Raw genomic sequence first — 115343 nt, 5'->3', positions numbered from 1 at the left:
AGGTGCTGCTTCGCAACAAGATGCAACTTGAATATCAAAAACGCCGCGCTCAAGGCGTCACCTCCAAGGAAAGTGAACTGTGGTAAAACGATCCCTTTTAACTAGCGCCCTCTTAGCCTTTACCCTTTTGTCGCTAGGCTTATCCAGTCCGGCTTTTGCTCTGGCAAAACTTGAAACCTCAGTCGATAGAAACCCTGCGGTTGAGGGCGAATACCTGGTGCTCACTATCACTGCCGACGATGATGTCAGTAACGGCAGTTTAGATACCAGAGCACTACTTAAAGACTTTACCGTGGGGCGAACCAGCGTCAGCCGCAGCACCCAGATCTTAAATTTTGATGCCAGCAAAGAGACCCGCTGGCAGGTGCTGATCGCGCCAAAACATTCGGGCATTGTTACTATTCCAGCCTTTACCATAGAGAAAGTCAGCTCCAACCCCATTGCATTGCAAGTGGTCAAAGCGGGCAGCCAGCCTGAGCAGCGCAAAAACCTCTTTATCCGAACGACTTTATCCACTGAAGAGGCGTATGTTGGCCAGCTAATCACCTATAAGGTCAAACTCTACCTCGCGGTCGAATTGCAGCGCGGCGTATTAAGCGCGCCGAATGTTGAAGGCGCCCAGCTTAAGCAGTTGGGGGATGATCTCGATACCACAGAGATTCTTGATGGTCGCCGCTATCGGGTGATTGAACGTACCTACAGTGTGATCGCCGATAAACCAGGCAAACTCAGCCTCTCTGGCGCCAGTTTTTCTGGGGATGTGTTAATGGACAACTCGATGCGTGACGGCAGGTTCAGCTTCAATCAAAGTCGTCCCATGCAGGCGAAATCCGCGCCGAGTGAGATAACCGTTTTACCTGTCCCCGAAAGCTATCATGGCAACTGGTTGGTGAGCGATCTTGTGGTGCTCAAAGAGGAGTGGAGCGATAGCAACAACAGTGTCGAAGTGGGAACCCCTATTACGCGCAACATCAGCCTGTTGGCATCTAACGCAGATGAAACCAGCTTGCCTGAGATCAAACTGCCGCTTCCTGAGAGTTTTAAAAGTTACCCGGAAAAACCGCAAAAACAGACCTTTGTCAGAGAGAAACGGGTCGTGGCCCAGTTAACTCAGACCACGGCCATAGTACCGACTATGCCGGGGACTTACACTCTTCCCGAGATCCGCCTTCCCTGGTGGAATAGTCAGACCCAGAAGCAGGAGTTCGCCACGCTGCCCAAACGCACCATCACAGTAACAGGCGCCGCCAATACCCCCACGCCGATATTAACGGCCAAGAGTGATAACGCCCATGATGCCATCAACGCTGGATTCTGGCCCTATTTGACGGCGCTGTTTGTCCTGTTATGGCTGCTGACACTTGCGCTTTGGTATAGAGAGCGCAAGCGCACGCCAAATGAAAAAAGCTCAAATGAACTGCCATCTGAAAAAGCGGTAAGGTCAAATACCTTGAGTCAGTTAAAGTCCGCCTGCACCGAGGGCGATAGTGGCGCTATTCTCTTCGCCCTGCAGCAGCATTTCACTGAGCAGCTGCGCCGCCCCATGACATTAGAGGATATTGCCAAGCTGAGCCCGGCGCTGCGCGATGCCATTAACACCCTGCAGAGCAGTCGCTATGGCCGACAGTCTGGCGATCTTAATGGCGTCCCCCCCTTGGACACAGATGCCCTGTTACGCTCTGTTGAGCAGAGTGAGAATCGCCAGGCAAGCACAAGCTCTAGTGCGCTCTCACCTTTAAATCCCCTTTAGATCCGCTTAAATCGCCATTAAGCCCCTTGAAGATAAGCCGCCAAAACCATCCAATGCCTTTGGCGGCTAACTTACCAAAAGAGGTTCGATAGTGGCTTTCGATGAGAAAGTAAACTTAGCCATGTTTGCTATCTTTATTGTGACCACCACAAAAATGAACAATCTGCATGATAAGGCGTAATAAAACCGGCGAAAGCGCGGTCAATAAAGACATGCTAAGTAAACAACGACGATACGATAGCCTTGTCAGGGCACTTCAAGCCGATCTGTACCGTTACGCCTTTTGGTTGTGTAACGATAAGCAGGTTGCCGAAGATATCACCCAAGAAACCTTTCTAAGAGCCTGGCGCTCCATGGAATCATTAAAAGATGACAAAGCCGCAAAAGCCTGGCTTATCACCATCTTACGCCGCGAGAATGCAAGACGTTTTGAGCGCAAACAGTTCGATTATTCGGATGTGGATCAGTCGCAGCTTGAGGATACCTATTCGCTCTCGAGTGAAGACAATATGGAAAAACAGTGGCTGCGCCGCCAGATAAGCTTACTTGAAAGCGAATACAGAGAACCCCTGCTGCTACAGATAATCGGCGGTTTCAGTGGCGAGGAGATCGCCGATATTCTGCAACTCAATCGTAATACTGTGATGACTAGGCTGTTCAGGGCCAGAAACCAATTGAAAGAGTCACTGGAAGGCGCACACGCTAAGGGGAAAAGCAATGGATGATCTTACCTTTCGCCGTGAGGCCTATGAAAACCCCAATAGCCGCTCACCTGAGTTTTTAGCGGCAATTCAAGAATCTCCATCCCGGCGCGAGCTAGTGGCAGAGTTGAAACACTTAGATCAAAAACTTGCCAGTGCACTCAAGGTGGAACTACCCGAAGGGCTGGAAGCTAAATTGCTGCTTAATCAACAACTGCACAGCCATCAGCGCAGACGCAAAAAAACCAGCATCGCCTTAGCCCTAGTGGCATCGATAACCTTAGTGGTCAGCTTGGGATACGCCTGGCTACGCTTAGCACCTGTGGATTTAGGTCAGCATGCCCTCGCCCATGTGTATCACGAAGTCAAGGCGCTCAAGAGTGAGCAGGATATCGATTTCAATACCATCAATAGCCAGTTAGCCTCTCTCGATGGTGTCGGCAATGGCCACTTTAGCGGTCAACCTGGACGGATCCTCTACAGTACCTATTGTGATTTTCACGGGGTGAGGAGCCTTCATTTAGTAATGCAAGGGGCACAAGGCAAAGTCACTGTTTTTATTATCCCGCCAGAGAGTCGTATGACACTTAAACATGCCTTTGCCGATAACCGCTATCAAGGCGTGGGCTTTGAACTCAACAGCACCTATATGCTATTGGTGAGCCAGCACAATGACGATCTTGAAAAGATTAAAGATGAATTAAAACAATTTTTTATTTAATCAATACGCTTAATACGGACGGTCACAGCTTTAACCGTCCACCCTATCAAGCCGCCCCGCGCCAGAATGAACAAACTCACACCCGCTTTATTACTGTGAGCCAGGTCAAAGTTTTGCTACCATAGCCGCTGCAACATCAGATAACTATAACGAAAGCGATCAAGCTATGACTATTCAATTACCTATTTTAATTACCTTTTTTGGTTATCTTATCCTGATGATGGGGATAGGTTTCTGGGCATACAAAGCCACTGATAGTGTCGATGATTATATTCTGGGTGGCCGCGCCATGGGACCGGCTGTTACGGCGCTCAGTGTCGGGGCATCCGACATGTCCGGCTGGTTGTTACTGGGTTTACCCGGCGCCGTCTATTTAGGAGGCTTAGGTGAAGCCTGGATTGGCATAGGCCTGGTTTTCGGCGCCTGGCTTAACTGGCTGTTTGTCGCCAAACGTCTACGTGTTTACACCCAGCTTGCGGATAATGCCTTGACCTTACCTGACTTTTTTGAAAAACGCTTCAACGATAAACAGGGCATACTTAAGCTAGTTTCCGCTGCTACCATCTTATTATTTTTCACCTTTTATACCTCATCTGGCATGGTGGGCGGCGCCATTTTATTCGAAAAAGTGTTCGGTTTGGACTACGAAATCGCTCTGCTGGCTGGTTCGGTTATCATAGTTGCTTATACCTTTATCGGCGGTTTCTTTGCCGTCAGCTGGACCGACTTTTTCCAAGGCTGTCTGATGTTAATCGCCCTGCTGTTTGTGCCCGTGGTGATTTTCAGCCAAACAGAAACCCAAACGGGATTGTCTGAGCTGGATCCCGCTATGTTAAGCTTGCTCAGTGACAACACCACTGCGATTGGCCTGGTATCCCTGCTCGCTTGGGGATTAGGCTATTTCGGTCAACCGCACATCCTGTCGCGCTTTATGGCCATTGGCAAAGTGAGCGATCTGACTATCTCAAGACGCATTGCCATGACCTGGATGATATTGGCACTGCTCGGTGCGCTGGCAACAGGCATTGCAGGCAGTCTCTATTTTGCAACAGAGCCACTGGAGAACCCGGAGACCGTATTTATTCATCTGGCCCACGCCGCCTTTAATCCCTGGATTGGCGGTCTGCTCGTTGCCGCAATTCTTTCTGCCATCATGAGCACCATAGACTCACAGTTGTTGGTCTGCTCTAGTGTCATCACAGAAGATTTCTACAAGAAGTGGCTAAGACCCTCGGCCAGCAGCAAGGAGTTGATGCTGGTTGGACGCCTTGGCGTGTTAGCCATTGCCATTATTTCGGGCATTATCGCCCTCAATCCCGAGAGCAGCGTACTCGCTTTAGTCAGCTATGCCTGGGCCGGTTTCGGTGCTGCATTTGGCCCCGTGGTTCTATTCTCACTGTTTTGGCAGCAGTACAGCCGCAATGGAGCGATTGCAACTATCCTCGTGGGTGCTGTTACTGTCGTGTTATGGAAACAAGCCAGTGGCGGTCTGTTCGATCTCTATGAGATCTTACCTGGATTTATCCTGGCGACCTTGGCTGGCATCTTGGTCAGCCTACTCTTCAAGCCGAGTGCTCAGATCACAGAGCAATACCAAAACTTCACAGTAAAACTCTAATTTACTTAAATTGCAATTTGATGGAAATCACAAAAAGCGTACATGTGTACGCTTTTTTTATACGTTAAAAATTTTACTCATTTCTTTTTATTTTCACAAAACCACAACCTTTTAAAAAACGGCCTAACCACTTGAAATAGGCGGTGGTAAAGGCCATTCGACAAGATTAAAACAAGCTTAAAAAAGACAAGTATTCAACACCCATTTTTTTTACATTCAAGCAACATAAAATTAAACTGGTCGGAGTTGTTGCGCTATCCCTATATCCCTACTATGCAGCAGAATTAAAAATAGCTCTCGCTGACATATGCCAAAGCGTAAATAGCAACGAGACAGATAATAATGAGACGTAAATATGAAAATTTTTAACAAGACGTTATTAGCCGTTGCTGTAACACTTGCAAGTTCACAAGTGGTGGCATCTGGCTTCCAGCTTAACAGTCAATCAGCTACTGGCGTTGGTCGTGCATTCGCCGGTGATGCGGTCATTGCTGACAACGCTTCGGTACTTTCGCGCAACCCAGCCGCTATGGCTTTATTCGACAAAGCTGCCTTGTCTGCGGGTTTAACCTATGCGGATATCACAGTCGAAGTGAAAGACGTTAACTTCGTCCTAGGTGGTGCCATTCCTGCTGATTTAGGCAGTATCGACGATGCGGGCACTGCTAAAGTTATCCCGAACCTGTATTATATTCACCCAATCAACGAAAAATTTGCCGTTGGTTTTGCCGCCTTCTCTAACTTCGGCACAGGTACAGATGCTAGCACCCTGTCAACAAGAAAAGCGATCGCTCCCTATGATTTATTAGGCGAAACCGAAGTAACTACCGTTAACTTCAACACCAGCCTGTCATACCGTATCAACGATATGCTGAGTATCGGTGCCGGTATTGACGCCATCTATGGTGAAGGCAACCTTAGCCGCATTGCAGTGTCCGCTGGCAATGCACCAATTGTTGATGTAGAAGCCGATGGTTGGGCATTCGGCGGCATAATCGGTGCTACCCTAGAACTAAACCAAGATAACCGTTTCGGTTTGAGCTACCGCTTCAGTCCAACTGTGAATGTTAAAGGTGACATCAACACCATTACTACCCAAGATTTATCTGCTGTGGGACTGGGTGCACAAACACAAGTTGCAACCAGTTTTGATAGCCTTGATGTGCCATTAGCGGATATTTTCCAGTTCGCCGGTTTCCATCAGCTGACACCTAAGTTTGCTGTACATTACACTGCACAATACAGCACTTGGAGTGATTTCGATCAAATCACTGCCAAAGACGGTACTTCAATCATCGCCTCTGGCGCGGCCGCTGGTACAGTACTACCTTCAACTGACAGCGCTGCTCTAAAAGAATACCAATGGAAAGATTCATGGTTATTTAGCCTAGGTGGCACTTACGCTGTAAACGACCAGTTCAGTCTACGTGCTGGTTACCTGCATGATCAGGGCGTTGTTGACGAGATCAGTTCAATCTCTTTCCCAGACTCTGACCGTAACTGGTTCACTGCGGGTATGAGCTACCGTATCAACCCAAAAAACACGCTTGACTTAGGTATCGCCTTCATTAAAGGTGAAGAAGTTGAGCTAGTTGAAAACAGCCAGATCCCAATGGTAGGCCCAGTAAACGCCACCACTGAATCTAGCGGTATGTACTATTCAGTGCAATACAGCTACGAGTTCTAAGCTGAGCTAAACCTTAAAAAAGCCGCATTCGATGCGGCTTTTTTCTGCCTGTTACTGGCTCATCTTCTAGCTCACTGTTATCCTGTCGCTTTCCTTATCTTTATTTAAGTCTACGTGCAGCTTAGAGATTACCAAAGACAGGCGGTTGATGCTGCGATCAGCCATTTTAAACAGACTCAGGACTCGGCCGTTTTGGTCTTACCCACAGGTGCGGGTAAAAGCATAGTGATAGCCGAACTGGCGCGGATCGCCAAAGGCCGCATCTTAATCCTCACCCATGTTAAAGAACTGGTGGCGCAAAATGCCGAAAAAGTGGGCCTGTTAACCGAGAAGGCCAGTATCTATTCTGCCGGCTTAAAACAGAAATCGACCGCCAATAAAACCGTTGTTGCCAGCATCCAATCTGCGATAAAAAATCCCGCTCAGTTTAGCGAGCCCTACTCGCTGGTGATCATTGATGAATGCCACAGAGTCAGCAGCGAGAAAGAGAGTCAGTACCAACAACTGCTCGGCTATTTAAAGACGCAAAACCCAGAGGTCAAACTCCTAGGACTGACCGCGACCCCCTATCGCTTAGACACAGGCTGGATCTACCGCTATCACTACCATGGCAAAGTCGGCAATCAGCAGGCGCCCGCCTTCGAGCAATGTATTTTTGAACTGCCCCTGCGCCCGCTAATAAAACGTGGCTATCTGACGCCACCGAAATTGTTTGACGGCTTATCGGCGCAGTATGATTTCAGTGAGTTGACCCCTTCGGCCAGTGGCAGTTACTCAGAGAGCCAGGTCGATGCCCTGCTCAATCTGGCTGGTCGCGCCACCACAGCCATCATCAAGCAGCTCATAGAGCTCGCTCAATCCAGACAGGGCTGCATTATTTTTGCCGCGACCGTCAGACATGCAAGCGAGATCATGGCGCTGCTTGGCCAGCACCCTGCAGGTTTGATCACGGCCACGACACCCGCTTTAGAGCGCGACCAGATAATCGAGTCTTTTAAACAACAAGAGCTTAAGTTTCTGGTCAATGTTGCCGTGCTCACCACAGGCTTTGACGCGCCCCATGTGGACTTAATTGCCATTTTAAGGCCTACAGCCTCTGTCAGTCTGTTTCAGCAGATGGTGGGGCGTGGGCTGCGTATTTGTGAGGGGAAGACAGATTGCCTGGTGATCGACTATGCCGCTAATGGTTTCGATCTCTTCTTTCCCGAAGTAGGCCAAACCAAACCCGACAGCACTAGCGTGCCGGTCCAGGTTCATTGCCCTGTATGCCAGTTCGCCAATATTTTCTGGGGAAAGGTCGATGATGATGGCGATTTAATCGAGCATTTCGGCCGCCGCTGCCAAGCCATCGTAGAGACAAGGCAAGGTAAACAGCAATGCGACTTTCGCTTTCGCAGCAAGCCCTGCCCTCACTGCGGCAAAGAGAATGACATCGCCGCCAAAGTCTGTAGCCATTGCCATCAGGTGATCATAGACCCGGATAAACGCTTAAAAGAGGTGTTGTCGCAGAAACATCATCATCTGTTCCGCTGTCAGGATATGCTGTTTGAACATGACAAAGACAGGCTGCGCGTGCGTTACCTCGATATCCAAGGTAATGATTTTAGCTGTTATTTCCGCTTTAATACCGCCGCGCAGATAAAGGCTTTTTATGGGGTGTTTGTCCACTCCCACACCAAGACCCCAGGCTGCAAACAGCCCAACTTATCCAGCGTTGACCAGGTCATTGCCGCCAGAGAAAAGTTCAGAGTGCCGGATCTACTGCTGCTAAAAAAAACCAAGAAAGGCTGGGAGCTGATGGAGCGCTATTTCGACTATAAAGGGCGATTCCAAAGTGAGAATAAGTTTACCTGAATCATAAATATACAAATCAATACTCCCATGATATAAAGACCAGGTTAAATGATTCAGGAGCATATATGTTTGTTGTAATTTTTGGCCGTCCAGGCTGCCCTTACTGTGTTAGAGCTGTCCAGTTATCAGAGCAACTTGTTGAGGCTCGTGATGATTTTAAATTCAAATATGTCGATATTCATGCCGAAGGGATCAGCAAGGCCGATCTTGAGAAAACGGTCGGTAAGCCGGTAGAAACCGTACCGCAAATTTTTGTCGACCAGGTTCATGTCGGTGGCTGTACCGATTTTGAACAGTATGTGCGCGAAAACCAGCTGCTCTAACTAAACGGCTGTAAACATAAAGCTGTAAATAAAAAAGGAGGCAAAGCCTCCTTTTTTGATCTTACGCTTGGCGATTAAAGCACATATTTAACCGAGAACATGAGTCGACTCAGTTCGCCATTATCGCCATTTTGCTTGGTGTTTTCGGCGTACATAAATTCAACACCCACAGTCAGTGGCTTCACAGGTGAATACAGCAGGTTGATGTAGCCTGAATAAGACTCCTCGTTTACCCTGCCACCTGTAAGTGCCTCATCATTATCTGCCATAAAGGCTGAAGCCGTCACGCTGCTGCGCCACTTATCATTCCACCAGTGACGATATGACACATAACCACCGTAAGACATGATAGTTTCAATGTCACCATTAGCATCGATCACACCTGCGTTGGCATAGTTAAGGGCCATATAACGCCCCATACCATCACCTGCAGTAGCTGCAAACTTGATATCGTCATCACCGACAGGCACCACACCGGTTACGCTCACACCATAGCCCATGGTTTGTGCATCCAGGTTAGCATTCTCAACATTCAGCTGACGGGCAAGCCCCGCAACAGTGAATTTCATGCCACCTTCGGTATTAAAGTTATAGCGGGCAACCATATCGGGTATCATGCCGCTACCACTGACGATGCGATCGTTACCATTAGGTCCACCTCCATTAGGCGTGACTGTGGTTTCTGGATTTTCCAAAGCAAACTGGAAGCCGCCATTGGTGTAACGTACCTGTGCTTGTCGCACAAAAGGCGTCCCTTCGGCAGCCCCGACAAAATCTAAGTTTTCAGGTAATGCCCCCGGATTTTGAAACGTCGTCCAAGTCTGACCCACTGTCCAGTTATCATAGGTGACAAATGCATGGCGAATACGCGGTGAATAACTGTTTGACACTCGCTCATTGCCATCGGCATGGGTCATAAAATCCAGCTCAATAAACCCACTTAACTTGTGACCGTCTAAGTCTGTACTTGTCTTAAAATTAAAGCGCGATTCACGCGCTTGAAAATCAACAACTTGCTCACCATTACCGGACGTACCATAAATGGTGCCTGGCACATAAAACTGACGCGATAAATTGCCCGAATCTGGTGCGCCGTTACTGTAATCGCTGAACATCACGTCCGCTTTTACATAACCCCCAAATTTAAACTCAGTTTCTGCTGCCGCATTCGTCGCCCCCAAAGCGATTAATGTTGCAGCGGCGATAATTGATATTTTCGACTTGTTCATCTGTCTTCTCCCTTATCATTTTTATCAATATGAATATGTAGGAGATAAAGCAATAAAAATATTAGCAAAACGTCTATAAGACAAAGGTCTATAAGCAAATTGTGAATATAAGTACTAGGCAAACCCATGACTGTAAAGTCGAAAGTATAAGAATGAGGAGCATAAGATCAATTTAGAAAGGCGGCCGGCGTAACGGATTCGAACATCGGCCAATGTGATGTTAAGAGTAAAGCCAACTTCTCAGTTATCACACGCAAATACAGTGATAGAGAGAGTTTTTAAGAAAAAGAGAGAAAAACAAAAAAGTGGTGGGTCGTGAAGGATTCGAACCTTCGACCAATGTGACGTTAAGAGTAAAGCCAACTGCTCAATTATCGCAAAGCGAATAACGAGAAATTTTAAGAAAAAGAGAGAAAAACAAAAGAGTGGTGGGTCGTGAAGGATTCAAATCTTCGACCAATGTGACGTTAAGAGTAAAGCCAACTGCTCAATTATCGCAAAGCGAATAACGAGAAATTTTAAGAAAAAGAGAGAAAGCGAGTATCGAGACAAGGAGAGTTTTTTGAGAAAAAGAGAGAGGAAACTAAAAGAGTGGTGGGTCGTGAAGGATTCGAACCTTCGACCAATTGGTTAAAAGCCAACTGCTCTACCGACTGAGCTAACGACCCATCTGCCTTACCTTGTTTATCCACTTGTAAGAAAAGTGGTGGGTCGTGAAGGATTCGAACCTTCGACCAATTGGTTAAAAGCCAACTGCTCTACCGACTGAGCTAACGACCCATACTAATATTTCGATGTAAATAAACCTTATCACTGGTTAAAAGCCAACTGCCTCGTCCTAAATAGCGACTGAGCTAACGACCCATCTGGTGTTTCTGAATTTAACCACCTCAGAAAAGTGGTGGGTCGTGAAGGATTCGAACCTTCGACCAATGTGGCGTTAAAAGTAAAGCCAACTGCCTCTTTTCTTCACAAGCAGCGACTAAGCTAACTTTAACTCCATTCTATTTTAATTACTTAAAATAGTGGTGGGTCGTGAAGGATTCGAACCTTCGACCAATTGGTTAAAAGCCAACTGCTCTACCGACTGAGCTAACGACCCACATTTTGATTCGATGCAAATTAACCTTATCAATGGTTAAAAGCCAACTGCCCTTTCTCTATAAAAATAGTGACTGAGCTAACGACCCATCTGCCTTACCTTGTTTATCCACTTGCAAGAAAAGTGGTGGGTCGTGAAGGATTCGAACCTTCGACCAATTGGTTAAAAGCCAACTGCTCTACCGACTGAGCTAACGACCCATCTGATATTTCGATGTGAATTAACCTTATCACTGGTTAAAAGCCAACTGCCTAGTCTTAAATAGCAACTGAGCTAACGGCCCATCTACACTAAATCCTTTCGATTTAGCCCTCAAAACAACTACATCGCTTTGAGGGCGCCTATAATACCTTTTTCATCTTCTCATGCAAGTGTAAATTTCCCATTTTCTGTTGTTTGCATGAAAAACAGACTAAGCGCATATTTTTTAGTTAAATAGAGGTTAAAGTGCGGCCAATTGTTGCTTGGCAATCCGAGCGGCGGCACTACCTGAATATTCGTTTAGTACTTGCTGATAAAGGCGTTTGGCTGCTGCAGCATCTGAGCGTCGCTCAGCAATCATGCCAAGTTTGACTAGACTATCGGCACGTTTGTTGGAGTCTTTGAACTGATCGACAACCGCATTAAAGGCCTTAGAGGCTTCAGCAAACTCACCTTTGTTATACAGCAATTGACCTAACCAGTAGTTGGCATTCGCTGCATAAGTGGATTGGGGATACTGTTTGATGAAGGCCCTGAACGCTGGGATAGCCTCATCATACTTTCGTTCTTTGAGTACCAAGTTCACTGCGCGCTCATAACTTGCCGTTTCACCGAGAGAAACCGACGAGCTCGAATCACTTGCTGTGGAAACTGGCGTAGTGTTTGATGCTTTAGCGCTGCTCAATTTCGCAATATCATCATAAAGTTGTCGCTGACGCTGCAACATCTGATTAATTTGATAATTTTGTTGTTCAGTCAAGCCACGCAGATCCAAGACTTCTTGCTGCAAGGTATCCAAACGCTGCTGCATCTCAAAATCTGCAGCCTGCTTGGCCTTAAGCATGCGCTCTAGGCGGATAATGCGATCATCAGAGGAACCACCTGCAATATCTTCAACTGGCGCAGGAGCTGCAAAGGCAGCTCCTGCACTCAGTAACATTGCCGTGGCGATAACGGCAGTTTTCATATAAAACCCTATCTGCTTTTTAGTAAACTAAAACGGCACGACGATTTTTAGCGAAACCTTCATCAGTGCGAGAAAAATCCTGAGGTTTCTCTTCACCATAGCTGACAATGCTTATCTGGCCAGCTGCTACGCCCATGCTCTGCAGATACTTAGCGACGGCTTTAGCACGACGCTCACCCAATGCGATATTGTACTCTGGAGTACCACGCTCATCGGTATGGCCTTCTACCATCACACGTACATTCGGGTTATCCAGTAAATATTGACCATGAGCATTGAGCACTTCAGAAAAGTCAGCTGAGATAGAGCTGCGATCATAGTCGAAATAGATGGTGTTCTCTTGACGCAATTCCTGGTACTTCTGGCGTTGCTGCTCTTCTGGAGTCAACACAGGTGCCACACCACCGGTTTCCACACCACTACCCGACTCTACTTGACCACTTTCAGTGCCGCCAACCGTGCCTGTTGCATCCGTTTCTGACTCTGATGTGGTACTACAGGCTGTCATCGCCATAATGGGAAGTGCAACTAGCATAGCTTTAAATAGCTTATTCAAATCCATGTTTAAATCCTTAATCTTCTTTGATGTGAAAACGCATTATTATTTATAACAGTGATACGGTTATAAAAACGGTGACCAAGCAGGAGACTTAACTTCTCCTTGGCCAACAGGCAATCTTGCCTTAAATCGACCATCCATAGAAACAGCCGCGAGGACCTGTTTTCCTTGATAAGTAGTACCATAGATCACCATGGTACCGTTAGGCGCAATACTGGGGGACTCATCTAATCGTGTGCTACTAAGCACTTGCATAAAACGTGTCTCTAAATCCATTCTGGCAATGTTAAACTTGCCATTGGTGCGATTAATAAACACCATACTGCGTCCATCAGGTGATATAGAACCACCTAAATTCCATTCGCCTTCAAAGGTTAACCTTGTCACTTTGCCAGAGGCAAGGGTCACTTGATAAATTTGCGGACGTCCACCCCGCTCAGAAGTGAATACCAGAGATTGCCCATCGGGCGCCCAGCTCGCCTCTGTATCGATGGCATAATGATTAGTGATCCGTTTGAGCGCCTTAGTGGCAATATCGACCACATAGATATCGGGTTGACCATCCTTAGATAAAGTGACCGCTAGTTTTTTACCGTCGGGTGAGAATGTTGGCGCACCATTAATGCCAGGGAAACCAGTGATCTTACTCCTTGATTGAGTGTAGATATCCTGAACAAAAATCTCTGCTCTTTTATTCTCAAAGCTGACATAAGCCAATTTACGACCATCGGGCGACCAAGATGGCGACATCAAGGGCTCAGGCGAGCGCAGTAACATCTGCTCGTTGTAACCATCGTAATCAGCGATCATCAACTTATAGGGCGATTTATCTTGGCGATCGACCACCACATAGGCGATACGGGTCAAGAAGGCGCCGCGGATCCCAGTGAGCTTTTCATAGACGATGTCACTTATTCTGTGACCATACTGTCTGAACTGGGCTGCACTGATCACAGCTTCACGGCTGTCGATGACATAATCAGATGCCGATGAAGGGCCACCCGATTGCATCTGCGCCTTCACCAGATCCACCAGCTCAAAGTTCACCAGATACTGATCTGGGCCATAGGGTTTGACTGACCCCATCAAGACAGCTTCGGCGGCCACACCAGACCAATCCCGCAGATTAAAATTCGCCACAGCGCTGATATTACGCTGTGGCAGAGAGAGCTCATCGATAGGCTTAAAAGTGCCGCTGCGGGCTAAATCAGACATCACCACATCGGAGATCTGCTGCGGCATAGGTGTCGCCCCTTGCCACACGAAAGGCACAACGGCGATCGGACGAGCGGCATCAACCCCCTCAGTGATCACAATATCCAACACCGCCTTTGCTGGTAGAGTACAAAACATCAGCCCTAAAACGAGCCATTTTCCCAGTGCTTTCATGGAACTCCTTTAATTAAAATTGCGGTTGAACCGTTAAGTTAATCTCTTTTAGCTTCTCGTAAACATCGGCTTCCTGTGACACAGGCAGGCGCCCCGCTTTATTGATTGCGGCCTTCGTTGCACGGCACACCACTGAATCGCCAGAGAGAGTCTCACTGCCTGTCACGAAACCATCTCGGGCCAGACGGATAAACACACGGCAGCTCTTGCCACGCATCGACTCATCAACCACTAAGTTGCGTTGGATGGTCGCCCGGATCATAGAGGTATAACGCTGCACTTCGCTGACAACCTGCTTATTGCGCACCTGAGACAAGGCAGCCTGCTCGGCAGCTAGCGCCTCTTGCATCATGCGCTCCTGTTCGGCACGGGCGGCCTCTTCTGCCTTACGTTTACGCTCGGCTTCCTCTTTGCGCTTACGTTCTTCGGCAGCCTTCTTAGCCGCGGCCTCTTCCTGTTTACGTTTAGCTTCAGCCTTAGCAGCCGCTTCTTCTGCTGCCTTACGCTCGGCTTCTTTCTTCTTACGCTGCGCCTCAGCCTGTGCGGCTTTCTCTTTCTCTTGCTGCTCTTTTAGCTTGGCGGCTTTCGCCGCATTGGCCGCATTTTGCGTCTCTATCTCTTTTTGCTTACGCTCTTGTTCAAGTTTCTTAATGCGCGCCTGCTCCCGTTCACGGGCTAGCTTGGCTTCCTGTGCCTGTCTGTCCAGCTCATCCTGACGGGCTTTCTCTTTACGCTCCGCCTCACGCTTTTCGGCTTTAAGCTTCTCGACATGCTCGGCAACTTTCTGCTGATTGACTACCACAGCCTGAACCGCTGGGGCGCTCGCCTGAGGCACAACTTTGGGCTTTTCATCGAAATCTACACCCATGGCAACAATCACTATCACGCCAATGTGAATGGCAGCTGAGATAACAAGCGGTACCCTAAAATCTGATTTTTCAGCCACCCGTTACTCCTCCGGTGAATCTGTCATCAAACCAACCGATGGCACACCAGCCCCTTGCAAACTCACCATAAGCTGGATCACTTTCTCATAGGGAATGTGTCTGTCGGCCTTGACCACGACCGGGCGCTCAGGTTCGAGCTGAATAATGGCGCCCACGCGAACTGCCACCTCTTCCAGATCTAAGGTCTCTTTAGAGCCGCTGCCGCCCACATCTAGGTAATAATCACCATCGGCATCGATGGACGCCACCACGGGCGGCTTGCTGTCAGCCGGTAACGCCTCGGCCTCACCCTGTGGCAGATCCACCTTCACCCCTTGGGTCACAATTGGCGCTGTCACCATGAAGATGATCAAGAGCACCAACATCACGTCTATGTAAGGCACAACGTTGATCTCAGCAACGGGCCGCCGACGCTTACGTTGATAACCTTGCTGCATTACACCGCTTCCTTATCGCTATAGGCCTGACGATGCAAGATACTGGAGAACTCCTCCATAAAGTTGGCGTAGGTCATCTCGATTTTATCGACTTGGGTAGAGAAGCGGTTATAAGCGATAACGGCAGGAATCGCCGCAAACAGACCCATGGCGGTAGCGATAAGTGCCTCGGCAATACCGGGCGCTACCATGGCAAGGGTCGCATTTTCTACCGCACCTAGGGCGATAAAGGAGTTCATGATCCCCCAAACTGTACCAAACAGGCCGATATAAGGACTGGTTGAGCCAATAGTAGCCAGCAGCGGCAGATTGGTTTCGAGCTTCTCCATTTCACGGGATAGTGAAACGCGCATAGCGCGATAGGTACCATCCATCACGGCGCTAGGCACCTTGCCACTTAAATTACTTAATCGGGCATACTCTTTAAATCCGCTGTAAAACAGGTTTTCAAGCCCGGTGTTCCCCTCTTGTCTGGCCGATAACTCTTTATAGAGTTTGTTCAGATCGACCCCTGACCAGAATTTATCTTCAAACTTGAGCGAGCGTTCTCTCGCCGTTGCTAACAGCTTTTTACGCTGAAGGATCACGGCCCATGAAACCACTGATAATGCCAACAGCGTCAGCATGACGAATTTAACCAGTAAACTCGCCTGTAAGAACAATCCAATAAAAGAAATATCAGCTTCCAACGTTAAACTCCTGAACAATATTTTGGGGAATCGCCCTCGGTCTCATGCGTGACAAGGCAACACATGCAACGAGGATCTGAGCCTGGCAATAGACCAAACCCACATCATCAACTAATCGCTGGCTAAATACCAGTGAGGCTTTCTTGATCTCTGTGACCTCAGATTCAACATAAAGGTCCTGCTCAAAACGTGCGGCGACCTTAAAATCCACCTCCGCATTTTTGACCACAAAGGCGATATCATCAGCTAACAACTGAGTCTGTTTCACTCCCATATTCTTGAGCCACTCGGTACGTGCCCGTTCAAAGAAATTGAGATAGTTAGAGTGATACACCACACCGCCGGCATCGGTATCTTCGTAATAGACAGTTATGGGCCAACGAAACATAGATACAAAATACCTAGATAAGCTAAAACAAAGGCCTACTATACCTAGAGCGTAAGCAATTGTGAATGGCTGTAGCGGCCACAAGCCTTGGGATTTTGATAAATGTTTCTTAATGAAAAAGGCCAGAGCAAAACGCATCTGGCCTTTGAGTGACTATTTGATCGGCACTTTTTGATAAAGTCGACCTGTTTTAGGGCGGGTCTAGTTTATCTTAGCCGGTACAGTCAGTCCGAAACTGTGCCACAGGAAGCTATAGATATCGGCAAACTCATCTATCTTCATCGCTGTTGGCTTGCCCGCACCGTGACCTGCCTTAGACTCGATACGCATGATGATTGGCTCATCACCAGTTTGCCTGTCCTGTAACAGGGCGGCAAATTTGAAGCTGTGCAGAGGCACAACGCGATCATCATGATCCGCCGTCATCACCATAGTGGCCGGGTATTCGCGCTCCTGAATATTGTGGTAAGGCGAGTAGGCCAATAGCGCAGGGAACTGCTCGGCATTATCGGCACTGCCATATTCACTGGTCCAGGCCCAACCAATGGTGAATTTGTGGAAGCGCAACATGTCCAGCACGCCAACTGCCGGTAACACTGCGGCAAACAGATCCGGGCGCTGGGTTAACGCGGCCCCCATCAACAAGCCACCATTACTTCGGCCATAGGCCCCCAGTTTGCTGCTATTGGTGTAGTTGTTATCGATCAGGTACTGCGCGGCGGCATAATAATCATCAAACACATTTTGTTTCTTATCGAAAGTACCTGCCTGATGCCAGCTTTCACCATACTCGGCGCCACCACGAAGGTTTGGCACGGCATAGATACCGCCCATGTCCATCCAGGCGATATTGGCCGGACTAAAACGTGGCGTCAGTGAGATGGAGAAACCGCCGTAGGCGTATAGCAAAGTTGGATTGTTACCGTCTAGCTTCACCCCTTTTTTATAGGAGATCATCATAGGCACGCGAGTCCCATCCTTGCTCTGGTAAAACACCTGCTCAGAGACATAGTCGTCCGGGTTAAATGACACCTTAGGTTTAGCGTACAGTGTCGATTTATTGCTCTTGAAATCAAACTTGTAGGTGGTTTCTGCCTGTACATAACTGTTGAAGGTGTAATAGAAGTAATCTTTTGAACGCTTACCGTAAGGACCGGCTACCTTGCCTTTACCCGGCAAGGTGACATCCTGACGTTTAACCCCGTTCATGCTGAAGATAGACAACTGACCTAACACATCGTGTAAATAACTCACCACTAAGTGATCATTGATGATAGAGATACCCGCAATAGGATCGCTCGATTCAGGAATAATGGTTTTCCAGTTCGCTTTATCCGGCTGATTGACGTTAATGGCGATCACCTTGCCATTAGGTGCATCGAGATCTGTCTTGAAGTAGAACACTGACTTGTCGTTGCCTAGGAAGCTATATTCGGCTTCCAGATCGGCAATCAGCTCAACGACCTGTGCATTCTTATCGGTCAGCGACTTATAGAAAAAGCGATTACGGCTGTCGGTTCCCAGCGAGACGGAGATCAGTAGATAATCCCCTTTATCGCTCACCGTTGAATAGAAACCCCAATCTTTATTCTGTGGGCGCTCATAAATCAGTTGGTCTTCAGATTGAGACGTGCCTAGCTTATGGAAATAGACTTTCTGATTGAAGTTCACATCGGCTAGCAGGTTACCCCCCTCGGGAGCATCGTAGCGGGAATAGAAAACACCTTGGTTGTCTTTGGTCCACTGCGCACTAGAAAATTTAATCCATTTCAGTTCATCAAGCAGTTTGTTACCACTGGCGACATCGACAAACTGCCACTGCTGCCAATCAGAACCCGACTTAGACACACCATAGGCGATAGTCTTACCATCGTTGCTGATAGAAACACCGCTTAATGCCACTGTGCCATCGGTTGAGAGCTGGTTGGGATCCAGTACCACTTTCTCTTTGCCATCTTTGGTTTTGACATAGAGTACAGATTGCGCCTGCAGGCCATCGTTTCGATAATAAAAAGTATTACTACCGTACTCCATGGGCGCTGAAATTTTTTCATAATTCCATAGCTGAGTAATGCGCTCGACAATCGCCTGTTTATTTTCGATTTGGGCGAGATAATCCTGCCCAGCCTGTTGCTGTTGTTTAACCCAGGCCTGAGTGACTTCATTATCCTGCTCTAAATAACGATAAGGATCAGAAACTTCAACGCCGTGAATGGTTTCTGTTACGCCCTGTGGCGTCGAAGTCTGTGTGGTATCGGGTGATGTCAGATTGTGCTGACACCCCACCAGTGCCAGTGAAAAACTGGCTAACAAGAATGGCTTATTGATTAACGTTTTTAGAAGCATCTAACCTATCCTAGTATCAAGTTATTATTCCTAACCTTTCTGTGAGCTACCGCTCATAACGCTCTACTATACAAGTAAAAAAAAACCGCGCAATGGGCTAGAAATATTCAATAACATTTAAATAAAACCCGTTTGTTAATAAAAAAACAACATAGATAAATTAATAAAACGTCAGTTTATGCACAAAAAGTGCTTAACTCATCGTAAACTTATAAAATAACTGAATTTGACGATAAACCGTGCCCATTAAATCATTAGTTTTACTAATCCAAAATAGTATTTTTTCTAGTTTGTGTTAAAAAGAGAGCCCACTATAATGAGCCTCGTTTTCAGGAAGTGTCTAGTCGATGTAACTTTGCCGACTATGTAATTTTACCGACTATGATTTGAAAACAGGAACACGCGAAATCATGTGCCTGGCACGTGAATTCATCCCTGGTTCTTATGCTTAATTTCTTCCTTCAATTTGTTGATTGCAATTACTTATTTTGCGGCCCACTTAATCACTTAAGTGGGCTCTTTTTTTTACCTTAAATAAATGTCACCAACAAAAAGCCCAGCATCTGCCGGGCTCTTAACGTATCTTAATTAGTTACTAGAGTGGAATGTAACCTAGAGAGGATTGTGCCTTAAAGAGGCTTACTCAAGCGGATCACCACACGACGGTTGCGACTACGCTCATCTATAGTCGCATTGGATGCCACATGACGACGCTCGCCATGACCTGCAGTCAAGATCCTTTCCTGTGGTATACCAGCATCCACGAACAGATTTTTAATCGATTGAGCCCGCTTCTCTGACATCTTGTCATTGACGCTTCTGCCACCATAACTGTCGGTATAGGCATCCACCAACACCAGCTCCACCTCGGGATCGTAAGCGAGGTATTGCTTAACCTTGGCAATTTGCGCCTTGGATGAGCGGGTGAGCTGCGCGCCGCCAAACTCATAGGTCAATACAGTAAAGGCGATATCCTCAAAGCTGTAGGGCAACAGATTAGCCAAACAGGAGCGAAAATCATTGTACTTGCGTCTGAAGTTGGCCGCTGACAGACCCACTGTCACTTTGTCGGCACGATTATACCAATCCTCATAATAAAAGGTCGGCTGCATCCCCCGCTCTAACTCATTGAGCATCGACCAGGCGGCGTTTTTCGGCACCTCACCATTAAAATATTTCTGATAAGTCAGGTTCGTAATGGATCTGGCCTTAACACCAGGGCGCCAAGGCGGTGCCATGCTCATCAGTTTGGCATCTGTCACCGCATCGGGTTTGACCCACATATCTAAGGTAAAATTCAGATCATGCTCTTTACCCGCACGGCTGCTAAAAATGGCTTTCCCATAGGAGGGAATTTCATGCTCCAATTGACACAGGATCGGCGTATTATCACTAAGATGCCACTGGGACTGCTCTAAAGATGCCACATAATGACGTAGCTCAGCCTGAACTGTCATCGACATACCTATACCTAAACACAATGCGATAGCTAATAGCACCCTCATGCCCATAAAGCATTACTCTCCGAAATAACGTTACTTACCCCTATCGGCCTATTTTGCTATTCCTTTAGCCTATATATTCATCAATCGAACATGACAGCGTATAGCCGATACTTCATAATACCCACCTGCTCACTATTTTGGATATGTTGATGACTGAGATTTGCAACGCGAACAAATTGAAACACAGATTTAGAGGCTATTTTCCTGTAGTCATTGATGTCGAAACTGCAGGTTTTAATGCCCAAACCGATGCGTTGCTTGAAATTGCCGTCACCCTGTTGAAGATGGATGAGCAAGGGTTCTTAGTGCTGGACAAAACACTGCATTATCATATTGAACCGTTCGAAGGAGCCAATCTCGAACCCGAGGCCCTGGCTTTTAATGGCATAGACCCAAGCAATCCGCTGCGCGGCGCAGTTACCGAGAAAGAGGCTTTTTTAGAGATTTTTAAAGAGGTCAAGAAAGCCCAGAAAGCTGCCGACTGCCATCGCAGTATTATCGTGGCCCATAATGCGGCATTCGATCATGGATTTGTCACTCAGGCAATTGAACGCAACGGCCTGAAACGCACGCCTTTCCATCCTTTTGCCACCTTCGATACCGCTGCCCTGTCGGGACTCTCCGTGGGTCATACTGTACTGGCACAAGCCTGTCGAATTGCGGGGATCGAGTTCGACAATAAAGAAGCGCATTCGGCGCTATACGATACTGAGCGCACCGCAGAGCTGTTTTGCTACATAGTCAATCGCTGGAAAACCTTAGGTGGCTGGCCCATGTTGAGTGAAGCAACCAGTGATAACTCTGGCACTGGCACTGGCACTGGCAGTAAAAGCGAATAGCGAAACAAACAAATGTGTAGAGTCATTCCTTCGTCGCTAACATATAAACGCTACACGCTGACATAAAAACGCTAAGCGCTGGCATTCAAATGAGTAACAGGCATAAAAAAGCTGCGCTTACATTAAGTAAGCACAGCTCTTAAGCTAAAAGCTAAATCTCTCGATTACAGCTCAGCAGCATTTTCAGTCAGGTAAGACGCAACGCCGTCTGGACTTGCATTCATACCTTTGTCACCTTTTTCCCAACCCGCTGGACATACATCACCATGCTCTTCATGGAATTGCAGTGCATCGATCATACGTAGCATCTCATCTACGTTACGACCTAGTGGCAGATCGTTAACGACCTGATGACGTACCATGCCTTCTTTGTCGATCAAGAAAGAACCACGGAAAGCCACACCGGCTTCTGGATGCTCAACATCGTATGCTTTACAGATGTCATGCTTAACGTCAGCAACTAGTGTGTATTGAACATGGCCAATACCACCTTTTTCTACTGGGGTGTTACGCCATGCATTGTGAGTAAATTGAGAGTCGATAGAAACACCGATCACTTCAACACCGCGCTTTTTGAATTCTTCCATACGGTGATCAAAGGCGATCAATTCAGATGGGCAAACGAAAGTAAAATCAAGTGGGTAGAAAAAGACGACTGTTGGCTTACCTTTAATTGCTTCGCTTAGGTTAAAGCTATCGACAATTTCACCATTACCAAGAACAGCTGCAGCAGTAAAATCAGGAGCCGGACGGCCTACTAATACGCTCATTTTATATCTCCATCTATGGATTGAAAAAGCTTCGAATTTTGAAACAAAATCATTATAAGGAGTCACTGAGCAGATACAAGCGATTTGCGACCTTTGTCACCTTTTTTGGCTAATACAGGGGTATTTGCCCAATAAGCGTGCAGTAAAGCCGATTATGAAGCAGTTACAGATCGCAATTTTACTGAAAAGTAAAATACTGTTCGCTAATACACCAGTTATTTCGATGCAAAACTTATATTAGCTGGACAAGGGATACAAATACTGTCAAAAATAGTCTTTTAACATTTAATATTTAGTCAGAAAGAATCGATATGAATGCAGTCGTTATTGCTGTTTGCCTGATGCTGGGATTAAGCTTGGCTCGGGTAAATGTAGTTATCGCACTCACAGTCAGTGCGCTCGTGGCCGGCTTAATTGGTGGCCTGGATCTTCAACATACTATCGACGCCTTTAATACCGGCCTTGGCGGTGGTGCTCAAATTGCGCTGAGCTATGCACTGCTCGGCGCCTTTGCCGTTGCCCTCTCGCACTCGGGTCTAACGACTTTGATTTCGCGCAAGGTGATCTCACAGCTAGGCCAAGAGGAAAACCAGACCAATATCACTCGAGTGCGCTGGATATTGCTGTTTGCCATTCTTCTGATGTCAATTGCATCACAAAACGTATTACCTATCCATATCGCCTTTATCCCAATTTTGATCCCGCCTCTGCTGCATGTGATGTCAAAACTGCGTATGGACCGTCGCCTGGTCGCCTGTGTGCTCACCTTCGGCTTAGTCACCACTTATATGATTTTGCCTATCGGTTTTGGTGGCATCTTCCTCAACGACATCTTGCTGGCGAACCTTAACAGCAACGACCTTAACGCCGTTAGAGAGCAAATTCCTGGCGCCATGCTCATTCCCGCAATTGGCATGATCTTAGGTTTATTGGTCGCGGTATTTATCAGCTACCGTAAGCCAAGGGATTATGAAGAAGAGGTGATTTTAGCAGCAGAGCCGGAAGAGAAGCTCAACCCACGCAACATCACCATCGCCCTCATCGCTATTGTGGCCACCCTAGTGGTACAGCTTTATACCGATTCGATGATTTTCGGCGCCTTGATTGGCTTTATTATCTTCAGCTTCTCTGGCGCGCTTAAGCATGTTGCCGATCAGGATATCTTTAACCAAGGGGTGCGCATGATGGCCAATATCGGCTTTATCATGATAGCTGCCGCCGGCTTTGCCGCTGTGGTCAAAGAAACCGGTGATGTCGCCACTCTGGTTGAGTCCTTGTCTCATCTGATTGGCAACAATCAGGCCTTAGCTGCGTTCTTAATGCTGCTGGTCGGTCTGTTGATCACCATGGGTATTGGCTCATCGTTTTCAACCATTCCCATTATCGCCACTATCTATGTTCCACTGGCGATAAGCTTTGGTTTCTCAATTCCAGCCACGATTGCCCTGGTCGGCACGGCCGCAGCCTTAGGTGACGCAGGTTCGCCAGCTTCCGATTCGACCTTAGGCCCCACCGCTGGTCTGAATGCCGATGGCCAGCACGATCATATTCGCGACAGCGTGATCCCAACCTTTATTCACTACAACATTCCACTGTTAGTGTTTGGCTGGATAGCCGCCATGGTGCTGTAACTCTGAGATGAAAAAGTGCGTTAAGCGCACTTCATTCAGAAAAACAAAAAGGAGCCAATGGCTCCTTTTTGTTTTTAACGCTTATCGACTATATCTTATCAACTGTGCTTATCAACTCAGTAGTTAAGACTATTTAGTACCGAAAATCTTATCACCGGCATCACCCAGACCAGGTAAGATGTAACCGTTTTCATTGAGACACTTATCGATAGAAGCTGTGTAGAGTTCAATATCTGGATGTGCTTTCTCTAACGCGGCGATACCTTCTGGCGCTGCAACCAGTACCAGAGCCTTAATCGAGGTGCAGCCACGATCTTTAAGTAGATCAATGGTTGAGATCATCGAGCCACCTGTCGCCAACATAGGGTCAACCACTAAGGCGATACGCTCTTCCATATTACTCGCGAGTTTCTCAAAGTAAGGCACAGGCTCTAGGGTTTCTTCATCGCGGTAAATCCCCACTACCGAGATACGGGCGCTGGGCACGTGCTCAAGCACGCCGTCCATCATCCCAAGACCTGCGCGCAAAATAGGAACTACTGTGACTTTCTTCCCTTTAATCTGCTCAATATCAACCGGACCATTCCAGCCTTCAATAGTCACTTTTTCCGTTTCAAGATCCGCAGTCGCTTCGTAGGTCAATAAACTGCCCACTTCCGCTGCAAGTTCACGAAAACGCTTGGTACTGATATCGCCTTCGCGCATTAATCCAATTTTATGACGTACTAGAGGGTGCTTGACTTCGACCACTTTCATCGTCTTCTCCTGATATGATGTCGGTATTTTTTTAGCAAATTTCAAAGATCTTAGTAGATTTAGCCCATATCGAAAACATAAAGTTTTACTGACACAGCAAATCGTGACCTATGTCCATTTGATTATTCCAAATCATTACTTTCTCGCCTGCTGACAAGCTGATAGAATAGCGCCGCATAAAAATCCAATAACGATGTACCCGAGAGGATCCTCCGTGAGCACTCCTACCCAGCTAAGCTATAAAGATGCAGGTGTTGATATCGACGCAGGCAACGCCCTTGTAGAAAATATCAAAACAGCCGTAAAACGTACCCACCGCCCTGAAGTCATGGGCAACCTAGGTGGCTTTGGTGCCCTTTGTGAGCTACCAACTAAGTACAAACACCCAGTTCTAGTTTCCGGCACCGATGGTGTTGGTACCAAGCTTAGACTGGCTATCGACTACAAAAAGCACGACAGTGTGGGTGTCGATCTTGTGGCCATGTGCGTTAACGATCTTATCGTTGCCGGTGCAGAGCCTCTGTTCTTCCTAGATTACTACGCCACTGGCAAACTCGATGTTGAAACGGCAACCTCTGTCGTCAACGGTATCGCCGATGGCTGCGCCCAGGCAGGCTGTGCATTAATTGGTGGTGAAACTGCTGAAATGCCAGGCATGTACGAAGGTGAAGACTACGACTTAGCCGGCTTCTGCGTCGGTGTGGTCGAGAAGGAAGACGTATTAGATGGCAGCAAAGTGGTTGCCGGTGATGCACTGATTGCACTCGCCTCTAGCGGTCCTCACTCAAACGGTTATTCCCTGATCCGTAAAGTGCTCGAAGTGAGCAAAGCCGATCCTCAGCAACTGCTGGAAGGCAAGGCGCTTATCGATCACCTGGTCGAACCGACTAAGATTTACGTTAAGCCGCTGCTTAAGCTGCTTGAACAAAATGACGTGCACGCTATGGCGCACATTACAGGCGGCGGATTCTGGGAAAATATTCCCCGCGTGTTACCAGAAACCACTAAAGCCGTGGTACAAGGTGACTCTTGGCAGTGGCCAACCGTTTTCAACTGGTTGATGGAAAACGGCAATATCTCTGAGTTTGAGATGTACCGTACCTTTAACTGCGGTGTGGGTATGATCATCGCCCTGCCACAGGATCAGGTCGACAGTGCCCTATCACTGCTTAACGGCGAAGGCGAAAATGCCTGGCTTATCGGTAACATTGCCACGCGCAATGGCGATGAAGAGCAGGTGGAGATCATCTAATGCCTGAGCGCTGTCGCATAGTCGTATTAATCTCAGGTAATGGCTCTAACCTTCAGGCCATTATCGACAGTTGTGATGATAACCTGCAAGCCAACTTGGTCGGCGTTATCAGTAATAAACCTGATGCCTACGGCTTAGTGCGCGCGCATCACAATGAGATTGATACCAGCTGCGTGATCGCCCATCAAGGAGAAAGCCGCGCTGAGTATGACGCTCGCTTACAATCGGCACTCGATAAATACCAGCCAGATCTTATCGTTCTGGCGGGTTTTATGCGGATCTTAAGTGATGAGTTTGTCGAGCGTTACCAAGGCCGCATGCTTAATATTCATCCCTCTTTGTTACCTAAATATGCCGGGCTGAACACACATCAGCGTGCCATTGATGCCAGTGACGACGAACACGGTGCCTCAGTGCATTTTGTGATCCCAGCATTGGATGCTGGTCCGGTAATTTTGCAAGCCAAAGTGCCCGTCTATCCTGAAGATGATGCCGAACTTCTGGCGCAACGAGTGCATGAACAAGAGCATGCCATCTACCCTCTCGTGGTGCGATGGTTTACTCAAAACCGGCTGAAAATGACAGAAGGTGTGGCCTATTTAGACGACCAAGCTCTGCCTCCTATGGGATATGCAGCTGACTAATTAGCTCAACTGACCTCATCCAACTTTTAAAGAGATCTGCAGATCTCTTTTTTATTGCCTGTTTATTCTCCCCTTCGAGATAAAATTAATCGGTAAATCTGATTGTTTTTAAGCCCTATTTGGTTTTAGATAAACTCAGATGATGGTTAATAACTCTATGGGAAGTAGCATGAAAAATGTAATTTGCGATATCGATGGCGTACTGCTGCACGACAATAGATTGATCCCAGGCAGTGATCAGTTTATTCATCGTATTTTGGATCAGGGAAACCCATTAGTCATACTGACTAACTATCCAGTGCAAACGGGAAAAGATCTGCAAAATCGGTTAGGTGCTGCAGGCATAAAAGTGCCAGAAGCCTGTTTCTACACCTCGGCTATGGCCACCGCCGACTTCCTCAAACATCAGACGGGCGACAAAGCCTATGTGATTGGTGAAGGTGCCCTAACCCATGAACTCTACAAGGCCGGCTTTACCATCACAGATATCAATCCCGATTTTGTTATCGTGGGCGAAACCCGCTCTTACAACTGGGAGATGATCCATAAAGCCGCGCAGTTTATTGCCGCAGGCGCCCGCTTTATCGCAACCAACCCAGATACCCACGGCCCGGCGCACAGCCCAGCTTGCGGCGCACTGTGTGCACCGATTGAGCGTATCTGCGGTCGCCGACCTTTCTATGTGGGCAAACCCAGCTCCTGGATCATCCGCAGCGCCCTTAACCATATTGGTGGTCACTCAGACAATACTGTCATAGTCGGTGACAATATGCGTACCGATATTCTCGCCGGCTTTCAGGCTGGTTTGGAAACTATTTTAGTGACCAGCGGCGTGAGTCAGCTTGGCGATATCGACAAAGAGCCCTTTAGACCAAACCACATCTTCGATTGTGCTGGTGACATAGACGTTATTTAACCCGAGCGGCTGTATCCGCACTATCTGAACTACCTACACAAGTTGCACTATCTGAATTACCTGCGCTATCCACATTCAAGGGGCTGATATTCAGCCCCGTTCAATGTATCTTTGGGAACACTTTTCACATTTCTCAATCGTTACAATGAGTAACATTTTAATCCCCTGAAACACTTGATAAAACCAGACAGCTTATTATGATACCTGTGTTAATTTTTCGTGCTATTTTTGCAAGATTTCAGCGAAGACCAATAACAATAAATAACGATAAACATAGGATCATTCATGCGATTACTCCTAAGCGCGTGCGCTATCGCTTTACTCAGTGCTTGCAGTCAACATTCAGCTCAAGATCACGCCAGTGATTCGGCTGTAGAATTGAACGAAGCCCGCTTTCGTCAAGATATCCAAACCCTGTCATCGGATAGATTCGAAGGCCGCGCGCCCACCACTCATGGTGAAACCTTAACCTTAGATTATCTCACCAAGGCGTTCGCCGCTGCGGGGCTCGAAGGTGCCAATAACGGCAGTTACCTGCAGGCCGTGCCTATGGTGAGTTATACCGCCAGTGAAGATCAGAAGATAACCCTCGGCGGGCTCCCCATGAGCTATCGCAAGGATGTTGTCTTCTCAAGCCGCCATGATAATCACAAAGTCGATATCAAGGATGCCCCGCTGGTATTTGTGGGTTATGGCATCAATGCGCCCGAGTATGATTGGAACGACTATCAGGGCTTAGATATGCAAGGCAAAATCGCCGTTATCTTAGTTAACGATCCTGGTTTTGCCCTGCCCGATTCAGGTAAGTTCAACGGTAAAGCCATGACCTACTATGGCCGCTGGACCTATAAGTATGAAGAGGCCAGCCGTCAGGGGGCGCTCGGGGCCATCATAATCCATGACACACAACCTGCGGCCTATCCCTGGTCTGTGGTTGAAAACAGCTGGACCGGGCCACAGCAAGATCTGGTACTGGATAAAGCGACTCAGGATAGCCGAGTCCAAGTCGAAGGCTGGATAACCAAAGAGAAAGCCAGCGAACTGTTTAACAGAGCAGGCTTATCCTTAGAAGACTTGAGCCAGCGCGCTGCGACACAGGCACTCAATGCTTCACTTAACCAAAGTGCCGACATAACTTTTGCCAATCAGGCCAAATACGCCAACAGCTATAACGTGGTTGCCACCCTACCCGGCACGACGGCCAGTGATGAACACCTGCTGTTCACCGCCCATTGGGATCATATTGGCAAAGATCCCAACAAAGAAGGCGATCAGATCTACAATGGCGCATTAGACAATGCCTCTGGCACGGCCGGGATTTTAGAAATTGCTCGTCAATTTGCCCAGCAAGCGAAAGATGGTCATCCCCTCAAGCGTTCAATCACCTTTGTTGCGACCACAGGTGAAGAACAGGGGCTATTAGGCTCACAATATTATGCTGCTAATCCTCTGTATCCTCTAGATAAAACCGTGGGCGTGTTTAACTTAGACAGCACCAATATCTATGGTCGCACATCGGATTACACAGTTGTTGGTAAAGGTAAATCCCAGCTTGAGACTTATCTTGCCAAGGCCCTCAGCACCCAGAACCGCACTATGGTAAGTGAGTCACGTCCAGAATCCGGCGGCTTTTTCCGCTCCGATCATTTCAGCTTCGCTAAATATGGGGTTCCAGCTGTGTTTGCCGGTGGCGGCAGCAAGCCTGTCGACGAGGCCACTGCTCAATATAAGGCTCAGATGCAAGAGAAGTTCAAAGGCTGTTATCACAACGTCTGTGATGAATACAGAGCAGATTGGGATCTGTCCGGCGCCCTGGAAGATCTTGGCATCTACTTCCTGGCGGCTAGGACCCTGGCCAACAGTGACGACTGGCCCGGCTACTATCAGGGAACCGAGTTTCACCGATTACGCCCGGCGCAAGAATAATCGCGAATAAGTATTATCCCGGAGATAAAACCACACAAAAAGGCTTCTAATATGAAGCCTTTTTGCTCATTTAATAACCAAAAAATCACCTGATGAACTTATACTTAAGAATCTTAAGATGAGCTGATTAATTGCTAAAACACACAGCAAAAACAGCCTGGCAAATAAATAAAATTCATGAAATCAGGAAAATTTTTAATGATTATCTATTTTTAACTGGATTTTAACGCAATTTCATTCATTAAAAATGCCGATTTCTAGCTGTTTTATTAAAATTTAAATTTGGCTTCCGTGTAAATTACTGTCAAAGTGTTCAGCAATTAGGTTTGATTTAGATTTTCGGAGCTTTTAGTTATGTGTTCAATTTTCGCCATTTTAGATATTCAATCTGACGCCACTGCGCTCCGCCAGGTAGCACTGGAAATGTCAAAGCTGTTACGCCACAGAGGTCCTGACTGGTCAGGGATCTACAGCGGTGACAAGGCCATTCTTGCCCATGAACGCCTGGCCATTGTCGATATTGAACATGGGGCCCAGCCACTACTGACTGAAGATGAAAGCCTGATCCTCGCCGTCAACGGCGAGATCTATAACCATAAAGAACTTAAAGCCGAACTGGGTGACAAATACAGCTACCAGACCAACTCAGACTGCGAAGTGATTTTGGCTCTGTATCAAGAGTATGGCTGCAATTTCCTCGATAAGCTCAACGGTATTTTCGCCTTCGTGCTCTACGACAAAGCAAAAGATACCTACCTGATTGGTCGCGACCATATGGGCATCATTCCGCTCTACACCGGCCATGATGCCGAAGGTAACTTCTATGTCGCCTCCGAGATGAAAGCTCTGATCCCTGTGTGTAAAACCGTGGCAGAATTTAAGCCTGGCCATTACCAAACCCGAGCGGGTTATCAACAATATTATCAAAGGGACTGGCAGGATTTCAGCGCGGTTAAAGATAACGATGCCAGCATTGATGAACTGCGTAGTGCTTTAGAGGCGGCGGTAAAACGTCAACTCATGTCAGATGTCCCATATGGTGTCTTACTCTCCGGTGGCCTGGATTCTTCGGTGATTTCAGCCATCACCCAAACCTTTGCCAAACGCCGTATCGAAGATGACGGCGCCAGCGATGCCTGGTGGCCACAGCTACACTCATTTGCAGTGGGACTCATCGGCTCTCCGGATCTGGCTGCGGCAAAAAAAGTGGCAGATGCTATCGGGACTATCCACCATGAGATCACTTTTACCTTCCAAGATGGTTTAGATGCCATCAAAGATGTGATTTACCATCTGGAAACCTATGATGTCACCACCATCCGCGCCGCGACACCTATGTATCTGATGGCTCGTAAGATCAAAGCCATGGGGATCAAGATGGTGCTCTCTGGCGAAGGCGCCGATGAACTCTTTGGTGGTTACCTCTATTTCCATAAGGCGCCCAATGCTCAGGCCTTCCACGAGGAGTTAGTGCGTAAGCTCGATAAGTTACACCTGTTCGACTGCCTGCGTGCCAACAAAGCCATGGCGGCCTGGGGATTAGAGGCCCGTGTGCCTTTCCTGGATAAAGAATTTATCGACACGGCAATGCGGATCAACCCAGAAGCTAAGATGTCAAAAGATGGTCGCATAGAGAAACATATCCTACGCCAGGCGTTCGAGCATAAGTTGCCAAAAGAGGTGGCGTGGCGCCAGAAAGAGCAGTTCAGTGATGGCGTGGGCTACTCTTGGATCGATGGCCTGAAAGATCATGCCGCAAAAATGGTCGACGATCTGCAGCTGGCCAACGCCAAGTTCCGTTTCCCCTATAACACGCCAGAGACCAAAGAGGCTTATTTCTACCGCTGCTTCTTCGATGAGCTCTTCCCGCTGGCATCGGCGGCAGAAACGGTTCCCGGCGGCAAGTCGGTGGCCTGCTCGACCCCTGAAGCACTCGCCTGGGATGAGAGCCTGCAAGGGATCATCGACCCCTCTGGCCGTGCAGTCCGCTCTGTCCACGACAGTGCCTATGAAATGTAAACCTAGCTGAGCCATCGCTTAGGCTTCCATAAAAAAACGCCCTTTCTAATTAATAGAATGGGCGTTTTTTATTTCTTTGACTTAACTCAAAAAGTTACTCAGACCAAACTGCATACTCGTTGCCATTGGGATCGGAGAAATGAAACCGTCGTCCACCTGGAAAAGTAAAGATAGCTTTAGTGATCACGCCACCTGCACGCTCAATATCGGCCAGGGTAAATTCCAGCTCCGATGAATAGATGACTATGAGTGGCGAGCCTTTGGTCAGATTAAAGCTCTGCTCGCTGGCGTAAAATCCCCCAGTTATCCCCGCATGAATAAAGCAAGTGTAGTTCTCACCGTAATCGACAAATTCCCAGGAAAACACTCGGTTAAAGAATGCCTTGGTTTTTGCCAAATCCCGTACAGGGATCTCAAGGTAATTAATGGTTAAATGCTTATTCATCGAACTCTCCTTCTTTCAAGGGTATATTAGCCAGGGATGAGTCAAACTATTATGGGATCCATGCCGCCAAGAAACCAATGATGCCCCCAAAGACACCGCCCCAGACCACTAACCAGCCCAGGTGTTTCTTTATCATTTGCTGTACTATCTCTTTCACTAGGTTTGGAGTCAGTTCTTCGAGGCGTTGATGCACTATGGTATCAATCTGAGCGCGAAGATCAGCCATCACATCGGGCTGCTCTATCTCCTGCTTGATCAGCTCGAAGAAATCATCACTCTGGGTGATCTCAATCATTGAGTTTTTCATCTTCTCGATAAAGGGCGCCTTGAGCGGAGCTATCGCCTCTGAGCCACCAAACATAGCCAACATTCCACCTAAAGAGGATTGCTCAACCGTAGTCACCAGCGCATCGAATGCGGGCGTCATATCCACTTTTTCGATAACGGGTACCAGGTTAATGTGACTGGCACCGCCCCCCTGACCCGACAGAAACTTATCGATATTCTGCTCGGTAAAAAACTGCTCCATCATCAGATGGGCAATACCGGCCTTAAACTCCTCAAAACGCGCCGGCACCACACCACTGCCGTACAATCCCGGCACTTTTTCAAACAACATATGGATAGCCAGCCAGTTTGTTACCGCCCCAGACAGGGCAAATAATCCTATGCTCAGTACCACGGCAGAAGAAAACAGCAGGCCGCAAAGGACAAGGAGCAAAGCCAGCAGATTGGTTACAACACTTTTATTCACCTTTTTATCTCCAAGGGATCAGATATCTAAAAACGCCGTATCTTATCACAATGAAGATTACCGCTAATACTTTCCCCTCAGCCTCATTCACTGTCACGTCTTTCATCCCTCACATCCAGCAAGGTAAGTCCTACCCACTCTAAGGCTTTGATACTCTCCTTGGGAAGATTATCATGGCGAACAGCGAGAACTTTGGCTTCATTCGCCAACTCTTTTGCCTTTTGTACCAACTGGGTTGCTATCCCCAGCTTGCGATATTTTTCAACCACATAGATATCGTCGAAAAACCAAATTGGCATCAATAAACGCGATGAGTAGGAGGGGTATAACTGAATAAAACCGATCAACTGATTCACCTGCTTGGCAATTAAAATGACTGAATCATTTTCCGCCAGGCGAGCCTGAATAAATTCATAGCATTTAACGAACTCGCGGGGTTGCCCTAGGCTCTGACGATACTCATCGAACAGCTCTGCCAATGGGGCTAAATCTTCCTCAATTGCTATTTTTATCTGCATTTTCCATCCTTGAAATCGTGAGAACCAAAACAAGCTTCTGCTCAAAGTGATCAAACCAAGGTCACCCCTGCTATGTCATCATGATTAAGCTGACCTAAGCTAAGCTGGCCTAAGCTAAGCTGAGTTAAATTCAGTTAATCGACCTAAGTTAAGTGACCGTGACTCATTGACGAATCCGTTTTCGTAAATCTTTATATTCAAAAGAGAGAGTATGAATATGCTCAACGGGGTAACCATTAAGAAACGCCAACTCTCTGGCATGATTGACCGGCTTAGCATCCCCGCAAAGAAACAGATGAGCCTGCCTATCAAGCTTATGTACCTGAGTTGCCTGGTGAAATGGATCCCCCAAACTCACACATCTGCCCATCTCTCTTGGCGGTGTTTGCCCTGTAATACAGGCTTGATAGGTAAAATTTCGATACTCAAGCATCATTTTTAGCAGCTTGGTATGCTGATACAGCTCATTTTCATCCCGCACACCAACATAGAGATACACCTCCCCCTGATGGCCGCGCGCCAGTGCCTGAGATGCAACCCCATAGGCCACACCCAGGCCACTACCGAAGGCGATGATGATTAGCTTCTCTTTGCTATATTCTTCCTGATAGTAACTCTGCCCTAAAGGCCCCTGCACTAAGATAGGCTCACCGACACCCGCCCTATGATAGAGCCAATCACTAAACTGACCATTGTATTTACGCTTAACATGTATCTCTAAAAGCGGATCGCCGCTGTTGTTAACCGGGCAGTAGCTGCGCGTCAGTCCGTCAAAACGCCTGAAGTTAAAATATTGCCCCGGCTCATAGGCTATCGGCTGCTTGAGCCGAATAAGAATGCTCACCATGCTCTCATTGAGCAGGGTTTTACTCTCAATGTTCCCTAGGGCAAACAAGTCTTGCTCTAAGATAGATTTGAACTGCAGATCGGCACTGGCCCGGCATTGGCAGGCACAAATATAATGCTTCTGCTTTAGCGATGAGGAGAGTCCCCTCTGAGCACCCACTTCAACTCTTCCACCTACCTGTTGCAACAGGCAGGTTTTACATACCCCTTTCTTGCATGAGTAATTAATCCCTTGACCATGACGGATAAGCGCATCCAACACAGTTTCGGTTGGCTTAAATTCAATACGCTGACCATCGAGGTAAAATACTGTCATATAGCCTGATTTTCCTATTCCATTGAGAAAATTTATGTTTTAGTCATTCTATATCGTTAACAATAGGTCTAAAATCATAGTGACCAATTGAACAATTTTTCTCTTAGTCTGGGGCACGCAGCCCCTGTTTAGTCGAGCCCTAATCGATAAAATAAAAGGTGATTATGTCTTCCCTCTCTTCACAGTTTTCTAGTCTAGGACAAAAATTCAAACAGCTCCCAAGATATCAAAAGTATATCGCTCTTTTTATCTCATTATACTTAGCTTGGGCTCTGATTTTAGGACTATTAATACCTTATATTGCTGTTAAACAAGTGCCCGCGCAATTATCACCACTGTTAGGCAGACCCGTTGCATTACAAGATATCAGTATCAACCCCTTCACCCTAGCCGTCAGCGTAAAAGGATTTGGCATCGCCGAAAACGACAATACCCCTTTTGTGGGGTTTGAGCAGTTCGATTTACAGTACCAGTTCTGGGATTCCATCTTCAATTGGGGCTTTAGTGTTACTCACATCAAACTGACCCACGGTTATGCTAAAGTCAGACGGCTCAATAACAGAGAGGCGCTGCGCTTTAACTTCAGCGACATCCTAGACACGTTAGCGGCGAATGCGGCGGCTAATGCCACAGATGATAGCCAGGAACAAACCGATACGGATGATCCCTTAGCTAAGATCCCTCATTTCATTATCAGCGATCTGGCGGTTGTCGAATTTAACTTAAATCTGACCGATGAGATCACCGGCAGCGAAGTCACCTATCCCAGAATTAACCTGAATGTCGATGCGTTCGACTCCCATAATCCTATTCTGCTTGCAGCCAGCAAAACCCAGCTGTCAGATAAAAAGACTAACTATTATGATGTTGAATTTCATGGTAAACATGGTGGTACAGTTGCTCTTAAAGGTCAGGTGCAACTGATTCCACTGGATATCCGCGGCACGATCAAACTCGATAAGATAGATTTGCCACAGTTCTGGGGATTTGTTGCCGATGATTTTAATGTGTCCCTCGACGACGGAAAAGTCAGTTTTGCCACAGATTATCGATTAGCACTCGAAGGCAAACAGTTAATTGCCACCACAAACCACGGGGAACTGGCCGTGAACCAGCTAGCGGTACATCATCAGGATAAACCTGTAATGATGCTCGATGAGATAGCACTGCACAACATACAGTTCAATCTAGGAGAAAAACAGGTCACAGTCGATGAGCTCAGCTCAGACAAGCTCGCATTGAACCTCAGAGTCGATAAACAGGGCGTCGATTTAGTCACCTTGTTTACCCCAAAATCGCTGCAGACTCATACACAAGAGCCAGCACAACAAGCAGAACCAGCTCAACAAACTGAACCGACTCAAGCACCTGAGTCCGTACCAGCACTAACGGATGAGACACAAACTCTGGTTTCAAGCAGTGAAGAATCAATTGAAACAGATGAAAACCTAACCCTAGAGAAAGCACCTGAGATTGCACCTGAGATTGCGTCTGAAAAAGCGCCTGAAAAAGCAGTCTCGCAGCTACAAACGGCTCAAGCGCAAGGAGGTCAATCACAAGAAAGTCAGGAGCAAGCCCCTCAAGGTTCACTCTGGTCGGCAATCTTAAAGTCAATCAAAATCAACGGCTACCAATTTACTGTAACCGAGCAGCTAGTCGAAAGCGAAAACATCTGGAATATCAATAATCTTAGCCTGAACACCGGCAGCATAGATGCAGCCTTAAGTGCACCTGTCGATTATGAGTTGTCTTTCGATATCAATGACAAAGGCAATATTCACACCCAGGGTCAGCTCGATCTTAAGGCCAAACAACTTGAGGCAAAACTTGCCTTAACTGAGCTTGGACTAAGTCAATTCCAGAGTTATCTCGATCCTTTTATCAATATCAAACTGGAACAGGGACGCGTAAGCACTCAGGGGGATCTATTTGCCGATGCCGAAGGTCAAGCCAGCTATCAGGGCGCGGTGCAGGTCGATGATCTGTCAGTCAAAGATATGCTGCACAATGAGACTCTGCTGCAGTGGCAAAAAATGGATATTAACCAACTCGACTTTGACAAAGCGGCTAATAAGCTAGCTATCGATACCGTCACCTTAACCAAGGCTTTCAGCCGTATTTTGATCGCCGAAGACAGAACCACTAACTTTCAAGGCCTGACGAAAGCGGCATCGGACAATCCAGAGGCTTCGGAACTAAAATCAGAGTCACAATCAGGGCCACAGCCAGCATCAAAATCAGAGCCTCAATCACAGCCAAGCCAGAACGGTACACAGACAGAGCACAGTGCCCCACCAATGGCGCTTTCCATTAATCGGGTGATCATAGATGATGGCGCCGCTTTCTTTGCCGATAACTCCCTAACGCCCAACTTCGCGGCCGGTATCGAGCAGTTATCCGGCAGCATTAGCGATCTGTCATCAAGCAGTGATAAACCCGCTAAAGTGGATATCAAAGGCAAGATAGATCGCTACGCGCCGGTCGTACTTAAGGGGGAAATCAATCCACTGTTAGCCCAGCCCTATCTGGATCTCGACTTAAGTTTTAAACATGTCGAGCTCACCTCTGTTAATCCCTATTCCGGCACCTACGCGGGCTACTACATAGATAAGGGACTGCTCTCATTGGATCTCACCTACCGCCTGGAGAACAACAAACTGGTCGGCAATAACCATCTGGTTGTGGATCAATTACAACTGGGCAAACCTAGCGACAGCAGTCTGGCCACGACACTGCCTGTCACTCTGGCTATTGCACTGTTACAAGACAGACATGGCGTTATCGACCTTGGACTAGAGGTCTCTGGCGATCTCGATGAACCCAGCTTTAGCTTTGGCAGCATTATCCTCACAGCATTTACCAATGTGATCACTAAAGCCGTGACTGCCCCCTTCAGCCTGCTTGCAGGTCTGCTGGGCTCAGACGATGAACTGGATAAGGTCACATTCGCCCAAGGCTCGGCAACACTCAGCAGTGACGCTCAGGCCTTGCTGGATAAACTGGCCACGGGACTCAAAGACAGACCCAAACTCAGTCTGAGTGCCCGCGGAGCCGTAGACCCTATCGAAGACAGTCAGGCCCTGATGACCCAGATGCTAAAACAGAAGCTGGCCAAGATTGCCCAGATGGATGTTTCTGCCCTGCCAGAGGATCTTTCCCCCAGCCGCTACCCAACTTCAGGGCCTTTATCCGATGCCCTAAAACAGCTGTACCAAAGTGAGCTGGGCAGCTCGCCCGATGAGGTCAAAGAGCAAATAAAGATAAGACAGGAGCTGCAGGCACAACAGGAATCCCAAAACCAAGAGGAGCCTAAGGCCCAGACGTTAAGCGAGGCCGAACTTCAGACTCGCTGGCATATTGCTATGTATAACTCGCTACTCTCGAATCAGCTGATAGATGATTTAGCATTGGGCGCCCTGGCTCAAGAAAGGGCAGTGGCCGTAAAACGTTACCTCATCGAACACGCGCAGATCGCCCCCGAGAGAGTATTTGTACTCGACAGTCAGGCGCATATAGGCACCAGCGCCAGTCAAGCCTTATTGACCCTAACGGCCGACTAACTGGCTTTAAATTGTATCGGCCAGCCAATAAGGGCGGTGAACACCGCCCTTATTTGATCCTGCGCAGACTATCACTGAGCCTTTGATCCAAGTCACGCTTAGGTTAGAATCCCCCTCATTCTAAAACATGAGGATCTGATTTATGTTCATTATTCGCTGGCTGCTTGGCCGTATAATCCTGTTGCTCAACTTCATTTTTACCCCTAAAAAGCGCCAACGCCCTATCGCTGAGCAAGCCAAGGTAGATGAGCAGACTCGCGCACTGCAGCTATACCAGTACGCTGCCTGCCCTTTTTGTGTCAAAGTACGCCGCGCCATCAGACGTCAGGGACTCAATATCACCACCATAGATGCCAAACAGATACCACATCAACAAACATTGGTTGAACAAGGCGGCCGCGCCATGGTGCCCTGCCTGAGAATTGAACAACAGGGTGAAGTACAGTGGATGTATGAGTCATCGGATATCATCGCTTACCTCAACCAGCGCTTTAACTAAGCTAATTAAGCGCTTTAACTAAGCTGATTAAGCGCTTTGACAAAGCTGAATTGAGATTTTAAATCAGTTGCCATTCAAAGCATGATTTGATTTTCTAGTTGCGCTATCCTCATAGCTGGCGCACCAGTTCGCTCTCATCTCAGATTAACGATCAAAAGACGCCCAAAAAACGATAAATAAAGACAATAAAATCATGCAAATTAAAACAGTTCTTTTCATCCTGCTGCTCACCTGCCTCACAGCCTGCAGTGCCCGCAAACTCACAGTTGAAGATTTTGATACCCAGGTCGAAGATAAATTTATTACGGCCATCAAAGGCGATGGCATCAAGTTATTCACCTATACAGTCAAGTATGCCCAGCTACCAACCAAACCCGGTGAAGCCCCTGTGTTACAGATGGAGCGCAAAACGGGCTCAGCGAATCGAAAAGTGGTACGGCGCGGCGATCTTTCCCAGTGGACTCAACAGGTTGAATTAGGTCTGAACAAAACCATTTCTATGACAGGATATTGCCGTGAAGGCTATATCGAGCTCAGTCGCATCATAGAAGTAGGACGCGCCGAGATCCGAGGTGAATGTAACGATGGCGCGACTCAGGCCGACCTAGCTAAATTTGATCATTAAAAATTGTTCCCACTAACATAAAAAATGCGCGGCTAAAAAGCCGCGCATCTCTTTTGCTCAAACAAAAGTCAGTCGATAGCTAGAGATCGAAACGATCCAGCTCCATCACCTTATGCCAAGCAGCAACGAAATCGTTAATAAACTTCTCCTTGGCATCGAAACTGCCATACACCTCGGCAACGGCACGTAAAATAGAGTTAGAACCAAAGACAAGATCGGCCCTGGTTGCCTTCCATTTCGCTTTGCCCGTCGCCCGCTCGATTCCGTCAAACAGATCATGATTATCGGAAATCGACTTCCACTCGATATCCATACTCAATAGGTTGATAAAGAAATTATTATTAAGCACTTCGGGTGTTTCTGTCAGTACACCATATTGAGACTGATCCACATTGGCACCCAAGGCCCGCATGCCACCGAGCAGCACTGTCATTTCCGGTGCTGTTAGGGTCAGCAACTGCGCCCTGTCGAGCAGTAGCACCTCTGCCGGGACACTAAACTTGCGTTGACAGTAATTTCTAAATCCATCGGCATAGGGTTCAAGTACAGCGAAGGAATCGACATCGGTTTGCTCATCACTAGCATCCACCCGACCGGGAGAGAATGGCACGCTAACAGAAACGCCCGCATTCTTAGCAGCCAGTTCGACGCCCACACCGCCACCGAGCACGATAAGGTCAGCCATGGAAACCTGTTTGCCACCCTGATTAAAGCTCTGCTGAATCTTTTCATAGGCGCCAAGCACAATCGCGAGCTGTTCAGGCTGGTTCACCGGCCAATCTTTCTGCGGCGCTAAACGAATTCTCGCACCATTGGCGCCACCGCGTTTATCAGAGCCCCTAAAGGTGGATGCCGAGGCCCAAGCAGTTGAAACCAGTTGTGAAATAGACATCCCTGCACTGGCTATCTCTGTTTTGAGCTTAGCCACATCGTTAGCATCTATGGTCTGATAAGTGGCTTTAGGCAGCGGGTCTTGCCAAATCAGTTCCTCTTTTGGTACTTCTGGACCAAGATAACGGGCAAGCGGACCCATGTCCCTGTGGGTCAGCTTAAACCAGGCTCTGGCAAAGGCATCGGCAAAAGCATCTGGGTTATCCAGGAAACGGCGGGAGATCTTCTCATAAGCCGGATCGAAGCGCAGTGACAAATCGGTCGTTAACATGGTGGGCACACGACGCTTACTGGTATCGAATGGATCGGGGATCTCTCCAGCACCCGCCCCACCTTTAGGTTGCCACTGGTGAGCACCAGCAGGGCTCTTGGTCAGCTCCCATTCATAGCCAAACAGGTTTTCAAAGAAATAGTTGCTCCATTGGGTCGGGGTCTGGGTCCAGATCACTTCTAAACCACTAGTGATGGCATCGCCCGCTTTACCGCTACCATAGCTGCTCGCCCAGCCTAATCCCTGAGCCTCAATCTCTGCCGCCTCGGGATCCGCACCCACAAGGTCAGCATCCCCGGCGCCGTGGGTCTTACCAAAAGTATGGCCACCCGCAATAAGCGCAACGGTTTCTTCATCATTCATCGCCATGCGGGCAAAGGTCTCACGGATATCATGGGCGGCGGCCAGAGGATCAGGATTGGCGTTTGGCCCCTCAGGATTGACATAAATCAGTCCCATCTGCACTGCCGCCAACGGATTTTCAAGATCACGCTCGCCAGAGTAACGCTTATCTGCTTCTAGCCAAGTGGTCTCACTGCCCCAATAGACATCGTTTTCAGGCTCCCACACATCTTCTCGCCCACCGGCAAAGCCAAAGGTCTTAAAGCCCATAGACTCTAGTGCCACATTACCAGCCAGAATCATCAGATCTGCCCAGGAGATTTTACGGCCATGTTTCTGTTTTATCGGCCAAAGCAAACGTCTGGCCTTATCCAGGTTAACGTTATCGGGCCAACTGTTAAGCGGTGCAAAACGCTGCTGCCCTGCTCCGGCTCCACCACGACCATCGCCAATACGATAGGTGCCGGCGCTGTGCCAGGCCATACGAATAAACAGCGGGCCATAATGACCAAAGTCGGCTGGCCACCAATCTTTGGAATCTGTCATTAGCTGATGCAGCTCTTGTTTAACTTCTTCAAGATTAAGGCTATTGAATTCTGCGGCATAGTCGAACCCTGGATCCATGGGATTCGACTTGGATGAGTGTTGGTGTAACAGATCGACTCTCAGTTGATTCGGCCACCAATCCATATTGCTGGTGCCTGAGCCCGCTGCTAGGTGCATGGGACATTTACTTGCTGCCATAGTTAACTCCTTCACTGTATACAGGTGGGATGCATTAAATCACTTAATTATAGTTGCTTTGATGGGTTTACAATTAGACCTTGCCCAAGCTGATTAAATTAGCATCAACACCATTAAAAATAGATTAAAAACATAATGTTAATAAACTTTTACTCAAGTAAATTTGTTTGACCTAAAGATGGTTTAATGTCAGGTGACTCTGTTTAAAGGTCAGAAAAAATCAATAAGGCGCCCAAAACTGCCACACTCGAATTACAACGGTCAGTTTGATTGCGCTAGCCGATTGAACAAGATTAAGTTAGAATCCGCGCTCAATTTTGCTAATGTAATGAAGTTAGTTAACCACCTTAGGTGAGCGTATGAATAGAAAACAGAAGATTTTAAAGAAGACAGCCAAACGCGCCAAAGCCCGTCTGAATAAGCATACTCCGCCTAATGTGAAAAAATATGTTTCTAAGGGCGATCGCGCCAAAGCACTGGCCCAGGAGCAAGCTGAAGCGGCCGCCAAGGCGAACGAATTAGCCAAAAAACAGCCTACTGATGAGGCAAATGAAGAGATAAGTGAAGAGCAGTCAGAGACTGCCGCACAGGAAACTGCACAAAACGCACCTCAAACTAAAGCGCAGTAAACCACTTTCAGAGCCTCAACAGGCTAAACCACACATCTCAAATGATGAGGTTTCTCGTCGCTCTAAGGTCTATCGCGCTCTTACCGTTCAGTCACGCGATGACTCGCCTCGCAATCTTGCTCTTCACTGAGCTGCGCCATCTGAGCACAAGAGGATGATAAAGGGTTCGTGCTCGATGGACTGAGCTCTTCATCGGGTTCCTGCACCAAGGTTTGAGCCAAATCCGTCACCTGGGTTTGTACCCTATCCACTAGGCGATAGGCAGTCCACACACCGAGAAAGGCGAAGATAATCGCTCCCAACACCTGCCCTACCAACACACCCTCCACGCCGCCCCACTGAGCGCCAAAATAGACAAAGGGGATGGTACCTAAGGTCGCCTTTCCGACATTAAACAGGGTGGAGTATTTGGCCTTACCTAAATTATTAAAAGAGGCATTGGCCACAAACAGGGCACCAGAGAAGATAAAGAACACGGCAATATAGCTACAGAAGAAACGAATAAGCTCGGCGCCATCCCCCTGCATGGCAAACATCACCACTATCTGCTCCTGCAATACAAACAGCAACAAAGACACGGATAACACATACAGAACACAAAACTGTAAGGCTTTCGTCAGACTTTCTCTTACCCGCTCAAACTCCCGGGCGCCAAAATTTTGCCCCACTATGGGCCCTATAGCGCCAGACAGGGCGAATATCATCCCGAACGCCACAGGCGTCAGTCTGCCTAGTACCGCCCAGGCCGCCACATAACTGTCGCCAAAATCGGCAATGGCGCGAGTCACCACCGCATTGCCTATGGGAGTCGCTATATTGGTCAGCATGGCTGGACCTGCGATAGCAAAAATCGGCTTAAGATCGGCCTTAAAGTCCGACACATCAAAATGCCTACCCAGCTTATGCTTGATAAAGACACCTCGGGCCGAGACCACCAAAACGGTGATCCTCGCCAGCACTGACGCAAGCGCCGCCCCCTCAATCCCCATCGCCATTAGAAAAATAAAAATAGGGTCAAACACTAGGTTCACACCGCCGCCCATCAGGGTGGATAGCATAGACAATTTGGCATCCCCTACGGCGCGTAGCGCCGCCCCAAGCGCCATCGCCAGACAGATCACTGGCATAGAGGGTACGAGTATATAGAGGTAACTTGCCGCCAGTTCGGCGGTATGACCGCTGGCGCCAATCAAGGCCAGCAGCTCAGGAATAAAACAGGAGACCAGTATGGCAACAATAACCGACACAAGCAGAGTGACTATGGCACTGTTGAGCAATAGCCGTTTCGCCTGCTCAAACTCTTTGGCACCTATGGCTTTGGACACTAGCGCGCCTAGCGCAATAGAGAGCCCTATGCCGATGGCGGTAATGAAAAAAGAGATGGAGCCTGCGTAACCCACAGCGGCCGCCAACTCCTCTTCACCAAGCAAGCTTAAGAAGAAGATATCGAGCAGATCAACCACAAACAGCGCCGAAATACCTATGGCGGCCGTCGAGCTCATCACCCAGATATGGCGCATGATATCGCCTTCAACAAACTTTGCCTTGGTCATGACTATCCTTTTAAATTAGCCCTTAAAGAGCTGATAGACCCTATAGATCGGTTTCAAGCTCACTGCCACACTTATCACAATAATGCGCACTGGGTTCATGGCCCATTTTCAAACAGTTACTGCAACGACGCAGATCTTTTTTGCGCACCATCTCCTGTGAGATCTCTGCCGTTAGGATACCCGTTGGGATAGCAATAATCGAGTAACCAATCAACATGGTCAAGGCTGCGATCCCCTGCCCTAAGGTCGTTTGTGGGGTAATATCCCCATAACCCACAGTGGTGATGGTAACTATGGTCCAGTAGATAGATTTAGGTATAGAGGTAAAACCATTCTCAGGCCCCTCGACCACATACATAATGGCGCTTAACACCATCACAATTAAACTCACAGAGAAGAAAAACAGAAACACCTTACGGCTCGACTGCATCATGGCCCGCAGCAACAAATTACCTTCACTCAGGTAGCGAAGCAGTTTAAGCACCCTGAAGATGCGGAACAGTCGCAAAATGCGTATCACTAAGGTAAAGTTGGCACCAGGAAAGAAGAGTGCCAAATAACTGGGTAAAATAGACAGTAGATCCACTATGCCATAAAAACTGCGGGCATATTGTAATGGCTGGGCCGAACAGTAGAGACGAAGCAGGTACTCAAGGGTAAAGATAATGGTAAAAAACCATTCTGCAACGCGGAACCAGCTGCCATATTGCTGATGAACCTGATCTATCGTGTCGAGAAATACCAAACCGACACTCAAGATAATGCAAAGGATCAAACCGATATCGAAGTAACGCCCAGCCTTGGTATCGGTACCAAAGATGATTTCACGCAGTTTTTGACGATTAATTTCGTTAATTTCTAACATAAGAAGTCCCATTCCCTTAAAAAACATGATCCATCCAACGAAATGAAAACAAATTACTACAGCTAAAACCGATTTTCTGTACAATAAACAACCAACAGACACCTTTAATCCATTTGATTTTAGTCAGAGGCAAGATGCGAATACTTTTTACTTCATTGTTAGCTGTTACATTATTATTCCTTAGTGCTCAATCACATGCGAATTCTGCTGCCCAAGTTGCGGTTCGCAGTGCCAGCAATATCGGCAAAATTGACTTAGTCATTGTCAAAAAGTCGGAAGCCAATATGATGTTAATGCGCAATGGCCAGATAATTCGCAGCTATAGAGTCGCCATGGGTGACCGCCCTGATGGCCACAAGGTGCAAGAAGGCGATCAACGCACACCTGAAGGACGTTACATTCTAGACTATAAAAAGTCGAACAGTGCTTATCACCGCGCCATTCATATCTCTTATCCTAATGAAGAGGATAAGCTAAGAGCAGAAACCTTAGGCGTCAAGCCTGGCGGGCAGATCATGATACATGGTCAAAACCCTCATTCGAATCTTACACCGGATCAGGCGCAACGCCTCAACTGGACAGATGGTTGTATTGCACTGAAAAATGAAGAGATTGATGAACTCTGGCAAGCAATTGAAACGGGTACGCCCATAGAAATTTGGCCCTAAACGCTAACATTAAAATAAAAACAATGAGAACAGACACTGTTACCCCTGAGAGCTTACAACTCAGTTGGCCTCACTTCTGTCAGCAGATACTGGATTTTCTGCAAGCTTTGGGTTTGGATAAACTTGAACTTAAATGCGATCATGTGGCGTTGAGAGTTAACTCCAGCGCCGCGGCAGACAATCTCAGTCAACACTTTGCCACTCAAGGCAAGCTTATCTCTAATAACCTGATCAATGGTCGTCCGATACAGATTTTCGAGCTGAATCATCCGCTCATCTTAGGCAGGATGCGGATCGAATGTATCGAGCTGCCCTATCCCGGCAATAAAACCTATCCCATTGAAGGCTGGGAGCATATCGAACTGATACTGCCAGGCAAGGCTGAGACGACAGCGCAGTTACAGCAACAGCTACTTGACGCCCTCCCCAGCCTGGCGCCAATCTTAGACAAGCAAACCGATATCAAGGTTAAGCACAGCTCGCCCAAAGGGGAACATGAACGTCTGGCTAATCCGACAATTGCCCTTAAACGAGATAATATCTGCATCAAGATCCATGCCCATGGGATCAAAGCCATTATTGCTTCTGAAATCCAGCCTGAAACATAAGGGGCAATCGAGGTCCAAAACTTCCCTCAATACCCCCTTAATTAAGATGATTTAAGGTAAGGTCGGAGCATCAAAACCATATTGTGCCAAGATCGACTGACCTGCTGGTGACAAGATAAACAGTGCCAACTGCGCCGCGTGTTCATCAGCATCCTTAATCAGACTTAAGCCATAATTAGCACCAACACTGAGTTCTTTTGGCAGTTGTAGTATTTTTAGTTGTGGCACCTCTTGTTGCGCTAATACCGCGTTAGTGCAATAAGTTAGAAATATATCAGCCTGGTGATTTTCCATAACCCATCCATAAGGATTACGTCCATCCGGAGCCTTGGCGCTATTGGGGCCACCGGTCAACTGCAAGGCTTTATCGCTCAGTTTTTTTTGTGCCTTAACTTGTAATTTTTCGGCTCGCTCGAATACTTTAAAAGCATAATCACCAGCAGGATCCGCTTTGGGGGTCGACGTCCCGACTCTCACCTTATCATCCAGCATAGTGGCCAATAAGGTTTCACTACTCACGCTAACCTCTGGCTGGGTAATAGCGCACAGCTTATTACGAGCAAACATCACCACATCACCGCTCAGTTTAGCCTGGCTTAATGCGATAGGATGTTTCATATTAGCTGAGGCATAAAGATCAACTTTTTCACCTTTTTCAATGCGCTGCCTAAGCAAACCTGAGGGAGCGTATTGAGCCACCACATTCAATTGAGTGCGCTGTTGATATGCCGAGATGATATCTGTCATGGCTGATTTTAGACTACCCGCCGCACGAAGCTCAATTGGGCTTGTATGCGCAAAGCTGTGAGTCGTGACCATGGCTAAACACACTGCACTCAATATCCATTTTTTCTTCATATTAACTTTCCTTTATCTGACCGAAATTTAATAAAAGCCTAGTTAAGACGTGGTGGCAATACGCCATTTTGTCGGGATAAATAAATTGTTGTCCAGATCGCTCATCTCCTGCATTAGCAAGACAAAATGTACCAATTATCTCTGTGGTAAAAATTCAATTTTCCAAGTTTAGGTAAATACAAAAACAAGGACGCCAATACCTTAAAGAGTGTTGGCGTCCTTTATAAGCTGATTAGAACCGAATCGCTTTCAACCAGCTTAAGCCGGTTTGATGTTTTGATTCATCCTAAACAGGTTATTGGGATCGTACTTAGTTTTAAGCTGCTGCAAGCGCCTGTAGGTCGCACCATAGGCGAACTCGGTACGCTCGCTTTCATCCTCAGTGAGGAAGTTGATATACACCCCATCGCTGGCGAAAGGTTTGGTTTTCGCAAAGAACTCCCGCGCCCAGGCGATACAGCGCGCATCATCCCCGGCATCCTCCCAGCGAACGTGTACGTTGAGCACATAATTCGCGTCGCGGCATGAATAAGCCATGGCATCGGCGGCGGGACGGCAAGTTGCGCAGCCTATGGAAGCAATGAAAATCTCACACTGAGGCGATGGCAAGGTGCCCGCATATTCGATTGCAGTATCGATAGCTCCCTCACTTAAGGAGGTGAAGTTATGGGACTTCCAATAGTTACGCGCCCCAGGAGTGAGCAAGGGATCGAAGGCTTGCTGCCAGGCGACGAAAGGCTGTACGCCAACATGTTCGCCGACTATATTGCCAAAATTTCGCAGCGGCGCGATCAGCTGCTCACCCAAGGCGGGATCGCCTGCATAGCAAAGCGCCAGTACCACCACCTCTTTGCCATGCACCGACTCTGGCAGGAAAGGCAAAGGCGGCGCTTTTCTCGACACCATCCAGACACTTAGTTCCTCTGGTGCCGTTTCGGTAAAGCGAGCAAATTGGGTGATAACCGATTTAGCCTGTTCGAACGGGAACACAATTAAGCCGCTGAGCACGTCAGGGCCGAGTGAGTGAAGTTGATATTCAAACTGAGTCACGATACCAAAGTTACCGCCACCGCCCCTAAGCCCCCAGAAGAGATCCTCATTTTCGGTCAGACTGGCGCGTACCTGACGACCATCGGCGGTGACCACATTGGCCGAGAGCAGATTATCTACTGTCATGCCAAATTTGCGGCTCAGCCAACCAAAACCACCGCCTAAGGTCAGGCCGGCAATACCTGTGGTTGAGTTAATCCCGACCGGCACTGCCAGACCATGTTTCTGAGTTGCCCCATCCAGATCGGCTAAGGTGCAGCCGGGCTCGGCTATGGCGGTTTTACTGTCGGGATCGACCATCACCTTTTTCATCAAGGACAGATCTATCATCAGGCCATCATCACAAATGGCATTACCCGCAATATTATGGCCGGCACCCCGTACAGATAGCAGCAGTTGATTGTCGCGGGCAAAATTGACGGCACTCACCACATCCTCCGCCGAGGTGCAGCGTGCAATTAAGGCGGGTTTACGGTCGATCATGGCATTCCAGATCTGGCGTACTTCATCATAACTTGAGTCGCTGGGTAACAGCAGGTCTCCACCAAATTGCTGTTTAAAATTGTCTAACTTTGTCTTGTCCAAATGGGTCTTGTCTAAGCTTGTCATATTAAGTTGCCTCTCCTGATATACGAAAGTGCGCATCCGTGGATGTGCAGTTCAGTCTATGCTCGGCCCCATTAATTAAGCTGTTGTTCTAGTTTATTTTTCTTCTTTAAAAAACTGATCCTTTACCGCAGTTCAAAAAGAGCATAAGTCAACATGATAGTAGAGACTTCTCCCCTGTGCATAATGCAGGGAAGATTGATGATACCAGTCAAAATGAAGAATCAAGGGATGTAACAGGAGAAGAAACAAGATAAGGAAATAGAAGCCCGGGAAGTATAAATGACTATGATTTGATTTAGCTAATCACTGATTTTTTCGATATATAGGATAATCTCCCCCACCTTGACGCCCCATTTGCTCATCTCGGTTTTGTTAAACAAACGTCTGTCATCGAGTAGAAACATCCAATCATCTAAGCTTATCTCATAGGTTTCGCCGTCTACGGGTATTGTCATCACATATTCCCAGTAGAGCGCAGATCCCTGAGTACGCCCAGTAGCGATACCTATCACATCACCGGCCTGACCCTGATATTGATTATCGGCCACTTTCTCAAGTTGCCAGATGCGAGTCGATTTTTCGCCATCGTCGAATACAAACCACTCCTTTATCTCCCCTTTATCGCCCTGCCAGTCAGCCTGCAAATCGACCTCGAAGCGGCGCTGCAGATCCCCTGAGCGACTGAGCACCATGCCATAGGCCTTAAGCTTACCCTGAAAAAACTCCTCCAGCTTGAGCTCAGGCACTGTGCCCTTGTGCTCATCGAGGGAGGCCGAGCCGCAGGCACTCAGAGTAAAGATGAATAAAGCCATCAATAGCGGTTTCATCACTCACCTCCCAGTAACTGCTTTCTCAGCCTAGGTTCGCTGGTGTTTTTCGACAGCCAGATAGATAAAAATGCCTCGCCAAAACGGGGATCTGGGATCACGCCAATGGGCTGTTCGCCAAAGTAGAAATGGCTCTGACCATCCTGGGTGACAAACAGCATCAACTCATCCCCCGCCTCCACATCAGGCCAGATTTGGGATAAGGGCAGTAGCCAATCTTTTATGTTGGTGTCGCTATAGCCTAAATGCTGCCACTGATCTGCAGTTGCCTGGATGAGATCCCCTTTATCTATGGCGCGGTAATAGCGAATACGCAGGGCCTTATCCTGAGCAAGTTCACTCTGATAAGGCACGCTCTGGGCAAACAACTCGGCTTGATACAGAGTCCAGAACAGATAGGTCATCTCCCCTTCACCGATTTTTTGCAGCTGATTTAACGGCGAAGCCGATAAGGCAAAGGAAAATAGCAGTAATGGTACTAGCAGTGATCTGGACGCTAATCTGAAAAAAGATCTCAACATGGCTCACCTCACTCTACTCATTTCAAGATGCTTTCAAGATTCATCTCAAGGTTCATCTCAAAACATGCTGATGCAGCAACTTGCGGTAACTCAGGACTAAAATGGGCAGTAATGCCGCCCAGATCGGCATCAGCAAGAGAAGCAATTCAGCCTCGTTCCACTGAGTCGTTAGCCTGCCTAACTTAATACCAGCCCAATAACTGGATGCTCCACCTATGGCGCCTACCAAGGCAACCCCCATAAAAGAGGTGCGAGTCAGCCACTTGAGGCTGTGGTTAAAACTGATGGCAAAAATTGCCCAAAGTAACAATAGCCAGAGCGGAAACAGAGAATCGATACTGCCTAGGCTCTGCGGTGATGTCGAACTAAACACCCCAGAATGGATCAGTAATCCATCTACCAATACCCCTATAGGCACCAACAACAGCAGTTTGGCGTCCTCTCTGGGAGTAGGAGATAAACCAAAATGCACGGCAATTAGTAGCAAGATAACCAACGCCCCGTATTCGAGGAGTAACGCCGCGCTAAACCAGCAGAGCTGAAACAGCAGCAGATTAATAATCCAAAACCATTTCATCCTGGGCTCCCACAAAACGGGGCTTGCGACTCACAATATGGTGGGTGCTGATCACCCGCTCCTTAAATGCCCCCTCGCAATAGCCGAAATAGAAGAGCCACAGACGCTTGAAGGTCTCGCTGTAACCTAGGGCCTCCAGCTCGGTCCAATTTTGCTCAAAACCAACACGCCAATCCTTCAGGGTTCTGGCGTAGTGCAGGCCGATATCCTCAATGGAGCTGATCACCATATCTGTCTGTTCGGTCAGCTGGGATGAGATCACATTCACCGAGGGCAGACAGCCGCCGGGAAAGATATACTTTTGAATAAAATCAACACTCTTGCGGTATTTCTCATAGCGGCTGTCGGCGATAGTGATGGCTTGGAGTAACATCTTGCCATCGGCTTTGAGCAAGCGGTCGCAGACACTAAAGAAAGTGGGCAGAAACTCATGCCCTACGGCTTCTATCATCTCGATTGAAACCAGCTTATCGTATTGGCCTTCAAGTTGGCGGTAATCCTGTTTGAGTAGTCTAATGCGATCCCCAAGACCCGCCTTTTCGATACGCTCCCTTGCAAACTCATACTGAGCATCAGAAATGGTCGTGGTCGTGACATGACAGTCATACTCACTGGCCATAAACAAGGCTAAGCCGCCCCAGCCAGTACCTATCTCAATCACTCTATCCCCAGGGCTCAGCTCAAGCTTTTCACAGATAAGGCGCATCTTGTTTTCCTGTGCAAGGCTTAGGCTCGCGGCCGTATCGCTGTATACAGCACAGGAATAGAGCATGCTGCTGTCTAAAAATCGCTGATAGAGATCATTGCCTATGTCGTAATGGGCGAGAATATTCCGCTTGGAGCCTTGCTGGCTGTTACTGTTCTTTCTTCTTAAAAACAGGTTTTTAACCTTAGATAACCAAGCCATTTTGCTCTCAAGTTTATCCAACCGGGCCTGATTTCTCGCCATCACCTGAATGACCTGGGTCAGATCAGGACTGCTCCACTTACCATCGATATAAGCTTCGGCGGCGCCAATACTGCCGCCCATAATCACATCTTTGTAGAAACTGGCATCGTGGACGATTATCTGCCCCGACAAGCTGGCCTGACGCTGCCCAAGATGCCAATGCTCGCAACCCTCGATGAGTTCCATATTGGCATCATCGAGTTCACCCAGCAGCTTGATGATGAGATCTCGGTACCTGGAATGAGCGGCAACCCTCAAGGTGACGCCACGAGGTGAAAATGTCCTGTTTTGTTTTAGTAACTGTTCCATTGAAACCTCGCTTAACTTGCTTATATCTTTGTAGGATGCGCCACAAAAGGCACTCGCTTAATAAAGAGTTTTAATGCCTGCCAATAAATCCCCAGCATCATCTTCACTGTCATTGCCGGCGTTTTGAGCCAGAGCGCCGTCAGCGACTTTGCACTGATAGCCTGTTTAGACAGCACAAGAGTGGCATCAAACAGCTTTTCATCCCTATGATTTTCTATGTGCACCATGGCCTTATTCGAGGGTGGTGAAAGGCGCCAATGGTATGTCATCTCCATCTCCATAAAAGGAGAAACATGGAAGGCCTTTTTGACTTTCATCTCCCCTTCCATCGCCAGCAAGTAATAGTGCCTCTCGTTCCAAGGGGTGTTACTGACCTCGGCCAACATGTAGCGACACACCTGCTTGTCGTCATAGCAATAGTAGAAATTTATCGGGCTAAAATAGATCCCCATACAGCGACACTGAGCCAGCAGTAATACCCGTCCTGAGTCATGCCACTCGCCCCCCAGCTCCCTGACTTTCTGTGCAATACGCTGCTTCAGACCATAAGGTTCACCCCTCAGATAATCTTTTTCATTAAAACGGATAGGATTGAACCAGGAGGTACCAAATACCCAACTGCGTTTAATCAGTTTGGGGAGCTCGTCGGGGTCGATGGCCATCATATAGAGACGGTAACTGAATGCGTGGGGCACAGCGCCAAAGCGGCGATGGCGCACTTGGCCTGCATAGATGCCGCTGTGCTCCAATTGCGCTGAGTCACGACTCAAGGCCTCCCGTGAAAATGGCAAGTATGCACTCATAAGGTCAGCCCGAAGCGAGAGGTCACATCCAGCGCGCTGCGTACCCCATCTTCATGAAAGCCGTTATACCAGTAGGCGCCAACAAAGTGAGTGTGATGATGACCGCAGATCTTGGCGCGCTGTTTTTGCGCCGCCACGCTCGCGCTGTTGAGCACTGGGTGATGATAAACAAAGCGGCGCAGCACCTTATCCGGCGCTATCTTGTCGCTCTGATTCAGGGTCACACAAAAGGTGGTATCACTCTTAAGCCCTTGCAGAATATTCATGTTATAGGTGACACAAGAGGGCCTCTTTGCGTCACCATCTAAGCTGTAGTTCCAACTCGCCCAGGCCAGCGGCCGCTTTGGCAGCAAGTTGATATCCCTGTGCAGCACCACCTCGTTAGCGCTGTAGGGAATACCACTTAAAATGGCCTGCTCTGCCTGGGTGGTATCACTGAGGAGCGCGAGCGCCTGATCCGAATGACAGGCAAAAATCACCTCATCAAAGGCTTGACTCTCTCCACTGGCAAAATGCAGCACTGCGCCATCTTCGGTGCGGCTGACGCTGTCGATATTCACTTGGGTGCGTACTGGCTTGTTAAGCTGAGCACAGATAGCCTCGACATACACCCGCGAGCCGCCGGGCACCACAAACCACTGGGGACGGTCACTGATATTGAGCAGGCCATGATTATAGAAAAACTGGACGAAAAAAGTCAGCTCGAACTGGCGCATCTCCACCAAACTAGTGGACCAGATAGCCGCCCCCATGGGCAGTATGTAGTGCTGACAGAAGAAATCAGTAAAATCATGCTGGTCCAGGAAGTCACCTAAAGTTTGTGCTTGATCTGTCTGTGCATGCTCTACCTGTGTTTGGCCGTAGAGCTCCTTACACAAGGTGTTAAAACGTAAAATCTCCCGCAGCAGTGACCAGAATTTCGGTCTGAAAAGATTACGCCGCTGGGCAAACAGGCTGTTCAAACTGTGGCCATTATATTCAAAGCCCGTCTGCTCATGATGCACACTAAAGCTCATCTGGGTCGGCTTACCACGGATCCCAAGCTGGCTGAGTAGTTGGTTAAAATGGGGATAGGTTCTGTCGTTAAACACAATAAAGCCCGTGTCTATGGCGTAAGCCTTATCCTGATAGGTGATATCCACTGTCGCGGTATGGCCGCCCACATAATCGTTTTTCTCAAACACGGTCACATCAAACTGTTTATTCAGCAGATAGGCGCAGGTTAGTCCTGAGATCCCTGAGCCAATAATGGCAATTTTCTTCATGCATTCACCATCTTAAGCGCAAGTTTCTGCCACCAAGTAAAGGGCAGCCATGAGAGCATCCGCATGATCCAAATAAATCCCCGGGGAAAATGGATCTCCCGTTTGCCACGAGCGATGCCGCGAATTATTTCAGCAGCCGCCTGCTCTGCACTCACCAGCATAGGCATGGCGAAGGTGTTGCGATCGGTGAGCGGCGTGGCGACAAAACCAGGGTGTACGCAAGTGACCTGAATATCCTCTTTGGCAAGGTCGATGGCTAGGCTGTTTGCTAGGTAGGTTAATGCCGCTTTCGATGCACCGTAAGCTTCAGCCCTTGGCAGTGGCAAGAGTTGCGCGCTGGAGCTGATAAACACCACTCGTCCTCCGGATCTTATCCTGCTCAGCCAGGCCGACAGCCCATAGCCGATGGCGATAAGATTAATTTTAATTACTCGCTCGAACCGTTTAGCATCGAAATGCAGCGCATCATCGATATATTCACAGTCACCGGCGTTGAGGATCAGCAAGTCCAGTTTCGCAACCCCTCGGGGTAAGACAGGATAAGATTCAGGCTGGGTTAAATCGAAGCACAGCGGAACAAGTTCACCGCTTTCGCCCTGGGCCTCACGGTCAGATTCATTCTCAAGCTGAGGCTCATTCTGGAGAGCATTAGCTAACTCGCTGAGCTTTTGCTCACTGCGGCCACAGGCCAGCACAGTATGCCCCGCCCTTAAATAGGCCAGCGCCATCGCCTTACCTATTCCGGACGTTGCGCCTGTGATCATGACTGTCATCTTAGCCGTCATATTAGCGGTCATCTTAGTTGCCATCTTATTCGCCATCTGAGTTTGCATCTAGTTCACCGCCCTGTGTTTAATTAATCGGATCATGGCGCCAATCAGGCCGATATTTTCATAGAGCATGGCGCCAACATCGAAATAATCGCGATGGTATATCACCTTGTTATCCTGTGATTTCAGGTGGGAATGCCCACTCACAGAGATAGGTGAGCCGCCATTTAATCGCTTATGGCAAAAGGTCATGGTCCAGTAAACGGCCGCCTGAGTCCCACTCTCCATCATCTCTTCAATCACAAAATCGCAGCTGATGAGGTTTTGATAAAGCTTAGTAAAATAATCGGTTAACTCATCAATGCCGTTCACCTGATGCAAAGGATCACTGAATATCACCTCGGGATGATAGACCTTAGCCAGGCCAGTTAGGTTGTCCTTGTTTAGCCCGCTATAGAGGGTAAGAAAGTTCTGTAACCATAAAGATTGCGTCATAATCCCTGTTCCTAATAGGCCTTATACCAGTCCAGCGCCCTTAACCTTGCCCGTTTATGGTCGACAATCGGTGGGCAATAAAGATGAGTTAAGCCATTTTTCTCAAGGTATGCATGAGGGAAATGGATCTCTTTATCGGGCACCGCTGCCAGCTCTGGTAGATATTTACGAATGAAGTCGCCGCTTGGATCAAATTTCTGGCTCTGAGTAATAGGATTAAAAATCCGAAAATAGGGCTGAGCATCACAGCCTGTGCTCGCCGCCCACTGCCAGCCACCATTATTGGCACTAAAATCCCCATCGATAAGCTGCCCCATGAAGAAACGCTCACCCTTATGCCAATCCACCAGCAGATGCTTGGTTAAGAAGCTCGCCACTATCATGCGCAGGCGGTTGTGCATCCAGCCTGTACGCAGCAGCTGTTTCATCGCCGCATCGACAATTGGATAGCCGGTGCGCCCTTCGCACCATGCGGAAAAATCCTCATCGCTGCCGAGCCACTGCATCGACTGATACTTGGCCTGAAAACTGTCGCCTTTAATCAAATCAGGATAATGAAACAGCAGATGACGATAGAAATCACGCCAGATCAGCTCATTTAACCAGGCAAAGGCTTTGTGCTCTGTATCCTCTATCACCTCGGGATGGCGCTGGATCAGTTGCAGCGCCAGCCAGCGGGGACTAATGGCACCAATGGCTAGATAAGGCGACAGGCCTGAGGTGCCCTTGATGCCAGGAAAATCCCGCTTATTTTTATAATCCAGTAGCTTGTTTTGCCAGAACTGGGGCAAGACGTGGGTCATCACCTGTTCACTTAACGGCCAGGCGCTTGAATCTGTCTTGGGAAAATCGAGCTGTAAACTGTCCGGCTCAACTTGAACAGGGGATGCTGCCCGCTTTGGCGATGCAACACAGTCAATTCCTTGCCCCCTAACTGACTTAAGCCAGGCCTGTTTAAAAGGCGTAAAAACCTTAAACATCTGCCCCTGCTGATTGAGTACGCTGCCTGGCTGTAATATGGTGTCACACTGATAAAGCTTAAGATCTAGGCCCGACTCTATCAGCTGCATGTCTCGGTTTATCTCATCGAGCTCTGGTTCACTATTGGCCAGCACGGTTTTTATCTGATGGGACTGACAAAAGGCCTTGAGCAGGGTTTGCTGCTCATTAAAATCCCTTGCCTGCAGATGAATAAGCTCAAGCCCTACACCTGCCAGCTCAGTGGCAAATTGCTTTAGGTGACGCTCAATAAAATCGGCCTTAATCGGCGCAAGGTGCTGTTGTTGCCACTGTGTCGGGGTCGAGATAAATAGCGCCTGGGTGGCCCCCTGTGTCAGCGCCTCAGTCAGGGCCGGATTGTCATGGAGCCGACAATCCCTTCTGCTCCAATAAATGACACTCAATAACCGTACCTCAGTTTTAGCTCTTTCGGATGGGGATTTAAGTAAACCTGCTGCTGTAAATAATCATTGGGAAACAGCTTCAGGTAATGATTTATCAGGGTCAGGGGCACCAAGAGCGGCGAGATCCCTTGATGATAGGCGGCTATCTCGTCATTAAGCTCCTTGCGCTGTATACCATCCAACTGGCGCTTAAAATAGCCCTGAATGTGTTGCAAGGTATTGGTATGGCTTCGCCTCGATGCCTTATTCTTCAGCGCCTGCATCAGGCCGGAAATATAGGCGTCGGCTAAAGGCTCAAGCTCAATATCGGCGCGGGCCAGCAGACGACCAAGGTCGCGGTAACTCTCCACATGATGACTCATCACTAGGTACTTGTGGGCGCTATGAAAGACGATCAGCTTATGCTTGGTTAAGCCCTGGGATTTCATATCCAGCCATTTTTGATAGGTAAAGATGCGGGTCATGAAATTTTCCCTGATCACAGGGTCGTGCAAACGGCCATTCTCCTCACAGGGCAGCAGAGGATTAAGCGCCATCACCTGCTCGGCAAACACACCCACACCGGTCGCCTCAGAGCCTTTACCATGGTGATGATGCACTTTAACCCTTTCCATGCCGCAACTTGGGCTCTTGGCGCAAAAGATAAACCCGGCCAGATCGCCATAATGCGAGGCGCTCTGCTGACCAAACATTTTAAGTTTTTCGGTCACATCGCCACTGCCGTCGGGCCGGGACACCTTGATCACCCCGTCTTTAATTATCTGACGAATACTGGGTCTGGGGATGGGCAAACCAATCGCCACCTCAGGGCAGACGGGCTTAAAATCGACAAACTCACTCAACTGATCAACGCAAAAGCTTGAGCGTTTATGGCCACTGTCAAAACGTACGCCCTGCCCGAGCACACAGGCGCTGATGCCGATTTTTAGTTTTTCACTCATCATCCACCTCGACACGAATATCAAGCTAAATTCATTTAAAATCAGATTAATAGATAAAGCGACCAATGGGATTCAGCAGTTGGCTCACCCCTTGAGTGAAGTAGATGGCGTCACTCGATACGGTTAGACACACGCAGCCTTCCTCTGTAACGGGCTGGTGAGTATGCTCGCCATCGAGCCAGACAAAGTCGCCGCGTTTATATTCGCCCATCTCATCTTTGAAGCTGCCCTGCAAGAGCAAAGTGATCTCAAAGCCTTTATGGGTATGAGTCGGCACGCTGCCGCCTTTATCGATATGCAGCAGGCTGGTACGCAGCTCACCATCCTCGAGCAGCAAACGGGAACGAGACAATTTGCCGAGGCCCTGCCACTCTTTGAGCGCAATGGATTTCAGGGCTCGCGGCAGAGTCAGGCGGGTGCCGCAAATCGCTATCTCATTGATGTTTTGCGCTAGCTCTGAGGGATACTCGCCGCCCTGTGCGGTAATGCTGTCGATTAACTCAAGCTCGCTCTGGCTTAACTCTGAGGCACTGTGGTTTAAACCTGCTGCACTCTGATTTGAATGCTTTTCGCTGGGATTAAAATCCGCTTCGCTTTCAGCAAGCTCAGGGTTAAGCAGAGCATCAGATTCGAAAAAAGCCCGCGCCTGCTGCTCGGTCAACAAGGCAAGCTGCTGAGCGCATTTTTCGCAAATCTCCACATGACTTGCCACCACCACACTGATAGAGACAGGCAGTTCGCCCGCGGCAAACTGGTTTAACACCTGCTCATTTGGATGATAATTAATCATGATTATCCTCCCCCATCTGCAACTTTAACTTTGCCAGTGCCAACCTTAATCTGGACTTTATCGTCCCAACCGGCACACCCAACTGCTCTGCCAGTTGCTCCTGAGACAACTCCTGATAATAAACACCTTTAATCACTGCGCGCTGCGCCTCTGGTAGGGATTCAACGTAATTGAGCATCTGCTTTTCCATTAGATGATCGGCAAACTGCGAATTGTCATCGGCCGTCTCTGCCTGTTGTTCATCGAGAGGCCAGATATCATCACCCAGGTTTTGCTCATTCTTGGTTTTAATGCGCCTTAGCATGTCGAAACAGGCATTACGCATCACGGCATACACCCAGGTTGTGGCCGCCCCTTTTTCACTGTGATAAAGGTGGGCCTTACGCCATACATTGGTCATGGTTTCCTGCACTAGCTCATTGGCCTGAGCCTCATTAGTCAGTTGCGCCAGACCATAACGCTTTATTTTGGGTGCAAAAAATTGGAACAGTGCGGTAAACGCCTGCTTGTCGGAATTGACTGCGACAAGATTCAACCAACAAGACAACTGAGCTGAAACCGGAGGCTCTGTCGCACTTGCAATAACATTTGCAATAATCGCGCTCTCCCTGTTTGGATCGCTTTTAGTCACACGTTGCTGCATCTCAACTCAACCATTGCTGAAGTATAGAAAGCATTACGGCGGCGAAAAAAGAATGGATCACTTTATCCTGAAATTTATACCCAGACTTTTCTACACAGCGGCGTACTCCTTGTTAATGACTTGCCTGAGTCTCGCCTAAGATGAAGGTATGCAAAAACACCTTTAAGGGTTCGAGCATAGTTGGGGTGACAAATTTCTCTTTGTCATTCAAAGATAAAGGTAATAACTCCAAAAAGCGACCACAGATCCAGCTCATATCATTAAATTCACGCTGGCTATAATGCTCAGCCAGCAGTGGATGTTTTTCGATAAATTGAGTGAGCCGCTCTCCCAGCTCGCCACCGCCATCGAAGCAGGGACTGGCGGGCCAATGCGCTCTAGGCTGCGCTTTTGCCAGCAAGAGCCTATCTGTGCGGTAGCGAAACTCGCTCAGATCCACAAGACCTGTCCCCTTCACATCGATCACTAAGATGCCATCGTCACCATTATGAAAATCGATAACCTGCACCCGGGTTCCCCAGATCGGCACATCATAAGGATGCTCCTTATCATAGCGGGCTATTACAAAGCCTTTGCTGCTGTTGTCTTTGCTTCTTTTGACTTTACTGATATTCGTTTTCGGTGAAACTATTTCCGGCTCAGTCGCCCTCTCCTCAGCAATCATAGCCTCTGCAACCTTAGCCTCTGCAACCATAGCCTCTGCAACCATGGCCAAGTACCTGGGCTCAAAGATACGCAGCCGCTGTATTCCGCCAGGCAAAATAAAGAGCGGCAGCGGAAACACTGCCAGCTCCAGTGGTGCTAGCTCTGGTGAAAGGCCAGGTGAAAGATCAGGGGAAAGCTTTGGGGGAAAGCCGGAATCGCCCGCCCCTGCCCCCACAGATGACGCTGAGCTCACTGCCTTTGAGGCCTTGTTTGAGGTCTTGTTTGAGGTTTTGCCAGTATTAGAAAGTTTATCTGCCACGCTAATGCTCTCGTCAAAACGGCCCTTAAAAAAAACGAACCAGTTAAAGCCATATCAGTGGTACGCATGGCGAGATAAATTAGATCAAAAAAGCGACCTATTGAGATCGCTTTTAAAAGAGGAATGGACAAAAGCTTATTAGGACTTTAGAGCTATTTCATCAATTTTGGATTCATTTTTATGGGTAACGCCCAGCGCAGGCAGCGCGGAGCACCTTTTGTGTTAATGTTTGAGCGCCAGCGAGTAACACAAAAGATGCGTAGCGTTGACTGTCGCTCTGCCGCTGATTGTTAGGCGCTTTGCACTCAACGTCACTCACAATGCCTTTTGTATGGACAACGCCATTTTCTTTACGACTGCACCATCAAGGCCCAGAGTATTTCTATTTAAATTCGCTTCGCTCATACAGCCTACATGATTAAGCCAATCTACGTGGTAATTCCCTGTTCGGTTGATTGTGCTTATGCGGGAGTCTCGAGTTCTAATTGACTCCCAATTTCTATGCGTTGAATCAACATGCAGATGATAGAGGTAGGACACAAAAAATGTGGCACCTATAGTAGTAAGTTGTTCGCCGCCATCAAAAGAGTATGCGTGTCTTCCAGAGTTCATTTGCACCATTTATTTTTATCCTCGGAATCCAACTAGGATTCACGCCTAACGCCGTAATCAGCCGCGTGTTTTTTGCGTCGACTGAATTGCCTTGTTATGTAGCACGATATCTTCCTTCTTAAGTACAAAACCAAGATTCACAAACTCAATCATTTTTTCAACTCCACCAAAATCTATATCCCACCGTTTCTCCATAAATTTTAATAGCTTCACGTTGCGTTTAATAATTTCTATTGCCGTCCATTGCTTATTGTTTGAAACTTCTATTTCTGAGAAAGATCCATACCTAAAGCCTATCGTAGTTTTAGAGTTACCAACCTTTTCCAAAAAGGGCTTATTCTGAAAACTAGAATTTTTGGGCTGTGACAGAGGAACCAAATTACCGATTGAATGTCTGAGAATACTTCTCTCTTTGCCAGAATAATGTTTATACTTATCAACCCAACAGGCTTTCCTAGGGTTTTGCGGATAAATATGCTCTATAGTTTTGTGATCTCTTATATCATCAGCCATATCTTCCCAATGCAGTTTGTCTGTATATGTTTTTGACTTTTCTTTAAGCTCCTGCTCATATTCATACATAAAATACTTCAACCCTCTCCATCGATAAAAACCACCATCTTTAAATGATTCAGATATTTGCCTATGCATATTTAAGTCTTTTGCAAAATCTTCTTTCGCATCATCAAGTTGAGAAATTATTTTATCCAGAGATATCTCATCATTACTTAAGCTGCTCGCCCATTCTATGAAAACTGATGAGCTAAATGTTATACGGTACGATCTATTTGCAAGAAGCATACAAAATAATAGCTTTTCAAGTGACTTTAAAAACTTCACCAAAAGTAATTGATCACGTTCTTTTTGAAGACTAACCATTATTAATGGTAAACTCTCATCGATTTCTGTCCTGTTAATTTTCTCAAGCCATTTTGCAATATTCGGGTCTAACGAAGACCCTTTTGGATTTGAAATTTCATACCATTTTTCGACAGATGACTTAAGACTGCTAACGTAGCGATACAATTCAGGAACAGTAAGCTTTTCATTCTCGTCTGAATTTAATGACTTTGTTGTGAACTTATCCTCCAACAAATAGTCCTGATAATATGCCCCATAACCTCTACGGAAGCGTCTGTAATTAATTGAATCACCATTATTCAGTGCCTTTCCATAAAAAAGAATAAAATGATTAAAAAGAAACACGTCATCATCAAGTGGATTATCTTTGTTACGTCCAAGTTGATGATATATGGTTTTCCAACACTCATTAATTGAATCTCTTAACTTTCGCTTTTCAAAATCATCAGAATCAACCTTAGTTGACAAATAAATAAGTCTATTTTTCAATAGCTCGAGGTGTGACAAAGGCTTACCTCTATTGTTCATAGTTTCAAATGAAACATGAACATCTATTTCATCAGACATAGAATAGATATTAAATAGCAAGTTTTGCGTCACCTTTGTGTATAACGCTTCTATTTTATGGATATCAAGATTAGACAATTGCTCTTTAAAGTACTCTTTCGCCATCAGTAGGTTATTAGTATAAATGGTTTCTTGCACATTGGGCTGATTATCAGATAGCTCACAGAATATTTTTTGCTTTAAAAATTCATAACTAGGATTGTCTATTTCATATCCAAAAAGGTACGACCTAGATATTCCTTCATCTTTTGATTCAAAGATGAATTTCTTGCGTATTTCATCAGGTTTTGTATAGTTAATTTCTCTATCGCCGATAGCTTCAAGAATACATTGAATCAAAATTACTGTAGTAGTAAGTCGTTGTTGCCCATCTACTACATAGTAAGGTTCATAATTTTTAGATTCAATTATCCATTCATCGTCATCCCACTTTGAATACTTATCTTTTTCTACATCTTCTAGCGTCAGTACACCTACATAATGATTATGACCTTTCTCAAGTTGTTGTATATCCCCCCAAAAATCTTTTAGCTGTTTCTTAGTCCATGCATAACCACGTTGATAGTCTGGGATTCGTAGAAGTCTTTCCGTGAAAATTTTTGATACGGAATAAAGTTCAGTTTTCACTTGGATTCCTTAAATTTATCTGTAACTGATCTGATACATAACGCCATGATAAGAGGCGTATAAATGTTGGCTAAAATAAGTGAGGTACGAACGACTAGCCAACGTTTAGACGTCCTTATCCTTTATCATCTTGTTAGGGCTTCACTACTCGTCATAGGCATTGAAAGTCTCGATGAGCTTACTTGAGAGAAGGTATTTATCATGCATGATTAGCTTAATTGCAAGCTCATTACCTTCTAGCCTCATTTTATTTTGAAGGTTTTCAAGTTTAACGAAACGATTCACTGTTTCATTGTCCACCAGAGCAAATACTTTTGCCGGAAGCCTCAACTCATTAACCGAAGCAAGAATAGAGTGGTCGGGGTAAAAGTAAATTTCAGAAACTTCATGCTCAGAAGGAGTGACACACTTGAGTGAGCCATCAGGAAGCTTTACGACAACATGACCCGTAAGTTTAAGGACTATCTTCCCAAGTTGCGAAAATGACCAACCAAATTGGATCTCACCGCTGTTTGTCTCTAGGAACTTTAGAACGTTGTTGTAGCACTCAAGCTTTTTACTACCACTGAATGGCTCAATAGAAACTCGCTCAACCGTTGATATACCAAGTGAATTCAAAAATTCATAAGGCAAATCTTCAGGTATCAAATAATCCACAAAACCCTCCTTGGAACCCTAACATTTTATTCGTACGCATGCGCGTTTACCTCGTTGGACCAGTAAAAACGCGCACAGTTAACTATCTGTATACAATGAACTTATCAGCATTTTGCTAAATATACCATCTGGAAAAACGCGCATGCGCGTTTTCCAAACCTATTATCTACTTAGCGAATAGAGTAAGTGATTAATTTTAATCACATTTATAAAATATGAAATGAGAAAACGCGCACGAATACAGGATGAAAAACGTTCAAAATCCTTATGATTTTAATATAACTGTATGCTTATCCAGTTTTTGATGGGTAGTGAATGACATCAGATGGGTATAGCGATGAAAATTGCTAGGCCTGAAAGCCCGTTCGTTATCGCTCCACCAATAACTTGTTAATTCGTTTTTGACGCAAAACCAAGTTAGCTTTTTGATTCCTCTTCACACCAAACACGGTTAAATCGAAGAGAGACAATAACCAAGTGTAAGCACACTTTTGGCCTTCGAAATCAGGGATGATTTCGCAGAGCCCACAGGGACGTGCTTGTGGCGAGCCAAAAGTGTGTTTGCACATCCCCCGCCGGGCAGGCGTTAGATAGCCATAAGAGTACGAACTAAAATTTACCAAGTAAGAAAAGCAATACTGAAAAATGTCCTTCCTTCATTTCAAGGTTAACTCACTTTGGGGCAAATTCTTGTTAGATTGAAAAGCTGAAAGGCTGGTTAATATTGCCATTGTTGGTACCAGTGACCTTCTAAAACAAGGATGTTTTAGTAGAGCACTCAGGGAAGCTTCTTTTGAAATCAAGGGGCGGCGTGTCACTGGGGAAACAATGACAATAAACACAGATCGACAATCACTTCCTTACCTCACTTTGGAGCAAAAGTGTCTCAGCAGTTTTAACCTCGGCACGTTCCTAGACAAAAAACTGAGTGTTTCTAAACCTAATATCTGCTGCCGATCCTTAAGGTTAACCACTTACCGTCAATCAATTAATATCAACCACTTAAAGTCAATCACTTAACTTCAACCATAAGTAAGCGACATAAAGAACAAGGCCGATATAGGCAGCGGAAATCATCAGATTCAATTTCCAAAGGTTTAACCAAAAATGGCCTCTGAAATAGGCACGCGCTCTTACTTCCTCACTAAACAAGGCGATTGAAGAAGGCACTAACATTAGCGCAGACCAGCCAAGCATAGGCAGCACCATGAACATGATCCCCAGACCTGACGCACCTGCGGCGGCTTCGGAAGAGTCACTGTCAACGGGAGACAACAAAACGTAGCCTAACAGTAGCCCCGCAAGGGCAAGAAGAGCCCCTAAAAGTTGAAGTGTTCTCATTATCGTCCTGATCAACTCACGCCTTACTCCGTGGCGCGCAAATGCTTAACTAACATTAACGGCTAACATTAAAGACTAAGGTTAACGACTAAGCCGAACTATCGCGCTGCTTTCAACATTAAAGACTAACTCGTACTATCGCGCACGCTCGCCTTGCTATCAACCACAAGCATTAACTTCCAAATGAAAAAAAGACGCCTGTGGCTAACTCAACCCAAACATACAGAAAACCCAGCAAAACGGCTATTACAGAAAGATAAAAGGGTTTTACAGTCAATTTGCGAGCCAGGAGGATGAGCACGAAACCTGCGAAGAGTAGTAAGATCCCCATCACCATGAAATCAAGGCTTGTCCAGTGAACCTCACTGCTAAACTGCATTGCCACCAAAGGAATGAGTAAAATGAAACAGGTGCTGACAATGAGCCAGAGGACGGCGGATTTTTGCTGCAGTATCTCTTTCATAATTTCACTCCATATCCCTTAATAATGAAATCGTTAAGCGTTGAATGATTGGCAAAACCAGACTCAACTTATTGAAAATAACACAAACTAAAATCTACACCAGAGTTGATATTACTCCAACAATTAACGAGTTATGGCTCTGTACTCATGTCTCTGTGTAGTGGAATAATGTCTCTTACTGCTGTTTGAGTACACTCGCCATCGAGGGCACTACTGTCACAGGATCGAGGCGCATCTGATACCAGTTTATTCGCCAGTCAAGATGTGGGCCGGTTGCCCTGCCTGTTGCGCCGACTTCGGCCACAGGCTGCCCCTGTTTCACCGACTCGCCGGGCTTGATATAGAGTTTATGCAGATGCAAAAAGCTGGAACTGACACCATAACCATGATCGATAATCATGGTGCCGCCAGAATAGAACATATCGGGCACAGCCAGAGTGACGACACCATCTGCGGGCGCCACGACCACAGTGCCGGTTTTCGCCGCGACATCCACGCCAAAATGAGGATTGCCCGGCTTACCGTTATAGACACGTTGACTGCCATAAACGCCGGAAATCCTGCCGGTAAGGGGCCAGATAAAATCCTGAGTAAAGGCAGTTAAAGTAGAGAAATGATCTCGCGCGGCGCGCACCTGTTTACCGTCTTTGGCGGCGCGGGCCTGATCTTCAGGGGAGGGCTTCATGATCTTTTTCGCTATGCCATTGACCCTGTCAATCTTGTACTCTTTGGCGGCAATGGTAAGGGGTTTTAGCTGAGTCAAACCGTCCGGATAGACAAGTTTAAGCTCCTGCTTGAGGCTCGCCTCACGTTCAAAACCAAAGGCAAATTCGCCCTGAGGCGTGACCTTAACGGCTTCGCCATTGAGAAACACCTGGGTGCCGGGTGTGGTCTTGGCCCGAATCAAGGCGCCCTGCTCCAGCTTTCCCTGCAGGGTCACCTCGGCCTGAGCTGTAGCGCTTAGGGTGAATGTACCGAGCGTTGCCAAGAGCATTAAGCCTGCTGCGAATCGTTTCAAAACCACTCCTTCTAATCTGTCAGCTGTATCCGAGAACTTAATCAAGCTGAGCGTTCAGCTTAGGTCCTTTAACCGAGATTGCGCCTTTACCCACGCCCTCATAGGCGATCACTTTAAAGGAGGAATCGGGGGTCTGTTCACTCAAGGTCTTAGCGATAAACTCGGCCAATAACTCGACTGTCGTGTCATGTGGGATGATCTCACATCGCTTTTTGGGCATCGCCAGCTGAAAATCGCCCTGGGGCGCCACATAATGGAACCCATAGTGGGTCTCTTCACTCACGCTGGTTTGCGGTGACAGTTCCAGTTCATCTACATCGACTAAATCATCGGCACAGCCGAGGTAGATATCTTTCCAGCGGCGGCTCCAGTATTCATCCCACTGGGGGGCGGCAATCCCATTTTCAAACACATTAATCGGGCTGCGATGACCATGGGCAATGCGCTGGCAGTTACCGTCATGTTTTCTCAGTCCGTGGGAATAGTGATAAAAGGGCGTTTCATGCAGTTCATTTCTCAACGTCAGCGCGATACCGTTTACATTCTCTGGCAGCGCCTCTTTGAGGGCTTTTTGCAAGAAAGCATTAACGCTTTCGAAATCGATGATCTCTGTCGGGATCAAGGCAAATGCCTGGGCGGGACAGGCAAGATGGATATCCCCTTGCAGACTGTTAAAGTCCATCCAGACGCGATCGCCCTGCTGTTGCCAGCGGATCTCAGAACAGGCTGTGGGGATCAATAATCTGTGGTCGGCGACATCATCTATGGTGTTTTTGATGGTGCGCTTTACTTTGGCAAAGTCGAGCACCATGTTTTGCTCATCCAAACCACCATCAAGCAAGACATCGACTATCCAGCTTTCGCCTACCATGCCGCGGATTGGGCAAAGATATGAAAAGTCGATGACGGTTAAATCTCTAACGAAAAGTTGCATTTAATCTCCTAGGCAGAAATACAGTCTGCCCTTAATCGTCCCATCGGCAACTGGCCGACGAACTCAAACGTGCCATGATGATTTCAACTCATCTGGTCTATTTTATCAAGCATTCGCGCTAAATGACTTAATTTAATCGCAAGAAAAAAAGCGCCCATTCAGGGCGCTGATATGACTCACTAAATCCCGTTTGCTACTGCCCGCCTTTCAAGCGGCGATCAAGCTGATCTTTCAGGTTAGCCGGCACCCCTTTGATCAGAATCGAGTTGGAGATGGGATCGTAAATCACCCGCTCCCCCAGATGCTGACCATCGAAGCTTAGGCTGACGCCGCCGCCTGTGCCGGAAAACTTTTTCAGTTGGCGCAGGGTCGACTTATCGCCGGGAAACTCATCTTCCAGCTGATACTCATCGCCGCGAGCAAAATCATAGAAAGAGTCCATGCCCGAATCGGCCAGCTCATCGGCCAGATCTTTAAGTTGAATATCGCTGCCGGTATCGCAGCGATCGACGCAATACTCAAACACTTTTTCGCGGCACTGCTGGCGCTCATCTTTGGTCAGCTCGCTGCTGGCGACAAAGTCTTCCACCGCATTCATCAGCTGTTTGTTTTGCGCCTTGGGATTCACCCCTTCGACACAGCCCATGAAGTCGAGGAAAAAATCCGCCACTTTTCGGCCGGCACGGCCTCGGATAAAGGAGATATATTTGAGCGAGTCTGGCTCGGCCTGCCATTCGGTCAGATCGATCCGCGCCGCCAGTTGGATATTGGTAAGATCGAGATGGGTGTTTTGCGACAGCTCCATATCATCCAGTACCGTCATGGACGATTTGGCATTGAGCAGCGCCACAAACAGATAATCACTGGTCATGTGGGTATAACAGGCCAGCAGCAAAAAGCCGCCCTGACTAAAATCATACTTTGCCAGCTCCGCCTGCAGCAGTTTGCCCGCCGAGGCTGAAAACTCAACGAAGCCTAACTCGCCAGCGCGATACTCAGTCAATGCATCCTTAAATTGTGGATTAGCTTCGCCATCATCACCATGAGTGCCGAAATGTCCAAAGCCTTTGCCCGCCTTGGTGGTATAGCTTTGGTGCAGCTCTTCGAGCATGGCCTCAACGGCTTGGCTGTTTAGCAGGGGTTGTGGGCGCAATCTGCAGCTCAACTGGCCTTCGCCATCCTGAGAAATTGCGTGAATAATCGCTTGTTCGACGTGAATACTCATAAGCCTCGATAGTGATAATGACAGAATTGGGCTATTATATGCCGCTATTTCAGATAAAAGTGAAAATATTTCAACTATGGCTATTCAATCAAAGTATTCCAATACCCAAGTCGAGTCGATGATCGCAGAGATTCTCGCTGTGCTGGACAAACACCAATCCCCTACAGACCTCAGCTTGATGGTGCTGGGTAACTGTGTGACCGACCTTTTAGTCCGTAAGGTGCCAGCCGAAGCCCGCGCTCAGGTCGCCGAGCAGTTTGCCAAGGCGTTAACCCAGTCGGTAAAAGGCTAAGATTATCTTGGCCTTTTGGTCTAAAAATCCTGTTTTTATTCGTAAAAAACTGGCAAAGTCGTCTAAATAATATTTAGAATTACAACTGTATATCAATCAATAGCGGATCCCTATGATCGAGCGAAAAAAGGAAATGGGACGGGATAGGGTCTCTCGTCTTGTCAGTTGGGGGCATTGGTTTGCCTTTTTCAATGGCTTCTTAGCTATGATTGTCGGTGTCCGCTACATAGAGACAATAGGTGCGCCCGAAAGCTGGATAGGCTGGGCTTACCTGACAATAAGCACGCTCGGGCACTTCAGTTTTCTTGCCTTTATCGTCTATCTTGTTGTCCTGTTTCCTATCACGCTGATCTTGCCCTATTCGAAAATTCTTAGAGGACTTGGCGCAATCGCCGCCAGTATCGGCCTGTGTATTTTGCTGTACGACACCATCATCTATGACGATTACGGCCTGCATCTTAGCCCCTTTGTGTTTGATATCGCCTGGGCCGATCTTAATGCTCTGCTTCAAGGCACCTCCTATATAGTGACGCCCATTGGGATCATCATACTGGAACTGACGGCGGCCAACTTTTTATGGAAACGGATAGAGAAGATCCGTAAATCCAATTACGGCAATAAAGTGGTGCTCTTTATCGGCGCTTGTTTTGTTAGCAGTCACCTTATCCATATCTGGGCCGATGCGGCAGATATCAGCGAGATCACCCGCCTCGACGACGCCTATCCTTTGTCTTATCCGGCAACGGCGCGTTCATTTATGGAGCGCCATGGCATAGACAGGCAGAGTAACAAGACGGCGCAGCACCAGGTTAAACCGACCCTGAATTACCCGATATCGCCGCTGCAATGCACTAACAGTGAGCCGGTGAATATTCTGATGATCACTGTCGATGGCTTTAGAGCTGATATGGTCGATGCGTCCACCATGCCTTTCCTCTATCAATATGCGCGTCAGAATCAGAACTTCAGTCAGCACCGCAGCGGTGGCAATATCCATCAGAGCGGCATTTTCTCGCTTCTATACGGCTTGCAGGGGAGTTACATCGCGGCCAATGATCTCAATTATCAGCCTCCGGTATTCACTCAGCAGCTGCGTCAGCAAGGCTATCAACTGGCGCTGTTCGCACCTGAAATGACAGATTATGCCCCAAAGGCCATCTACCAAGATCTCACGCTGCATATTCAGAGCGAGCAAGATGGCATTGCCGCAGCGGATATCCGCTCCATAGACGCATTTTCCCAATGGCGCGCGGCGCAGCAGCAACCCTGGTTCGCCCTGCTCAATCTGCAAAGCCCTGACAGCTACGATACCCCAATCGGTTTCCTTGGTATCGAAACAGTTAAGGCGCAAACCCCACTCAAACCGGCACAGAAGGTGTTATTTAACCAGTATCGCCAATCACTGAATTTTCTCGATAAGCAGCTCGAGGAGCTGATAGGCAGATTGCCCAAAGAGACCTTTGTGTTGATAACAGGTGTCAGTGGTAAAGTGTTTACCAGTGACAGCAACGAGCAGCGCACTAACCTCTCCCCGGCCAATGTGAAGGTGCCGCTTATCATTCACTGGCCAGAAAGCATTGTCGATAAAGAGGTCGACTACCCGACCAGTCATTATGATGTGGTACCTACCCTGATGACCCAGCTGCTGAACTGCCACAACAATGCCAGAGATTACAGTTCGGGCCAGAGCCTGTTACAGCCAAGCACCAATAACTGGACCTATGTGGGCGACAACCTGGTGTTTGCAATTTACCAGCAAGATGAGATCACAGTGATCGACCGCCATGGTCAGTACCACATCTATGATGAGCAATATAAGAAGGTGCTGCGTAAAAAAATCAGTGCCCCAGAGTTTATCCAGGTGATGCGAGAAGGACGCCGTTTCCACACCCATTAATCGGGCAGAGTGTGATGAAACGGCGCTTTACGTCTAATTACTAGGCAATTGATAAATCTTGTCACGGGAAACACTTGCATCAATCTGAGCGAGTTGATAAAGTTCCGCCTGTCCTAAACAGACCCCAATATTATGCTGTTTAGGAAATAATTCGGTATGTAGCGCAGCCCGGTAGCGCACTGTCATGGGGTGTCAGGGGTCGGAGGTTCGAATCCTCTCATACCGACCAAATTCTCTCTTTCAGAGACATAAAGCCTGTAGTTCTCAACGAATTACAGGTTTTTTTGTATCTGAGGTTTTCTCTAAGCCTTTTCAGTTAAAGGCGTAGCGTGTTAAAACAACCAGCATCCTTTTCATCTTCCTGAGCGATTTAATGTGAATATCAAGATCCGTCATGAAACCAGTTCAGACATTCAATCTATTGAGGCTGTCACCATTGCCGCTTTTCGCGATGCGCCCCACACAGGCCATAACGAGCATTTGATTGTTCAAGGGCTGAGGGACGCTGGCGTACTCACTCTGTCATTGATTGCCGAGCAAAACGGTCAGACCATCGGCCACCTTGCCATTTCACCTGTCGCTCTATCGGATGGTAAGTCAGGCTACTTTGGCCTCGGCCCTGTCTCTGTGCTTCCCGATTATCAAAGTTCCGGCATAGGCAGCAAGTTGATCAATCACGCATTAGAGGAGCTCAAAAGGATGGGTGCCTTAGCTTGCGTGGTATTAGGCGAACCTGCCTACTATGCCCGTTTTGGGGTTAAAGCCGATGCCGACTTAGTCTTAAAAGGGGTTCCGGCTGAATATTTTCAAGTCATAAAATTCACACCCCACAAGACAAAAAGTGATGTTGTTTATCATTCAGCTTTTTATATTGAAGGTTAATTGCTGACTCATTAGCCACTTGGCAGGCATCGCGCTCATAAAAAAATGCCAGCAATCATGCTGGCATTTTCAGCTTCAGTCAAAGCTTAAGGCTATTACAGCAGTTTAAACTCGGCGATCTGCAGTGAGTGATCGGCGCTGTTCCCGGTAACCGACCAGATAGAGCCTGACTGATAAAGCAGCTCGTCACGACGATTGAGTCGCAGGCTAGCAAGTTCAAAAGTTGAACCGACTTGCTGACCATCGAAACCGACTATCATGGCACGTGTGGTCAGATAGCTGTCTTTTGACCACTCTTCCCACAACACCAGTACCTGATCTTTACCAGGCAAGCTTATGGTTTTTACACGTGATACGTTGTGGCTCAGATCCTGCGGATCAAGCTGAGTCAACCAATGTACGCCAGCAACACGCTGCAGGGATTCACCGCCATTGAAATCATAAAATGATCCCGTTTCTGCCGGATAGTCACCGGTCAGCAGCATAAGGTCATCGCTGATCTGCGCGCCAGAACCTGAAGCATTTTCAAAATCGGCAACCACTTTCACCACACCTAGGTTACGGGCATTGTTAAGGTAGCTCACCGCCTGCGCGTTATCTAACACTAGACCTTTGCTGTCATGCTCAGATGCAAAGAAGACTAAATAGCCGCTGCCAGTATCGACCACACCACCCAGCTCGGTATAGATACGGTTGTCATTGCTCCACTTATACATGGTATCGCCATTGGCGTTTTGACCTAATACACCGTAGCCGTTTTTAGCCGTCGTGCTGTGGGCCGTCTTGAAACTGTAAACCACACGCTCTTGCTTGCTGTTATCATCGAAGCGTGACAGCAAGATACCGCGAGGATAGTTATCCCCTAAATCGATAGAGACAAATTTATCATCTTGGCCACGAGTCAACACCTGGCTAAAGGAGTGGCTGGCTGTCTGGCCATGATCTTTAATCAGTGCCAGAGTAGCTGTATCGAAGATCTCAAACTCGGCCCACTGATGGCCATTTTGATGCACGCCTGAGTAAATAATCCCAAGCTGATCACCAATCACCTCTAACACAGCCTGATTACTGCCAGAGGGTAACTCGCCAAACTCTGCCAATTCATCAATCGAGCTGGTGACATCGGCTTTGAGTATCAGCTGACCATTTATGTCAGTTTTTATCAGCCAGGCCGCTAGATTGTGGGTCTGATTCCCCGCCTCAATAAGCAGGTAATACAGGTTATCTTTATCATCGGCCGTCGCGCCACCAAGCACAAAGTCACCTGAAACAGGGGCTGCTGGCAGTGCTATGGTGCTACTGCTCTGCGCCGCAGTTACATGGGTAAAGTAATATTGGTAACTCAGTTTATCCTGCCAGATAGTGCCTATACCGCCATCATTGAGGCCAAACACGCTGAAATAATGATTCTGACCATAGACGTTATTATGGCTGTCTGGACCTTGATTAAAGTCCTGGGGCGCTTTCGGCGTTAACGCCGCATCGAGCTGAACTTGATACAGATTCAGATCGGCTACTCCCGATAAATTGGTCAAATAGGCGCCTTGCAGATTTTGTCCAAGCTGCTGCATTGTGCTGGGCTTATCTGCCGATGCGGGTAACACCACAAAGGTTAAGCTTGAGCTCAGCTCATCTAAATCGATAAAAGGCAGCGGCGTATAGTCTGATGCACTCGCGCCCTTCACTTCACCTAGCTGACTGAAGCTGTGGGTCTGGGCATCATAGCCATACACCACATAATCATCGGCCGCAGCAAACTGCATACGCACCTGATGATGACTACCGGCAAATTTCAGGGCTTTTACCTGGGCGGGTGACACCTGATAGGCCTCAAATTGAGTATTACCATCACTCAAAGAACCTGCCGCAATGGCATACTGGCTGTTGCTGTAATCGGCGTTGGTGTAACAGCCGTTTTGATAGAACTCTGAATAGATGTTTATCGAGCCCACACTGTCAGTCGCTTCGAGATTGCCACTGCAGTTGTATTGACCACTCAATGACTCAGTGCTCTTGCCTGGCGCGACTTTGCTCTCGCTGGCGCTAAATTGATAGTCTGCAATAGGCGCTAAACTGGATACCGTGGCAGGAGTCGCCGATGTTGTAACTTGTGTTGTGACTTGAGTTGTGACTTGTGTTGTAACGGGAGTCGTTACCTGAGTTGTTACCTGAGTCCCACCCTGTGCAGGCGCAACTGTCGTCGTAGCTGTAGTTGCAGTAGTAGTTGCAGCAGCAGTACTGGTCACTGTCGTATTAGTGCTGTTAACGGCGACAGAACTCGTTTTCGTTGAGCCCGAATCATCACTTCCGCCACAGCCGGTTAAAAGAACGGTTAAGACACTTGCTGCCACTAAGGAAAAAGGTTTTCTCATCAATTTACTTCTCACTTCTAAAATTAAAACTGCAATATTCTGTACGAGAGCAGAATTTGGCTAATTGCTCACTCCAAATTCTGGCATGGGGTTTACAGCCTCTTATTAACAGAGGGATGTACCCGATATTTAATGGCGATTGTTTTTGAAGTTATGATAATTCGCTTTGTGCAAATTTTACTCAATTGAAAATAAAATTCATATAGATAAGTGTGTTACAGTTATTTACCAAACTTTAAATATGTATCAAAACCACAACATCTCGGAGAGTAATAAAGGAAATGAGTTAATCTCGAAACACATTCGAGATCGCAAACTTAAATTTAAAAACAAAATCCCCTCAATTTTAAAAAATGATTAACAAGCGAAATTCCCGCTCAATGACTGCTGAAATCCCCCTAAATAAGCAGCTTCACAGGCCAACTCACGCCAGCTGCGATATAAGGTATTGTTAGCATTTGCAAAACAAATAAATTACAATTTAAATACAAATCAGATTATAAAATCACCGCTTTCCAAATCGATTGCAAACAGGACAATATGCCTTTGATAAAACCCCAATCCCTCGCGTTTGCTTTCCTCCTCGGACTCGGTGGATTACTGGTCAATCTCGCGCCTATTCCATTATTTGCGACCCAGCAGGTCGTTATTGGCAATCTGTTCTTTGTGATCAGCGCGATTTTTCTTGGCCCCTGGTATGCCCTGCTCACCGCCATCATGTGCGCTATCGGACTCGATTTCGCCTGGGACAGTTGGCACATGTATCTATTCTTTCCGCTGGAAGCCCTCTTTCTGGGATTTGCCAGACGTAAAGAGATCTACGCCCTCTATGCCGATATGCTCTTCTGGGTGTTCCTGGGGATGCCGCTGTTTTATCTGTTTGCCAGTGTGAGCTTCGATCTTCCCGACAGCCACCTGATGTTTATTACCCTAAAGCAGGGAATTAATGGATTACTCTATTGCTCTTTAGGCTCAATTTTAGTGACCTTAACGCCACTAAAACTGCAATTTAAGGGTGGGCTAACCCATAAGATAGGTAAGAACTTCAATAAACAATTAACCTATACTTTTATTCAAATTCTGACCTTAGTGTTATTAACCTCGACACTGATTTTCAACGGCCATACCATTGCCCAGCAGCAGATAGAGGTTCAGCATAATCTGAAAGATTCTGCCTATTTCCTAGGGGAATCGACCCAGTCCTATATAGATAATCATGTGAAAGCCATAGATAACGCGGCTCGCTGGCTAAGCCTGACCGGTGCGAATTTAGTGGATTTGCAATCCCATTTATTCAGATTGCACCAAAATTACCCCTATTTTACCTCCCTGCTCATTATCGACAGCCAAGGGGAGAGCAGCGCCCACAGCCAACGTTCTCACTCAACCAACTCCAGTTCACAAGCTGAAAATGCAGCTATCGATGTTAGGCGGCGCCCCTATTTTCAACGTGCATTCGAGGAGCAGACCACCTATATCTCATCGGTATTTGAAGGTGAAGAGTTAAGCCCAACGCCAACGGTTGCCATCAGTGCACCTGTGTATGATGCAGACGACCATTCCACCCCGATAGGGATCATAGTCGGCTCATTGAATCTGAATAATTTCACCCAGATAGATATCCGCGACCCAGATCATAATCAAAGATCCATCGTCTTAGTCGATAGCAATAATAATGTTGTCTACGCCTCTAGCCCCCTTGGGATATCTACAATGACGCCTTTTACCGCCACGACTGAAGGCCTAAGGTATAAAACCAGTCTGGCGATGATGAACTTAAAGCAGCTAAACAGCACTACGCCTGAATTTGCCTATTACAAGTATCAACTTAAAAACGGTTGGAGCCTGTATGTGGTCATGCCCTTTTCCCCCCTTATCCGTCAAATCGAGCAGCAATATCTGATCACTTTTACCGTGCTTGTCTTTGCCTTTGCTACCACGATTTTCCTGATAAGCGCCGTCAGTCGCCGGCTGACCGAGCCACTGGAATTGATCGCACAGAAATTCAGCGATTGGGATATCTCTACCCGAGGTGAAATCTTAGTCGATGACTCCAGCCCGATTGAGATCCAAACCCTGGCCACTACGATTCAGCAGGGAAAACAGGCGCTGATAAGCCATCAACTCGAACTCGAGGAAAAAGTAGCCCTAAGAACCTTAGAGCTGAAAAATGCCAATGCCAAATTACAGTCGCTGGCAGAAAGGGATGAACTGACTCAACTTTATAATCGACGCTATACCGAGAGCCACTTCACCACCTTGCATGATATGTGTAAGCGTAATCATGCAGCATTGGCCTTTTGTATCCTGGATATCGACCATTTCAAGAGAGTGAATGACACTTTCGGCCATCAGGCGGGGGATAAAGTGCTTATCGCCTTAGGCGAAATGATGCGCAGTTTCTTTAAACGTAACACGGATCTGGTTTCCCGCTATGGCGGCGAGGAGTTTGTAATTGTTCTGCCCCAATGTCATGCTGAGGAGATCCAGTCGTTACTGGATCAATTCCGCCAAAAAGTGGCTAACACTGATGTTCAGGTGACGAAAGATAACACCACCCGCGTTACCGTCTGTATCGGCGCAGTGGTCAGCTATCCTGGCGAATATAATCAAGTTGATCATTGGTTTAAGATGGCAGACTTGAACTTATACAAAGCCAAGGCGGAAGGACGAAACCAAGTGATCACCACAGTGTTAACAGAGGAAAAGTCCCTACCCTAATCCTTTTCGGGTGAAGCGATAAACAGCTCCATTCTTTCGACCATATAGGGATAAAAGGGATTCCATTTCTGGCGCAAAATATCCGCGGCTGGCACACCAAGTACCCCCCGCTCGCCTCGGGTTGCCGCCGAGCCAATATTGACCCTAAAGCCAGGGATCCCACCGCTTGGGCCATAAAGCGGATCGGACTTAGGAAAAGGCAGTGCCACATGGGAAAGTGAATACACCCCATTAGGCCAGAAAAGGCCCAACTCTTCATGGGTAACATCGCCCTTAGATGAATAATGAACGGCTTCGACCTGGCGCTTTACCTGGGCATCGAGAGTGCGATTCTGAATTAAGGTCAGATCATATTTTACCGTCGAGATAAGTGGCTTCAAAGCGTCCATAGGATCGTTCACCACCAGTGACATATTGATATCATCACGGTTGATATCAAACAGCACTAACTCATCATCACTGCGCCCCAATGCCCGATAGAGTTTAATCAACACATCTGGGGTCGAAACCGTGTTATCGGCCACCGACTGAAACGTTAAGATGGGGGCTAAATCTGTCAGCTGCTCCGTCCAAATTGCAGCGAGGAGCTGTTGATTACGTTTCGCCAGTTGATAAACCACATCGCCGGCATTCACGGCAAACGAGTTATATTTAAAGGGATCATATTCGGTTTGAATCGCATTCCAGTTCAGTTTCTCTAATCCCAGCACCAAACCTAACTCATTTTGCCATTTTGCCGCGGCGGCAACCGGGGTTAACCCTATGGCCGGAGAGATAAAAATCATCCTCTGATAAGCCTGTGGTCTGTGCTGGACTAAGGCTTCGAGCTCATGATTCAAGGCCAGGGCCGCGCCCGTTGAAAACGCCATCACATAAATGGGCTTATCCGGTAAGGCTTGCTGCAAGTGCCTGGTCGCCAAAGCAACGGCTGATGCCATATCTCGCCAGGAAAGAGACACTAAGGAAGATGGCAAAGTGCCGTGACCAGGTAAACGCAGCCCAAGCACATGGGCCGATGGCGCAAAATGCTTGGCCAAATGGGACATGGAGTAAGGTGAATCTGACATCCCATGCAACAGGAGTAAAGCGTACTCAGCCTGAGGATTGGGCCACTCGAAACTGCGATTCCAGTTTTGTGGCCACTTAGCCGGATCCGAGTAACTGCCCCGCACATAACGGTTTAACGGTTGATGAATAAGATTTTGTGTTTGCTGATAAATCTTCAAATGCATCTCATCAAACAGCTTATCTTCTAACATGAGATACTGCTCAAAACTGGTCAGTGGCAGATTGCGATGGTACTCCTGCTTGAGCATACTCGTATGCCAGGGCGAGAGTTCGGGTCTGTTGTTTAACAGCCAAATCCCAGCCACAACTACTGCGACCACTATACCTAGCAGGCCGTACAAAAGCGCTAAAGCGAGCTGTTTAGAGGAGCTGAGTAACAAGGTTTTCATCTATCCCTATCGCCTGATTGGCTATCCGTTGAGTTAGTCTATGGTTTTTCATCCATTATAGAGGTTTAAATTATATCTATTTATTAACATAACGCTGCTTCAGGGTTAAACTCTTATCTCCTATAGCCTATCTCCTCTCATTTACCGCTACCGATATGAACCTGTCTATTGCGCACCTTGGCCCCTTAGCGGCTCCCTATTGTTTTTATCTGCCCAATCCCCCTCAACTCCCCGAAAAATATAATCACCGGCTTATGACTAGCAATCATGCGGTTAAAAAAGATGCGGTTACCCATTCTGAGATGATTAATGCTGAGATGATTAATGCTGAGAGTACGAGCGGTGCAGTTAAGAGAGATGCAGTTAAGAGCTATGAAATTAAGAGCGGTGAGCTGAATATTGATGAAATCATTGCGTTAAATGGCAATCACTGGCGCAAAATATTGGTGATTATGGCCAAGATCTGCTCGCCTAATGATAATTGGAGATCCTATCTACCTAGGCTGCTAACGCAAAATGAGCTTATCCGGTTCAATGCCACTCAATTACACCCAGGCGCAACCCACCATTTTGTCTGCGGACAGCGGAGCGCCCAAAATCTAGGATTAACCCCGCTAACAACACCACAAAGCTTCGAGCACCAAACCGAAGGAAACCGCCATATCTATCGCCTCCCCTATCTCGATTATCGCCAGTGCCCGAATAGCCTGATCGATGAGCTCAAAAAGCAGATTTAAACGAAAGCGAGGCAAAGTGCTTTATCCAGTTGAATTGACCACCAAGTGAAGTGGCATATAGGCCGACTCAACTGGATACAAGCATCAGGAATTAAAGACCCATTATTAGGCTAAATTGGCTTTAAAAAACTCGGTTAGTTTATCGAATGGAATGATATCCATCTGATCATATAAGTCAGTGTGGCTGGCACCAGGGATGATCATTAACTCTTTAGGTTGATTCGCCGCCTCAAAAGCCGTTTCACTAAAATATCGAGAATGCGCTTTTTCACCGTGTACCAACAAAATAGGACGTGGCGAAATTTCTGAAATGTAACTCAAAATCGGCATATTCATGAATGAAGTAGGTGTAGTTAACGACCATGCTGAATTTGAATTAATCGCTCTTGGATGAAAACCACGTTCGCTCGATTTATAGTAATCGGCATATTCCACCACAAATTGTGGTTCGCCGCCTTTTAACTCTAGCGACACAGGTCCATACACAGGCTCACCCTTTTCGGCATCCGCCCAACGTTGTTGGCTTAGTTGCTCAAGAGCTTGTGTGCGTTGTTCTAAGGTAACACTGTCATTGTAACCTTTTGAATATAAACGCGTCATATCGTACATGGTACTCGCCACAACGGCCTTAATACGCTTGTCTACTGCTGCGGCGTTTAACACCATGCCACCCCAGCCACAAATGCCAATGGCACCGATACGCTCGCGATCCACATTTGGCAGCAAGCCTATAAAATCCACTGCTGCACTAAAGTCTTCCGTATTGATATCAGGTGAAGCGATATTACGTGGCTCCCCACTACTTTCACCCGTATAGGATGGATCGAAAGCCAAGGTAACAAAACCACGTTCAGCCATGGTTTGTGCGTACAGGCCAGAAGACTGCTCTTTAACCGCACCAAAAGGACCACTCAAGACGATAGCAGACAGTTTACCTTCAGCATTTTTAGGTTGGTATAGATCAGCCGCTAATGTAATGCCATAACGATTTTTAAAACTAACCTTCTTGTGATTGACCTTATCGCTCTTGGCAAATGTCTTATCCCAAGCCGAATCTAATGTTAACGATGAATCAGCAGAAACCCTTGTCGAAAGCGAGCCAACGCCTAATGCAGCAATAGCGACTCCGGCTTTTTTAATCACATCTCGACGACTAGCATCAGATATTGTCTTTTCAGCTAAAGGAGCAGTAACTGTATCTTGTTTATTCATGGAAAATTCCTAATGTAAAGTGATTAACTAGAACTAAGTTCAATACTGAAACAGCTTTGACCTTACTATGCCGACGGCTTCAACTCATTGTTTCCAATGGGTGTTGATAAGATGTCGACCTAATACATAGGGAAAAGCCCGATGCATTAATCCATGAATAGATTATGTCAAAAGGTGTACTGCGGCCGTTAGATTAATACTCTCACTTTATTGCCTAATAATCCGGCTTATTAGCAAAACGAACAATACAGAATGATTAAGACAAAGGCCTTAACCATTGACATGGTTAAGGCCTTTTACCTATTAAGATTGGCTATTTAAGGGCTGTAAAATCAATTGCAATTGATATTCTTGCTGCTTACTTGGCAGTAAGCGGTAGGGTTCATAGGGTGTAGATCCCCAGGTATTATCACCACCCACGCCTCGCTGACGTAAATCAATGATCAGTTCAGTTAATGGACGTGGTTTGATATCGGTCGAGTGGCGATTTGCACCAATTTTCGGATAATCAAAATCGGCGATAGTATTGTGGTGCGCCGTAAAATCAAACTTTGGCTCACCGACAAGTTTCAAGCCTACCCCGGCAGCATTGGTGATCTCCAGCCAACGGGTGTCGCTGCGGTTCCCATTCTCCTGAGGGCGAATATAAGGGGTGTAAAAGTCTGTCACACGGGACTGATAGATACCTAAATCAGCAGCACTCTTACGATCTTGATAGTTCTCCCAAGGACCACGGCCATACCAAGTGACCGACTCAAACCCCTCAGGTAACTGCATCTTTAAACCAAACCTAGGCATCTCAGGTAATGACTTCTCCAATTTAGCGATATAGTTGATCGCAACACTGGCATCCTTACCCACCAGATATTCTATGGTGGCATTACTATTTAACGTTGGGAAATGCAGGGTAAAATCAATTTTTGCTTTACCATCTGCCTTATCAACATCCACCGCTATCACTTGTGCTTTTTCAGGGGCATCTTTGTAAAATGCCGCCGACTTCTCCCACAAACGGTTGCCATTATCTTTATCTGTCATTGCACGCCAGAAGTTAGGGAATAAGCCTTCTTTTATCAGCTCTGTGCCATCAATGCGGTAACTTGATAGACGCCCTGTTCCTTTATCAAATGCAACGCTGTTTTTCCCAGAAGACACTTGAATAACATTATTCGCTTGTGTGACTTTCAGATCATCTGCATCAGCCAATACCTCTTGGGTCTGCTTAGGCTGGAGAATAAATTGCTCTGTTGCTACCGGATGACCTTGTGGAATAATCCCCTCTTGCTCATTCAGTAAAAACTTAAGATCAAGCAGATACTCATGGCCAGGTTGCTTCACATAACGACCTGCAACATCGAGTGAGATCTCAGCTTCTTGTTGCGGTGCAGTATTCATCTTAGCGAGTTCACCACTAGCAACCACTTTACCATCTTCCAATAAAGACCAGACAGGTTGGACATAACTTAGGTCACGGAAGAAATTACGGTTGATAACGCGGTATTTGCCATTTTCCAGTTGCTCTACATGAATATTTTGATAAACCTTATTCACTTCATAGAGCACGGGATGGGGAACGCGATCGGCACCAATCAGACCATTTGCCAAGTAATTGTTGGCATTTCTTACCCCTTCTGGCTCAAAATCGCCACCATAGGCCAAGTAGGTTTCACCTTTGTCATTGGTCTGATAAAGGCCTTGATCGACCCAGTCCCAAATACTGCCCCCCTGAAACTGAGGATGCTCATACACGAAGTCCCAGAGTTCTTTTAGGTTACCGCCGCTATTGCCCATGGTATGAGCATACTCAACCCAAATAAATGGCGTGTCAGGGTATTTGCCAAGATACTTATCGCTGATCTCTTCACGATTGGCGTACATCCAGCCGACCACATCGGTCATTTTCTCTTTGTACCAATCGGCACGGGTTTCATATTGAACGATGCGATTATCATCCAGTTCTTTAGCGAGTAAATACGCCGCACGAATATTGGGACCTGGACCAATTTCATTACCTAAAGACCAAGAAATAATCGAAGCATGGTTTTTATCGCGCTCAATCATGCCATGGACACGATCAAGAATAGCGGCTTTGAATTGAGGATCGTTACCTAAGCCATCTTGCTCAAACTCATAGCCATGGGACTCAACGTTAGCTTCATCGATAACGTACAAACCATACTGATCGCAAAGTTGATACCAGTAAGGATCATTAGGATAATGGGAGGCTCTGACCGTATTGATATTATTAAGCTTCATCAGCTCAATATCTTTGAGCATGCCTTCGCGGCTCACCACTTGACCAGTGGCAGGCTCATGTTCGTGACGGTTTACCCCTTTGATGATGATGGGCTGCCCGTTGACCTTAAGTAAACCGTTTTCAATTTTGACATTCTTGAAGCCAATCGGTTGACGTACCACCTGCTCTTCTTGACCAGGGATGCTTAAGGTCAGGATTAAGTCATATAATTTCGGCACCTCAGCTGACCAAGGCGTGACATTGGCAAATTGCTGATTAAATGTCGCCTGCGCTTTTTGATTGCCAGCGACTTCAAGCTCACTCTGTTCTTGCCAAAGCAGTTGCTCTCCATCGAACATCTGAGCTGTGAGGGTCGCCTTAGCAGGTTCGGTGAGCGTGTTCTCAATATCGACATCCAGCGCCAGCGAGCCATCTTTAAAGTCGTTGATTAACTTAGTTTTAGCATGGAAGTCCCACAATTGTGTTTTAGGCACCACTTGTAAAAACACATCACGCTGAATACCACTGATGCGCCACATATCCTGATCTTCTAGATAGCTGCCATCACTCCAGCGATACACCTCTACCGCGACACTGTTGTTACCGGCTTTAACCAGAGAGGTAATATCAAATTCTGCAGGCAGCTTGCCATCTTGGCTATAACCCACCTTCTGACCATTGACCCAAACATAAAACGCCGATCTCACCGCGCCAAAATGTAAAATAATGCGCTTATCTTGCCATTTTTCATCGACGGTAAAGTCTCTTCTATATGAGCCGACAGGATTGTACTCAGGGGCAAAAGGCTTATTTTTGGGGAACCCATACCCATGATTCACATAAATGGGATAATCATAACCTTGTAACTGCCAATTGGAGGGAACTGGCGTGAGTGGCCACTTGGAGACATCGAAATTCTCTGCATAGAAATCTGTCGGGCGAAGCGATGGCTTCTCAACAAAATTAAAATGCCACTCTCCATTTAACGAATGGTAATGACTCGAGCCTCTGTCATCACCGGCAAGTGCCGCTTGTTTATCAGGGTATGAAGCGAAGAAAGCGCGATCGGGTAACGAACCAATATCGAAAACGGCCGGATTCTCCCAATCATGCACACTGCTTGCTTGCTGTTTTTGCAAGTTGGCTTCATTGACCTCTCCGGATTGGCACCCAGATAAAAGTAAGCAGGCAATAGCCGCTGCAATAGGTTTTAGGTGTTGACCATTCATCTTTACCACAACAGGTTCCTTATCATGTTTGTAATGGGTATGGCACTATTGAAGTGGTAATCAATCACAACATCCTTTCCCCACAGAAGATGTTCATAACGCACTCCTAATAAGACTGAAATGCCGCCCCCTTTTTTACCAATGTTAATACAATACTACTATTGTTAGCGTTGTAGATTCAATCATCGTTTTCTCATTCCTAACAATTGCTTGTTTTGATTTATCAACACCTTTAAACCCTCGGAATATTAGGCAAGAAAATGACAGGATTGGTACTTCAGCTTCAGACAGGAACAAACATAATATTCATATAATTGATACGCCCCATATGCGATTAGGCTGATACGCTTTATCGCACCTTGAGACAAAGTCTTATTATTTTTTACTGTTCTAGCTGCAAGTTAAACCCGCCAAATTTTGTCAATTTATGGTTCATACTGAATCACCAATAAATTAATAAGTGGCTTGGGTTTATTCCTAAATCCTATCAACCAGCACTCTCAACCTGCAGTGCTTGCGAGTGTTTTGTATGAGGAACAAGAAATGAGTACCAACGAATCTCCAACCGCGAACATGCAAGTGATCCGCTCTGAAGATATGAAAGCTGTCAAAGGCCCGAGCGATTGGTTCACCGGCGATGTCTACATCAGCACACTCTTTAATGCGCCAGCTCCCTGCCGTGTGGGTATGGCAGTGGTTAACTTTGAGACAGGTGCTCGTACCCATTGGCACAGCCACCCACTAGGACAGATCCTACTTGTCACCCAGGGCAAAGGTTGGACCCAGTGCGAAGGCGGCCCGAAAACCGAAATCCGTCCAGGCGATCTAATTTGGTGTAATTGCGGCCGTAAGCATTGGCATGGCGCCACCGACGGATCAAGCATGCAGCATGTGGCGATTCAAGAAGCCTTAGATGGAAAAGCCGTTGACTGGTTTGAACCTGTATCGGATCAAGATTATCTCGCATCAGAAGTCAAAACAGATTAAATCTGCAGCAAGATATCAACACAAAAAAGGCGAACTTAGGTTCGCCTTTTTGCATAAAACAGCTGACTAATTATCTATTTAGGCATTAACGGATACTTTAGGTGAGAATTGTATTCTAGATGAAGCTCCTATCGCGATACTGGCGGCGATAATCCCCAGAACCACATAGCCCACACAGATTTCAAAGACGCTAAAGCTTGTGGCAGCAAGACTGGCAACCATGCCAGGAAATACTGCGCCAGAATAGGAAACCACAAATACCGTGGATAACAGTCCTGCACGATACTCGATATCTATACCGTGAAGTAACACTTTTAAACACGCAGTCGTTGCAATACCTTGAGCTACACCGACAAGTAAACTTGCGACAAAAAATAGCACCAACCAAGCCTGCTCAAGGGCAATTAGAATCAAAATAGCAGAGGCAATATACAGCCCCATGCCTAACCTTACCGCGAAAGTTGAAGCCATATTGCTGGTTATATAGCCGCCCAGCGGCGTCAATATCATCACAGATGAGAAAGCCAGGGCCGACACAATTGCACTGCGGGTTCCAAGTTGCTCAGCAACAATTGAGGGGCCAAAAGCTTGGTAAAAAGCGCCCAATGACCAAGTGGCAATAACGCAGCAAGCCATAATTAAAAAAGCCCATAAACGCTCCTTAGGCAGATAAAGATTTGGCCATAAAGCCGCTAGCCCCCCAGACTTACGTTTGATGGTTTCTGGAGAGAAAAACACTAGCAGCAGACAAGCGAGTAAAAAACTCAACAATAGGATGAATATCAACACTCTTGGCCAAGGCCCCCAACTCACCAATGCCCCGCTAGTGATCGCCCCACTTGAGATCCCAATCATGGGTGAAGTACTTGTCACTGCAGCGACTAGCCATCCCGGTTTACCTTCAGACAGATCGACAACATAAGCACCGATACTGCTGGTCGCGATACCGCAAGCCAGACCTTGCAAAACTCGAGCAACAAATAACACGGGAACACTGTGCATTTGGGTAAGCAAAAGACAGGAAACAATAACACACAGCAAAGCGATGATCGCCATAGGCTTACGGCCAATGAAGTTAGACAAACGACCAAACATTAATAGTGCAATCGCCGCTGCGATAAAGTACCCCAAGGAGACAAGACCTAAATCACTGTTCGATAAGCCATTCTCAAGTCGATAGGTATTAAATAGCGAGATAGGTGCGCCAGAGGTGGCAAAGACCAGTATAAAAGCCAATGAGGCAATAAAAAAGGAATGATGAACCGATAATCTCATAACAGCCTATCTCAATATAGGGTGTAAATAACCAGAGCAAGTAACACTATGTCGCACTGACTAAGGCTCAACAGGCGCTATTAATACTTCAACGTCTCCTGCAGTCGACAACAAAGAGATATCACCACTCAAACGACCTAAGGTGATCAAGCCAGCAGCATAACCAAAATCCCGGTAAAAAATGGCTAAATTCCCCCAAGGCGCATAATAAGTAATATCACCTATTTTGCCCGCAGTACCTGCCGGTGCATCGGCCTTAGTTAATTTACGCGCTAAATAGGCTATTTTTTCTGTACTGGCGTAATCCTTCAGAGGCAACCGCAACGGCAACATACTGTAAAAGTCTTTTGCTGTGGGGTTATTAGCTAACGTTGCAAATAGTTGCTGGCCATTAATTGTCAAACTCACCTTCATGGTCGATACCTTAGCTTGAGCCGCTGTTTGATGAACACTTTTAGCCGACTGCATTACTTTTTTTCGTACTGGGCCTTAGTCACAGGCTCCAGCCACTTAACCACACTGCCTTCTTTGGCTTCCTGAATCGCAATGTGTGTCATGGCTGTTGTCGAGGTCGCACCATGCCAGTGACGGACATTAGCAGGAATTTTGACCACATCGCCAGGATGAATTTCAAGCCTTGTTTCGCCTTCTTGTTTCACCCAGCCCATGCCTGAAGTGACTATTAAGGTTTGCCCCACGGGATGGGTATGCCAATTGGTGCGACTGCCTGGCTCAAACGTCACAGTTGCACCAGCTGCGCGCTCTTCCCCTTTTGCAGCAAACAAGGGCTCAACACGAACATCACCCGTAAAATAGGGTTCAAGCCCCGTCATAGGTAGCTGAGAGCCGTTCTTAGCCACAGTAATCTTTGTTGGCTGTGCCTCTTGTGCTTGGATATAACCCGTCATAAAAATAAGCAAAGTCACAGATGCTAGCCTGATGGATGATAGGGACATTTCTTTCACTCCAAAAATGGTTAACGAAACATAGTAGATTCTCTAATCTAACTTTAGGCTTTTATAAAAGTAACCCATAGTTCATTACTGGGAGATGATTGCCCAATCGTCCGGCTTAGCATAATGGAAGCTTAAAGGTTAACGATCGCAGAAAGTTAATGATCGCAAAAAGTCAGGGTGCATCGACTGCGGCTTATAAAGTGGGTTACCAAAACCCATCCCAGTTCTCCAGGGAATACTCAAAGCTATTTGGGGATTCGCCTAAAAGAGATGTGCTCAATCATTGGCAGTAAATCGTTTTACCCTTTTGTATTTAAACAGCTTTTACAAAGCAAAAAAAAGCACCCTTTAGCCACTGTTACAACTAAAAGGTGCAATTGCAAAATCTTCAGTAAAGGTCTTCAGACCTGGCGCCTGTTATTGAATATAAGCGCCACCACATACAGGTTGATAGGTAGCAGTAATATGACCACTGGCTTCACTGACTAAATAGCGAACCGTATTGGCAACATCTTCAGGGGTGGCGATTTTCTGCGTAGGCGTATGCATTCTGATCATCTCTTTAAATTCTTCAGGTGCATCTTTGGTCGCATCGGTTTCCACTAAGCCCGGCGCTACAATATTTGAAGTAATGCCATAAGGCCCAAGCTCTTGAGCCAGATACTTACTGAAGCTGTCTAATGCACCTTTAGCACTCCCATGGGCAATAAAACTCGGAGCAGGTACCTCAGATAAGGTACTAGAAATAAACACTAAACGGCCATACTGCTTCCGCTTCATACTTTCTGCAGCAAGTTTGGTGGTTTGATAAGCCGCATGCATTTCGTCATTGAGTTTTTGTGAAAACTCTTCCCATGTCTGCTCCATAAATGGCTTAGGCGTAAAATTCATGTTGGCATTTGACACTAAGATATCGACGCCGCCATGTTCATTCGAAATGCTATCAAACATCGCTTGGATCTGAGTATCGTCTCTCACATCGGCCTGAATCGTATAGGCTTCTCCACCAGCGGCTTGGATCTCCTTCGCAAGCTCGGCAGCCACTGAGGCACTATTGACGTAATTGATAAAAACACGAAAACCATCTGCTGCTAATGCTTTTGCGGTCGCAGCGCCAATGCCTCGCGCCCCACCTGTTATTAATGCATTACGTTTCGACATCTAACGACTCCTATTTTAATTGGTTTAATACGGCACCACCGAGGCAGTAGCCGACCTAATGTTATTGGTTAAGCTTTCTCAAATTGGTGATCACATCAGCCAAATGCTGCCGACTTCGCTCAAGAGCCAATAAGCTCTGATCTTGCTGAGCATCCACTAACACCGAACTGGCGATCTCTGCACAAGTTTCGACAACCGATAAAGATTGCTCCGTTAACGCAACCAACTTACTTCGGCTATCGGTATCTGAGCGCGTCCTTTGTATCCATCCACGGTTTTCAAGGCTCGCAATGGAACGGCTGACACTGGATTTTTCCAAGTACAACAACTCACAGATTTGATTCTGCGAAAGCTCTCCTTGATTTTGCAGCAATAAAATAACTCCCCATTGCTCTGCGGTGATCTCTATACCCGCCTGTCTAAAGCGTGTCGTTAATAAGCGATTAAATAATCGGCTTGCTAATCCGGTTAGGTGACCTAGAGATTGATGGTGGTTATATTGAGGCATACGTTATCAAGTGATCTGAACAAGATATTAGTTGTATACACAACCTTTATGTTAGATGTCAATTAAATCTTGTTGCTATGATTCTATTTCAACCCCATCATCTTCCACACTCTGTCGGTAAAAATGAACTATCCTGCAAGAGTGTAGGCAAGAAAGCAGGCAAGAAAAATAGAGAAGCATGTTACTGATTTAACTTAAGATTAGTCATTACGTTTTCTGTTGAACATAGAAGATCAAGGAATGAATCAGCTGCAGGAATAGTATATTGATAACGGCATACTGTTCTACACCAGAGTAAGGGAAAGCCGCGAGTGATGAAACCGAACATCCTCATGGTTATCGATGCCATAAAGTGGTGCAAACGGGAGCACGCTTCTCTTCTCGCCGCTGTACCTGCGGTACAACAAGGACTCAGATTACTTTAGTTACCTAGGATATTGAAATAAAAAAAGCAGTGAATTTAGATTTCACTGCCTTTTCATTGATAATGCAGGACATTTAATGTCTATTTCAATCGCATTATCAAGATTTAATCATAGATAGTCGGTATAGATTGACGCTTATGTTGCGTCGCATTATAGATGGCGATCAAACGCTTCTCGACTGCGGCGTCGACCGCTTTGCCTTCGAGAAAATCATCTATCTGATCATAGGTCAGTCCGAGCGCAACTTCATCTTCTAGCTGAGGTTGATCGCACTCGAGATCCGCCGTTGGCGTCTTATTGACTAGGATGTCTGGCGCGCCTAAGGCGGCGGCCAACTTACGCACCTGACGCTTGCTTAGACCAAACAGAGGCGCCAAATCACAGGCGCCATCGCCCCACTTGGTGTAAAAGCCGGTAATGTTTTCGGCGCTATGGTCTGTCCCTACCACTAAACCACCGGTTAAACCTGCGATCTCATATTGGGCAATCATACGCATTCTGGCTTTCACATTGCCTTTGACAAAATCGACACTGCTATGGGGGTGGGAGATCACACCGGCTGCTTCTAATCCAATAAGAGTCTGATGATGAACGCCCTCAACGCCTTCGCCAATGTTCACAGTCACCAACTTGCTGGGCTCAATAAACTGGCAGGCTAACTGCGCCTCATCTTCATCTTTTTGCACCTTAAAAGGCAGTCGAACGGCGATAAACTGGTAACTATTATCATCACTTTCCTGATTAAGCTCGTTCACAGCGAGTTGACACAGACGCCCGGCCAGGGAGGAGTCGACCCCGCCACTGATCCCTAATACTAAACTTGTCGCTTTGGCTTCTTTTAGTTTGGCTTTAATAAAAGCAATACGTCTTTGCACCTCGTAATCTACTTCAATGACAGGTTGCACCTTCATTTCGCGTATGATCTGTCCTTTCACAAGTCCGACTCCGGTTAAAATAGCTGTGAGCATAATATTCGCGCCCCATTATGAGCTAATTAATTACAGAATTCACTCTCCATACCTCAAAGAATGGCGATTATTTACCTGATCTCACCGAAAGATTAATTGCTGGTCAGCACCAAGCTAACTGGCTACACTGACTGACTCGGTAACAGGATTAGCTACCGCTTTTTAATGACTTAACACGATAAAAGACAATGGCACTCGACTATCAACTCTTACTCTCTCTGGCAGTTATCCACACTCTGGCACTTGCCAGCCCAGGCCCTGATTTTGTGCTTGTGGTTAAACTCGCAAGTCAGGAGCGGCGCCAGACGGCTTTGGCCTGCGCCCTGGGACTCGCAGTTGCCATCACAATGCACACCATATTGAGTCTGACAGGGGTCAGCCTTGTGATCAAAAGCTCACCCAACCTCTATTTGGCTGTGCAGTTGATGGGAGCAAGTTACCTTGCCTGGATGGGATATGGTGCAATAAAAAGTGGGATTGCACACTGGCGTCAGCAGCAGGCGCTGGCGGTAGACGTCAGCCCATCACAAGGACTGAGCAGCTTGCAGGGATTCATTCAGGGGATGTCAACCAATCTGCTCAACCCTAAAGCCCTGGTGTTTTTTATCACCCTGTTCTCCAGTTTGATCACCCCACAAGTCAGCATCACCACTAAAGTTGCCATCACTGCGCTGTTATTCAGTCTGTCGCTTATCTGGTTCAGCCTCATCGCCCTGGTACTGTCTAAACCTAGCGTGCAGCAGAAACTACAAAGGGCAACGCCCGCAATCAATCTGCTCACGGGCGCCCTGTTTATCAGTGTGACCTTAGTGATTATCAGCCGGCTGATTTAGATTTTAGTTAATCAGCCTGCAAAATATAATCCAAGGCACTGGTCACTGCGGCCACCTGCGCCAAGATACAGTTCTCATCATCCACCGAGGGGCTGTCTGGATACACCTCAGTCGTGGTGTTAAAGCTAGCATCACTGAAACCTGTGCATAGGCCCAGCTGCTTGGTCGGATAATTGATCACCCCAAACTGAGTAATAGACGCGCCTATCAGACACTTATCTTCATCGGCCGGCGCAATGTGAGTCACTTTGGCAACGGCGTCGATAATGGCCGCCTGCATCTCATCACAAGGGTTTTCACTGTCACCCACCAGATAAAAGCCATCGGGAATATCCCAATTTTTATGGGGCACGGCATCGCGGGCCGCCAAGGCCGGACGAAACTCGCTGTTATCTGTATCAGTGGTTTCGTGCAGATCTATGTGGGCCAGCAGTTTTACATTGAGTTTGGCAACCAAACTCATCAAGGCCGCCGATTCCGCTGCCGGACTTTGGGGCACGAATGAGCGGTTAGGATCGATGGCCAAGGGATTCCAGCGATTAATGGTTTCATATCCCCAGGGGCTGACACACGGTGCGATCAGCAGATTAAACTGCTCGCTGTATTGCGCTGCCGCGGTTTGTGCAAACCTCAGCGCTCCTTGAACGCCGCTGGTCTCATAACCATGCACACCGCCAGTAACCAGGACTGTCGGCTTGTTCTCACTCCAGTTACGGCTTTTAAGGGCATAAAGGGGATACTGCCCCTCAGAATAATTAAGCTCACCGTATTGGCTTACTTCTAAACTGTCAGGCATCGACTCTATCTTACTCACCACCTCTTGCTGATAAGATCGTTTTTTCTGCTGCGCCTGGCGCCACTGGGCTTTTTCTTGATCGCCCCACTTCTGACCGGGCGTTCCTATGGCATACACTTTCGCTGAGCTCATACATAGTCCTAAAAGATTGATCAAAACTGCTGCCAAACTAACAGATCGCGGCGCAGATCACGAGTCAGATGCTTGCTTGAACGACAAGGGCTGAGGCTCAGACATGGCAAGGCTCCCTTACAGATAGGCAGCAAGCAGATTCTTTGGTAGGATCGCCGCCAAGGAGACTCAATGAAAATTTTTACTTATCAGCCCCCTGCCATTCCCTGGCTCGATATCCGCTATCAAGACAGAGACATAGTGGTGATCAATAAGCCTTCGGGTTTGTTATCCAATCCCGGTCGCGCCGAAAATACCCACGATTGTGCCCTCAATCGTCTGCTGCAATTCATCCCAGAGGCCATCTTGTTGCACCGCCTCGATTGCGCGACGTCTGGGCTGATGGTGTTTGCCTTAAATAAAAAGGCCGAGTCCAATATAAAGACCCAATTTCAAAATCGCCAGACTGAGAAATACTATGTGGCGCTTGTGGACGGCATCATTGAGCAGGATGAAGGTAAGATAAGCTTGGCGATGAAGGCAGATAAAGCCGAACCGCCGCTGCAGATGATCGCAGACGATGGCAAGAGTTCCACCACTTATTTTGAAGTATTAGAGAGACGAGCAAACAGCACGCTGGTCAAACTCAACCCCATTACGGGCCGTACTCACCAGCTGCGCCTGCATATGAAGGCCATAGGTCATACTATTCTTGGTGATGATTTTTATGGCGATGAGCGAATCATCAAGGCATCGACACGTTTGTGCCTGCATGCCCAGCACTTGACTATCACTCATCCCTTCAGCCAAAAAACCATAGGGTTTTACAGCAAACATCCCTTTTAATCGCGACTGTCGCCGCAAGCCATCTGGTTATGCGGCGATGGGTTTAGCCGTATAAAAGCACTCTTCACTGTTACAAAACTGCAAATCATGCTCTTTGGTCAGCAAGAAATAATCGCCAAACAGATTGCCGCGCAGATCTTCGAGTCTCAATCCAGCGTCTGTCTCTTTGGTCTTTAATTCATCCAGACTATGGCAACCGTCGTTAAACCAGGTCTCGATAAACAGCTTATCATCCTGCCGATAGAGGGTAATTCTATCACCCATGGCGCAGCGGTCATCGACCCAGTGCCCCACAATTTGACGTCCCGCTCTGTCACTTTGTTGCCAGTTTAGCCGCTTACGCTTTTCAACCACTGGCATTTCAAAGACTTGCAATAATGAGTGCTCATCATCTACACAGGTTTCGTCTAACATCAATTTGAGTTTAGAGTTCATAATTATCTAACATCTCCCTGTCGACAAATTTGCCGCACAGTCAAAAGATAGACCCTAAGCCAATCATTTAACAATAATTACGCTTTTTCATCGGCGAAAATTGTATCTGATATATAAAATAAAAACGCGATCCAAGTCACTTTTGATGCAAACTCAATCTGGCTTTAACGCTCAAATTAGGCCGCTCGATTTGCTAAAAATGTGCAGCGAATTTAGAGAAGGTAATTTAGAGAAGAGAGTAGCGACCAGGGCATAAAAAATCCGGCGAGCAAGCTCGCCGGATCTTAGAAGACATAACTTAAGGAAAACTATGCTTGCTCTTGGTTTTGTGCACGCTCCGCCGCTTCACAGGCTGATGCGGTGAAAACAACGTCGGTTGAACTGTTCAGTGCTGTTTCGGCGCTGTCTTGGATCACACCGATAATAAAGCCAACCGCGACCACCTGCATCGCCACATCATTGCTGATGCCAAACAGACTACAAGCCAGCGGAATAAGCAGTAAAGAACCACCCGCAACGCCTGATGCACCACAGGCTGACACGGCAGCAACAATACTGAGCAAAATGGCGGTCAGAATATCCACCTGTATCCCTAAGGTATTCACTGCCGCCAGAGTCAACACGGTAATAGTGATCGCCGCGCCGCCCATGTTAATGGTGGCCCCTAAAGGAATCGACACTGAATAAGTATCTTCATGCAGCTTCAGTTTTTCACACAGCGTCATGTTAACCGGAATATTAGCGGCACTCGAACGGGTGAAGAAGGCAGTAACACCACTCTCTCGCAGGCAAGTAAAGACTAATGGATAAGGGTTGCGTCTGATTTTATACCAAACAATCAGCGGATTAACCACCAGGGCGATGATCAACATAGAACCTAGCAATACCGCCAGCAACTGGGCATAACCAGCAATGGCCGAAAAACCTGTCATGGCAAAGGTGTTTGCCACTAAGCCGAAGATACCAATAGGCGCAAGACGAATAATGAAACGCACGATTTGTGATACGCCATGGCTGATATCGGCAAATACATGCTTAGTGATGTCACCGGCATGATGCAGCGCAATCCCCAGACCGATACTCCAGGCCAGAATCCCGATGTAGTTAGCTGTCATCAGCGCATTGACTGGGTTATCGACTATCTTAAACAGCAGGGTATTGATCACCTCAGCTATGCCATCGGGTGGCGTCGTCCCGGTTGCCGCGTTAACCAGCACCAGAGTGGTGGGGAACAGGAAGCTCATCACCACAGCCGTCACAGCCGCCGCAAAGGTGCCGATGAGATACAGGACTATGATGGGACGCATGTTGGTTTTAGCGTTTTTCTTTTGATTAGCAATGGACGCCGCTACCAAGACAAAGACTAAGATAGGCGCAATGGCCTTAAGCGCACCGACAAACAAGTCGCCTAAAAATGCCACGCTTTGTGCCGCTGAACTAGAAAAAGTCGCCAGCAGGATCCCGCCGATTATCCCCAGAATAATTTGTAGAACAAGACTGCCATCTAACAGTCTGGCAGCGAAAGAACTTTGTTGATTCATTGATTGACCTATTGCTTTAATAGTTAAATTTGACGCTAATTTCAGCGCTATGCTGCGCTTGTTTTTATATATCAGCCTATTTTATGTCATCATTTTTGGCATTTCTGAGCGTTAGCCCAACAAATTCAGATCTCATCTCACAAAATGACGCGATAGGACTGTGACACAACGCAAGAGTGCTTGATCTCTTCTCCCCCTGAGTTTTATAGAAAGTCAGGGGGCTTGTCTAGCATTTGGGGCGATTTACCTGGGAAAATACGTGATTGACAGGCTAAATCCCACAAAAGGCTAATTTTCGCGCTTATTGTGGTGTTCAGCGCCCCTTAGCATGGCATTAATGAGTTCTCTGGCATCAAACTTAGTCAGCGCCTCATTCGCCCCAACCTGATGGGCCTGACTCACGCTGATCTCGCTAGACAGCGAGGTGTGCAAAATGATGTAAGCCTTGGCTAATGACGGCGCATTTTTTACCTCAAATGCCAGCTCGTAACCATCCAGCCCAGGCATCTCTATGTCGCTCACCAGCAGATCGACTGGTCGCCCCTCCTGCTGGGCATGTTGCATAATGGCTAAGGCCTCGCGGCCATCGCCCGTCACTAGGTAGGGAATATTGATGCTGTCCAGCGCATCGCTAAGCTGCTTTCTTGCCACCTTGGAGTCGTCCACCAGCAAAATATTAAGCGGTTTAAGCTTCTCACGCTGCACATAGGTAAGGCTAACATGGGTAAACTCGGGCGCAGCAGGAAATACCTTCGCCAGTAATAGCTCAATATCCAGCAGTTGTACCAGCTTGTCATCCACGCGAGTGACGCCGGTAAGAAACGCATTTTTGCCCATACTGTCCTGAGGAGGCTCGATATCACGCCAATCACATTGCACTATCTTGTCGATAGCACGCACCATAAAGCCCAGCTCCATGCGCTGACAATCTGTGATTATGATATAGGCCTTCTCCCGCTCCTCTGCCGAGATAGGTTTGTATCCCACAGCTGCAGCCATATCGATAATGGGAATAGTATGCCCCCGTACGGTTGCAGCGCCGATAACATGAGGATGGGATTTAGGAATGGCACTAAGGGAAGTGTAAGGCACAATTTCGCGGATCTTAAGGGTGCCTAACGCAAACTGCTGCGTCAGAGATAAACGAAACAGTAATAAACCTTGAAATTGAGATGCCTTACTTTTCATTAACTTACCGCTTTTTATACTTCTTCCGTGGATAACCAACCCTAACATAATCAATAAAAATTGACGACATTAAGCATGTAAGACACAGCGCTAGAGCTGCGACTCGATAGGTAACAGGCCTATTAAGTCCGCCATAAAACGCTGCCAGAAACTTGTGTCAGGATCGGCATAGTAAAGCTTGCCATCCAGTTCATCGCGCCAGATCAGTTGCCCTCCCTCAAGAGCCAAGCGATAACTGTTGCGGGTTAACGCCTGCTGCAAGAGTTGACTGATATCCTGGGCAAACTCTGCTTGTTCTATGGTCAACCCCATTTCGGTATTGATCAAGGCCGATCTGGGGTCAAAATTAAAGGAACCCACAAACACCGCACGCTTATCTATTACAAAGGTTTTCGCATGCAGGCTAGAGCGAGAACTGCCCTTCCAGGCAGAGATTCTATGCTCGTTATTCGCCTTCACTTCATAAACTGTCACGCCGTTTTCAACTAACCGCTGTCGGTACGCCTTATAACCGGCAAACACCGCCAGCACATCGGTAGCCGACAGACTATTGGTTAGCACAGTAACCGCAACCCCGGATTTAACCGCGTCAATCAACACCTGACACCCTGCCGCTGTCGGCACAAAATAGGGCGAGATGATCACTACCTCTTGCTTGGCTTGAGACAGAAATACCTTTAGATCGGATAAAAGCCAATCCTCTCTTTGAGCATTTTTGGCTTTCTCTGGTGGATCATAAAACAGCTCAGCCTTGCCCCAATACCAGCTTATCCCATGCTGTTTTATCTGCTGTAACAACTGGCTAAGTTCCAGACGCTTCAAGTATTCATCATGGGCAAACTCGGCCTTTCGCTTTGCTAATCTCTGCATCGCTAGTGCTTGTTTCTCTTTATCGGCCGCGGGCACTAAATTATTAATACTTTGTACTACCTGGCTATTCCAGTAGAGATCGAACTCATCTGATACCTGTTTTACTGCCCGGCCTATGGTCAACAGATCGAAATCCCCAAAATCGACCTCACTGTTTTTCGAAAAATATTCATTCCCGACATTTCGCCCACCCAAGATAGTCGCGAGATTATCAACCGTTAAGGACTTATTGTGCATACGATGATTCAGGCGAGAAAGACCGGCTAACATGGCGATTCCCCTAAAATTACGCTCGGAGTTGGGATTAAACAACCGGATCTCGATATTAGGATGCTGCGCCAGTATGCTGAGCGCATCGTCTAAAGTCTGAGTGGTGAGATCATCGAGGAGCACACGAATACGCACCCCTCGATTAGCGGCATCAATAAGATGCCAGCTCAAGAGACGTCCGGTTTCATCATCATGATAGATGTAATATTGCAGATCGATACTCGACTGCGCCGCATCAATAATCGCCAGACGCGCGACAAAAGCATCCACGCCAGAATACAGAGGCAACACCCCGGTGTCATCGGGATGTTGCATGAGTTCATCGGCTAAATAGTGTGCCAGGGGGGAGTTTGTTGCTGGAGGGAGTTGAAAACTTGGACTAAGAGGGGTCTGTTCGGGAAAACTGCTGCAGGCTATCAGGCCAAACAGCATCAAGTAAATCCATAATCGCGCCGCACTCGTCACGCTCTTCACCGCCGTCCGAATCAACATAGTTTAAGCCATTCCGATTTAACCATAAAAGGTAACAGACATTAGGGCTTAACATAGGCTATGGCACTCACTCCTGTAAAGCGTAGAGCACATCAAACACAAATTGATCCCAGCCTTCAGCACTAAAGGCGATATCCCTGATAGCCCGCACCTGACTCACGGCATGCAGCGGCGCGGCGCCATTAGCCATCAGATAGTAAGCCATGATAAGTCCGGTTCTGTCTTTACCCGAGCGGCAATGGATCAACACAGGAACATCTTCGGCCTCGCAGCAATGAATAAATTCCAGCGCCTTAGGCAACTGCTCGACACAGATGGCTAAATCATCCTCGACAGGCGGCACATTATTAGAAAAAGGGATGCAGGCATAACGGATATCCAGACGCTCAAATGCCTCTGGTTCACACATTTCACCACCATTGACCGATAATATGGCACCAATACCGGCTTGTTTTAACTCAGCAATATCCCAGCTTTCCTTGTTAGGACCACAACGGCCCGCAATGCGCCCCTCTACTAACCAAAAAAGGTGTTGCATAAGCTTTCCTCTCAACAAGAAATAAAACGGGATAAAACTAAGATTTTTTACTCCACAGCTGCTGATTAATTTCAGGTAGCTTTTTGCGCTTTTTCTTGCCTGTTCCCTCGGGTTTCGCCATCGGCTTATCCATGCGGGCGAGTGCCGATTCAGGCACCTGCTCATCGGCTTCAAAACCCGGGTACTGTTCACGAGTCAGACGAAACTTGTTCTTTTTCTCAATAATTTTAAAGTGATGATAATCTTCATGACATATCAGAGTGATGGCTTCGCCACTGGCGCCAGCGCGGCCACTGCGACCAATACGGTGCATATAGTCTGCTGGGCTGCGGGGTAATTCATAGTTAATCACCACGGGCAGTTTATCGATATCGATACCACGCGCCGCAATATCGGTTGCCACTAACACACGGATCTCGCCGTTTTTAAAGGCGGTCAATAACCGGTTACGGGCGCCCTGGGCTTTATCACTGTGGAACACCTCGGCAGTGATCCCCTGTTTAGCCAGTTTTTGAGCAAGACGATTACAGCTGTTTTTGGCACTGGCAAACACCAACACCTGCTGCCAGTCATTGACCTTGATTAGCTCGGCAAGTAACGCAGTTTTACGCTCATGATTAACGGTAAACACCCGCTGGATGAGTGTCGGCTCGTCATCATTTTGCAGCATTATCTCAGAGGCTTGATGCAGTAAGCCGCGGGCTAACGCCTGCACCTCTTCGGGGAAAGTGGCTGAAAACAGCAGCGTCTGCTTCTGTTTAGGTAGAAGTGACAGCACCTGATTGAGCTCTTCGGTAAAGCCTAAGCTCAACATGCGGTCGGCTTCATCGAGCACCAGGGCCTGGATTTTATTGAGCTTGACTGCATTGCTGGAAACCAGATCCAGCAGGCGGCCGGGGGTGGCGACCAGAATATCGGCGCCGCCGCGCAGCGCCAGCATCTGGATATTAACCGATACACCACCGTAAACGGCCAGCACTTTGGGTTTAGGCTTGAGCGCAGCACCGTAACTGACAAAGCTGTCGGCCACCTGCTGTGCCAGCTCCCGGGTCGGTACTAAGACTAAGGCGCTGACAAAGTTGCCGCCGCTGGCACGTTTACCCACGAGATTGTGCAGTAAGGGCAGTGCAAAGGCTGCGGTCTTACCCGAGCCAGTATTGGCACCGGCCAGCAGATCGCCACCGGCTAACACCAGCGGAATGGCTTGCTGCTGCACAGGCGTGGGTTGGCGATAACCCAGCTCACTCAAGCGAGACTGTAACTCGGGTTTTAACGGCAATTGATCAAACGCCATTTGCCCGCTTGTCATCGCGGCTTGAAGATCTGAATGAGGTTGGGTGTCGAAGGTCATATAAGGTAAAAGTGCCTAAAGTCATTTAAGGCGCCATTGTACTGCAAAAGCCCCCAGAAAGCTCTGCAGCATTTCTAAAATGGGATAGACGACGAATCTAAATGATGCGCTACATTTGTACGCTTGCAATGGCTAGCTATTGCAAGCGTGCTATGTCTATTGGCTCGCGATTTCTATCCGCCCACTATTTTTATTTGCTCGCTATTTTTATTTAATAGTATGCTTATAAATCAAACTCATAAAGGAGCGACTATGCCACTCTTGATCAATCCCCAAAAGAAAGATTTAGGTGGCTTTTCTGTCTCCCGCATCATCCCCAGCGTAAAACAAAAAATGGTAGGGCCATTTGTTTTCATCGATCACATGGGCCCAGCGCACTTCCCCGCAGGCCATGGCGTAAATGTAAGGCCTCATCCGCATATCGGCTTAGCAACCATCACTTACTTGCTCGAAGGCAACATACTGCACAGGGACAGCTTGGGCAATATTCAAGAGATTTGTCCCGGCGATGTTAACTGGATGACAGCAGGCAAAGGCATTGTCCATTCTGAACGGGAAACACTTGAAACCCGAGGAAGCGACCATAAGTTAAACGGCTTGCAGTGCTGGGTGGCACTACCGAAAGATAAAACCGAGATAGAACCTAGCTTTTTGCACATCAATCGAATGAAATTACCCTATATCCATAGGGAAAGAGTCATGATGCGATTGATTGCTGGCGATGCCTATGGCTATACCTCCCCGATAAAAACCTATTCGCCGATGTTTTATCTGGATGTGATCACCGAAGCCGGAGCGGAAATTGCGCGCCCTTGCAGTGATTCAGAAACGGCCTGCTATGTGATTTCAGGTAAGGTTCAAATTGGCGAAGAGATCTATGAAGCTGGACAGTTTGTCATTCTGCAAGATGAGCAGAGTATCTGCACATTAGAGAACAGCCGATACTTCTTACTCGGCGGCGAAAAGTTTACAAAAGCCCCTATGCTTCGCTGGAATTTTGTTGCTTACAGCCAAGAGAAATTAAAAGAGGCTGAGCAGCGTTGGGTTGAAGGTAAGTTCCCTTCCATCCCAGGCGATGACAATGAGTTTATCCCGCTTCCTGAGTAACTGCTCCACTACAAGTACTGTCCCGCTCTCTTTGAATCTGCGCTAATTGACTATACACCTTCCAAGTTTAGCAAGGCTTGCTTCACATCAAGGCCGTAGGCATAACCGGTTAAGGTGCCGCTTTTGCCTATGATTCTGTGACAGGGAATAATAATCGCAATGTGGTTCGCGCCATTGGCACTGCCTACCGCCCTCACCGCCTTGGGATTATCGATGGCGCTGGCGATATCGCTGTAACTGCAATATTGACCATAGGGTTGAGCAAGTAACGCCTGCCAGACCTGATGCTGAAATGGCGTACCGACAGGCGCCAGCGGCACAGTAAACGCCTTGAGTACGCCGCTAAAATAATCGGTCAGTTCGGCTTTAGCGTGCGCAAGATGTACCTTTGCCGCTACTTTATCGGCCTCATCGCCTGCAAACAGGCTGATCTCCCTTGCTGGCCAATCATGGTGTGCCTGAGGCATGAGTGTCAGGTGGGTCAAGCCATAGCGATTGGCCGCCAGCACTATTGTGCCAATTGGGCTTTGTAGAGATAAAGAGGCCAATGGCTGATAATGGCTCTGCCCCTGCTGCTTAAACATGGCGCGATAGAGCATTTGGGCTTTGGCTTTCATTGTAAACTCCATAATTGAAACGTCAGATAACTGCCCCAGGGAGAAACCTGTTTTGCAAGCTCGGTACTATAGCTCATATAGGCTTTTTGCTTGAGGCGCTTAATGCTTTTCTCATCCAGGCTTTTCTCATTCAGTTTTGGCTCGCTACAGCACTGCATCTGCTGTGATTGAGGCAAGTGACTCAGTATCTGGTTTTTTACCACTAGATCCCCAGTTAACAACACATCCGGCAGACTCAGGCCGCGCAGGCGCACATAGTCGAGAGTCCAGGGGCCTATGCCTTTGATCTCCAGCCACTCTTCGAGCTGCGCCTCTGGTTTATGCACCAGCAGCTCTGCCAGGGCAATCAGGGCCTGCTTGCGGATCCCAGGCATCTTAAGTTCATCGAGCCTTGCTGCCGCGATTGCATCTGGTGTGGGAAACAGAGTGACAGCCTTTCCCTCGATATTGAGCTGTTCACCATAAGCATTAACCAACTGGCCGAGCAGCTTTATCGCCTGAGTCACACTCACCTGCTGGCCCAGCACCGCACGGCATGCCGCCTCGAAAGGCGACCAGATCCCAGGAATGCGAACGCCCGAATTGATCCTAGGCAGATTAAGGGCGGTATCAGACAAACGTTGCTCGACTTCTGCCAAGTCGGCATCGAGATCCAATACCCGGCGGATATTGGCCACTATGGCACTTAAATGCACCAGCTCCTCTGGTTCACTCAGAACGATTTTGACCCTGAAACTGGCAGCGTCTTCAAGATGATAGGCAAGGAAATACCCCGTCACGCCTTGCCACTGAAAACTGCGGCCATAATGATCATCGCCAATCCATTCCATGCCCTCAACCTGACGCAGACGATAAAATTCACGCATATGCGGCCAGTTAAAGGGCGGCCGGTAACTCAAGATCAAATTTAGGCTGGCCGGGTCGTCGCCGAGATGGGTTTCGGTGGCATTCTGACACACTTCGCTTTTTCTGATTGTGCTTTTACTGATCGCGCTATTTCTAAGGGTACTTTTTCGAAGTGAACTTGGCGTCATCTGCAGTTGCTGCTGAAACAACTCGTTAAAACGCCTGACGCTGTTAAACCCTGCGGCAAAAGCCACATCGGTGATCGGCATCTTTGTCTGATGCAGTAGTTGCTTGGCGAACATGAGTTGTCGATATAGCGCATATTGTTTCGGCGAGGCGCCTATGTGTTGATGAAACAGATCCCGAAGATAACGACTGGTGATCCCCAGTTTTTCTGCAAGAGCCTCAATAGAAAGGGCATTGGGGCCAGATAAAGCGCCGCCGTTAATCAAGGCAAGTGCGCGGTTGACGCTGGTTTGCGTGCCTATCCAGGGATTGGATTGCGGCGCACTGTCGGGGCGACAACGCAGGCAGGGCCGCAATCCTGCATTGGCCGCGGCTAAGGCTGAACGGAAATAACCGACATTCGACTCTTTCGCGCTCGGTGCCGGGCAGATAGGACGGCAATAGATGCCGGTAGAGTACACCCCCACATAGAAAATGCCATCGAAGCGTTTATCCCGGGACAAGCGTGCCCGGCGAAAATGCTCCTGTGTATAGCTATCTCTAAGTCCCATTTAGTTGTGCCCTATCTTTACCGCATTCCTTGGCTCAACTCTAATGCAAGTAAGGTTCTGATACTAGCGGAAAACGGAACTGAATGTGAAAACCCGCCTAGTATCAGCAGTGAGTAATTTAAGATTTAGGCGAACACGCCAAGCTACTATATGATATTGGCTTTATACTTTCGCCTGTATCATCAATTAAGGACATGAATGTTTAAACGTTTTGAAGCCTGGGTCGATGCCCTGCCCGATCGCGATCCTGCCCAGCCACCGAAAGGGATCTATGCCTTTTGTCGTCATTATACTAAGGGGTTTGAGATCCCGTTGTTGTTAATGTCTGTGTTAACCGCGACATTGGCCGTGCTGGAAGTCTCATTGTTTGCTTTTATGGGCGATCTCGTGGATATGTTGGCAAACCATACGCCGCAAAGCTTGTTTGCAGAACAAGGTGACACCCTACTGACCATGACATTATTAGTGTTAGTGGTGATCCCAGCATTGGTGTTATTGCATGCCTGGGTGGTATACCAAGGACTGCTCGGGAATTATCCCATGTCGATCCGTTGGTTAGCCCACAGGTATCTGCTGAAGCAGAGCGTGGCCTTCTATCAGAATGATTTTGCAGGGCGCATCGCAACCAAGGTGATGCAGACTTCGCTTGCCGTGCGGGAGACTGTGACTAAGCTGCTGGATGTCTTGGTGTATATTCTGGTCTATTTCGTGTCTATGCTAGTGATCATCGCCGATGCTGACATGAGATTGATGGCGCCCATGCTGGTGTGGTTAGTGTTTTATGTTGCGCTGCAAGTCTATTTTCTGCCCAAGTTAAAGAAAGTCTCTACCGAACAGGCCGATGCCCGCTCCAGCATGACGGGGCGTATAGTCGACAGTTACACCAATATCTCCACGGTAAAACTGTTTTCTCACACGCAAAAAGAGGCCGAATACGCCAAAGAGAGCATGACCAGTTTTCTCGATACTGTGTATCGCCAGATGCGCCTGGTCACCGGCATCAACGTCAGCGTGCAGGTGATCAACTATCTGCTGGCCTTCACCATAGCGGCGGTTGCTATCTGGTTGTGGCGTGACAATGCCATCACAATCGGCGCAATTGCCGTGGCAATCAGTCTCTCTCTGCGCCTTAACGGTATGTCACAGTGGATCATGTGGGAGATCAGCGCCCTGTTCGAAAACATAGGCACTGTGGCCGATGGCATGAACACCCTAGCCAAACCCACAACCATCAATGACAAGCCGAACGCCACAGAGCTTGAGGTTCGTCAGGGGAAAATCGATTTCAACCATGTGAGCTTCCATTATGGTGAGCAGAGTGGCGTGATCACAGATCTGGATCTGAATATCAAGCCGGGTGAAAAAGTGGGGCTGGTTGGACGCTCCGGCGCGGGTAAGTCCACCCTGGTCAATCTGCTGATGCGCTTTCATGATGTCGAAAAAGGCGCGATCAGCATAGATGGACAGGATATTCGCGAGGTCACTCAGGACTCGCTGCGCTCCAATATCGGCATGGTGACTCAAGATACTTCCCTGCTGCATCGCTCGATTCGGGATAATATCCGCTACGGCAGGCCCGATGCCACGGATGAGGAGCTGGAACAGGCGATAAAACAGGCTCAGGCCTTCAACTTTATTAAGGGACTTAGCGATCCAAACGGCAATCATGGCCTGGATGCCCAGGTCGGTGAGCGCGGGGTCAAGCTCTCGGGTGGACAACGCCAACGCATTGCCATCGCGCGAGTGCTATTAAAGAATGCCCCCATCCTGTTGTTGGATGAAGCCACATCGGCACTGGACTCAGAGATCGAGGCGGCGATTCAGGAGAGTCTGTATCAATTGATGGCAGGCAAAACCGTGATTGCCATCGCCCACCGTCTTTCGACCATCGCGGCCATGGACAGGTTGATCGTGTTGGACCAAGGCAAAATTGTCGAGCAAGGTACCCATCAGGAGCTGATCCAACAAGGCGGTATCTACGCCCAACTCTGGGCGCATCAGACAGGTGGTTTCCTCGGAATAGATTGATTCCGTTTTCATCCTCACCGCCAAGCCTTAGCTAAACACCTGGGCTTGGCGAGTTCACAGCTTAGCTATCGCAGAACAGCCTAATTATTTCAAACCACAGCTTTGCGATCCCAAATCAGCACAAAAACCATTCGCCTCCTTGGGTAAACACATTACAATGTGCGCCTTTTTGTCAAATCGATATAAACGTGAAACTCAGTAAGCGCCTGCAACAACTGGCCGATTTGGCCATCAATGAAGTGAGCCCTGACGGGCAGACAAAATACGATCATATCTGGGATTGCTGCTGTGACCACGGATTCCTCGGCGCAGATCTATTATTAAAACAGACAGGCGCCACAATCCATTTTGTCGATATCGTCCCTTCGCTTATCACATCTGTCCATGACAAACTGTTGCGCTTTTATCCCCCTGCTCAGTATCAATGGCAAACCCATTGCCAGGATGTCTCTACCCTGCCGCTCGATACATATTCTGGCAGGCAGTTGATCATTCTTGCTGGGGTTGGGGAAGATTTAATGATCCACTTTGTCACCCAGCTCCAACAAGGCTTTGGGAACAAAGCCCTCGATTTTCTGTTATGCCCGGTAAAAACGCCGCTGCAGTTAAGACAACAACTCATCACACTCAAGCTGTCGTTGAAGCAGGAGGTGTTGGTTGAGGAGAATGGTCGATTTTATGAAGTCTTGTTTGTCTCTAATGACGCGCCTGGCGAGCCCATTACGCCTTATGGCAATACATTGTGGCAAGCAGATGATTCTCAAACACAGGCAAGCCAGCGCTATTTAAAACGCCTCTTAAATCATTACCAACTGATGGTGCATAGCGATAAGGTTCAGGCTCAAGCAAGCCTAGAAGCCTACCGAGCCATTGCAGATCAAATCTCACTGACTGAAGAATAAGAAACAAGCCGAAGGTAGTTGGGATACAGACCTGTTAGCTAGAGAAAATGGCAAAAAAAAAGACTACCATTTAGGTAGTCTTTTTAGCGTTTGGACAACGCTTATATGGTGGAGCCTAGCGGGATCGAACCGCTGACCTCAACACTGCCAGTGTTGCGCTCTCCCAGCTGAGCTAAGGCCCCAATTTGGGTAAAACTCACGTTATCAACATGAATTTAAAATAAGTGGTATCCCATAGGGGATTCGAACCCCTGTTACCGCCGTGAAAGGGCGGTGTCCTAGGCCTCTAGACGAATGGGACACTTTTGATACGTTATACTCTGTATCGAGTGAATACTCGTCAAAGCCAGTAGGCTATTGCTTTAACGCTATCGAATCGTCAACTTAATAGTCAACCACTCTGTAAATAAGTGGTATCCCGAGGGATTCAACCCTCTGTTACCGCCGACTCTTTATAAACCAAAGTGGGCGGTGTCCTAGGCCTCTAGACGAATGGGACACTTTTGATACCTTATACTCTGTATCGAGTGAATACTCGTCAAAGCCAGTAGGCTATTGCTTTAACGCTATCGAATCGTCAACTTATCAGTCAACCACTCTATAAATAAGTGGTATCCCATAGGGGATTCGAACCCCTGTTACCGCCGTGAAAGGGCGGTGTCCTAGGCCTCTAGACGAATGGGACGCCGGTCTTACGTTTAGACTCCGTAAGAGAGTGAATACTCATTGATGCCTGTAGGCTAAACATCAACGCTATCGAATCGTTAACTTATGCAGTCAACCACTCTTAAATAAGTGGTATCCCATAGGGGATTCGAACCCCTGTTACCGCCGTGAAAGGGCGGTGTCCTAGGCCTCTAGACGAATGGGACACTTTTGATACGTTATACTCTGTATCGAGTGAATACTCGTCAAAGCCAGTAGGCTATTGCTTTAACGCTATCGAATCGTCAACTTATCAGTCAACCACTCTTAAATAAGTGGTATCCCATAGGGGATTCGAACCCCTGTTACCGCCGTGAAAGGGCGGTGTCCTAGGCCTCTAGACGAATGGGACACTTTTGATACCTTATACTCTGTATCGAGTGAATACTCGTCAAAGCCAGTAGGCTATTGCTTTAACGCTATCGAATCGTCAACTTATCAGTCAACCACTCTTAAATAAGTGGTATCCCATAGGGGATTCGAACCCCTGTTACCGCCGTGAAAGGGCGGTGTCCTAGGCCTCTAGACGAATGGGACGCCGAGGATACGTTATACTCTGTATCGAGTGAATTCTCGTCAATGCTTGTAGGCCATCTTCACAAGGAAGAAACATTAACGCTTTGAGTTAGATGGTGGAGCCTAGCGGGATCGAACCGCTGACCTCAACACTGCCAGTGTTGCGCTCTCCCAGCTGAGCTAAGGCCCCTTTTCTAACTTAAAACACTTGAGTGTGCGGCAAATATGAACCAAGCCGTGTCTCAACTGCGAGGCGCATTCTATGCAGCACACCCAAAAGTGTCAACTCGTTTTTTAGGAATTTATTCTATTTGCTACAAATTCAATCGCTTTGGATATTCTTTGTGCACAAGCTTCCTTACCGATGAGAAATACGGTTAAATCGACAGCTGGAGACATACCCGCACCTGTCACAGCGACACGCAGCGGCATTCCCACTTTACCCATACCCACTTCGAGCTCGGCAGCGGTATCTTCAATTGCTTTATGAATCGCTTCTAATGTCCACTCAGGCAAAGCGGCCAATTTTTGCTGTACTAATTCAAGAGGCTCTTTTGCTACACCTCTAAGGTGCTTCTTGGCCGCCACTTCTTCAAATTCAGCAAAGTCTTCATAGAAATAGCGGCTCGATGCTGCTAGCTCTTTTAAGGTCTTAGCACGCTCAGCTAATGCAGAAACCACATTGGCTAACGCGGGGCCATTGCTGATATCTATGTTCTGATCGGCCATATGCCACTCAAGGTGCTTAGCCACATATTCTGGCGCCAGCTCCTTCATATAATGCTGATTCAACCAGATCAATTTTTCTGTATTGAATGCAGAAGCCGCTTTATTGATGTCATCAAGCTTGAAGAGTTGCTTCATCTCATCGATTGAGAACACCTCTTGATCCCCATGTGACCAGCCCAGACGCACTAAGTAGTTCAACAAGGCTTCAGGTAGGTAACCGTCGTCACGATACTGCATAACCCCTACCGCGCCATGACGTTTAGACAACTTGGCACCATCGTCACCTAAGATCATCGCTACGTGCGCATATTCAGGCACAGGGGCTCCGAGTGCCTTAAGGATATTGATCTGACGAGGAGTGTTGTTGATATGGTCTTCACCACGCACCACGCAAGTGATCCCCATATCCCAATCATCAACCACTACGCAGAAGTTGTAGGTTGGTGTACCGTCAGTGCGAGCAATAATTAAGTCATCAAGCAGGCTGTTACTGATCTCTATTCGACCGCGAACATGGTCGTCAAACACCACACTGCCTTCAGTCGGGTTTTTAAAACGGATCACATAAGGCTCAGCTGTGTCACGCGGCGCTTTATCACGGCAGCAACCATCATATTTTTGTTGCTCACCTTTTGCGGCTTGCTCTTCACGCATCGCCTCAATACGTTCACGGCTACAGTAACACTTATAGGCAGTGCCCTGCTCCAGCATCTGCGCAATGATCTCGTTGTAACGATCGAATCGCTTGGTCTGGTAATAAGGACCCTCGTCCCAATTCAATCCCAGCCACTGCATACCTTCTAAGATCGCTTCACAAGCTTCGGGGGTTGAACGTTCAATATCGGTATCTTCGATACGTAAAACAAATTCGCCCTGATTTGCGCGAGCATAAAGCCATGAATAGAGTGCTGTACGAGCGCCTCCTACGTGTAGGAAACCTGTGGGGCTTGGCGCAAAACGCGTCTTAACTAATTTATTAGTTGCCATAGTGGGACACTAACCTATTTTCAAAAGTCTAAGTGGTAGACAAAACGATAAAAGTGGCCGCTATTCTAACAGCCAAACAGAAGAAGAGAAAATACTCTCCACTATTTCAGCTGTCACATCACAAACCAGCCCTCTTTCATAGCTTCCTAAACGCTTTCACAAGCCTGCCAAGCGTCTACTTCCATCCCATACTTGACGAATTAGTTTTTGATTTATGTAGAGTAAATTGCCCGCCACTGGAACCTAGCGATCCTGGTAAGAGGTTTTTGCAAAGGCAAAGTCCACCATGTTTGTTTAACATTAATGCGATCCGCACAAATTTGAATCAGACATAAGCTTTTATCGAAAAAACCGTTGACAGTCGATCGTTCCCCCCTATAATACGGCTCCACACAGCAGAGGTCGCTTAGCTCAGCTGGGAGAGCACCTCCCTTACAAGGAGGGGGTCACTGGTTCGAGCCCAGTAGCGACCACCATAGCTTTAATAAAGCGTTATGGCTGTACAATTTGGAATATCCCAGGTCGCTTAGCTCAGCTGGGAGAGCACCTCCCTTACAAGGAGGGGGTCACTGGTTCGAGCCCAGTAGCGACCACCATATATTATCGATTGGTTGGATAGATTTCAGATGATGTTGTGAGATATTCCCAGGTCGCTTAGCTCAGCTGGGAGAGCACCTCCCTTACAAGGAGGGGGTCACTGGTTCGAGCCCAGTAGCGACCACCATCTCAACGAGAGAGAATATCGCAATCAACTATATCCCAGGTCGCTTAGCTCAGCTGGGAGAGCACCTCCCTTACAAGGAGGGGGTCACTGGTTCGAGCCCAGTAGCGACCACCATATCTTATGTAGTTGAACAAATTGAATTATCCCAGGTCGCTTAGCTCAGCTGGGAGAGCACCTCCCTTACAAGGAGGGGGTCACTGGTTCGAGCCCAGTAGCGACCACCATATTTCTCCTTTTTCTTATCCAAATTTTCCTTAGAATTATTTAGCCTAGCCAGCCCGTTTTTGTGCCGTGCAGTTCCGTTACGCTCGACTATTCTTCACATATTCCCTGCTAAATTTTGAGGTCAGTTATGGCCAACGTTTCTCAATCTGCCTCGCTTGCCAGCATTGCGGCCTATCTAAAACTCACCCATGAGTGTGATGAGCAGCAGGCCTTGGTTGAAGCCAAAGAGGTGATGCGCAACCTAGTTGCCATGCGCCAGAAAGGGTTCATTTCTGGTTGGTACTTTGATGCCCAAGGGCATTTAGAGCTATTGCCGACCGATTCAGCCATGAAACGAATTGAGCCCATGAAGTGACGCTCAAGTCGCAATGAAGTATGTGAGGTGACAGTTAAGTGAGGTGACAATGAGCTCGCCTCATCTCGGTTCATTTTGACTCACCAGTTTATCGACTCATTTTCGCTTGTCGGTTTCTCCTTGACTATTCTGCACCATTTCGCTGCTATCTTTGGCGCTTCCCTCAGCTTTCCCTCAAAGACACTTTGCCTTCCTAGCATCAATATCCATATCCGCCATATATGACTAATGGATAAGAGATAAACTTGCGGTAAATTGTAATTCTTTTCCTATACTTCTAATGGGTTAAACCAATTTAGTGTCCCAAGCTGGCTCTAAAAGCCGATGGATTCACCATATAAGGAATAAAAAAATGAATTTGCTCACCACCTGTCACCAACTCAAGGCGATAAAGCGAGTCCTTAAAATAACAGCGTTAGCAAGCCTATTTAGTTGCAGCTTCAGCGCGTTTGCAGAGCCTACTGAACTTAAGTTTTCCCATGTCGTTGCTGAAAATACCCCAAAAGGCCAAATGGCACTTAAATTTAAAGAGCTGGTAGAAAAACGCCTGCCGGGCAAATATACCGTCAGTGTGTTCCCCAACTCCCAGCTCTTTGGCGATAATAATGAACTCTCCGCCCTCCTGCTTAACGATGTGCAGTTTGTGGCCCCTTCCCTGTCCAAATTTGAGCGTTACACCAAGAAACTGCAGCTATTCGATCTCCCTTTCCTCTTCAAAGACATGGCCGCCGTCGATCGTTTTCAACAGAGTGAAGCGGGCCAATCATTGCTGAACTCAATGGAACGAAAAGGGATCGTCGGTTTAGGTTATCTTCACAATGGGATGAAGCAGTTCTCTGCCAGCAGTCCTTTAATCGTACCTAAAGATGCCGATGGTAAGAAGTTTCGTATCATGGCATCGGACGTGTTAGCTGCTCAGTTCCAGGCAGTCGATGCTATTCCGGTGAAAAAGCCTTTCTCTGAGGTCTTTACCCTACTGCAAACCCGTGCGATCGATGGTCAGGAAAACACTTGGTCTAACATCTATTCCAAGAAGTTCTTTGAGGTTCAAAGTGATATCACCGAGAGTAACCACGGCGTTCTCGACTACATGATAGTCACCTCCAGCACCTTCTGGATGTCACTGCCCATCGATGATCGCGAAGTGATAAAAGCCGCATTGGATGAATCGGTCGCCTTAGGCAATAAAATTGCTGCAGAGAAGAGCGACCTGGATAAACAAGCCATTATCGACTCGAAACGCTCAAAAATTACTTACCTGACCGACGGGCAGCGCGCCGAATGGGTTGAAGCCATGAAGCCGGTTTGGGCACAATTTGAAGAGCAAATAGGCAAAGATCTGATTGATGCCGCCGTTGCCGCTAATTAATAAGATAACTGATCTGCAAACATAATAATAAAAGGCAGAGATTGCCCCTCGGTTAATCTCTGCCTACCTAAGGAGGGGCGATGACTTCTCGTCTATTATCTCATTTAGAAGAAGGGATCTTAAACAGCTTAATTTCTGCCATGACGATACTGGTGTTTGTCGAAGTCATTGCACGATTTTTTTTTAATACCGGCTTTCTGTGGATCCAGGAATTAACCCTTACCCTTTGCGGTTGGTTTGTACTCTTTGGCATGTCGTATGGAGTCAAAGTCGGTGCTCATATTGGCGTCGATGCCTTTGTCAGCAAATTACCGCCAAAGGGACGTAAATATACGGCACTTTTGGCCGTCACCATCTGCATCATCTATTGCATCATGTTTTTAATCGGTAGCTGGGACTACCTCGCCAAGATGTACCAAATTGGCGTGCCCATGGAAGATCTCGATGTGCCACACTTTATCGTCAATCTGCTCGATGCCGATCAAGCCTGGGAACTGTTTCGAATCGATAGCGAAGATCCAGCCATACCCCTCTGGTTATCACAATCTATCCTGCTCATCGGGTTTTTAATGCTGACCTGGCGCTTAATCGAGTTAGGTATCGCCATTTTGCGAAATCAGATGGATGGTTTTTATCTGGCTGACGAAGCCAAAGAGAGCCTGCACCTTATTGATGAAACCCCTGATACAACAAACGACAAAAACCTGGGAGATAAATAATGACCATAGCGACGCTATTTATCACGCTGTTTTTTTGCATGATCATCGGCATGCCGATCGCCATTGCCCTTGGCTTTTCCAGCATGCTCACGATTTTACTCTTCTCCGATGATTCACTGGCCTCTATCGCACTGAAACTTTACGCCTCCACTTCAGAGCATTACACCCTGCTCGCGATCCCATTCTTCATTCTGTCATCGGCATTTTTATCGACCGGCGGTGTCGCACGGCGCATTATCGATTTTGCCATGGACAGCGTAGGCCATATTCGCGGCGGCCTAGCCATGGCCTCGGTATTGGCCTGTATGCTGTTTGCCGCCGTGTCCGGTTCATCGCCCGCCACAGTGGCTGCCATCGGCTCTATCGTAATAGTGGGTATGGTCAGCGCCGGTTACCCTGAGAAATTTGCTGCTGGGGTGATCACCACCTCTGGCACTCTGGGGATCCTCATTCCTCCCTCAATCGTGATGCTGGTCTACGCCGCTGCCACCGAGGTATCGGCGGCCAGAATGTTTATGGCGGGGCTCATCCCAGGTTTGATGATGGGACTGCTGTTAATGATCGCCATCTATATCGTGGCGCGCATCAAAAATCTGCCTTCCCGCCCCTTTCCCGGCATGGGAGTCTTAGTCAAATCCAGTGCCAAAGCCTTAGGTGGGATAGCCCTGATCTTCATCGTACTTGGCTCTATCTATGGCGGTGTAGCCAGCCCAACCGAGGCCGCAGCCGTTGCCTGTGTTTATGCTTATCTGGTCGCTATTTTAGGTTATCGCGATATCGGCCCGCTGAAAAATGTGCCCTGGAAGAAACCCAAAGAGCCGCTTTACAGAGCCGTGTTGAGAAACATCAGTTTTATGCTGATTGGTATTATCAAAACACCTACTGATAAAGAGATCCGCTCTGTCGTCAGAGATGGCGCCAAAGTGAGTATCATGTTGCTGTTTATTATCGCTAATGCCATGTTGTTCGCCCACGTTCTCACCACTGAGCGGATCCCTCATATTATCGCCGAAGCCATAGTCGGTATGGGGCTGCCGGTATGGGGCTTTCTCATCATAGTCAACTTACTGCTGCTGGCTGCGGGCAACTTCATGGAGCCTTCGGCTATCTTGCTGATCATGGCACCCATATTGTTCCCTATTGCGGTTCAGCTTGGGATCGACCCCATTCACCTTGGGATCATTATGGTGGTTAACATGGAGATAGGCATGCTTACGCCGCCGGTGGGATTAAATCTGTTTGTGACTTCCGGCATCACAGGGCGCAGTATCGGCTGGGTGATCCACTCCTGTCTGCCTTGGTTAGTCCTGTTGCTATTCTTCCTAGGATTGATCACTTACATTCCACAAATATCACTATTCCTGCCGGAATATATCGATAAACTAAGTGGTTACTAAGCTATTTATTGATAGCAATTAATAAATTGCGCTTGGACATCACTGAGATCACATAGGAACCATTAGTGTTCTGACATCAGTAATGGGGGGTGGCGCTTAGCGCGTCGCCTCATAAAAGTCACCAGTATAACCAAGGCTGATAAGATCAACATACTGCCGCCGACCACTCCACTCCAGCCCCATTGATGCCAAAATGGCATCAGATAAGGGCCACCAAGTGCAGCTCCCAGATAATAACTGCAAAGATAGAGTGCCGTTGCCTTAGCCCTGTGCTGCTGAGCACGCTGAGCCACCCAGGCGTTACACACACTATGGAATGTGAAGAAACCAAAGCTGGATAAGAGAAAACCAAAGATAATGGCACTGGTGGTATCAAACAGAGTCACAGTGCTCCCAATACACATCATGAGACTCGATACCACAAACAGACTTTGCCGACCGAAGCGATAGACCCATTTTGCCGAACGAAACGAGGCGTAAGTCCCGCTTAGGTAACAGAGGAAGATCAAGGTGACCTCAAATTTCCCCCAATGAAATGGTGCCTGTATCAAATGCAACTGAATAAAACTAAACTGGTTCACCATCACCATAAAAGCGAGTCCACCAAGCAGATATAGCCTGATCATGGCCATATCGCTCAAATGCAGCCAGAAGCCTTTCAGATCTTGCTTATCGAATCTCAGCTTCTCTGTACGATCGCTACGCACCTTATCACGATTAGGCAGCAGTCCCATCGCAACAAACACGCCTAAAGCTGTGATGGCACTTAGCAAGATCATCGCCTGAGTCCATTCAAGATATTGGGTCATAGCGCCGCCAAGCAAGCGGCCGACAATACCCCCTAAACTGTTAGCACCTATGTAGATGGCACCAGCTTTAAGCAGCACTGATTTGTTTAACATGTCTTTAAAATAAGCCATGGCAATAGCCGGCACCGCGGCCAGTAATCCTCCCTGGATTAATCGCACCAACATCAACGCGCTAAAGTCACGGACAAAAATCAGCATGAGATCGACAAGAATCAGTAGGCCTAAGCTCCAGAGCAGGGGCAGACGGCGGCCAATTTTGTCAGAAAGTGTGGCGTAAACAAGCAGTGAAAATGCCATCGAGAAACTGGTGACAGAGAGCAGCAGTGTGGCATGGGCCGGCAGCACATTAAAGCTCGCGGCAATCAAGGGCAGCATGCCTTGCACGAGATAGAGATTGATATAGATAACCACGGATGCGATGGACAATCCCCATATCAAACGTGTTTGTAATTGCTGCTCGCTCATCTGTCTTACTTAAATTAGTTACACCCAATAGACAAAGATTAGCACCGATATTACCATAACAAAAATAGATTATATTTATTATGTCCATACTTTTTAATTATGGACATCTCCTTGCTCCTAGCCGATTGATGCCGAGGTATTATGGATACCAAACAGCTAAAACATTTTGATGCCCTGGCAACAAAAGGCAGCTTTACCCTTGCGGCGAAGCAATTGAATATCGCTCAGCCCGCCTTGAGTCAAAGCATCAAGCGATTAGAAGCCCATCTTGGGGTTACCCTGATCAACCGTAATCGCCACTTTCGAGGTCAGGATGGCAACCGCCTGACCCTAACCGCGGAAGGACAGGCGCTGCATCAACACGCCAAGTTGATCCTCAAACAGCTCAAACAGGCCGAGGCCCAAATTAAATCCATGGCCAATCTCACCATGGGAGAGGTTCGTATCGCGGTTCCCGGCATGCTCGGCTCCTATTACCTACCATCGAGGCTGATGGCTTTTCGACACCATTATCCAGAGCTTAAACTCTCGCTGTTTGAAGGCGGCACCCGCGACAGTCTGCGAATGCTGCAAAATGAAGAGGTGGATATTGCGATCATCACAAGTCAAGATCTGCAGCCTAACTTTGATAGCCACCTGCTATTAAGGGAACAGATGGTGGTTGCCGTAGGTGAAGAACATCCACTGGCACAACAGCAAAGCGTCACCCTAGAGCAGTTTTTTGAACATGAACTCGTCATGTTTAAGCCGGGCTATTTTCACCGCGAATGGATGTTGGCTAAGGCCAAAGCGTTAGGGCTCAACACCAATATCGCCTTTGAAACCAACCTGATTAACTTGATAAAACAAGTGGTTTCCCAGGGTTATGCCATTACCAGTGTGCTGGAAATGGTGATTGAAAAGCGCGACAGCATACTCGCCCTGCCCTTCGAGCCTGCTGTGTATCTGGATCTTCATATCGCCTGGAATAAAGAACGCCCGGTAGGCATTGCCGACCGGGCGTTCGTAGACTTTTTGATGAAAAACGTCTGACCTTGTGGGAGAGGAATAAAGTTTCATACTAATTGCTACTACCAAGACCGAAACGAGATACAACTGAGTATTAAAGTATCATACTAGTTGTAACTCATTTCTGGACAAAAGCTTGTTAGGACTTCGGCTGTATCAGGCGAATTTCAGATAAGAATTTCTATGGGCTAACGCCTTGCTTTGGGGCTGCCGAAGCGAAGCGTAGGCAGTCCCAGCCACGATAGTGGCGACAACAGCAAATTGTTATATGCTATTCCTCTGCTCCACCTTCACCCAGTTGTAAGTAAATAAGTATGGCTAAGGGCAACAAGCCAATCCCATAAACCAAGACCAAAGCCATGGACACCAAGTAGACAAAGATTTTTTGGCCTTTAGTCATTTTCTTGTACCAATTTTTCATCACTGCTCCTGCTTTTAAAAATCTTAATAACTGTAGATTTATTTTATTTCAAAAATCACTTCATTATTGGAGGTGCATAGACCCCCGTCATATTCTCCAATTTTTGAAAACTGCCCTTTGTTAAAAGCGTGTAAGTCTTCATCTGCATACTCGTTTGGGGCGAACACATCTTCGTCTGAGATCCAGTAAATGACTTTACCATGTGAATCTTTGACTAGATTTCCATCAAAGTTACCTATTTCCCGCCCTTGGGAATCAACAACTATTTTCATGGATAGCACTCCTATCTTTTCTGCATATAACATTTTATTAGTGCGCATGCGCGTTTACCTCGTTGGACCAGTGAAAACGCGCACAGTTAACTATCTGTATAAAATGAACTTATCAGCATTTTGATAAATATACCATCTGGAAAAACGCGCATGCGCGTTTTCCAAACCTATTATCTAATCTTTGTAGTTTGTATCATGCTGATTTTAAATAACTTAAAATTATTTCAATTGGAAAAACGCGCACGGATATTGCTCTCAAAACCCCAAAAAACTAGCGCAATAGGATATGACTGTATATTTACCCAGTGTCTGGTTGTAGTGGCATAGTGAATTTGGCCACCTGAATAGACGAAGTGATAGACTCACTTCCAGAAAAAAGGTGGTAGAAATGAAGAACACAAGACCGACATTCAGTGCAGAGTTCAAATTAGAAGCTGCGC

General features: G+C 47.4%; 101 protein-coding genes and 17 tRNA genes (1 of these 118 running past the window's edge). 43 read left to right on the top strand and 75 right to left on the bottom strand.

The features are described 5' to 3' along the window. The 8 genes from LZP69_RS10215 to LZP69_RS10180 form a co-directional block, all read left to right on the top strand. On the top strand, positions 1-86 hold the final stretch of the coding sequence (locus LZP69_RS10215; protein WP_234200378.1) for a VWA domain-containing protein. It extends 1819 nt beyond the left edge of the window; only the last 86 of its 1905 coding nucleotides appear in the window; the start codon falls outside the window, past its left edge; its stop codon occupies positions 84-86. Next, on the top strand, positions 80-1750 hold the full coding sequence (locus LZP69_RS10210) for a BatD family protein (protein ID WP_234200377.1): 1671 nt from the start codon (positions 80-82) through the stop codon (positions 1748-1750). The genes LZP69_RS10215 and LZP69_RS10210 overlap by 7 nt, the downstream gene beginning before the upstream one ends. 167 nt (positions 1751-1917) lie before the next feature. Then, positions 1918-2475 carry a sigma-70 family RNA polymerase sigma factor gene (locus LZP69_RS10205; protein ID WP_234200375.1) on the top strand — a complete coding sequence of 186 codons (558 nt, stop codon included), beginning with the start codon at positions 1918-1920 and terminating at the stop codon, positions 2473-2475. Next, positions 2468-3172, top strand: a complete 705-nt coding sequence (locus tag LZP69_RS10200) for a DUF3379 domain-containing protein (protein ID WP_234200374.1) — start codon at positions 2468-2470, stop codon at positions 3170-3172. The genes LZP69_RS10205 and LZP69_RS10200 overlap by 8 nt, the downstream gene beginning before the upstream one ends. Before the next feature lie 166 nt (positions 3173-3338). Beyond that, positions 3339-4790 (top strand): sodium/proline symporter PutP, encoded by a 1452-nt coding sequence (gene putP / locus LZP69_RS10195; protein WP_234200372.1) that lies wholly within the window; start codon positions 3339-3341, stop codon positions 4788-4790. 355 nt (positions 4791-5145) lie between these two features. Further along, entirely contained in the window at positions 5146-6477 is a 1332-nt protein-coding gene (locus tag LZP69_RS10190) for an OmpP1/FadL family transporter (RefSeq protein ID WP_234200371.1), read from the top strand. A gap of 114 nt (positions 6478-6591) precedes the next feature. Further along, positions 6592-8331, top strand: a complete 1740-nt coding sequence (locus LZP69_RS10185) for a DEAD/DEAH box helicase family protein (protein ID WP_234200369.1) — start codon at positions 6592-6594, stop codon at positions 8329-8331. 65 nt (positions 8332-8396) lie between these two features. Further along, on the top strand, positions 8397-8654 hold the full coding sequence (locus LZP69_RS10180) for a GrxA family glutaredoxin (RefSeq protein ID WP_234200367.1): 258 nt from the start codon (positions 8397-8399) through the stop codon (positions 8652-8654). A gap of 74 nt (positions 8655-8728) precedes the next feature. On the opposite strand, the gene LZP69_RS10175 is transcribed toward LZP69_RS10180, so the two are convergent. The 14 genes from LZP69_RS10175 to LZP69_RS10110 form a co-directional block, all read right to left on the bottom strand. Beyond that, positions 8729-9883: a DcaP family trimeric outer membrane transporter gene (locus tag LZP69_RS10175; RefSeq protein ID WP_234200365.1), complete on the bottom strand. Its 1155-nt coding sequence runs from the start codon at positions 9881-9883 to the stop codon at positions 8729-8731. A 592-nt stretch (positions 9884-10475) separates the two neighbouring features. After that, positions 10476-10551 (bottom strand) — tRNA-Lys (locus tag LZP69_RS10170). Between the two features lie 36 nt (positions 10552-10587). Next, positions 10588-10663 (bottom strand) — tRNA-Lys (locus LZP69_RS10165). A gap of 246 nt (positions 10664-10909) precedes the next feature. Then, a tRNA-Lys gene (locus LZP69_RS10160) sits at positions 10910-10985 on the bottom strand. Positions 10986-11109: 124 nt separating this feature from the next. Continuing rightward, positions 11110-11185 (bottom strand) — tRNA-Lys (locus tag LZP69_RS10155). A 242-nt stretch (positions 11186-11427) separates the two neighbouring features. Beyond that, complete coding sequence (gene ybgF / locus LZP69_RS10150; protein WP_234200363.1) at positions 11428-12153, bottom strand: tol-pal system protein YbgF; 726 nt, start codon at positions 12151-12153, stop codon at positions 11428-11430. 19 nt (positions 12154-12172) lie between these two features. Continuing rightward, a complete protein-coding gene (gene pal / locus LZP69_RS10145) occupies positions 12173-12715 on the bottom strand; it encodes a peptidoglycan-associated lipoprotein Pal (protein WP_234200362.1) in 543 nt (180 codons plus the stop codon). Positions 12716-12775: 60 nt separating this feature from the next. Further along, positions 12776-14101: a Tol-Pal system beta propeller repeat protein TolB gene (tolB, locus tag LZP69_RS10140; protein ID WP_234200361.1), complete on the bottom strand. Its 1326-nt coding sequence runs from the start codon at positions 14099-14101 to the stop codon at positions 12776-12778. A gap of 13 nt (positions 14102-14114) precedes the next feature. After that, a complete protein-coding gene (tolA, locus tag LZP69_RS10135) occupies positions 14115-15047 on the bottom strand; it encodes a cell envelope integrity protein TolA (RefSeq protein WP_234200358.1) in 933 nt (310 codons plus the stop codon). Between the two features lie 3 nt (positions 15048-15050). Continuing rightward, positions 15051-15485 carry a protein TolR gene (gene tolR / locus LZP69_RS10130; protein ID WP_234200357.1) on the bottom strand — a complete coding sequence of 145 codons (435 nt, stop codon included), beginning with the start codon at positions 15483-15485 and terminating at the stop codon, positions 15051-15053. Beyond that, positions 15485-16174 carry a protein TolQ gene (gene tolQ / locus LZP69_RS10125; RefSeq protein ID WP_234200356.1) on the bottom strand — a complete coding sequence of 230 codons (690 nt, stop codon included), beginning with the start codon at positions 16172-16174 and terminating at the stop codon, positions 15485-15487. The genes tolR and tolQ overlap by 1 nt, the downstream gene beginning before the upstream one ends. Further along, entirely contained in the window at positions 16164-16562 is a 399-nt protein-coding gene (gene ybgC / locus LZP69_RS10120) for a tol-pal system-associated acyl-CoA thioesterase (RefSeq protein ID WP_234200355.1), read from the bottom strand. Before ybgC ends, tolQ begins: the two co-directional genes overlap by 11 nt. A gap of 201 nt (positions 16563-16763) precedes the next feature. Next, a complete protein-coding gene (locus LZP69_RS10115) occupies positions 16764-18908 on the bottom strand; it encodes a prolyl oligopeptidase family serine peptidase (RefSeq protein ID WP_234200354.1) in 2145 nt (714 codons plus the stop codon). A gap of 629 nt (positions 18909-19537) precedes the next feature. Continuing rightward, positions 19538-20371: a flagellar protein MotY gene (locus LZP69_RS10110; protein ID WP_234200353.1), complete on the bottom strand. Its 834-nt coding sequence runs from the start codon at positions 20369-20371 to the stop codon at positions 19538-19540. 191 nt (positions 20372-20562) lie between these two features. On the opposite strand from LZP69_RS10110, the gene rnt reads away from it, so the two are divergent. Next, the gene (gene rnt / locus LZP69_RS10105; protein ID WP_234200352.1) at positions 20563-21252 is read left to right on the top strand and encodes a ribonuclease T; all 690 of its coding nucleotides are present in this window, start codon (positions 20563-20565) and stop codon (positions 21250-21252) included. A gap of 164 nt (positions 21253-21416) precedes the next feature. On the opposite strand, the gene LZP69_RS10100 is transcribed toward rnt, so the two are convergent. Then, positions 21417-22022, bottom strand: a complete 606-nt coding sequence (locus LZP69_RS10100; protein ID WP_234200350.1) for a peroxiredoxin C — start codon at positions 22020-22022, stop codon at positions 21417-21419. A gap of 311 nt (positions 22023-22333) precedes the next feature. On the opposite strand from LZP69_RS10100, the gene LZP69_RS10095 reads away from it, so the two are divergent. Then, positions 22334-23653: a Na+/H+ antiporter family protein gene (locus tag LZP69_RS10095; protein ID WP_234200348.1), complete on the top strand. Its 1320-nt coding sequence runs from the start codon at positions 22334-22336 to the stop codon at positions 23651-23653. 129 nt (positions 23654-23782) lie between these two features. On the opposite strand, the gene upp is transcribed toward LZP69_RS10095, so the two are convergent. Then, positions 23783-24409, bottom strand: coding sequence for a uracil phosphoribosyltransferase (gene upp, locus LZP69_RS10090; protein WP_234200345.1), 627 nt, complete (start codon positions 24407-24409; stop codon positions 23783-23785). A 214-nt stretch (positions 24410-24623) separates the two neighbouring features. On the opposite strand from upp, the gene purM reads away from it, so the two are divergent. From purM to asnB, 5 genes are all read left to right on the top strand, one after another. Next, the gene (purM, locus tag LZP69_RS10085) at positions 24624-25661 is read left to right on the top strand and encodes a phosphoribosylformylglycinamidine cyclo-ligase (RefSeq protein ID WP_234200344.1); all 1038 of its coding nucleotides are present in this window, start codon (positions 24624-24626) and stop codon (positions 25659-25661) included. After that, the gene (purN, locus tag LZP69_RS10080) at positions 25661-26305 is read left to right on the top strand and encodes a phosphoribosylglycinamide formyltransferase (RefSeq protein WP_234200343.1); all 645 of its coding nucleotides are present in this window, start codon (positions 25661-25663) and stop codon (positions 26303-26305) included. The genes purM and purN overlap by 1 nt, the downstream gene beginning before the upstream one ends. Positions 26306-26474: 169 nt before the next feature. Then, the gene (locus LZP69_RS10075) at positions 26475-27221 is read left to right on the top strand and encodes an HAD-IIA family hydrolase (protein ID WP_234200335.1); all 747 of its coding nucleotides are present in this window, start codon (positions 26475-26477) and stop codon (positions 27219-27221) included. Positions 27222-27506: 285 nt separating this feature from the next. Then, positions 27507-29147, top strand: coding sequence for a M28 family metallopeptidase (locus LZP69_RS10070; RefSeq protein WP_234200334.1), 1641 nt, complete (start codon positions 27507-27509; stop codon positions 29145-29147). Between the two features lie 354 nt (positions 29148-29501). Beyond that, a complete protein-coding gene (gene asnB, locus LZP69_RS10065) occupies positions 29502-31166 on the top strand; it encodes an asparagine synthase B (RefSeq protein WP_234200332.1) in 1665 nt (554 codons plus the stop codon). A 94-nt stretch (positions 31167-31260) separates the two neighbouring features. On the opposite strand, the gene LZP69_RS10060 is transcribed toward asnB, so the two are convergent. The 4 genes from LZP69_RS10060 to LZP69_RS10045 all read right to left on the bottom strand — a co-directional run bounded on the left by LZP69_RS10060 (position 31261) and on the right by LZP69_RS10045 (position 34045). Beyond that, positions 31261-31611 (bottom strand): VOC family protein, encoded by a 351-nt coding sequence (locus LZP69_RS10060; protein ID WP_234200330.1) that lies wholly within the window; start codon positions 31609-31611, stop codon positions 31261-31263. A gap of 49 nt (positions 31612-31660) precedes the next feature. Continuing rightward, positions 31661-32365, bottom strand: coding sequence for a DUF445 domain-containing protein (locus LZP69_RS10055; RefSeq protein ID WP_234200329.1), 705 nt, complete (start codon positions 32363-32365; stop codon positions 31661-31663). An 83-nt stretch (positions 32366-32448) separates the two neighbouring features. Beyond that, on the bottom strand, positions 32449-32883 hold the full coding sequence (locus LZP69_RS10050) for a GNAT family N-acetyltransferase (protein ID WP_234200327.1): 435 nt from the start codon (positions 32881-32883) through the stop codon (positions 32449-32451). A gap of 163 nt (positions 32884-33046) precedes the next feature. After that, positions 33047-34045: a 2Fe-2S iron-sulfur cluster-binding protein gene (locus LZP69_RS10045; RefSeq protein ID WP_234200326.1), complete on the bottom strand. Its 999-nt coding sequence runs from the start codon at positions 34043-34045 to the stop codon at positions 33047-33049. A 164-nt stretch (positions 34046-34209) separates the two neighbouring features. On the opposite strand from LZP69_RS10045, the gene LZP69_RS10040 reads away from it, so the two are divergent. The 3 genes from LZP69_RS10040 (at position 34210) to LZP69_RS10030 (ending at position 38729) form a co-directional block, all read left to right on the top strand. Beyond that, complete coding sequence (locus tag LZP69_RS10040; protein ID WP_267962068.1) at positions 34210-37605, top strand: DUF748 domain-containing protein; 3396 nt, start codon at positions 34210-34212, stop codon at positions 37603-37605. Between the two features lie 142 nt (positions 37606-37747). After that, positions 37748-38104, top strand: coding sequence for a glutaredoxin family protein (locus LZP69_RS10035; protein WP_234200318.1), 357 nt, complete (start codon positions 37748-37750; stop codon positions 38102-38104). A 193-nt stretch (positions 38105-38297) separates the two neighbouring features. After that, on the top strand, positions 38298-38729 hold the full coding sequence (locus LZP69_RS10030; protein WP_234200316.1) for a hypothetical protein: 432 nt from the start codon (positions 38298-38300) through the stop codon (positions 38727-38729). Positions 38730-38808: 79 nt separating this feature from the next. Here the strand turns inward: LZP69_RS10030 and katG are convergent, their stop codons facing one another. After that, positions 38809-40977, bottom strand: a complete 2169-nt coding sequence (katG, locus tag LZP69_RS10025) for a catalase/peroxidase HPI (protein ID WP_267962067.1) — start codon at positions 40975-40977, stop codon at positions 38809-38811. Positions 40978-41336: 359 nt separating this feature from the next. Here katG and LZP69_RS10020 point away from each other — a divergent pair, with 359 nt between their 5' ends. After that, complete coding sequence (locus LZP69_RS10020) at positions 41337-41606, top strand: DUF2986 domain-containing protein (RefSeq protein ID WP_234200313.1); 270 nt, start codon at positions 41337-41339, stop codon at positions 41604-41606. A gap of 80 nt (positions 41607-41686) precedes the next feature. Here LZP69_RS10020 and LZP69_RS10015 read toward each other — a convergent pair whose 3' ends face one another. Beyond that, the gene (locus tag LZP69_RS10015; protein WP_234200310.1) at positions 41687-43159 is read right to left on the bottom strand and encodes an MATE family efflux transporter; all 1473 of its coding nucleotides are present in this window, start codon (positions 43157-43159) and stop codon (positions 41687-41689) included. A gap of 40 nt (positions 43160-43199) precedes the next feature. Then, complete coding sequence (locus LZP69_RS10010; RefSeq protein ID WP_234200305.1) at positions 43200-44024, bottom strand: ion transporter; 825 nt, start codon at positions 44022-44024, stop codon at positions 43200-43202. Between the two features lie 134 nt (positions 44025-44158). On the opposite strand from LZP69_RS10010, the gene LZP69_RS10005 reads away from it, so the two are divergent. Both LZP69_RS10005 and LZP69_RS10000 read left to right on the top strand, forming a co-directional pair. After that, on the top strand, positions 44159-44692 hold the full coding sequence (locus LZP69_RS10005) for a L,D-transpeptidase family protein (protein WP_234200301.1): 534 nt from the start codon (positions 44159-44161) through the stop codon (positions 44690-44692). A gap of 23 nt (positions 44693-44715) precedes the next feature. Further along, entirely contained in the window at positions 44716-45300 is a 585-nt protein-coding gene (locus LZP69_RS10000; RefSeq protein WP_234200299.1) for a VOC family protein, read from the top strand. A gap of 51 nt (positions 45301-45351) precedes the next feature. Here the strand turns inward: LZP69_RS10000 and LZP69_RS09995 are convergent, their stop codons facing one another. The 22 genes from LZP69_RS09995 to yejK all read right to left on the bottom strand — a co-directional run bounded on the left by LZP69_RS09995 (position 45352) and on the right by yejK (position 67379). Then, positions 45352-46158, bottom strand: a complete 807-nt coding sequence (locus tag LZP69_RS09995) for a molybdate ABC transporter substrate-binding protein (protein WP_234200297.1) — start codon at positions 46156-46158, stop codon at positions 45352-45354. Between the two features lie 258 nt (positions 46159-46416). Continuing rightward, positions 46417-47817, bottom strand: a complete 1401-nt coding sequence (locus LZP69_RS09990) for an FAD-binding oxidoreductase (protein ID WP_234200293.1) — start codon at positions 47815-47817, stop codon at positions 46417-46419. A gap of 299 nt (positions 47818-48116) precedes the next feature. Continuing rightward, complete coding sequence (locus LZP69_RS09985) at positions 48117-48644, bottom strand: DUF3833 domain-containing protein (protein WP_234200290.1); 528 nt, start codon at positions 48642-48644, stop codon at positions 48117-48119. Beyond that, positions 48644-49165 carry a chalcone isomerase family protein gene (locus tag LZP69_RS09980; protein WP_234200288.1) on the bottom strand — a complete coding sequence of 174 codons (522 nt, stop codon included), beginning with the start codon at positions 49163-49165 and terminating at the stop codon, positions 48644-48646. The genes LZP69_RS09985 and LZP69_RS09980 overlap by 1 nt, the downstream gene beginning before the upstream one ends. A 52-nt stretch (positions 49166-49217) precedes the next feature. Next, positions 49218-49742 carry a DUF2878 domain-containing protein gene (locus LZP69_RS09975; RefSeq protein WP_234200287.1) on the bottom strand — a complete coding sequence of 175 codons (525 nt, stop codon included), beginning with the start codon at positions 49740-49742 and terminating at the stop codon, positions 49218-49220. Continuing rightward, positions 49720-51000, bottom strand: coding sequence for an SAM-dependent methyltransferase (locus LZP69_RS09970; RefSeq protein WP_234200284.1), 1281 nt, complete (start codon positions 50998-51000; stop codon positions 49720-49722). Before LZP69_RS09970 ends, LZP69_RS09975 begins: the two co-directional genes overlap by 23 nt. Positions 51001-51020: 20 nt before the next feature. Beyond that, positions 51021-51803: a DUF1365 domain-containing protein gene (locus LZP69_RS09965; RefSeq protein ID WP_234200282.1), complete on the bottom strand. Its 783-nt coding sequence runs from the start codon at positions 51801-51803 to the stop codon at positions 51021-51023. Beyond that, positions 51800-53068 carry an NAD(P)/FAD-dependent oxidoreductase gene (locus LZP69_RS09960; RefSeq protein WP_234200280.1) on the bottom strand — a complete coding sequence of 423 codons (1269 nt, stop codon included), beginning with the start codon at positions 53066-53068 and terminating at the stop codon, positions 51800-51802. The genes LZP69_RS09965 and LZP69_RS09960 overlap by 4 nt, the downstream gene beginning before the upstream one ends. Next, positions 53065-53841, bottom strand: coding sequence for an SDR family NAD(P)-dependent oxidoreductase (locus LZP69_RS09955; protein ID WP_234200563.1), 777 nt, complete (start codon positions 53839-53841; stop codon positions 53065-53067). The genes LZP69_RS09960 and LZP69_RS09955 overlap by 4 nt, the downstream gene beginning before the upstream one ends. Positions 53842-53901: 60 nt before the next feature. Continuing rightward, positions 53902-54333 (bottom strand): nuclear transport factor 2 family protein, encoded by a 432-nt coding sequence (locus LZP69_RS09950; protein WP_234200278.1) that lies wholly within the window; start codon positions 54331-54333, stop codon positions 53902-53904. Between the two features lie 11 nt (positions 54334-54344). Then, complete coding sequence (gene phrB / locus LZP69_RS09945) at positions 54345-55736, bottom strand: deoxyribodipyrimidine photo-lyase (protein WP_234200273.1); 1392 nt, start codon at positions 55734-55736, stop codon at positions 54345-54347. Beyond that, the gene (locus LZP69_RS09940; RefSeq protein WP_234200270.1) at positions 55733-56680 is read right to left on the bottom strand and encodes a YbgA family protein; all 948 of its coding nucleotides are present in this window, start codon (positions 56678-56680) and stop codon (positions 55733-55735) included. The genes phrB and LZP69_RS09940 overlap by 4 nt, the downstream gene beginning before the upstream one ends. Before the next feature lie 43 nt (positions 56681-56723). Beyond that, a complete protein-coding gene (locus LZP69_RS09935; protein ID WP_234200267.1) occupies positions 56724-57467 on the bottom strand; it encodes a ChrR family anti-sigma-E factor in 744 nt (247 codons plus the stop codon). Then, on the bottom strand, positions 57460-58110 hold the full coding sequence (locus LZP69_RS09930) for a sigma-70 family RNA polymerase sigma factor (protein ID WP_234200264.1): 651 nt from the start codon (positions 58108-58110) through the stop codon (positions 57460-57462). Before LZP69_RS09930 ends, LZP69_RS09935 begins: the two co-directional genes overlap by 8 nt. A gap of 112 nt (positions 58111-58222) precedes the next feature. Beyond that, the gene (locus LZP69_RS09925) at positions 58223-59074 is read right to left on the bottom strand and encodes an LON peptidase substrate-binding domain-containing protein (protein ID WP_234200260.1); all 852 of its coding nucleotides are present in this window, start codon (positions 59072-59074) and stop codon (positions 58223-58225) included. A 669-nt stretch (positions 59075-59743) separates the two neighbouring features. Next, a complete protein-coding gene (locus LZP69_RS16685; RefSeq protein ID WP_234200259.1) occupies positions 59744-61741 on the bottom strand; it encodes a DUF262 domain-containing protein in 1998 nt (665 codons plus the stop codon). A gap of 144 nt (positions 61742-61885) precedes the next feature. Then, complete coding sequence (locus tag LZP69_RS09915; protein WP_234200258.1) at positions 61886-62398, bottom strand: hypothetical protein; 513 nt, start codon at positions 62396-62398, stop codon at positions 61886-61888. 1008 nt (positions 62399-63406) lie between these two features. Next, positions 63407-63739 carry a carbon starvation protein CstA gene (locus LZP69_RS09910; RefSeq protein WP_234200253.1) on the bottom strand — a complete coding sequence of 111 codons (333 nt, stop codon included), beginning with the start codon at positions 63737-63739 and terminating at the stop codon, positions 63407-63409. 172 nt (positions 63740-63911) lie between these two features. Then, positions 63912-64202, bottom strand: a complete 291-nt coding sequence (locus LZP69_RS09905) for a hypothetical protein (protein ID WP_234200251.1) — start codon at positions 64200-64202, stop codon at positions 63912-63914. A 175-nt stretch (positions 64203-64377) separates the two neighbouring features. Beyond that, positions 64378-65196, bottom strand: coding sequence for a M23 family metallopeptidase (locus tag LZP69_RS09900; protein WP_234200562.1), 819 nt, complete (start codon positions 65194-65196; stop codon positions 64378-64380). A 61-nt stretch (positions 65197-65257) separates the two neighbouring features. Next, the gene (locus tag LZP69_RS09895; RefSeq protein ID WP_234200249.1) at positions 65258-66154 is read right to left on the bottom strand and encodes a 6-carboxytetrahydropterin synthase; all 897 of its coding nucleotides are present in this window, start codon (positions 66152-66154) and stop codon (positions 65258-65260) included. A gap of 193 nt (positions 66155-66347) precedes the next feature. After that, positions 66348-67379, bottom strand: a complete 1032-nt coding sequence (yejK, locus tag LZP69_RS09890; RefSeq protein ID WP_234200248.1) for a nucleoid-associated protein YejK — start codon at positions 67377-67379, stop codon at positions 66348-66350. 76 nt (positions 67380-67455) lie between these two features. On the opposite strand from yejK, the gene LZP69_RS09885 reads away from it, so the two are divergent. From LZP69_RS09885 to LZP69_RS09870, 4 genes are all read left to right on the top strand, one after another. Further along, positions 67456-67671, top strand: coding sequence for a YejL family protein (locus tag LZP69_RS09885; RefSeq protein ID WP_234200247.1), 216 nt, complete (start codon positions 67456-67458; stop codon positions 67669-67671). A 112-nt stretch (positions 67672-67783) separates the two neighbouring features. Then, positions 67784-69568, top strand: a complete 1785-nt coding sequence (locus LZP69_RS09880) for a DUF3413 domain-containing protein (protein WP_234200246.1) — start codon at positions 67784-67786, stop codon at positions 69566-69568. A 152-nt stretch (positions 69569-69720) separates the two neighbouring features. Continuing rightward, positions 69721-69797 (top strand) — tRNA-Pro (locus LZP69_RS09875). A 146-nt stretch (positions 69798-69943) separates the two neighbouring features. Beyond that, complete coding sequence (locus tag LZP69_RS09870) at positions 69944-70450, top strand: GNAT family N-acetyltransferase (RefSeq protein WP_234200245.1); 507 nt, start codon at positions 69944-69946, stop codon at positions 70448-70450. A gap of 95 nt (positions 70451-70545) precedes the next feature. Here LZP69_RS09870 and LZP69_RS09865 read toward each other — a convergent pair whose 3' ends face one another. Then, entirely contained in the window at positions 70546-72822 is a 2277-nt protein-coding gene (locus tag LZP69_RS09865) for a hypothetical protein (protein ID WP_234200243.1), read from the bottom strand. A gap of 540 nt (positions 72823-73362) precedes the next feature. On the opposite strand from LZP69_RS09865, the gene LZP69_RS09860 reads away from it, so the two are divergent. Then, positions 73363-75543 carry a sensor domain-containing diguanylate cyclase gene (locus LZP69_RS09860; protein WP_234200240.1) on the top strand — a complete coding sequence of 727 codons (2181 nt, stop codon included), beginning with the start codon at positions 73363-73365 and terminating at the stop codon, positions 75541-75543. On the opposite strand, the gene LZP69_RS09855 is transcribed toward LZP69_RS09860, so the two are convergent. After that, positions 75540-77000 carry an alpha/beta hydrolase gene (locus LZP69_RS09855; RefSeq protein ID WP_234200236.1) on the bottom strand — a complete coding sequence of 487 codons (1461 nt, stop codon included), beginning with the start codon at positions 76998-77000 and terminating at the stop codon, positions 75540-75542. The two genes, LZP69_RS09860 and LZP69_RS09855, sit on opposite strands and share 4 nt — an antisense overlap. A gap of 155 nt (positions 77001-77155) precedes the next feature. On the opposite strand from LZP69_RS09855, the gene LZP69_RS09850 reads away from it, so the two are divergent. After that, positions 77156-77737 (top strand): DUF6942 family protein, encoded by a 582-nt coding sequence (locus tag LZP69_RS09850; protein WP_234200235.1) that lies wholly within the window; start codon positions 77156-77158, stop codon positions 77735-77737. A gap of 105 nt (positions 77738-77842) precedes the next feature. Here the strand turns inward: LZP69_RS09850 and LZP69_RS09845 are convergent, their stop codons facing one another. Then, positions 77843-78949, bottom strand: a complete 1107-nt coding sequence (locus tag LZP69_RS09845; RefSeq protein WP_234200232.1) for an alpha/beta hydrolase — start codon at positions 78947-78949, stop codon at positions 77843-77845. Between the two features lie 303 nt (positions 78950-79252). Next, positions 79253-82414: a glycoside hydrolase family 2 TIM barrel-domain containing protein gene (locus tag LZP69_RS09840; protein WP_234200561.1), complete on the bottom strand. Its 3162-nt coding sequence runs from the start codon at positions 82412-82414 to the stop codon at positions 79253-79255. A gap of 543 nt (positions 82415-82957) precedes the next feature. Between LZP69_RS09840 and LZP69_RS09835 the strand changes: the two genes are divergently transcribed. Beyond that, a complete protein-coding gene (locus LZP69_RS09835; protein WP_234200230.1) occupies positions 82958-83401 on the top strand; it encodes a (R)-mandelonitrile lyase in 444 nt (147 codons plus the stop codon). Positions 83402-83479: 78 nt separating this feature from the next. Here the strand turns inward: LZP69_RS09835 and LZP69_RS09830 are convergent, their stop codons facing one another. The 6 genes from LZP69_RS09830 to nadE all read right to left on the bottom strand — a co-directional run bounded on the left by LZP69_RS09830 (position 83480) and on the right by nadE (position 88661). Further along, positions 83480-84676 (bottom strand): MFS transporter, encoded by a 1197-nt coding sequence (locus LZP69_RS09830; protein ID WP_234200228.1) that lies wholly within the window; start codon positions 84674-84676, stop codon positions 83480-83482. Between the two features lie 60 nt (positions 84677-84736). Beyond that, a complete protein-coding gene (locus LZP69_RS09825; RefSeq protein ID WP_234200226.1) occupies positions 84737-85144 on the bottom strand; it encodes a cyclophilin-like fold protein in 408 nt (135 codons plus the stop codon). Continuing rightward, positions 85144-85632 carry a (R)-mandelonitrile lyase gene (locus LZP69_RS09820; RefSeq protein ID WP_234200224.1) on the bottom strand — a complete coding sequence of 163 codons (489 nt, stop codon included), beginning with the start codon at positions 85630-85632 and terminating at the stop codon, positions 85144-85146. The genes LZP69_RS09825 and LZP69_RS09820 overlap by 1 nt, the downstream gene beginning before the upstream one ends. Before the next feature lie 417 nt (positions 85633-86049). Continuing rightward, a complete protein-coding gene (locus tag LZP69_RS09815; protein WP_234200221.1) occupies positions 86050-86793 on the bottom strand; it encodes an SDR family NAD(P)-dependent oxidoreductase in 744 nt (247 codons plus the stop codon). A 61-nt stretch (positions 86794-86854) separates the two neighbouring features. Then, the gene (locus LZP69_RS09810; RefSeq protein ID WP_234200219.1) at positions 86855-87301 is read right to left on the bottom strand and encodes a MarR family winged helix-turn-helix transcriptional regulator; all 447 of its coding nucleotides are present in this window, start codon (positions 87299-87301) and stop codon (positions 86855-86857) included. A gap of 529 nt (positions 87302-87830) precedes the next feature. Further along, entirely contained in the window at positions 87831-88661 is an 831-nt protein-coding gene (nadE, locus tag LZP69_RS09805) for an ammonia-dependent NAD(+) synthetase (RefSeq protein ID WP_326490261.1), read from the bottom strand. Between the two features lie 221 nt (positions 88662-88882). Between nadE and LZP69_RS09800 the strand changes: the two genes are divergently transcribed. After that, positions 88883-89527 carry a LysE family translocator gene (locus LZP69_RS09800; protein WP_234200215.1) on the top strand — a complete coding sequence of 215 codons (645 nt, stop codon included), beginning with the start codon at positions 88883-88885 and terminating at the stop codon, positions 89525-89527. A 7-nt stretch (positions 89528-89534) separates the two neighbouring features. Here LZP69_RS09800 and LZP69_RS09795 read toward each other — a convergent pair whose 3' ends face one another. Next, positions 89535-90455, bottom strand: coding sequence for a M14 family metallopeptidase (locus LZP69_RS09795; RefSeq protein ID WP_234200213.1), 921 nt, complete (start codon positions 90453-90455; stop codon positions 89535-89537). 171 nt (positions 90456-90626) lie between these two features. Between LZP69_RS09795 and LZP69_RS09790 the strand changes: the two genes are divergently transcribed. Beyond that, positions 90627-91280: an RluA family pseudouridine synthase gene (locus tag LZP69_RS09790; RefSeq protein WP_234200212.1), complete on the top strand. Its 654-nt coding sequence runs from the start codon at positions 90627-90629 to the stop codon at positions 91278-91280. Positions 91281-91307: 27 nt separating this feature from the next. Here the strand turns inward: LZP69_RS09790 and LZP69_RS09785 are convergent, their stop codons facing one another. The 6 genes from LZP69_RS09785 to LZP69_RS09760 all read right to left on the bottom strand — a co-directional run bounded on the left by LZP69_RS09785 (position 91308) and on the right by LZP69_RS09760 (position 97923). Then, positions 91308-91715 carry a hypothetical protein gene (locus LZP69_RS09785; protein WP_234200210.1) on the bottom strand — a complete coding sequence of 136 codons (408 nt, stop codon included), beginning with the start codon at positions 91713-91715 and terminating at the stop codon, positions 91308-91310. 308 nt (positions 91716-92023) lie between these two features. Further along, positions 92024-93256 carry a serine/threonine transporter SstT gene (gene sstT, locus LZP69_RS09780; protein ID WP_234200208.1) on the bottom strand — a complete coding sequence of 411 codons (1233 nt, stop codon included), beginning with the start codon at positions 93254-93256 and terminating at the stop codon, positions 92024-92026. Between the two features lie 288 nt (positions 93257-93544). Beyond that, the gene (locus tag LZP69_RS09775) at positions 93545-94444 is read right to left on the bottom strand and encodes a chemotaxis protein (protein WP_234200207.1); all 900 of its coding nucleotides are present in this window, start codon (positions 94442-94444) and stop codon (positions 93545-93547) included. Positions 94445-94534: 90 nt separating this feature from the next. Then, complete coding sequence (locus tag LZP69_RS09770) at positions 94535-96076, bottom strand: phospholipase D family protein (protein ID WP_234200206.1); 1542 nt, start codon at positions 96074-96076, stop codon at positions 94535-94537. Positions 96077-96143: 67 nt separating this feature from the next. Continuing rightward, entirely contained in the window at positions 96144-96614 is a 471-nt protein-coding gene (locus tag LZP69_RS09765; protein ID WP_234200203.1) for a phosphatase domain-containing protein, read from the bottom strand. A 37-nt stretch (positions 96615-96651) separates the two neighbouring features. Then, on the bottom strand, positions 96652-97923 hold the full coding sequence (locus LZP69_RS09760; protein ID WP_442800677.1) for a DEAD/DEAH box helicase: 1272 nt from the start codon (positions 97921-97923) through the stop codon (positions 96652-96654). Positions 97924-98217: 294 nt separating this feature from the next. Here LZP69_RS09760 and LZP69_RS09755 point away from each other — a divergent pair, with 294 nt between their 5' ends. Next, on the top strand, positions 98218-99072 hold the full coding sequence (locus tag LZP69_RS09755) for a pirin family protein (RefSeq protein WP_234200200.1): 855 nt from the start codon (positions 98218-98220) through the stop codon (positions 99070-99072). Positions 99073-99122: 50 nt separating this feature from the next. Here LZP69_RS09755 and LZP69_RS09750 read toward each other — a convergent pair whose 3' ends face one another. Both LZP69_RS09750 and LZP69_RS09745 read right to left on the bottom strand, forming a co-directional pair. Next, positions 99123-99689 carry a methylated-DNA--[protein]-cysteine S-methyltransferase gene (locus tag LZP69_RS09750; protein ID WP_326490260.1) on the bottom strand — a complete coding sequence of 189 codons (567 nt, stop codon included), beginning with the start codon at positions 99687-99689 and terminating at the stop codon, positions 99123-99125. Beyond that, entirely contained in the window at positions 99686-101272 is a 1587-nt protein-coding gene (locus LZP69_RS09745; RefSeq protein ID WP_234200196.1) for a DNA-3-methyladenine glycosylase 2 family protein, read from the bottom strand. The genes LZP69_RS09750 and LZP69_RS09745 overlap by 4 nt, the downstream gene beginning before the upstream one ends. 198 nt (positions 101273-101470) lie before the next feature. Here LZP69_RS09745 and LZP69_RS09740 point away from each other — a divergent pair, with 198 nt between their 5' ends. Both LZP69_RS09740 and LZP69_RS09735 read left to right on the top strand, forming a co-directional pair. Continuing rightward, positions 101471-103300 (top strand): ABC transporter ATP-binding protein, encoded by a 1830-nt coding sequence (locus tag LZP69_RS09740; RefSeq protein WP_234200194.1) that lies wholly within the window; start codon positions 101471-101473, stop codon positions 103298-103300. Between the two features lie 188 nt (positions 103301-103488). Continuing rightward, positions 103489-104202 carry a tRNA (adenine(22)-N(1))-methyltransferase gene (locus tag LZP69_RS09735; protein WP_234200192.1) on the top strand — a complete coding sequence of 238 codons (714 nt, stop codon included), beginning with the start codon at positions 103489-103491 and terminating at the stop codon, positions 104200-104202. Positions 104203-104308: 106 nt separating this feature from the next. Here the strand turns inward: LZP69_RS09735 and LZP69_RS09730 are convergent. The 8 genes from LZP69_RS09730 to gltX all read right to left on the bottom strand — a co-directional run bounded on the left by LZP69_RS09730 (position 104309) and on the right by gltX (position 107139). Then, positions 104309-104384, bottom strand: a tRNA-Ala gene (locus tag LZP69_RS09730). Between the two features lie 43 nt (positions 104385-104427). Further along, a tRNA-Glu gene (locus LZP69_RS09725) sits at positions 104428-104503 on the bottom strand. Positions 104504-104811: 308 nt separating this feature from the next. Further along, positions 104812-104887: transfer RNA gene (locus tag LZP69_RS09720), tRNA-Glu, on the bottom strand. 111 nt (positions 104888-104998) lie between these two features. Further along, a tRNA-Glu gene (locus LZP69_RS09715) sits at positions 104999-105074 on the bottom strand. A gap of 109 nt (positions 105075-105183) precedes the next feature. Next, positions 105184-105259 (bottom strand) — tRNA-Glu (locus LZP69_RS09710). A 109-nt stretch (positions 105260-105368) separates the two neighbouring features. After that, a tRNA-Glu gene (locus tag LZP69_RS09705) sits at positions 105369-105444 on the bottom strand. 93 nt (positions 105445-105537) lie between these two features. Beyond that, positions 105538-105613: transfer RNA gene (locus LZP69_RS09700), tRNA-Ala, on the bottom strand. Between the two features lie 104 nt (positions 105614-105717). Beyond that, positions 105718-107139 (bottom strand): glutamate--tRNA ligase, encoded by a 1422-nt coding sequence (gene gltX, locus LZP69_RS09695; protein WP_234200191.1) that lies wholly within the window; start codon positions 107137-107139, stop codon positions 105718-105720. Positions 107140-107539: 400 nt separating this feature from the next. Here gltX and LZP69_RS09690 point away from each other — a divergent pair. The 9 genes from LZP69_RS09690 to LZP69_RS09650 all read left to right on the top strand — a co-directional run bounded on the left by LZP69_RS09690 (position 107540) and on the right by LZP69_RS09650 (position 111928). Next, positions 107540-107615 (top strand) — tRNA-Val (locus tag LZP69_RS09690). A 44-nt stretch (positions 107616-107659) separates the two neighbouring features. Beyond that, positions 107660-107735: transfer RNA gene (locus LZP69_RS09685), tRNA-Val, on the top strand. A 52-nt stretch (positions 107736-107787) separates the two neighbouring features. Further along, a tRNA-Val gene (locus LZP69_RS09680) sits at positions 107788-107863 on the top strand. 38 nt (positions 107864-107901) lie between these two features. Beyond that, positions 107902-107977: transfer RNA gene (locus LZP69_RS09675), tRNA-Val, on the top strand. A 34-nt stretch (positions 107978-108011) separates the two neighbouring features. Further along, a tRNA-Val gene (locus LZP69_RS09670) sits at positions 108012-108087 on the top strand. A 128-nt stretch (positions 108088-108215) separates the two neighbouring features. Then, the gene (locus tag LZP69_RS09665; protein WP_234200189.1) at positions 108216-108443 is read left to right on the top strand and encodes a hypothetical protein; all 228 of its coding nucleotides are present in this window, start codon (positions 108216-108218) and stop codon (positions 108441-108443) included. Positions 108444-108795: 352 nt separating this feature from the next. Continuing rightward, a complete protein-coding gene (locus LZP69_RS09660) occupies positions 108796-109812 on the top strand; it encodes a TRAP transporter substrate-binding protein (protein ID WP_234200183.1) in 1017 nt (338 codons plus the stop codon). Between the two features lie 80 nt (positions 109813-109892). Then, a complete protein-coding gene (locus tag LZP69_RS09655) occupies positions 109893-110531 on the top strand; it encodes a TRAP transporter small permease (RefSeq protein ID WP_234200182.1) in 639 nt (212 codons plus the stop codon). Further along, a complete protein-coding gene (locus tag LZP69_RS09650) occupies positions 110531-111928 on the top strand; it encodes a TRAP transporter large permease (protein ID WP_234200181.1) in 1398 nt (465 codons plus the stop codon). Before LZP69_RS09655 ends, LZP69_RS09650 begins: the two co-directional genes overlap by 1 nt. Positions 111929-111990: 62 nt before the next feature. On the opposite strand, the gene LZP69_RS09645 is transcribed toward LZP69_RS09650, so the two are convergent. Continuing rightward, positions 111991-113202 (bottom strand): MFS transporter, encoded by a 1212-nt coding sequence (locus LZP69_RS09645; RefSeq protein ID WP_234200179.1) that lies wholly within the window; start codon positions 113200-113202, stop codon positions 111991-111993. Positions 113203-113343: 141 nt separating this feature from the next. Between LZP69_RS09645 and LZP69_RS09640 the strand changes: the two genes are divergently transcribed. After that, positions 113344-114234, top strand: coding sequence for a LysR family transcriptional regulator (locus LZP69_RS09640; RefSeq protein ID WP_234200177.1), 891 nt, complete (start codon positions 113344-113346; stop codon positions 114232-114234). 247 nt (positions 114235-114481) lie between these two features. Here the strand turns inward: LZP69_RS09640 and LZP69_RS09635 are convergent, their stop codons facing one another. Then, entirely contained in the window at positions 114482-114631 is a 150-nt protein-coding gene (locus LZP69_RS09635; RefSeq protein ID WP_234200176.1) for a hypothetical protein, read from the bottom strand. Between the two features lie 38 nt (positions 114632-114669). After that, positions 114670-114903 (bottom strand): hypothetical protein, encoded by a 234-nt coding sequence (locus LZP69_RS09630; RefSeq protein WP_234200175.1) that lies wholly within the window; start codon positions 114901-114903, stop codon positions 114670-114672. Positions 114904-115343: the final 440 nt, after the last annotated feature.

The organism is Shewanella sp. AS1 (assembly GCF_021412565.1).
GTDB lineage: Bacteria > Pseudomonadota > Gammaproteobacteria > Enterobacterales > Shewanellaceae > Shewanella.
This window is presented reverse-complemented; position numbering and strand designations above follow the sequence as displayed.

Coding starts and splice junctions, on each gene's coding strand:
- LZP69_RS10205 (WP_234200375.1), top strand. CDS start 1,918: ATGATAAGGCGTAATAAAACCGGCGAAAGCGCGGTCAATAAAGACATG.
- LZP69_RS10200 (WP_234200374.1), top strand. CDS start 2,468: ATGGATGATCTTACCTTTCGCCGTGAGGCCTATGAAAACCCCAATAGC.
- putP (WP_234200372.1), top strand. CDS start 3,339: ATGACTATTCAATTACCTATTTTAATTACCTTTTTTGGTTATCTTATC.
- LZP69_RS10190 (WP_234200371.1), top strand. CDS start 5,146: ATGAAAATTTTTAACAAGACGTTATTAGCCGTTGCTGTAACACTTGCA.
- LZP69_RS10180 (WP_234200367.1), top strand. CDS start 8,397: ATGTTTGTTGTAATTTTTGGCCGTCCAGGCTGCCCTTACTGTGTTAGA.
- LZP69_RS10175 (WP_234200365.1), bottom strand. CDS start 9,883: ATGAACAAGTCGAAAATATCAATTATCGCCGCTGCAACATTAATCGCT.
- ybgF (WP_234200363.1), bottom strand. CDS start 12,153: ATGAAAACTGCCGTTATCGCCACGGCAATGTTACTGAGTGCAGGAGCT.
- pal (WP_234200362.1), bottom strand. CDS start 12,715: ATGGATTTGAATAAGCTATTTAAAGCTATGCTAGTTGCACTTCCCATT.
- tolB (WP_234200361.1), bottom strand. CDS start 14,101: ATGAAAGCACTGGGAAAATGGCTCGTTTTAGGGCTGATGTTTTGTACT.
- tolR (WP_234200357.1), bottom strand. CDS start 15,485: ATGCAGCAAGGTTATCAACGTAAGCGTCGGCGGCCCGTTGCTGAGATC.
- ybgC (WP_234200355.1), bottom strand. CDS start 16,562: ATGTTTCGTTGGCCCATAACTGTCTATTACGAAGATACCGATGCCGGC.
- LZP69_RS10115 (WP_234200354.1), bottom strand. CDS start 18,908: ATGCTTCTAAAAACGTTAATCAATAAGCCATTCTTGTTAGCCAGTTTT.
- LZP69_RS10110 (WP_234200353.1), bottom strand. CDS start 20,371: ATGTCGATGACAGTTCAGGCTGAGCTACGTCATTATGTGGCATCTTTA.
- rnt (WP_234200352.1), top strand. CDS start 20,563: ATGACTGAGATTTGCAACGCGAACAAATTGAAACACAGATTTAGAGGC.
- LZP69_RS10100 (WP_234200350.1), bottom strand. CDS start 22,022: ATGAGCGTATTAGTAGGCCGTCCGGCTCCTGATTTTACTGCTGCAGCT.
- LZP69_RS10095 (WP_234200348.1), top strand. CDS start 22,334: ATGAATGCAGTCGTTATTGCTGTTTGCCTGATGCTGGGATTAAGCTTG.
- upp (WP_234200345.1), bottom strand. CDS start 24,409: ATGAAAGTGGTCGAAGTCAAGCACCCTCTAGTACGTCATAAAATTGGA.
- purN (WP_234200343.1), top strand. CDS start 25,661: ATGCCTGAGCGCTGTCGCATAGTCGTATTAATCTCAGGTAATGGCTCT.
- LZP69_RS10075 (WP_234200335.1), top strand. CDS start 26,475: ATGAAAAATGTAATTTGCGATATCGATGGCGTACTGCTGCACGACAAT.
- LZP69_RS10070 (WP_234200334.1), top strand. CDS start 27,507: ATGCGATTACTCCTAAGCGCGTGCGCTATCGCTTTACTCAGTGCTTGC.
- asnB (WP_234200332.1), top strand. CDS start 29,502: ATGTGTTCAATTTTCGCCATTTTAGATATTCAATCTGACGCCACTGCG.
- LZP69_RS10060 (WP_234200330.1), bottom strand. CDS start 31,611: ATGAATAAGCATTTAACCATTAATTACCTTGAGATCCCTGTACGGGAT.
- LZP69_RS10050 (WP_234200327.1), bottom strand. CDS start 32,883: ATGCAGATAAAAATAGCAATTGAGGAAGATTTAGCCCCATTGGCAGAG.
- LZP69_RS10045 (WP_234200326.1), bottom strand. CDS start 34,045: ATGACAGTATTTTACCTCGATGGTCAGCGTATTGAATTTAAGCCAACC.
- LZP69_RS10040 (WP_267962068.1), top strand. CDS start 34,210: ATGTCTTCCCTCTCTTCACAGTTTTCTAGTCTAGGACAAAAATTCAAA.
- LZP69_RS10035 (WP_234200318.1), top strand. CDS start 37,748: ATGTTCATTATTCGCTGGCTGCTTGGCCGTATAATCCTGTTGCTCAAC.
- LZP69_RS10030 (WP_234200316.1), top strand. CDS start 38,298: ATGCAAATTAAAACAGTTCTTTTCATCCTGCTGCTCACCTGCCTCACA.
- katG (WP_267962067.1), bottom strand. CDS start 40,977: ATGGCAGCAAGTAAATGTCCCATGCACCTAGCAGCGGGCTCAGGCACC.
- LZP69_RS10020 (WP_234200313.1), top strand. CDS start 41,337: ATGAATAGAAAACAGAAGATTTTAAAGAAGACAGCCAAACGCGCCAAA.
- LZP69_RS10015 (WP_234200310.1), bottom strand. CDS start 43,159: ATGACCAAGGCAAAGTTTGTTGAAGGCGATATCATGCGCCATATCTGG.
- LZP69_RS10010 (WP_234200305.1), bottom strand. CDS start 44,024: ATGTTAGAAATTAACGAAATTAATCGTCAAAAACTGCGTGAAATCATC.
- LZP69_RS10005 (WP_234200301.1), top strand. CDS start 44,159: ATGCGAATACTTTTTACTTCATTGTTAGCTGTTACATTATTATTCCTT.
- LZP69_RS10000 (WP_234200299.1), top strand. CDS start 44,716: ATGAGAACAGACACTGTTACCCCTGAGAGCTTACAACTCAGTTGGCCT.
- LZP69_RS09995 (WP_234200297.1), bottom strand. CDS start 46,158: ATGAAGAAAAAATGGATATTGAGTGCAGTGTGTTTAGCCATGGTCACG.
- LZP69_RS09990 (WP_234200293.1), bottom strand. CDS start 47,817: ATGACAAGCTTAGACAAGACCCATTTGGACAAGACAAAGTTAGACAAT.
- LZP69_RS09985 (WP_234200290.1), bottom strand. CDS start 48,644: ATGAAACCGCTATTGATGGCTTTATTCATCTTTACTCTGAGTGCCTGC.
- LZP69_RS09980 (WP_234200288.1), bottom strand. CDS start 49,165: ATGTTGAGATCTTTTTTCAGATTAGCGTCCAGATCACTGCTAGTACCA.
- LZP69_RS09975 (WP_234200287.1), bottom strand. CDS start 49,742: ATGAAATGGTTTTGGATTATTAATCTGCTGCTGTTTCAGCTCTGCTGG.
- LZP69_RS09970 (WP_234200284.1), bottom strand. CDS start 51,000: ATGGAACAGTTACTAAAACAAAACAGGACATTTTCACCTCGTGGCGTC.
- LZP69_RS09965 (WP_234200282.1), bottom strand. CDS start 51,803: ATGAGTGCATACTTGCCATTTTCACGGGAGGCCTTGAGTCGTGACTCA.
- LZP69_RS09960 (WP_234200280.1), bottom strand. CDS start 53,068: ATGAAGAAAATTGCCATTATTGGCTCAGGGATCTCAGGACTAACCTGC.
- LZP69_RS09955 (WP_234200563.1), bottom strand. CDS start 53,841: ATGACAGTCATGATCACAGGCGCAACGTCCGGAATAGGTAAGGCGATG.
- LZP69_RS09950 (WP_234200278.1), bottom strand. CDS start 54,333: ATGACGCAATCTTTATGGTTACAGAACTTTCTTACCCTCTATAGCGGG.
- LZP69_RS09940 (WP_234200270.1), bottom strand. CDS start 56,680: ATGATGAGTGAAAAACTAAAAATCGGCATCAGCGCCTGTGTGCTCGGG.
- LZP69_RS09935 (WP_234200267.1), bottom strand. CDS start 57,467: ATGATTAATTATCATCCAAATGAGCAGGTGTTAAACCAGTTTGCCGCG.
- LZP69_RS09930 (WP_234200264.1), bottom strand. CDS start 58,110: ATGCAGCAACGTGTGACTAAAAGCGATCCAAACAGGGAGAGCGCGATT.
- LZP69_RS09910 (WP_234200253.1), bottom strand. CDS start 63,739: ATGAGAACACTTCAACTTTTAGGGGCTCTTCTTGCCCTTGCGGGGCTA.
- LZP69_RS09905 (WP_234200251.1), bottom strand. CDS start 64,202: ATGAAAGAGATACTGCAGCAAAAATCCGCCGTCCTCTGGCTCATTGTC.
- LZP69_RS09900 (WP_234200562.1), bottom strand. CDS start 65,196: ATGCTCTTGGCAACGCTCGGTACATTCACCCTAAGCGCTACAGCTCAG.
- LZP69_RS09895 (WP_234200249.1), bottom strand. CDS start 66,154: ATGCAACTTTTCGTTAGAGATTTAACCGTCATCGACTTTTCATATCTT.
- yejK (WP_234200248.1), bottom strand. CDS start 67,379: ATGAGTATTCACGTCGAACAAGCGATTATTCACGCAATTTCTCAGGAT.
- LZP69_RS09885 (WP_234200247.1), top strand. CDS start 67,456: ATGGCTATTCAATCAAAGTATTCCAATACCCAAGTCGAGTCGATGATC.
- LZP69_RS09880 (WP_234200246.1), top strand. CDS start 67,784: ATGATCGAGCGAAAAAAGGAAATGGGACGGGATAGGGTCTCTCGTCTT.
- LZP69_RS09865 (WP_234200243.1), bottom strand. CDS start 72,822: ATGAGAAAACCTTTTTCCTTAGTGGCAGCAAGTGTCTTAACCGTTCTT.
- LZP69_RS09860 (WP_234200240.1), top strand. CDS start 73,363: ATGCCTTTGATAAAACCCCAATCCCTCGCGTTTGCTTTCCTCCTCGGA.
- LZP69_RS09855 (WP_234200236.1), bottom strand. CDS start 77,000: ATGAAAACCTTGTTACTCAGCTCCTCTAAACAGCTCGCTTTAGCGCTT.
- LZP69_RS09850 (WP_234200235.1), top strand. CDS start 77,156: ATGAACCTGTCTATTGCGCACCTTGGCCCCTTAGCGGCTCCCTATTGT.
- LZP69_RS09845 (WP_234200232.1), bottom strand. CDS start 78,949: ATGAATAAACAAGATACAGTTACTGCTCCTTTAGCTGAAAAGACAATA.
- LZP69_RS09840 (WP_234200561.1), bottom strand. CDS start 82,414: ATGAATGGTCAACACCTAAAACCTATTGCAGCGGCTATTGCCTGCTTA.
- LZP69_RS09835 (WP_234200230.1), top strand. CDS start 82,958: ATGAGTACCAACGAATCTCCAACCGCGAACATGCAAGTGATCCGCTCT.
- LZP69_RS09830 (WP_234200228.1), bottom strand. CDS start 84,676: ATGAGATTATCGGTTCATCATTCCTTTTTTATTGCCTCATTGGCTTTT.
- LZP69_RS09825 (WP_234200226.1), bottom strand. CDS start 85,144: ATGCAGTCGGCTAAAAGTGTTCATCAAACAGCGGCTCAAGCTAAGGTA.
- LZP69_RS09820 (WP_234200224.1), bottom strand. CDS start 85,632: ATGTCCCTATCATCCATCAGGCTAGCATCTGTGACTTTGCTTATTTTT.
- LZP69_RS09815 (WP_234200221.1), bottom strand. CDS start 86,793: ATGTCGAAACGTAATGCATTAATAACAGGTGGGGCGCGAGGCATTGGC.
- LZP69_RS09810 (WP_234200219.1), bottom strand. CDS start 87,301: ATGCCTCAATATAACCACCATCAATCTCTAGGTCACCTAACCGGATTA.
- LZP69_RS09800 (WP_234200215.1), top strand. CDS start 88,883: ATGGCACTCGACTATCAACTCTTACTCTCTCTGGCAGTTATCCACACT.
- LZP69_RS09795 (WP_234200213.1), bottom strand. CDS start 90,455: ATGAGCTCAGCGAAAGTGTATGCCATAGGAACGCCCGGTCAGAAGTGG.
- LZP69_RS09790 (WP_234200212.1), top strand. CDS start 90,627: ATGAAAATTTTTACTTATCAGCCCCCTGCCATTCCCTGGCTCGATATC.
- LZP69_RS09785 (WP_234200210.1), bottom strand. CDS start 91,715: ATGAACTCTAAACTCAAATTGATGTTAGACGAAACCTGTGTAGATGAT.
- sstT (WP_234200208.1), bottom strand. CDS start 93,256: ATGAATCAACAAAGTTCTTTCGCTGCCAGACTGTTAGATGGCAGTCTT.
- LZP69_RS09775 (WP_234200207.1), bottom strand. CDS start 94,444: ATGAAAAGTAAGGCATCTCAATTTCAAGGTTTATTACTGTTTCGTTTA.
- LZP69_RS09770 (WP_234200206.1), bottom strand. CDS start 96,076: ATGTTGATTCGGACGGCGGTGAAGAGCGTGACGAGTGCGGCGCGATTA.
- LZP69_RS09765 (WP_234200203.1), bottom strand. CDS start 96,614: ATGCAACACCTTTTTTGGTTAGTAGAGGGGCGCATTGCGGGCCGTTGT.
- LZP69_RS09760 (WP_442800677.1), bottom strand. CDS start 97,923: ATGACAAGCGGGCAAATGGCGTTTGATCAATTGCCGTTAAAACCCGAG.
- LZP69_RS09755 (WP_234200200.1), top strand. CDS start 98,218: ATGCCACTCTTGATCAATCCCCAAAAGAAAGATTTAGGTGGCTTTTCT.
- LZP69_RS09750 (WP_326490260.1), bottom strand. CDS start 99,689: ATGAAAGCCAAAGCCCAAATGCTCTATCGCGCCATGTTTAAGCAGCAG.
- LZP69_RS09745 (WP_234200196.1), bottom strand. CDS start 101,272: ATGGGACTTAGAGATAGCTATACACAGGAGCATTTTCGCCGGGCACGC.
- LZP69_RS09740 (WP_234200194.1), top strand. CDS start 101,471: ATGTTTAAACGTTTTGAAGCCTGGGTCGATGCCCTGCCCGATCGCGAT.
- gltX (WP_234200191.1), bottom strand. CDS start 107,139: ATGGCAACTAATAAATTAGTTAAGACGCGTTTTGCGCCAAGCCCCACA.
- LZP69_RS09665 (WP_234200189.1), top strand. CDS start 108,216: ATGGCCAACGTTTCTCAATCTGCCTCGCTTGCCAGCATTGCGGCCTAT.
- LZP69_RS09660 (WP_234200183.1), top strand. CDS start 108,796: ATGAATTTGCTCACCACCTGTCACCAACTCAAGGCGATAAAGCGAGTC.
- LZP69_RS09655 (WP_234200182.1), top strand. CDS start 109,893: ATGACTTCTCGTCTATTATCTCATTTAGAAGAAGGGATCTTAAACAGC.
- LZP69_RS09650 (WP_234200181.1), top strand. CDS start 110,531: ATGACCATAGCGACGCTATTTATCACGCTGTTTTTTTGCATGATCATC.
- LZP69_RS09645 (WP_234200179.1), bottom strand. CDS start 113,202: ATGAGCGAGCAGCAATTACAAACACGTTTGATATGGGGATTGTCCATC.
- LZP69_RS09640 (WP_234200177.1), top strand. CDS start 113,344: ATGGATACCAAACAGCTAAAACATTTTGATGCCCTGGCAACAAAAGGC.
- LZP69_RS09635 (WP_234200176.1), bottom strand. CDS start 114,631: ATGAAAAATTGGTACAAGAAAATGACTAAAGGCCAAAAAATCTTTGTC.
- LZP69_RS09630 (WP_234200175.1), bottom strand. CDS start 114,903: ATGAAAATAGTTGTTGATTCCCAAGGGCGGGAAATAGGTAACTTTGAT.